The organism is Colwellia sp. RSH04 (assembly GCF_003545765.1).
Classification (GTDB): domain Bacteria; phylum Pseudomonadota; class Gammaproteobacteria; order Enterobacterales; family Alteromonadaceae; genus Colwellia.
Map to the genome: position 1 here is coordinate 57672 of NZ_QXIO01000003.1, position 115343 is coordinate 173014.

A 115343-nucleotide genomic window follows, 5' to 3' on the forward strand; every position below is an offset into this window, starting at 1 on the left:
AAAGTAATTCAAGTTTTAAGTTACGAATTTCACCTGCGGTACCATCAGTTTTCTGTCTGGGTGCACGGTTAGTACTACTTTTGAAGCGGGTGTTACCCAAACCATGCCAGCCACCTTTGGCCACCATAAGTTTTTGATCTTTTACCGTTAAGTCGCCTATTTGTTCGCCAGTATCTTCATCAACACAGCGCGTACCGACTGGCACTTTCAAGAATAAATCATCACTGCTTTTACCTGTACAGTTACGACTACGTCCATTTTCACCACGTTTTGCACGGTGAAAACGTTCAAAGCGATAATCAATTAACGTGTTTAAGCTTTCATCGGCAATAAGGTATACATCACCGCCATCGCCACCATCGCCACCATCAGGGCCGCCAAATTCAATATATTTCTCTTTACGAAAACTGACACAGCCGTTGCCGCCATCGCCTGCTTCAACTCTGATTTCAACTTCATCAACGAATTTCATGGTGTTTAAACAACCTTAACTTGTTAGTACATTAACCTGTACTAGTATAAACGATTTAGATCTTATACCAAACCTATTAAGTTATTTCTCATTAGCGCTTAATGAGTAAACTTACTGGGTTGTTATTTTACCAGCGATCTAAATTAATTAATCACATATCAGTCTATAAAACCTTATATGCAAAAAAAAACCTCGCTGAGAAGCGAGGTTTTTATCAAATCGTTTTCTTAATTAGTCAGCAATGATGCTAACATATTTACGATTCTTTGGACCTTTAACTTCAAATTGAACTTTACCGTCAGATAAAGCAAATAAAGTGTGATCTTTACCAATACCCATGTTGTTACCAGCGTGGAATTTAGTACCACGTTGACGAACAATAATGTTACCAGCTAAAACAGTTTCGCCACCAAAACGCTTAACACCTAGGCGTTTAGCTTCAGAATCGCGACCATTTCGTGTACTACCTGCAGCTTTCTTATGTGCCATGTCAAAATGCTCCTAATTAGCCGTTAATACCAGTAATCTTCACTTCAGTGAACCATTGACGATGGCCCGCTTGTTTACGTGAATGCTTACGACGTTTGAATTTAACAATAGTAACTTTGTCTGCACGACCTTGGTTTACTACTTCTGCTACTACTTTACCACCAGCAACGTAAGGTGCACCTACGTTGATGTTGTCGCCATTGGCGATCATTAAAACATTATCAAACTCTATTGTTGCGCCTACTTCAAGCTCAAGCTTTTCTAGACGAACTGTTTGTCCTTCGGTTACACGATGCTGTTTACCACCGCTTTGGAATACCGCGTACATAGCTACTCCGTACTGCGCCAATAATATGATGACGCTAAATTTTAAAATATAGGGCGCGAATTCTACGCGAAGATACGATGTAGGGCAAGTATAAATATGATGATTTCTTTCTTTTTTCTAAATTTTATTATTTTCTTCAATAGAATTAAAACTAAGCCCTTTGAAAACTTCTTTCGTCGTCAATTTCGTGTAAACTTTGTCGCATATTATACAGTTTACTAAACGGTCTTTATTTTTTTCATTATGGATGTAAAAGCAATACAAGCATTAACACAAGACGATATGACAGTTGTTAATGATTTAATCTACCAACAACTACACTCTGATGTTGCTTTAATTAACCAACTTGGTATTTACATTGTTAACAGTGGTGGTAAGCGTATGCGCCCCATGTTAACCGTGTTAGCAGCTCGTGCGCTAGGTTATTCTGGTAAAGATCATTGCGCGATCGCTGCGATCATAGAGTTTATTCACACAGCCACTTTATTGCATGATGACGTTGTTGATGAATCGAATATGCGTAGAGGACGAGAAACAGCCAATGCAATGTTTGGTAATGGCGCCAGTGTTTTAGTCGGTGACTTCCTTTATACCCGCTCTTTTCAAATGATGACTAAATTGGCGAATATGCGCATTATGGATATTTTATCTGATGCCACTAATATTGTCGCTGAAGGTGAAGTATTACAATTAATGAATTGTAATGATCCTGACACGACTGAAGAAAGCTATCTACAAGTCATTTATTGTAAAACCGCAAAGTTATTTGAAGCCGCGACACGTTTAGCCGCCGTGATTTCAGGTCAAGATGCAGTTGTTGAGCAAGCAATGACCGATTACGGTAAATATTTAGGCACAGCCTTTCAGTTAGTAGACGATATTATGGATTACACTGCTGATGCGAAAGAAATGGGCAAAAATGTCGGTGATGACCTTGCTGAAGGAAAACCTACGCTACCATTACTTTATGCAATGAAACATGGTACTGACACGCAAAGACAGCTTATTCGTGATGCTATTGAACACGGTAATGGTATGGATCACTTAGATGAAATACTTCAAGCGATGGAAGATACAGGCTCATTAGTCTATACACAAAAACAAGCTGAAATTGAGGCTGATAAAGCCATTAACGCGCTAAGTGTTTTACCTGAATCTTCGTATAAGACAGCGCTGATAAGCTTAGCTCACATTGCCGCAAATCGTACTGCTTAATTATCTTTGATCAGAGCATTGTGCTTAAAATAGCTCAATGCTCTTGTATCAATATCTTGAAAAATCCCTTATCACCTATTTTTATTGATCCATATCAAGCTAGTTCCGCTTAACATTGTTCATTCTATCAACAGCAACTAAGTTATAAGTATCCACAAATAATAAGCTACCACAACTAACACTTAGGCTGTTTATCATGGAAAGCTAATAAAAAGGAAATGTTATGCCGCTGATCACTTGGTCAAAAGAATTAAGCGTAGGTATTGAGAGTATTGATACACAACATAAAGAATTAATAAGAATTATTAACACATTAAATGATGCTATGGACTTGGACGATCCTCGTGATATTTTTAAAAAATCTTTTGCCGATTTAACCCAATACACCAAAACGCATTTTGCCTATGAAGAAGAACTATTCGAGCAATATGGCTATCAGGAGGGTATTGAGCATAAACGTCAGCATGATGAATTAATTGTGCAGCTGTTGGAGCTAAAAGATCGATTTGATCATTACCAAATGGATATGACTGAACAAGTCATGCAGTTTTTGAAAGATTGGTTAACTTTTCATATTCAAAAAAGCGATAAAGAATATAGCCAGTTTTTAGTAAAGCTCGGTGTAAAATAGCAACATCCTGCTGAGAATAAAAACAAAGGTCAACACGCCCTAAAGTTCTGGCATAAAAAAACGCGCTTTACTTTTTCAAGTAACAGCGCGTTTTTATTAGTATGGCTACATTAGCTAGCCATAAAATCAACACCTTCTTGGATGTCTTTTTTCAATGTGTCAAGCATGTCATCTTTTGCTTTCTGTTCAAACGCACTTAGTTCACCGTAAGATAAAATTTCTTCTACGCCATTTTTACCTAAACGTACTGGGTGTGCAAAGTAAGGTGCATCGCCATCTTGAACTTCAACATAAGCGTAATCAACTACGTCTTCACCTTGTAAGCCTTTAACTAAAGACATACAGAAACGAGCTGCTGCTGCGCCCATTGACAATGTAGCACTGCCACCACCCGCTTTTGCATTTACTACTTCAGTACCTGCATTTTGAATACGCGGCGTTAATGCTGCCACTTCTTCTTCAGTAAACGTTGCACCTTCAACTTGTGAAAGTAATGGTAAAATTGTTGTGCCTGAGTGACCACCAATTACAGGTACTTTTACGTCAGCAACATTTAAACCTTTTAATTCAGCAACGAATGCTTCACTGCGAATAACATCTAACGTAGTGATACCAAATACACGGTTTTTATCATATGTGCCAGCTTTCTTAAATACTTCAGCAACAATTGGTACCGTACCATTTACTGGGTTAGTAATAATGCCTACTAAAGCTTTTGGACAGTTAGCAACAATACCTTCCGCTAATGTTTTGATGATACCAGCATTTACGTTGAATAAATCAGCACGATCCATACCTGGCTTACGTGGCATACCTGCTGGAATTAATACGATATCAGCATTTGATAAAGCAGCATCTAAATCATCACGGCCAAAACCAGCTACGTTAACTGCCGTAGGGATATGTGATAAATCTACAGCAACACCCGGAACAACGGGTGCTACATCGTATAGTGATAAATCAGAACCCGCAGGTAATTGAGTTTTTAATAGTAAAGATAATGCTTGACCAATACCGCCAGCGGCACCTAAAACAGCTACTTTCATGTGATTTCTCCGAAGTGTTATGAATTTTATTAAAGTATAATTCACTCATTATGTAAAAGTTGAGTAATTACGTAAAATTTATTGCGCAAACGATATAGTATAAGCAAGTAAAAAACAATTATTATTAACTTACGGTGCGATAACGTATAATAAAACGAAAAATAACAATAAAGAACTCAACTTTAGTATTAGTGCAGTTATTCTAACTTCTAAAGTATAGCAACTTTCACTGGTATGAAACTTGATTACAAGCAATTAGAAAGGTTTTTTAGACAATTATGAGCGGCCAGCAAAAACAAGAAGTGCTAGTACAAGCATTTAAAGATTTATTAAAGCAAGAACAATTTGGTTCACAGGGTGAAATTGTTGATGCATTAAAAGCCAATGGCTTTGATAATATTAGCCAATCGAAAATTTCTCGAATGTTGAGCAAATATGGGGCGGTAAGAACACGGAACGCCCGCCAAGAAATGGTGTATTGTTTGCCAGCAGAGCTAGGTGTGCCAACGGCACAAAGCCCGTTGAAACAACTGGTACTAGAGATTGAGCATAATGATGTAATGATCATTATTCAAACCAGCCCTGGTGCAGCGCAATTAATTGCTCGCTTACTCGATAGTTTGAGTAAGAGCGATGGTGTTTTAGGTACTATTGCAGGAGATGACACTATTTTTATTGCCCCAACCGATGTGACGAAAATAAAAGAAACCATCAATAAGCTTGAAGTACTTTTCTCTAAAAGCTTAAGCTAATCATAAAATATATTCGCAATGCTTTGGCGCACGGTTACTAAACAAAACGTCTGCTAAATTAATCTACTGCTTAAAAAAAGGCATTGCGACTTAGAATCCTGCTATTTCATAAGCAGTTGTACAATACTTTGACACAAACTTTCTCTAGTCACTGGTTTAGACATGTGCAGATTCATGCCTGCATCTAAACTGTTCTTAATATCTTCATCTCTTGCATGCGCTGTCATCGCGATAATAGGCAGCGATTGAAAACACGCTTGCTCTCTTATTTTTTTCGCTGCGGTTAAACCATCCATAATAGGCATTTGAATGTCCATAAGGACGATATCAAATGATTGCTGCGTTAATGATTCTAAAGCTCGTTGACCATTATCAGCTATCGTTACATGGGCATGCATATTTAATAATAACTCTTTTGCCACCAGTTGATTCACTAGGTTATCTTCAACCAATAAGATACGCACTCCTGAAAGCTCTTCTCCTGATGTAACAACGGCACTTTCTTGAACCGTAGGTATTACATTGTTAGCAATATCTTCGGTATTTATTGTCTTTATAGGCTGTTCTGAATTTTCATTAAGTGCCGAGTATATTTGCGCTAATGTAAAACGATACAAAGGAAAATCGAGTAAAGTATATGGCACATTTAATTGTGAAATTTCACGTGATGTCTCAGGCGAAAGTTCAACCATAGCAGCATGGCATAAACCGAGAAGCGATATTTTATCGTAACAACTCTTGAGTAAAGTACTCTCTTGCGCAAATATTGTTTCATCAACAAGTATTACTACTGGTCCTTGAAAGTTTTGCCTTATGAAAGCGTCTAACGATTCAAAGTAAAAATAATGAGCGCCACTTCGTAAAATAGTATCAACAAAACTTTGGTTTAACTGCTGTTGAATATTGCAAATAGTAATGATTTCTTTTGGTGTATTTATCGTCGATTCAGCTAATTTCAATGGTAAAACGAAACTTAACTCACTTCCCCGCCCTAATTCACTTTTTAAGCTTATTTCACCGCCTAATAATTTAATAATTTGCTGACAAATAGATAACCCTAAACCAGAGCCGCCATACTTACGTGTCATTGATTCGTCTGCTTGGCTAAATGCTTTAAATAGTAGTCCTTGTTTTTCTTTCGCAATACCAATCCCCGTATCTTGCATACGAAAACGCACTAAAACATTGTTTTCACCGCTACCAATGTTATCGACTTTAAGCGCTATGCTGCCGTGTTCAGTGAACTTAATCGCATTATTAAATAAATTAGCGATAACTTGTACTAAGCGCATTTCATCACTGATGACGTCATTAGGCACATCAGGCGAAACGTCAACAAGCAAGTCGACATTATTATGATTTACATTAACAATGTTAAGTTTTAACGCTTTATCAATGACATGGGCAAGATTGACAGGCTCCTTACTTATGACCATCTTACCGGCTTCAATTTTAGATAAGTCTAATAACTCATTAACTAGATGTAACAAGGTCACAGAAGCTGTTTTCGCGTTTTGTAAATAGTGATGTTGACGAGTATTAAGCGAAGTTGTCTGTAGTAAATCCATCATGCCTTGCATGGCATTTATAGGCGTTCTGATCTCATGACTCATATTCGCCAAAAATTGAATTTTTACTTTATTGGCATATTCGGCCTGATCTTTGGCTTTTTCTAGGGCTGTTCTAGTCGCATGTTGCTTAGTGACATCACGCAAAATAGTAATTGTACCGAGTACTTCACCTTGCTCATTAACAAACTGATTGCAAAAACCTTGATATATAAATGCACCCGCTTCAATCAACGCTTGCTGTGGGAATACTTCATCGTTAAGCGAGTTAAGGTAGTTAATTTCTGTCGCTAGTGCCTTAGGCATAAATTGCGACGCTTTTTGACCTAACATTTTCTGCTCTTGATGATGGGTAATGCGTTCAAATGCTTGGTTACAACCTATCAATAGGCCATCAGGGTCATTAAACAGAATTAACTCAGGTATGGCATTCATTACAGAGCGCAATAAAGCGTAATCACGTTGATGCTTTTTACTTGTTTCTTGTAATGCTTTGGTTTTTTCATTAACACGCGTATCTAATACGTCGTTTTGTTCTTTTAATTGCAGTAATAAGCTACGGTTTTGAGTGAAAATATCTTCCACCACTTGAAACCAATGTAACCAATCTAAGCTAGGTTTGATTTTACCGGGATCTCCTTGAGCACAATATTCAATGTGCCTAATAAACTCGGTTGTAGGGGCAATAAAAGTACGCCTTGTCATCGCATTAACTAGCATTAAAAAAGCAAGTAAGCCAATAAATAATAGAGCAAAAATAAAGATGAAGCGACTACGAAGCGGTTGAGTAAAATCATCATAATCTTGGTATTTTAATAATATCCAGCCATTAACTGCCAAGGGTTGTTTTTCAATTAACCAATCACCAAAGCGAACAGAATCACCGATATTTTCTAAGCTTGTAGCACTGAGTTCATTTAACGATTCAGGTAATAATTCTTGCCAAGAAGCACGATAAGTTAATGGTCCTTTACCTAGTCTTTTAAATAAAAAGATATGATTGTTTTCGTTATACAAAACATAACCTTGATTCGCTTTCGATAACGTAGGCAAACTTTGGTGTAACCTTGCTAAATTAATATCAACCACTACTGAGCCTAGCAGTTTACCCTTATAAAAAACCCCTTTACCTAATGAGGCATTCATACCACTACCCGCTGAATCTAAATAAGGAGGAGACCAAACGATATGGTTATTGTACTCAGTTAATTGACGCAATGCCGTGTTATGGGTGTTTGATAACATTTCATTATTGTATTGCCATATATCTCTATCAACCCAAGGATATAAATTGACGAACTTCTGGTAAGAAACATAATAAAACCATGTGGCTTGCTCGATTATTTTTTGTGCTGAGATAAAGGCAGGCGTTAATGCATTCGCCATAGCTATCTCACGTTTTTTTAGCTCGCTAAACTCTTCAACTTTACCAAAGCCTGTAATATTGGCACTTAATCGTCTACCTTGTTGAAGGACATCATATTTTGCTTTGTCTAAATAAAAGAAATCGCCATCTTGGGCTAATTTAGGGAAAGGAGGGTTTACATGTAGAGGCGACTCTAAAGTGTATTGTGCAAATTCTTGAATGCCATCTATTGCAAAGACCGATTGCATTAAAATAGTATTTAACTGCTCAGCTTCTCTTTGTAATGCTTTTAAATCATCAGTTTTATGTTGGCCAAGTTCATTAAAATAGCGGAGCGTTGCTAATGATAAAGCAATTAAAATAATAGCAATAAATGCAACAACTACTGCAATGTTATAACGCCTAAAAACAGTATTTTTAGTTGCTTGATTAAACAAAAGACTACCTTATTTTATCACTGAAAAAGTGAAATATAATAACTCTAACTTAATGTAGTAGAGCAGCTGAAACAAGAGAAATATGTAAAATGAAATGTTTTACTTTGGAAAAGCTATCACTAAAAACATATAAATTATGCCACTTAATAAATCACTCGGTTTTGATAGCAATAATTTGGGCAATCGCTTGTTTTGTGTTGCTATGATTTGAACTAACAATCCCTTCAAAGTAATGCAAAATTTGCCAATCTGAAAAAATAGATCTCAACTCACCTTTATTTAATAAAAAATCTGGGTTTGAAGGTTTACCAAATTGAGCTTGTTCTGTTGTAAACGTTTCATAAACGATTAATCCATTAGGGATAATCGCCTGCTTTATTTGCGTAAACAAAGCGCGATGTAAGTAACGAAAAACTACAATAGCAGAATATTTCTTGTTCGCTAACTCCGTAAAATCTGGCTGCTCAAAATCTACATGCCAAAAAGCAGCGTACTCTTTACTTTCATCATAAAGTTCATGGCGCAGCGATTTTTTGATATAAGCTAAAGATGCTAAGTTTTTATCAGCAAAAACGACATCATGGCCTCCTTCGATCAAACATAAGCCATTGCGCCCCTGACCACATGCTAAATCTAAAATAGGATAATCAATACTCAGCGGTGCTAAGTATGCCAAGCTTTGTAGTAATAATTCACTAACCGGTTCGTTAGCATTAACCTTTGATGTCATGAACAGATTTTACCTTTTTAAAATGAATAAACGAAAAATACCTCACAGAGCTTGGCGCATGAGCGATGATACCAGACATCATGACAATGATAATAAAGCAATGAAAGGCATAGCTAGGGTAAAGAAAAACCACACCAAGTAGTACAAGCTTTAAATACATAAAAAGCGCTCTAACTTGAACAAACCAAAGTAAATTTGAAAAGGCTTCAACAATCAGTAATCCCAAACCTGATGTCAACATAATCACCCAATAGATCACCTGAGGCTCATCAAATAAAATATAAGCAAAAACACCTGAGAAACCAACTAAATGAATACTTCTCAATAGTATTTTAAGCCAACGCTTGCCTTTAAACTGAGGGATAATTGATAAATTCATCGGTAAATTTTCATCACGATTGACTAGGAATTTATGATTTTTCAAGGTTATTTGTGCAACAACCCTAAAACATCAACAGGCCTTAATAAGATAACGCATTCGACGCCAATACTAGTGAATGTAAAAAAGCTTGTCAAAAGCCTTTTAAAGAACACATAGCACTCTGATTTAACATGCTAATTATTCAGAGCAATTTAGTTTTTTTGATTTTGTGGTAGAAAATCCATTGAACACTGCTGTCCTTGAGATACCTTTAACCATGATTTACTATTCTTTGTAGTTAATTTATGTAGATTAATGAGATTTTAATCACTACGCCTCAATTAAATTCTGTTTGATATTATGTTTGGTTAGTACAAAGTTTGTATCCCAAGGTTACACATACCCTATTGAACCACCACGGTCTCACCATCTGATAAACGCTCTGCCCCACGAATAGCGACTTTATCTCCATGCTCTAACTCACCATTAATCGTTACTCGCTCTTTATCACCTTGACCAACTTTGACTAATAGACGAGTAACCTTATTCTGTGCATCAATCTTGACGACATAAGTGCCATCTTTACGCAAAATTAACGCATCTCGATGAACAGTTAATCCCTTTTTGGCAGCCTGTGTAGGCACTGTAACTCTTACAAGCTGTCCCGCAGCCCAAAAGTTATTCAGTGATTGAGGAATTGAAAGTCTCACCTCAAAGGTTTGTGAACGAGGGTCTGCTCTAGGTATTTTAGCAAACACAACCCCAAAAACAGATTTATCACTAGCTGACATTCTGAGTTCATCACCTTTATTTACATATGCTAAATATTTTATCGGTATATATAATCGCGCTTCGAGATTTTGTGTATCAAGTAATTTAAGTAGTACATCACCCCTATTAACATCGGCACCTGCTCTAACAATACGTTCGGTAACTACACCAGCAAAAGGTGCTTTTAACACTGCTCGTGAAAGTTGATCGTCTACTTGTTTTAATTTTAACTGCGCAATATCTAAATCAGCAGACGCTAATTCATATTTTGAACGCGTTTGATCCAACTGAAATTGAGACGTCGCTTTTGTTAAGCTTAGTTGCTCTAAACGAGAAAGTTCCTTCTTCAAATAGGCTAAATTAATTTGTTCCCTTTTTATTTGAGCTTGCTGCTCTGCTTGCCTAAGCTGTAAAGGCACTAAGTCTAAACTTACCAGTAAACCACCTTTATCAACATATTCACCTGGCTCAGCAATACGCTCAAGTTTGCCACTAACCCCAGCAGTAATTGGAATATGTGAGCGACTATATAAAGTCGCATTTAAATCAGTTGTAGAAGCTAAAACCTGGTTTTGAACTGTATCAACTTTAACGGGCTTTCCAGCGACATCTGCAGCAAACCCTATACCTGTAAGAGATAAGAATAATGCACTACCCCACGCTAAGTGTTTTATTGTATTGTTCATATTATTTTTCATGCTATTTAACATACTGCTCTCCTAGCGGTTACTCACGCGTAATTCTTGTTGTGGTACAATAGACACAACCTGTCCATTATCATTTTTATTTGTTGATTCTGTTAATCTTAATAAGCTAGGGAACAGTATCAAAGTAAACAAAGCACTAACTGTCATCCCACCAACAATAACAGTTGCCAAACCACGATATATTTCACTTCCTACTCCGGGCATTAACATCAATGGCATCATGCCAAATATACTAGTCAATGTACTCATATAAACGGGTCTCGCACGAATACGGATCGCTTGTGCAACCGCATTACAACGTGATAAGCCACTAAACTCTGCTTGCCTTGTTTGATCAACAAGTAAAATAGCGTTATTAACAACTAAGCCTAATAAAATAATAAAACCAATCATGGTTAATAAATCTAGCGATTGATAGGCAAATATATTCAGCACACTTAAGCCAATAACCCCTCCAGAAACGGCTAATGGCATCACTAACAGCACTAAAATACTGTCTTTGGCTGATTTAAATAGTGCTGTCATTAACAAAAACAATATCACTAAAGCCAAGATAAAATTTTTCACCATATCAGAAATTGCAGATGCCATTTTGTTCGCATTACCACTTAATAAAATTGCCGCATCTTCAGGTAATTGTTTTTCCATTTCAGGAAGCACTTGCTCATTGAGTATAACAATCGCTTCTTCTAATGACATAGTGGCAGGAGGTGATACTTGAATACTAATCGTACGCTTACCATCAACACGTCGCAATTGTGTGGGTCCTGCTGTTCGATTAATTTGTGTCAATTCACCAATCGTTTGGCTACCAGCTAACGGAGAGTGGATAGGTAAAGCGGCTAATTCATCAGGTGTATCCCATTGCTCTCCACGTAAGATGACATTGACTCTGTCATTGCCGTCAAAATATTCACCTATAAACAAACCACTGGTATAAGCTCTAATAGCATTTGCAACATCGCGACGAGTTAAACCAGCCTGAGTAATTCGTTGATCGTTAGGTGTCAGGTTTAACTCTGGCTCAGCAAGGCTTAAACTAGGAATAGGAAAAGCGGTAGTCCCTTCCATTTTGCTTTGAATGGTGCTGATACCTGCCTGAGCCACGGCCATCAAGGCTTCAATATCTGATCCATTAATGTCAATATCAATGGTTCTACCATTTCCACCGCCAGATACATTGATCATTGAACCGCGAAATAAGAACACTTGAGTATCAGGTAGATCAGATAATACTTCAGTTCTTACTTCATTCATTAGTTCTTCAACACGAGTTGGATCATCAGAATAAATAAACCCGCCAGTAGAACCTGAGCCAAAAGAATAAAAGTTATAACTTTTTATTTTAGGTAGCTTTTCGCCCGATAAATAAGGCGCTAAACGTGATTTAACTAACGTTGCCATTTCATGTTCAATAAAATCAACATTACCGCCAGGGGGCATATTTAAGCTATAGAAAAAACCATCAATCGGCGCTCTTGGCATAAAGTCTGTTTTAGGAAGTAACACCATACTTAGCGCAATAGATCCACCTAAGAGTAGTGCTATCCATGTTATACGTTTAACTCGGTTATTGGTTAACCTCATAACTAAAAGCGTTAGCTTTTGCCAATAATGTGCATAAGGATCAATTTCTTTTTCTTCTTTAAGCCAATATTTACTCGCAATAGGTAATACCGTAATAGCAGCTAATAGAGAAGCAATAACTGCTATTGACAAGGTCAAGGCAAGATCAGAGAACAACTGCCCTTCGATCCCTTCCATAAATAGAATCGGTAAAAATATTGCAACGCTAGTCGCCGTTGAAGCAAACAGTGCACCAGTCACTTCAAGAGTACCTTTTAATACGGCTTTATGGTTATCCATACCTTGGCTTCGCAAACGGACAATATTTTCTTGCACAATAATCGCAGCATCCAAAACTAAACCAACTGAAAAGGCTAATCCTGCCAAAGAAATCACATTTAAAGTACGTTCAAAAACGGTTAAAGCAACAAAAGCAACTAATAAAGAGATTGGAATAGTCGTCGCTATAATTAAGGTATTCCTTAACCCTCGAAGAAATAACCACAAAATAATTAACGCTAAAATAACCCCTAAACCTAAATTATTTTGCACTAGTTTAAGCGCATTCCTAATGTGAACAGAAGAATCAAAACTTAGGTCAATTGTTAAACCTGCAGCCTTCATTGGACCTTCATTTAACTCTTTAATGGCTATATTAATTTCATCAAGCAGCTGTACAGTATTAGCATCATTTTGACGAACTAAAGTGAAATAATATGAAGGTTGACCGCTACGTAAATTAAAACCAAAACGATCAACTAAGGTATTTTCTACAGTAGCAATATCTTTCAAATAAATAGGTCTATCATCACTATAGCCAATGATCATTTCAGTTAAGTTTTCAATACTATATTGACCAGAGAACCTGACGGTATATTGCCTTCTACCAACATTAGCAACACCGCCAGAAACATCACTAGAACGTGAAATGGTTGAGCTTATATCTGCAATAGTTAGACCTAAAGAAGCGGTCCTTACTGGGTCAAATGTGATGCGAAGCTCTCTTGGTCGATGACTTGCAAGATTAACTTGTCCCATACCAGGAATTCGAGCGAAACGCGGTTGAACAACATCTTCAATAAGTTTTTGATATTGTCCCAAATCTTCTGCAGGATTATCAGGTAAGGTCTTAATCATCAAAGAAGCTGTATTTGGTCCTCCGCGGCCACCGCCAGCAGAAACCACTGGTTCAATAGCGTCTAAGGGCAACGGAGGCGCTTGGTTTAAATTATTAATAACATCAAGCATGGCCTTTTGCATATCTGCGCCAACATCAAATGTTAGCGTGATGCTACCAAAGCCTCGGCCAATACTCGTAGTTACTTTAGTAACTCCTTGAGTGTTTTTAACGACATTTTCAATAGGTTCAATAATAACTGACTCAAGCTCTGAAGGCGCAGCACTGCGCCAGCCAGTGAAAATACTAATTTGAGGTTGTTCGATATCTGGTGTTAACTGTAGTGGCAGTTTGAAGACACTCATTATGCCAAAAACCATGACTAAAGCCACAATGACGATAATAGCAGCAGGATTTTTTAAGGCGACCCGTGTGTAGTTCATATAATTTACTCAATCCATTCTTATGCCCTTAGTATATTTATAGTGCATAGAAAAAGTAAAAAGTTAAGCCAAGGCGGCCATTAAATACGATAAAGTGTATAAAAGAAACAAATCGTTACATTTAGTGAGGGTAATTAAGGTGAGTGGTGCTACGAGTACTATCTTATAAAACAATATTTTACCAACAAATTATTGCAGATGAGAAGTGAAGTATTATAAGCTTTGTGGCAGCGCTCATTTAATCTCATCGAATAAGGTTATAACGATGCTGCACAGTAATTTATCTAAGAAATTATAGTCGCGCTAATTATTTTATTAACTAAATTTTAAAGATAACATCTTCAAAGTTTAGCCGTGACTTAGGTAGTTTTGCATTAAAATCATCGTCTGGATGGTGGTAGCCAATCGCCAAAGCAACATCACATTGGTAACCCGCTAATTCTGTTTTAAACTCTTCATTTACTAAGGTGATATCGATACCTTCTAATGGTGTTGCATCAATTCTCATCCGCGCTAAGGTGTGAAGAGCATTTCCTAATGCTATATAGGTTTGTGCTTTAGTCCAAGCACTAGTATCGCCATCAGCTAAGGTATTTGTTTCTGCGAAAGAATATACGGCAAAAGCACCTTCTCTATTTTCAGGTAGTACTCGCTTATCTGCTATGCCTTTATCAACCACCTTGGCATAATCATCCCGCGTATATTTAGGATTATAGGCAAAGAGAATAATATGAGAACTATCAAACACATGCGGCCTGTTATAATGATGCATGTTAACAAAGGTTTTATCCATTCTACCTTTTGCTTCATCACTTTCAATGACGATAAATCGCCAAGGCTGTGAATTAATTGAAGAGGCTGATAATCGTATAGCTTCAAGAAAAATACTAAGATCTTGCTGAGAGACTTTTCGCGTTGCATCATAACGCTTAGTTGTTCGGCGCCACTTTAAATCATTAATTATTGGGTTATTCATATTTAAACTCTAAAAAAAGGTTTTTTATTGTACTTCGACGTAGCATACCTCTTTTGTAAAAAGAATCTATTCAAAACAAGTACTAAAAATAACTTTCAACACACTTTTGATTACAAAAACATATACCCTAGATGCTTATATTATTCTGAATACATGCCCTTCAGTACGATATCCTCATAACCGACGATGCCTAAGACTTTTTCACCATCGATAACCGGAGCTTTAGAAATACCAAAGCGTTCAAATAATCGAGCACAATAACGCACATCCATATCTGGCCTAACACCTAAAACAGGCTTAGCCATAATTTCATAAACATTAACACGTTCTGGTGATTTATCCTTACTAATCACTTGCTTAGCAATATCCGCAAGAGTAAGAAAACCAAATTCATCATGATCATGACGCTTTTCAATCACAAGCGCTTCACTGCCATATTTTTGTGCAACTTTCATCGCTTCTAATGCAGTTAACTTACCATCAACCACATGAAATCGATCATTTAACACATCTTTAACTTGTACTAGTTTATGGCTCATAGCTCATCCTCAATCTTTTTATATAATTCACTTACCTGATGCTTAACACCAACCACATCATCAATATCTAAACTGAAGGCAATTCCTGTACCCGCCGTTTCATCAAATTTACCTTTTTTGTCGATCGTTTCAAGAATATGGCGACAAAGGTGTTTTTCTACCACGAATAACAGTACATCTCGCTGTGTTTCAAGGCTCATCCCAAAAAAAGTCTTCTTGGTATTTAACCCTTCACCACGGGCATTGTTAATTACCGTAGCTCCCGTTGCGCCGGCTTCTCGCGCTGCTTTCATTACAATATCGGTTTTACTATCATCAACAAAAGCAACAATAAGTTTAAAGTGCATATTATTTACTCTCTTTCTTGTTTTATCTTGTTTTGTTTATCAGCATACCACTGACTTAATTGTGCGTATGCCATCACAGTGATCATTGGAAATAAACTAGCAAAGGCTATTAAACCAAAACCATCAATAAGTGGGCTTCTTCCAGGGATAGTTGACGCTAACCCAAGCCCAAGTGCTGCCACAAGCGGCACCGTTACTGTTGAAGTCGTTACACCGCCTGAATCATAGGCAAGGGGCACTATTAATTTAGGCGCTTTAAACGTTTGGAATATGACAAAGAGGTACCCTGTCGCAATATAATAATGAATAGGATCACCAACGATAATACGATAAACCCCTAAACTAATCCCTATTGCGACACCTAAAGCAACTGAAATCCTTAATCCCCAAGGATGTATCGCCCCACCAGAAACTTCATGGGCTTTTATCGCCACAGCCATTAATGAGGGTTCAGCAATAGTGGTACTAAAACCAATGGCAAAAGCAAAAATATAAACCCAATAAAAATCTGACCAATGAATCTCGCTATAACTTGCGGTGTCATAAATAAATTCGGCACTGGTTAATTGAGATGCCATAAGTTCACCAAGCGGGAAAAGAGCCTTTTCAAGCCCCATCAAAAAAAGAGTTAGCCCTAACAATACATAGAAAAAGCCAATCCCTAATTTAACAGGGTTACCTAAAGGCTTTCGAATAACAATAAATTGAAAGGCTAAAAAAATCGTGATGATAGGAATAACATCGTAAAATGTATCAGCGAAGGTCTTTAAAAACTGGCTTATTAATTCAATCATTTACCCTCCTGTCACTATGCCGTAAATCATAACGAAAATCATCGGTGTTAGTGAGGCAAATGCGATTAAGCCAAAGCCATCAATCATAGGGTTTCGTCCTTTAATTGACGAAGATAAGCCAACACCTAAAGCGGTGACTAAAGGCACTGTAATAGTCGAGGTCGTAACACCACCTGAATCATACGCTATACCAATAATTTCTTTCGGAGCAAAAAAGGTAATGGTTATCACTAAAACGTAACCAGAGATAATAATGCGATGTATTGGCCAGCCTTTAATAATGCGTAATACGCCTAATACAATGGCAAAACCGACAGAAAATGCCACGGTATACCTTAACCCTGAAGCATATCCTTCCTTAGCTTCCACATTAGCGAGGATAAGGCCAGCTTCAGCAGCAACTTCGGCCGCTTCATCTGCCACCGCAATTAAAGCGGGTTCTGCGACTGTAGTACCAAAGCCTAAACAAAAAGCAAAAGTCATTAACCAAAAAATACTGCCTTTTTTAGCTAACGCATGAGCCATGGTTTCACCAATAGGAAACAGGCTCATTTCAAGGCCAATAATAAAAAAGGTTAGCCCTAAAACGACAAGCAATAGCCCGAGGAGAATATTAAAAAAGTCAGGCAGAGGTTGCTGCAAAACAGCAAGTTGAAAAAAGGCCACTACAAAAACTATAGGTAATAAATCTCGCAAACTGTTTAAACAAGCTTGTAAGAAATTTAATAAAGACGATTTCATTTCTTCTAATAAACCTCCGTGGTTGTTTACCACTGTAGGCTATTTTTTGCTGAGGTAACATAGGAAAAAAGTCTAATCTCGATAATTAAAGACTTATCATTCACTTTATTGATCTATATAAATAAAAACCTTATAGAATTACGAAAAATAGAACGTAACAGTAATAAAAATCAATAATATAGTTATTTGATAATGACTCACTAATAAGAGTAACTCATTGATTTGCAGATAAAGAAGTAAAGGAAATAAACTGACCTGAAGTTAACTATTCAGATCAGTTACAATTAAGATTCAATAGATAAACTACTTAAGCGTTAACTTAGCTTATTGTCGTTACAAGTTTTCCTCAGCAAATGAAGCAAGTCGGCTTCTTACCACACCATTGAGATTAATAGTAGAACTACCTGGGAAGTCTTTAAACCTTTCAACAATATAAGTTAAACCAGAGGTTACTGCGGTTAAGTAATTACTATCAATTTGCGCAAGATTACCACTACAAATTAATTTCGTTCCTTCACCACAACGGGTAATTATCGTTTTTAATTGAGATGCGGTCAGATTTTGACATTCGTCGAGTAGCACAAGTGCGTTTTGAATACTGCGCCCACGCATAAAGTTAACAGACTTAAACTGAATGTTCGCTTTTTCCATTATATAATCAAGGCTACCATTCATATTTTCATCTTGAGAATGCAACACTTCTAATGAGTCAGTAATAGCAGCAAGCCAAGGTGCCATTTTTTCTTCTTCGGTGCCTGGTAAGAAGCCGATAGATTCAGCTATTTCAGGGGTGCTGCGTGTAACAATAATTTTGTCATACAGCCCTCGCTCTATCACTTGCTCTAATGCTGTCGCTAAAGCGAGTAGTGTTTTACCACACCCTGCAGGCCCTGTAAGAATAACGAGTTCAATATTGGGATCTAACAAGGCATCCATGGCCATGCCTTGATAAATATTTTTTGGATGAATACCCCACGCATTTTTCCCCATTAAACGCTCATAACTTAAATCTAGCATTGATATTTTTTCATCATCAAAACCCGTGACTTTTGCTGCAAAATGTTCTGTTTCATCGATAAGGTATTCATTAATGTAAGTAAGAGGCAAAGTAGATTTATCAATAATATGAGAGGTTTGTCTACCTTCTGTTTCGCTTTCGCATGCACTGACTTGTTGCCAAAAATCACCTTCAAATTGATGGTAACCTTTCGTTAAAAATTTAATATCATCAATCAATTGGTCGGTTCGATAATCTTCAACATGCGCCAACCCTGCACCTTTGGCCTTAAGGCGCATATTTATATCTTTTGTCACTAACACTATCTTTTTGTTAGGATTTTTTTTCTGGATATGCAGTGCAGCATTAATAATACGGTTATCATTTTCATTAAAAGACAAGGTATTCGCTGTCTGTTCCAATGAATAATCATTGATAATAGATAAACACCCGCTCGGGTGCTGTTCATCATTTTGTGGTAACTTCACCCCTGCTAAAACTTCTTCTGGACTCGCATTTGATAAGGTATCTTCAAGTGCACGAATAGCTACACGAGCATCTCTTGAAACATCTTTGCGCCTATCTTTTATTGAATCTAATTCTTCGAGTACCGTCATTGGCACAACCACGTCATGCTCTTTAAATGATAAAAAGGCAAACGGTTCATGAAGTAAGATATTGGTATCTAAAAGGTAGATAATAGGTTGTTCGAGTGAAGTACTTGGTGTCGCTTTTTCATTATTCATATTCTTCTCAGCCATAAGCAATCTCCATGATTAACTGACAAAACCGATACAAAAAAATAAACACATTGAGAAAATAAGCTTTTCTTTTAACGCCATGTTAATTATAGCTTATTACAAATTATTGCTTGAGTTATTCAATCAAAGATAATTAAAAATAATTAAAAATATCTCGATCACCCACTCTTTTCTAATTTGCTCTCCTTCACAGTGCCAGTAAAATTATGAACTAGCAAGTAGATTTTTTAGTGATTTTAGTTATTTTTTTAATGATCACTTCTATGATTAAGAGTACTATAGCGCCCCTTTTTTATCCCTGAATTATTAAGGGATTCTAGTTAGCCATTTTTAAGCAGTTGGAGAGAACTTTCTATGCCATTTCAACCCGGTCAACGTTGGATTAGTGACAGTGAATCAGATCAAGGTTTAGGTACCGTAACAGGTGTTGAACACCGTTTTGTCAATATAATGTTTACTGCAACGGGTGAGTCTCGCCAATATGCTAAAGAAAATGCACCATTAACACGCGTTATTTTTAATAAAGGCGACTTTATTCCAAGCCACGAAGGTTGGATGCTAAAAGTTGAAAGTGCAACGGAAGATAATGGGCTACTCACTTATCAAGGTATTCGACAAGACAACTCAGAAGAAGTCGCTTTAAAAGAGGTGATGATAGATCACTTTATAAAATTTAATAAACCGCACGATAGATTACTCAATAGCCAAGTAGATCGATTAGACTGGTTTAGACTTCGTAAAGACTGCTTAGAGCATCAATTTCAGCAACAACAGTCAGATTTAGTAGGTTTAACAGGTGGTCGCGTTAGCTTAATCCCTCATCAGTTATATATTGCCGATGAAGTTGGTAATCGATTTGCTCCTCGAGTATTACTTGCCGATGAAGTCGGTTTAGGTAAAACCATTGAAGCTGGCCTTATTATTCACCAACAACTTGTTACGGGTCGAGCAAAGCGTGTGTTAATTATTGTACCTGAATCATTAATGCACCAATGGTTAGTCGAAATGCTGCGACGTTTTAATTTAAAATTCAGTATATTCGATGCAGACCGTTGTGTTGAAACCGCTGGTGATGAAAGCGAACAAACTAACCCTTTTAGTACCGAACAATTAGTACTGGTAAATTTAGGTTTTATCACCGATAACCCAGAATGGTATGATGCATTAATTAGCGAAGATTGGGATTTAATGGTGGTTGATGAAGCACATCACCTTAACTGGGAACAGGGTAACCCAAGCCTTGAATATCAATGTGTTGAACAATTAGCGCAAGTAATACCAGGCGTGTTATTACTCACAGCAACACCTGATCAACTAGGCCATGAAAGTCATTTTGCTCGATTACGTTTACTCGACTCTGATCGTTTCTTCGATTATGAAAAATTTACTGAGGAAGAGTCTCACTATAGCGAAGTTGCCGATGCAGCCAATGCCTTAGTTGAAGGCGAAAAGCTAGCGGATGATCAAGAATCAACGTTAATACAATTATTAAAAGAGTCTGATATTTCAGAGCTGCTGGCTCAATTAAACGCAACAGATGAAAAGGCACAGACATCAGCAAGAAAACAATTACTTAGCCAGTTATTAGATCGTCACGGTACTGGCAGAATTCTGTTTCGTAATTCTCGCAATACTATTAAAGGCTTTCCTGCAAGACACCTTGTTCCTGCACCGCTCACTATGCCTGAGCAGTACCAAGAAAGCATTAATGAATTTATGCTAAGTGATTGCCCAGAATCACTGATTAATTCTAAGCAAGCAAAAACCGTGTTTACCCCTGAAATACTGTTTGGTTTAGACCATCAAACTGATTTTTGGACTGACTTTGATCCGCGGGTTAATTACTTAATTGATTTACTACAATCACTAAACAAAGAAAAAGTCTTAGTGATTTGTGCTCATGCACAAACAGCCATTGATTTAGAAGCGGCATTGCGCGTTAAAGAAGGTATTCGTGCAGCGGTTTTCCATGAAGGTCTATCTATTTTTGAGCGAGACAGAGCTGCTGCTTATTTTGCCCAAGACGAAGACAGTGCGCAATTGTTGCTATGTTCTGAAATTGGTAGTGAAGGTCGAAACTTTCAGTTTGCCCATCATCTAGTGTTATTCGATTTACCAAGTAACCCTGACCTACTAGAACAGCGTATAGGTCGCCTTGATCGTATCGGTCAAACGCAAGAAATTCGTTTACATGTGCCTTATTTTGAAAATTCAGCGCAAGCATTACTGTTTGATTGGTATCATCAAGGTATGCAAGCATTTGAACATACTTGTATTACGGGTCGAGTGGTATATGAAGCTTTCGGTAAGCAGTTATTGGCTCTTGCTCTCAGTGGAGAACAAAACTCAACAAGCACCGAGCAACTTATTACCGATAGCTGGCAAAAGCATTTAGCCGTTAAAACTGAACTAGAATCGGGTCGTGATAAGCTACTTGAGCTTAACTCTTCTGGTCAAGGTCGTTCTCATGAATTAGTCGATAAAATTGCCAACGTAGATCAACAAATTGATCTACCGCAGTTTATGTTCCAAGCCTTAGATGTTTTTGGTGTGCAACAAGACGATAAAGCTGATAATGCTATTGCCTTAAATCAAAGTGAACATATGCTCAATAGTAATTTTCCTTGTTTACCAGAAGATGGCACAACAATTACCTTTAATCGTGAAACCGCTTTAGTTAATGAAAACTATCAATTATTAACTTGGGATCACCCAATGGTACGTGGCGTTATGGACCTCGTACTTAGCGATGAAATAGGTAACGCGAGTATCGGTTTATTAAAAAATGAAGCCTTACCTGTCGGGACTTTCTTCCTTGAGTGCTTATTTACTGTTGAAGCCACTGCACCTGCACATTTACAGTTAAATCGCTATTTACCAACCACACCAATTCGTATTTTGGTCGATAAAAAAGGCAATAACCTTGCAGACAAAGTCAGTGAGGCCGTTCTTGATAAACAGTTAGCGCCAGTGAAAAAACAAATGGCATTACAGTTAATTAAAGCGCTAAAATCGCAAATTGGTCCGTTAGTCACAAAGGCTGAAGCACATGCTGAAAAAAATATCAGCGAAGTACAAGTAAAAGCCCTAGCAAGTATGCAAGATAAATTAAGCCAAGAGCACCAACGATTAACCGCATTAAAAGCGATTAACCCAAGTGTTCGACAAGCAGAATTAGATTTTATTGTGCATCAGCAAGAAGAGCTTACTCATTACATTGAGCACGCTCAGCTTACCTTTGAAGCTATTCGCATGATAGTAGTGACTCACTAACAACAAAAAAAGTAATAAATCCATGGCTGCAAACCCTGATTTTATATATCAACCACCAATGTCACCATATCTTGATATCATTTATCAAGATGATGATATTGTTGTTGTAAATAAAGCCAGTGGTTTGTTGTCTGTACCGGGACGATTACCTGAGCACCAAGATTGTTTACAACACAGAGTACAAAGAGTGCTGCCTACCGCCACAATCGTTCATCGACTCGACATGGCTACTTCTGGCATTATTTTACTGGCCTTAAATAAGAAAGCCCATGTTGCAATAAGCCAGCAATTTGAGAAACGAAAAACCAGTAAACGTTATATTGCCCGTGTATATGGTCAGTTAAAAGAATCGCAAGGGAGTGTTGATTTACCGCTGATTTGTGATTGGCCTAATCGGCCGAAGCAAAAGGTTGATTTTGACTCAGGCAAACCTTCATTAACGCACTATCAAGTGCTATCAGAAGAGCCTGAAACAACCTTAGTAGAATTAACACCGGTAACAGGACGCTCTCATCAGCTTCGTGTTCACATGTTGGCATTAGGCCATCCTATTTTAGGAGATAGGCTTTATGCCCATGAAGAGGCATTAAAGGCAAGTAATAGATTACAATTACATGCGCAAAAACTCACTATATATCACCCTGTAAGCAATGAAGTGATTGAATTTAGCGCTGCTTGCTCATTCTCTTAAACAAGTCACAGTGGTTTTATCAAGCTAAACGCTAAGAGTTCATTTCATTAATTCACTTAGTATAATTAATCTTTTCGCTTTACTCGCCGATAAAAACTCAGTAAAACAACGAATACCACGTTTATTACTTAGCATCGTCATAACAAGCGAATAAAACGCTAATCAACCACCGTTAGTAGGATTATCTGTGCAATTCAATCATATATTCTTTATCTCGCTATTATCTTTTATGCCTTTGATGACGATGGCACAGCAACAGGATGCACAAAAGTCAGAACAAACGACTCAACAACAAGCATCTCAAAAAGAAAATGAACAGAACAAAGCATCCTCTACTTCAGAAAATATCAGTTCGGCAGAAAAAAATGCAATCAAGCAACCTATGCCAATAAAAACGTCGACACTTCAGAAACAAGATTTAAAGCATTACTTGGCAAAAGAACATATCTCACCCTTACTTGTAGGGCCAACAGAGTACGTTACGCTAGTTAAAAACTACACTAATGCAAATAGCAAAGGCGTAGCCATTTTACTTCCCGATTGGCAACAAGGTGCTACCAACCCAAAAGCAATTAATTTTTTAGCAAACACTTTGCCAGATCATGGTTGGACGACCATATCTATTCAGCCTAATAATAAACCTGATAATTACCCGTCTGTCGCTATCAAAACAAGTGAAAAAGTCGAGGCGAATAAAAAAGCAATCAAGACATATAAAGAAGGTTTTAGTTCACTTATACAAGCGGTTATGAATAAAGCGAAGGAATATCCCGGTATAGTGATCATAATTAGTCAAGGAATGCATAGCACACTATTAGTCGATCTTTTTAATCAAGAAAACTATGAACCTGCCAATGCTGTAATTTTGTTAAGTAGTTATGTTGATACAAGCGCAGAATTTGCGTTTAAAGAAAATAAACTCTTCGCCGAACAACTCGCCATGAGTGAATATCCGGTGTTAGATTTACTCTTAAAAAATGATCATCCGCAAACAATTACTTATGCAAAGCAAAGAAAATCTATTGCAGAACAAGAAATGAAAGTTTATTACCGCCAAAGACAGTTAAATAATACCGTCACTGGCTATTATCCTGAGACTGAACTCTTAAGCCAAATTCGCAGTTGGTTAAAAGCCGTAGGTTGGTAATTAACCGAATGTAGATAAACTAAGCTTACTGCTTGAGGTTACTTAGATTGCTTCACAATAACATCATAAGCCGCTTGAATATCTTGTGCTTTTTCTTTAGCACTTTCCATCATTTCAGGAGGAAGTCCTTTTGCGATTAACTTGTCAGGATGATGTTGAGACATCAATTTCTTATAGGCTTTTTTGATGTCTTTCATTGGTGTATTTTTATCAACACCTAACACTTTATAAGCATGACCAATTTGCTGTTCACTTTTAACCCCTTGGCCACCTTGATATTGTTGATACCCGCCTTGTTGATGAAAGGCTGCACCGGCAATGATCATTTCTAATAAATTGTCTAACTCTCTAGCTGAATAACCTAAGTGTTTCGCTATGGTATGCAGAACTGTTCGCTCTTGGGCATCAAGCTCTCCGTCAGAAAAGGCAACTTGTATTTGTATTTCTAAGAACATTAGTAACAAGTCATGGCGGTTACCCATTAACCGTTTAAATTTTCTTAATCGCTCTTTTAAGGGAAAACTTGTCGATTTACCTTCACGAAATGCATCTTGTGCTTGCTGTTTTAACTCATGGGTTAACCCCAGCTTTGTCATATACGCACTTGCAAATGCTATTTCATGACTTGTAACTTGACCTTTCGCTTTGGCGACATTTCCCATGACGGAAAAGGTCGTATAGAAAAACGCTGCTTGACGAGAGACTTCATCTTCTCTTCCTCCGTCAACACCATTGAAATCAAAGCCTCTACCTTTATCAAACAAATGGCCTAGCCAAGTACCAACTAATGCCCCGATAATAGTTTTACTCAGCATAAAACCAAAGATAAACCCTAATATTTTTCCCCATATACGCATAGAATTAACAAACCCTTAAAGCTAAAATGAAATATTTGATAACGCAGATGTTAGCATCAATAAAAAAAGTGCTATATCATAAAGCAATTAGCCGTTAAAATACTTGATTCATCGCGATAAACAAATCAAATAATAATAATTTTCAATTTTTTCGGACATTAAATGCTTTTTCCCCCTCAAATAGTTTTTATTTTCAGCCTCTTTTTGGCGCTAGTGCCAATGAGCAAGGTGCAGGCAAATAATGACAGCATAAAAAGTGAAGGCCCTGAAACGAGGCCAATGAACTGCCCTATTCCTGAATTCGCTGAAATTGCTGCAAATACACCAGACGTTACAGATGACAGTATCTATATTTTTTCAACCTATGCCAGTATCGAAAAAGATCAAATAACAGCTTTTAGTGGTGGCGTAACCCTTATTGATAAAAATCAAAAAATTATCGCCGATGAATTAGCTTTTAACCGTTTATCAATGCAACTAGATGCTTTAGGCGACATTCATTATCAAAGCAATAATATCAATATTTTTGCCAATACATTAAATGCCAGTAAAGCGCAAAAATCGACACTAATGACCGCCGCCTCGTATCAGCTAGATGGTAACCCTGGTCACGGTAGTGCTGCGAAACTATTTATTTCGACAGATGGTCAATTAAATTTAATTGACTCAACCTTTACCACTTGTCTTGATGAAACGCCTGATTGGCAAATTAAAGCCAGTGAAATAAATCTTTCAGCTACAGGCGATTTCGGTGAAGCTTACCATGCTCAATTTAGAGTGTTAGATGTACCGATTTTATACATTCCTTATTTTTCATTCCCTGTTTCTCAAAAGCGAACCACTGGTTTTCTTTACCCTAAAATTAAAAGCTCCAGCAACTCAGGGCTTGAAGTAGAAACACCTTTTTATTGGAACATTGCAGAAAACTTAGATGCAACGATAACCCCTCATTATATGTCAAAACGTGGTTTACAGCTGCAATCGGAGTTCAGGTATTTATGGGGTGATCAACAAGGGCAGATTGACTTAGAGTATCTCAATAAAGATAAAGCTTTAAAGAATAATAATGATCCACGTTATTTAGCGCGTTTTCAACACATAGGCAGTTTTTCTGATGGTTTCAGAGCTTACATTGATTACACAACCATGAGTGATGATAACTACTTAGTTGACATTGGTAGTAGGCAATATAACTCAAATGATGCCTATTTATATCAAGTAGGTGAATTAGCGTATTTTGGTGAGCAATGGCAAACCACATTGAAAATTCAAGATTTTGAGGTTTTGGGTAATCACACACCAAGTTATAAAACATTACCGCACATAGAAGTTGCAGCTCAACAACCGCTAAACTTTTTAGCAGGACAACTTGAACTGTACTCTGAGTTGACTAGTTTTCAATCGGCCAAAAAAGCACAAGTTGAAGCGAATAGGTACCATGTAGAAGCAGGCATATTATTCCCTATTTCCACACCTGCTTGGTTTATTAACTCTGAAGTTAAACTAATGCATACCTATTATCAGCAAGATAATATTCAATTAAACAGTGAACTTGAAGAAACAGTACAACGTACATTACCTAAAGTCCGCTTTCATGGTGGGATAAACTTTGATAGACAAATAACGGCTTTTGGCAACAATTACCGGCATACTTTTGAGCCTCAATTGCAATATTTATATATACCTGATGAAGACCAAAGTAACATTGGCTTATACGATACAACAAACCTTCAAGACGATTACAATGGTTTATTTAGAGACCGTCGATTCAGTGGTTTAGATCGCATCGCTGGAGCAAATCAATATACGTGGGGTGTCACTAGCCGCGTATTGGATGATTCTAACCTTGAAGTATTTAGAATCAGCCTAGGTCGAATTCAATATATAAACTCAAACGAGACACCAATGGATAGCCTTCTTGTTGACAATAACTTTTCTCTCGAGAACCAAAAGTCTTCATTAGCAGCAGATTTATTTTATCGTATTAACCATCAATGGCAAGTAAGTGGAGATATTCAATATAATACTGAAGAAAGTTTTACCAACAAAGGGCAAATGAATTTAGACTATCAATTTAACAAATATAATACAGTTCAATTGAACCATCGATATACTCGTAATGTCTCAGGTAATAGTTTAGAACAAGTTTCTTTACTAACGAGTGTGGCCATTAATACAGAGTGGGCTTTTGTTGGTCGATTAACGCAAGATTTAAAGCAAGATCGTAGCTTAGAAAGCTATGCTGGTTTTCAATATGAAAGTTGTTGCTGGGCAGTACGTTTGGCATATCACCGTCATATTAATTCAAATCTGGATGATGAAGACTTCATAAATGAAAACCGCGATGAATTTGATAGTGGTTTCATGATACAGTTCATCATCAAAGGTCTAGATGGAAAGCAATCAGCTATTGGCACACAAGAAATGTTTGACGACAGTATATTTGGCTATAAAAGACCTTATTACTTAAATAATTAGCGCTATTCATAGCGAACGATAAAGAAGAAATGATAATTACATGAAAAATACATTTAAAACATTAGCATTAGTAAGCAGCTTGATAATAGGCTCTGTTAGTCAGGCATATGCTAAAGAAGAACTTTTAGATAGGGTGGCTGCTATTGTCAATGGTGGTGTAGTACTTGAATCAGAAGTGACTGACTTATTTAATAGTATTAAGCTTCAAGCCCAAAAGAATAACCAAGACTTACCTTCTGATTCAGCACTAAGAACTCAAGTCATGGATAAGCTTATTAATGATAGCCTAATCACTCAGCTTGGTGAAAGAATGGGTGTACAAGTTAGTGATGCGCAGTTAGATCAAACCATTGCAAACATGGCCAAAGAAAACAACCTAACCCTCTCACAATTTAGAGACAGCATTATTGCTGATGGTTTGGAATACGAAAAATACCGTGAAAGTATTCGTACAGAGTTAATATCAGGTGAAGTTAGAAGAAACAGCGTAAGGCGACGTATATTTACTTCTCCCCAAGAAGTTGAAAACTTGTTAGCTGTTATGAAAGAGCAAACAAACAATGACATCGAATATCACCTAGGTCATATTTTAATTGAATTCCCAACAGACCCAACACAAGAAGACATGACTAAAGCGAAAACACGTGCCGACAAAGTGATTGAGTTACTTAACGGTGGCTCTGACTTTAATAAAATAGCAATTGCTTCTTCTGGTGATGCTAACGCTCTTAAAGGTGGTGATTTAGGCTGGAAAAACATTAATGAAATGCCGACTTTATTTTCAGAACTTATTGACGGTAAAGAAAAAGATACGATTGTTGGCCCTATAAGAACTGGCCTTGGTTTTAGTATTGTAAAGGTACTTGATATACGAGGAAGACAAGTAGTAGAAGTTGAAGAAGTCAAAGCAAGCCATATCCTCATCGAACCTACTATCATTTTAAGTGATGATAAAGCTAAATCAATATTACAAGGGTTACTCGATAAACTTGAAGCGGGAGAAGCTGAGTTTGCTGAGCTAGCTAAAGAATACTCTGATGGCCCTACCGCAGTTAAAGGTGGCGATTTGGGTTGGGCAGATCCAACTACATATGATTCAGCCTTCAAAGATGCATTAGCCTCAATGAAAGTTGGCGAATATCATAAGCCTTTTCGCTCTTCTTTTGGTTGGCACATTATTCAGTTAAATGATCGTCGTATGGTTGATGCAACCTCACAAATGAACGAAAACAGAGCTTATCAAATACTTTACAATCGAAAGTTTGGCATCGAAAGTGCCCGTTGGATTAAAGAAACACGTGATGAAGCTTACATAGAAATCTTTGAACAGGAAGCTAGTAATGACTAAACGCATTGCGATCACACCCGGTGAACCTGCTGGCATTGGCCCAGATTTAGTCATTATGATTGCTCAGCAGGCTTGGCCTATTGAGATGGTTGTTGTTGCCTCTAAAGAGTTAATTAAATCACGCGCAAAGCAGTTAAACTTGCCAATCACTTTAATTGACTATGATGTTAATAAGCCTGCAAGTGCTCAAGCAGCAGGAACAATGACTATTTTAAATATTGAGTTAGGCACTGAATGCATAGCAGGCACACTTGATGTAAACAATGGTGCATATGTTGTTGAAACATTACGCGTTGCAAGTGAGAAGAATATAACCGGTGAATTTGATGCGGTTGTAACCGGCCCTGTTCATAAAGGACTAATCAACAAAGCTGGCATAGCCTTTAGTGGTCATACCGAGTATTTTGCACATCAAGCGAACTGTAGTGATGTTGTTATGATGCTAGCTACAGAAGGATTAAGGGTTGCTTTAGTCACCACCCATATTCCATTAGCCTACGTGTCTAAAGCGATTACCTTTGAACGCCTTCAAAAAGTAACCCGTATTCTTTATCATGACTTAAAAGAGAAATTTGCGATTGCTTCACCTAAAATTTATGCCTGTGGTATAAACCCCCATGCTGGCGAAGATGGCCATTTGGGACGTGAAGAGATTGAGACTATGGAACCTGCTTTTGCTGAATTACGAGAAGAAGGTATTGATATTATTGGCCCTTTACCTGCTGATACAATTTTTCAAGAAAAATACCTTAAAGAAGCTGATGCTATTTTAAGCATGTATCACGACCAAGGTTTACCGGTATTAAAATATAAAGGTTTTGGTTCATCTGTTAATATCACACTTGGATTACCTTTTATCCGAACCTCTGTTGATCATGGTACAGCCCTAGAGCTGGCTGGTACCACAAAAGCAGATTCTGGTAGTTTTTTAGAAGCTATTAAAAATGCGATAAATTTAGCTAGTAATACTTAATTCATTAGCTATACCTTTTTTAACTTAATCAATTTTTTATTATTGGATAATCTAATAATTTAACTCAAACGAGTACGCTATATGAGCAGTAAAGCCCATTTAGGCCATCATGCTAAGAAACGCTTTGGTCAAAATTTCCTTCATAACGACGCTATAATCAGCAGTATTGTTGATGCTATCAACCCTGAGCCAAATGAAAACCTTATTGAAATTGGACCAGGACTAGGCGCATTAACTGAACCCGTCATTGAGCGTGCAGGAAAATTGTCGGTTGTAGAACTCGATAGAGACTTAGCTCACAGATTAAGACACCACCCATTTTTAGCACCACATTTAACCATTTATGAAATCGACGCATTAAAGTTTGATTTTGCTGAGTTATCAAGTGATGAAAAACCGTTAAGAATATTCGGTAATTTACCCTACAATATTTCCACACCGCTTATTTTTCATTTACTAACCTTTAAAGATAAAGTGCAAGATATGCATTTTATGTTGCAAAAAGAAGTTGTTGAAAGAATGGCAGCAGGTCCTGATTGTAAGACCTATGGTAGATTATCTATCATGACTCAATACCAATGTCAGGTGATTCCAGTAATGGAAATTGGCCCTGAAGCATTTAAACCTGCACCAAAAGTTGATTCAGCTATAGTTCGCCTAATTCCTCATAAAGAAATTGCAAACCCTGTTAAAGATCTAAATGCATTAAATACCGTTTGTTTAACGGCTTTTAATCAGCGAAGAAAAACCATTAGAAATAGTTTTAAAAAGTTAATTAGTGTAGAGCAGTTAGTCAGCTTAGGGGTAGATCCTACCTTAAGACCTGAAAATTTATCTATAGACGAATATATTAAATTAGCTAACTTTATCGTGGATAACCCACCTGAACTACCAGAACCTAAAAGTAAAAAGCGAACCGCTAAAAAAACTCAAAGTGATTAAGTAATTTATGGCGACATATATAGTTGGCGATATTCAAGGGTGTTTTAATGAACTAAAAGCCTTATTAAATAAAGCCAACTTTAATCCTAAAGGCGATACACTCTATTTAGCGGGTGATCTTGTTGCACGTGGTCCTGACTCTTTAAGTACACTGCGTTTTGTAAAATCTTTGGGAAACGCAGCCAAGGTTGTACTTGGCAACCATGATTTACACTTATTGTCTGTTTATCACGGAGTAAAAAAAGTTAAGAAAGCTGATAAACTCGATCAATTACTTGCTGCAGATGATATTAAAGACTTAATGGACTGGTTAGCAAAACAACCATTAATTCAACAAATCCCCACACACGCAAATAGAGAATCAAAAGCTTTTGTTAGCCACGCTGGTTTGCCACCACAGTGGGATATTACCACAGCACTTGCCTGTGCAACCAACGCTGAAAAGAAGTTAGCATCTGCAAAGTTACCTGATTGGTTATCACTTATGTACGGAGAACAACCCAATAGCTGGAAAAATGCACACAGTGAAGAAGACAAATTTCGTTATACTATTAATAGTTTAACGCGAATGAGATATTGTTTTAATGATGGCTCCTTAGAGTTTAGTTGCAAAGAAGCACCGAATAAAATTCAGCAAGTTAACTCACATATCATCTCCCCATGGTATGAATTAAACCAAGTTCCTGTTAACGTTACATGGTTATTTGGTCATTGGGCGTCTTTAATGGGACAATGCCCAGTATCGAACATTATCCCTTTAGATACAGGCTGCGTCTGGGGTAACTATCTAAGCATGATGCGATGGGAGGATAAAAAAATCTTTAATGTGCCTGCACACTCACATATCAACGCTATATAAAACTAATCAACAAAATAATAACACTAAATGTCTATGAAAAGATGAAAAAGCCATTTAGGTTGTTATAATAAAAAATAACGTTAAGTTTTAATTGCTTTGGTCGATAAAACTTAACGTTATGTCTAATTAAAAAAGACATTTATTCAAACGTTTAGAATTTATTAAAAATTCTATCATTAATGCATTACAAACTTCAGTCGGTGGTATCTATGAATTTGACAGTAGCTATGAAAATTATTGGTGGTTTTACCATAATTTCAATTTTACTAATTGCAACCAGTATCATTTCATTGTCCAATTTAAATACTATTAGTGACTCTACTAATCAACAAAACGAATTAGCAATTCCTACTCTCAAAAGTAGTAACATACTGGCGCTTGAATTAAGTCAATTAGCGAATATTTCATTGAAAGGTTATTACGAAACAGATTTAACAAAGCTAGCAACAGGATTAAATAATTTTAAAAGTAAAGACAGTAACTTCTCAACCGAGCTGAATGATTTAAAGTCTATCGTTGTCAAAGAAAATAACTTACTCTCAAACCTAAAAGAAGTTGATAACGCATATGCCGCATTTAGAGCTTCCTCATTGGCCGTTTTTGACAATCATAAAAATAGCATCGAACAAAAAAATGCACTAATAGAAAAAGTAGATTTGCTTGAAGAGAAAGCAGATGATGCAGTGATGTTACTACTTGATTTAGCTGACCATGACTTAGCCGATACTAAACTTCAACGTGCAATTAATTTAAGTGAGCAAGTTGAAAATCAGTTTAACTCAATTGTTTCTTCTGCCTTTGAATACCGAGACACTTTATCAAGTAGTACAGCTGATTTAATTGAAAGTGAATTATCTTTTACTACAGGAGAAGCAACAAAGTCTATCGACGAAATTTTACTGGAACTGAAAGCAAATAATGTTAGCAGTGTCGAAGAAGAATTAACGAGTGCTTTTGCAGAAATTAACGACCTTTTGTCAACAACCAATGGTATTGTTGCTCACAAGCGATCACAGTTAAATGCTAATAGCTCTGCAAAAAGCAAGTTAGAAGAGTCGGAAAAAAATGCCAAACAAGTTAATGACATCTTAAATAAGCAAGTCGATTTAGCCAATAAAACCACGATTGAAACCAGTGAATTAGTAGAGAGTTCTGTTAGCAGTGGAACAAGTCAAACCATCTTTATTTCTGTTGCTTCAATTATAATAGCGATCATTATTGCTCGATTCACATTGCTTAGTATTACCCGCCCATTAGCACGCGTTAATAATATGCTTAATGTAGTCGCATCTGGTGACTTATCACACAAGCTGGACGAGAGTGGCAAAGATGAATTTGCACAACTTTCAGCTAACTGTAACTTACTTATTGAAAGCTTAAGAACCCTGATACAAAGCATTGTTAGCCGTTCCACACAACTTGCAGCAGCTGCAGAGCAAACTTCAGCGGTAACCTCACAAAGTACAAGTGCCATTGAAGAGCAACGAAATCAAGTAGAGCAAGCAGCTTCTGCCACTACTGAGATGAGCAGTACCTCGCAAAGTGTATTATCAAGTGCTAATGATGCACTTAGTGAAATTAAACATGCTGATGATGAGGCAGAACGAGTCAAAGTTATTTCAGAACGCAATCGACATACCATTGAAGAATTAGCTTCAGAGGTTGATTCTGCGGCACAAGTCATTAACCAATTACAGCAAGATAGCGCTTCAATTGGTAGTATTCTTGATGTTATACGTGGTATTGCAGAACAAACAAACCTACTCGCGTTAAATGCGGCCATTGAAGCTGCTCGCGCTGGTGAACAAGGTCGAGGTTTCGCCGTCGTTGCTGATGAAGTTCGTACTTTAGCAAGTCGAACTCAAGAATCAACTTCTGAGATTCAAACAATGATTGAAGCATTACAAACAGGTGCAGGCAAAGCAGTAAACGTGATGGATACAGGTAAGAACAAAGCTTCTGACTGTGTACATCAAAGCGAAGAAGCAGATAGAGCTCTAGAGACGATTACTCATGCAGTACATGAAGCCTTTGATAGAAGTTCACAAATCGCTACCGCGGCAGAAGAACAAAGCGTTGTTGCTCATGAAATCAGTGAGAATCTAGAATCCATTGTAGCGATAGCAGAGCAAACAACTGCTGGTTCACAACAAACGGCATCATCAAGTAGTGAAGTTGCTAAGCTTGCTGAAGAGCTGCAACAATCAGTACAAGAGTTTAAACTATAACCATTAATGTTTTACTTACTGTTATTAAACACAATATGAAAAATAATATGTAATATAACTATCAAATAATATGACAATAAAAAGCCCGCATTTTGCGGGTGATTTATTTACTGCCGAAGACATTATTTCTTTTAGTTTCAATAAAGAAATGTTTAACAAATGAATCAATAATACATAAGCTATTGGGATATATTGAAAAGGTGCAAAGTGGGCCTTTCGTGTGTGCTGCATCCATTCTCAAAAAAGTCAACTTTCTAGCGAGGCTATCCAGCTTCATAATGTTAAACATCAACAGTTAACCATCAAGCTTGATCATTAAATCTAAGCTTTTAGGCTTTATGACCCTAAGGTCACTTTAACCGGTGTCTTAGGATGTTAGGCTCGTAACGTTTTCCAAACCTTACACCTATGACCCGTTTCTGACGCATCTTACTACAGACAAAGCTATAAGCATCGTGTAGACCCAAATAAAATCAACCCATCAGTCATAACTCATTGCTAAACTAATCATGAGAGGTGTCATCTACTTAGATCTCTAGGCGCGGCTCAAATTTTGCAGCCTGCCACTTTGCAACTACGATGTTATTATATCAGTATGCTGTACGCAACTCTTTGCGCATCAATAATCTTTGAATATCATCAGGTTTGCTCTTCCAAGCATAAAACCACTCTCTTTCTGAGCTAAAGTAATTAGTAAGAGCAGCAGCTTTTTGACCAATTTGTGCTGTTCTAAGTGATATATTCTCTTTTTGATATGCGACCAAATAAGATTTGGCGATTGCTTTTTTCTCTGCTGTAGATATATAAGGAGAAGATAATAGATCACATAACAACAAAAAGGCTTCTGTTGATTTCTCAATCATATCGAACTCGCCAAACTTAGTGTCTATTAAAAATTTTATGACCTGCTTTTTTATCCCTTTAAACTTACGTTTGTTCCCACAGTAATCTAGACAGCAAACGATGCGAAAGTAATCTAAGCTTTTTATGTCTGCTTCTAACCCAAATGCTTGCTGTATAAGCTCTTCAGATAGCATAAATGACTTCCCAAGAGACTCTGAAGTCGTGACAAGATTAAAAAGTTCAATATTAGGTTCTTTATTTTGATGTGAACTAGATTGAATTAAAGCAGTGATTTCATCGAAAATAGCTTTATTTATATTAGAATCATCAGAATCTTCTTTAGGCTCTTCTTTTAACAGATTAATTAACCTACAAATCAAATAGCTACTCCGAGATTTTGGACTCATAGCAAAAATAAAGAAGGTCGTTTCTAAAACAAAAATCTTTAATTTTTCCAGATCCTTTTCGTTCACCTCTGCTTTATGGTTTTTAATAGCGTTAAGAACTTTCTTAAGGAGCTTGATTAAAATTGATATAGAGAAGCTAATCACAGCATCAAAACTTATTTCATTTTTCTTTACTATAGCTTTAACATCTCTAATGAAGGAATTGGATAATGAACTTTTATTCCAAATCTTTTTTAAAAGCTTTTCTTCTGAATAGTCATTATCTTGTTTAAAGTTTACTAGTTGAGAAAAGTAATGATCAATTGTCTTTCCTATTTCAATTTTAGCGATAGTCTCGCCAGTCATGAATGGTCGGTTAACAGATATTGTTTTTGATTCATTAATATAGAGCTTAAATTCTGATAAATTCTTCTCTAATATTTGAGATATCGCTTCTGAAACTGACTTGTTATTGGAGAATATAAAGTAGTCATCAATATAACGTCTAATTTCATAATCAACACCACGAGTAAGCTCCTTACTAGATAAAGCATTATCAACTTTAGTATCAATAGACTGTAGGATAATCTCCGAAAAAACTCTTGATATTTCAGGGCCAATTAAAATACCATTAGTTTCATTGTAATTCATTATTTGCATTAACTTGTCAAACCCACCGTCAAATGTATCTGCATTGACGTAGTTTTTTGAAAAGTTTTTACCTTTAACTGCCCACGACATACTATGGGTATAAATATGGTGAAAGCACTTAGATATATCCATTCTCAAAAGGTTTTTAAATTTTCTTTCAAGCCTATGAAACTCATAAGATTCATAAAATTTATACATGAAATTATATTTTTCATAAGAAAAATATGAACTAGATGTCAACTTAGAATTAGAGTTATTGTCTACAGTTCCCCATTCAACATCGCTATCTTCAGTCTTCCTACTCTTTTCATAATAATAAGCACCTACATCACTAGGATATCTTAGGGAATACTTGTTGTTTGCCGTAAGGTTTAAAATTACTTGTTCAAAGTTTGAATAAAATTTTGAACACTCTATTTGGTGTAGAGGGTGAATAACCGATAAAGTTCTATATGAATTTTCATCCTTTTTAATTTTGTAATTATAAGGAATGCTATACACCTTTTTTTTAACGCTATTAAGCGGAAAAGGAAAGTTCAACTTATCATCATTATCTTTTAAAGCCTTATAAAATCCAGTATTGGAAAACTTAAAAGGGACTTCGTAAGGGAGCGTATCGGTGAGTAAAGCTCGGTAAGCGTCATTTTTATTAATAAACTGTTTTTTAGATTTACGTGACATGCTTCCAAGCCTTTCTTATTAAGATGATTTTCTCAGGGGTAAATTTAAAAAGTTTTTTATTTTTAAAGCCAGTTACAAACTTAAGGCGAATTAACTTTTTTCTCTGGGAGTTTGATAACAGACCAGCTAGTTTAGTACCTAAACTACCATGCTTAGAAAGCACACTCCTAGCCAAAAAAATATCGAGTTTCCGTAGGTCTTTTTCACCTAATTTTTGTTTTTCTATCAATGGGTAATTATAGTAAATTCCAGCTTTTAACCCCTTTCTATTACTTGTAATGGTATAATTTCCCGTGAGAAATTTAATACGCTCTAACAGCAAGTTATAGTCACCGTCTTTACAGAATCGCTTCAATGAACAAATAATTCTAGACTTAATTTTGTTCAATTTAGGTTTAGCTATTCCAATATTTACCTGCTTATTTTTGTCACTCTTTATTACGAACTTATACCCTAGATACTCTAAAGTTTGTTCAACGGCAGTGGCTCCTTTAGGAAGTAACTCTTTTTTGATATGGTCTGACTTATTGTTAAATTTTAGTCCGCTAGGCAATGTATCTTCTGCGAGACATTCTATGTATTCTTTTGGTTTTGTAGTAAAGATTATTATGTCGTCAACAAATCTAGCGTAGTAATAAATCGAGTGATGTGAAGCCATAGTTCGGTCAAACTTTTGTAGGAATAATTCCGATAAAGTTGAACTAATAGCTTGCCCCCTATGAAGGCCAGAGCGTGAGTTACTATAAAAAGTGTTGACTATTTTTTTAGTTTGGCTGCTTGGCACAGGGTTGTCATTGATTTTCTTTAGAACTACCTCAAGTGGTATGTTTTCATAGAATTTTTCTATATCTAGTTTTAAAACAGTAAATGGCACAGGTTCTTTCAGAAGAGCCTCTACTTGCTTAACGATCTGTTCTCTATTTTTTGGTTTTATTTTGAATATTCGTTTTAAGTTATCATTTGCTTTCCTAAGTGCAAATTCAGATACAGGATGATGAGTACCTAGTATAACCATTTCACCTTTTTTGGTTTTTCTGGGACGAACAGGAGATATTGCAAAGTTAGAGTTAATAAGTTCATCCGTCAGTCCTTGATGAAACTCTAGATAGTCTTCTTTTTTGCCCCCCATTTTATAATTTCGGGGATCTACTTTTTTGGTTAAACGGAGATAGTTTTTAGGTGTAAAAGCTTGATTAAGCATTTTTGACTAATCCTTCAGAAGCCATATCAGCAAATAATTGAACTGAGATTACGGAAATCTCAAGATTTTTACATTATGATATGAAAAGATACACTATCTATATGAAATATAATAGCTAATTGTGGAGTTTATAAAGAGATAGATAAGACTATATTGTTGATAAATAGATATATTACAAATAAACTTTGGAGTCATCATAAGAAATAACTCCAAGTTCATTCAGTAGCCCGGCATTTTGCGGGCTTTTTTATTTTAGGACGGGACAAGGTTCGTTTTTTTAGGTAAAACTTTTACAAAAACAATGATTAAAATTCGTTAGAATACCATGGCTGCACTAGGGTTTAATATTGATAACATTCCTAAACGTTCTAAATCACAATAATCAGCAGCAGTATTAAATATTCTATTATCTAAGCCTAATTCCTCCATTAAATCAGCATCAATAATATCTGCGTAGTTAGTTTGCTTAACTACAACATTTTTATGCATAATACGTTTTGATATATTAAGTAGCTGTGTCTCTATATTATAATGACGCCACTCAGTCTGATCTTGATACCTAATAGGTGAAAATAAACTGTATGGTAACTGCCAAAGCTTCATTAGTTCAGCAGAACACTCACCATAGGTAAAGCCTAATACTGACTGTTGCTTTTCCCAAGGTAATTCAGTCAAATCATTCACTTCACATTTAACGATTAAATCAGGAGTGATTTGTTTTACAATTAATTCCCCTAAATTATGCAGTAAACCTAAAATAAATAACCGTTCAGCATTAGCAACTCGTAGGTGAGTTCCCAAATACTTAATTAACAAGGCGCAATCAACACTTTTTAACCAAAACAAATCTAAATAATCTGCATCGGCATCAATAGCATCAAAGGCTTCTTTAGTAAAATACGCAATAACTAAATTATAAACTTCTGTTATGCCAAGCACTAAGACTGCTTTTGAAATACTATCTATTTTGCCTGGATAATTAAAAAATGAACTGTTAGCAAGTTTTAATACCGTCACTGTCAATGCAGGGTCAAGTAAAATAACATCAGAAATGTCATCTATTGTTGAAGACTCATCATCAATTAATTCTTTAATACGAAGAAATGAGTCTGACAATACAAATACATCTTCTGCTTGTTCTGCATACTCTTCTGCACTCATCATAGTCGCTTGCTCTACATTCATATATTTATACCTTAAAGAAAAAGTATGATTAAATAATTTTATTTGCCTATTCAGTATAGCCTAAACATAAGAGCATGCTTGTCTTAAAATAAAATTTAATACTCAATACTTATTTGATAAGAGCTAAACTTGCGCATATTAATAACCCCTGAGTCGAAGATTAAATATTGCCCCTTTATACCAACAAGTTTGCCCGTCACTACAGGTGTTTTATCAAAGTTAAAGGATGATATTTTACTTAAATATTGCTCTACTGGATAAGAAATATTAATCAACTCCTCATCTAAACGTTGAATCGCATCTTCACCAAATTTAAGTTGTAGTTCTGCTAATTTATCAGCAATTTTCGGTACTAATTCATCGGCGATAGTGTTTAAATCAAGCGGCTCTGCAACCCCCTTTAGCATAGCGCGCCAATTAGTTTTATCACTGATAAATTCAGCTAGCGCAGTTTCCACTAAACCTGATTGAAGACGACTAGACACTTTAAATATGGGTAATGCTTGCGTAGCTCCTTGATCTATCCAACGTGTCGGGATTTGAGTATGACGTGTAATGCCTACTTTTAGACCTGAACTATTGGCAAGATAGACATAGTGGTCAACCATACAATGTTTCTCACCCCAAGAAGGTTCGCGGCATGTTCCAAGATGATGATGACAGGTTTCTGGCTTCATAATACACATGTCGCACTGAGCAAGTTTAGTCATACAAGGGTAACAAAACCCTTGAGAGTAGCTTTTTTTAGTGCCTTTACCGCAATGTTTGCACGCTATCTTGCCAGAAAAATGCAAACTAATCGTTTGACCTATCAAGGGATTTAATTCAATAGATTGGGCCTGACTTTGGTCTTCTATTGCGGCCAAAGGCAATTGATATTGCACTAAGTTATCATCGTTTAAGTGGGCTGTTAGCTTTTCTAAGGAACCTATTTCACTGATTGGCATTTATACTCTCTTCTTATTGAATATTTTATTAAAATTTTACTTTCTGACGGGCTTGTTTAACTGATTTTCTATTGGCTTTAGTTTCTAACCTTCTTTTTACTGAGCCTCTTGTAGGCTTGGTCGCTTTTCGTTTCTTTTGTACTACCATCGCTAACAGTATCAATGCTTTCAAACGCTCTAATGCATCTTGCCTGTTCATCTCTTGTGTACGGTGAGATTGCGACTTAATAATAATGATACCATCCGACGTGATTCTACTATCAGATAACGCAAGTAACCTTTCCTTATATATACTGGGTAATGAAGAGCGCTTAATATCAAAGCGCAAATGAATAGCAGTAGCGACTTTATTGACACGTTGTCCGCCGCTACCTTGCGATCTAATCGCATTAAGTTCGATTTCCCATTCAGCTAGGGTGACATTATTTGATATTTCTAACATGGTTTCATTGGTCTTAAAGATCAAAATGACATAGGTTACTACTCGCATTTTTCAGCAAATATTGTGTACTATATCAAACACTATCTTATTGCTTACTTTTATCAGAACAAAATACATGAAAAATACTTGGTACACCTATTTGGTGCGATGCAATGATAATAGTTTATATGCAGGCATAACTACCGACTTATCACGTCGAGTTGAAGAGCATAATAACAGTAAGTTAGGTGCCAAATATACCCGTAACAAGCGTCCTGTAACACTAGTTTACGCAAAGAGTTCAGAAAATAGAAGCCAAGCCAGTAAATTAGAATACGCGTTAAAGAAGTTACCAAAAGCAAAAAAAGAGCAACTTATCGAGCAATATTTAATAAACGAGACAAACTAAGTCATGATACTCAGTGGTCTGCTTTCTCTTATTATATCGCTTTTTTCTTCGATTTAGCCGCTAACTACTGATAGAATGCGGCGTTTTTGTTAAAAATTGAAGTTGTTAGTTATATGTCATTAGAAAATACACAGAATAAAAAAATGTTCATCGAGAACTATTGCGCTATTGATCAAGAGAAAATCAGTTTCACTCGCGAGCAAGGTAGTACGTTTGCCAAGCAAGTTGCTGATGACTTCAACCCCCTACATAATGTCGATGCAAAAAAGTTTTGTGTTCCTGGTGATTTATTATTCTCCATCATTATCGCTAAGTCAGGCTTACATAAAAAAATGACTTTTGATTTTTCAGGTATGGTTAATGACGGCGTAGCGCTAACATTCCCCACTGAAATTAAAGATAGCGCTGACATTGTAGATGACAATAATAAAACGTATTTAAGTGTTAATGCTTGTGGTGAAAAAACGCATTGCCCTGCATTAATTGATGCGCTAACAAAAGCTTACGTTGACTTTTCTGGTCATACTTTCCCTGGCATATTAGTAAAGCTCATGGCTGAAAACAATGTCATGATTAATCCTGCAAGGCCTATGGTTATGTATCAAAGCATGTCTATTGACTTGTTTCGATTAGATGTTAAAACGTTAGAATTAAAGCTGGCGGAAACTAGCCTAACCATTGATGGAAAACGCGGTGATACATGGCTAGAGTTTGATTTAATTTCAAACGGTGAGCATGTTGGCCACGGTAAAAAACATATGCTGATGAGTGGTTTGCGTGAGTATAACCAAGAAAGTATTGACTCATTAGTAGAGCAGTACCGTCAAAGCAAAGAAAGCTACCAAGCTTAACCTCCTTTTATTAATTATCCCAAGCAAAGCTATTTATTCTTTATAGCTTTGCTCAAACACCCGTTTTTGCGCTATTCGGTATTCGCTACAATAAGCAAAAGTACTTATTGCTTTTGGCTTTAAGCATTGCTCTGGTTGTTGATAAAAATTAAGCCAAGCTTGTTGCATTTTACCTTGATAACTGCTTTTTAATGCTATCGCCCTATCTGTTTTAAAAGGCGAGTTAGCATACTTTTTAGCTTTAAAATTAAATGCTAATGGCTTATTTTTCTTCTTTGCATGACTAGCATATGCTTTTTTTTTGGATGCTTTTTGTTTTTTCTTCTTTTTACTTGTTAACTTTACCTGCTTACTTTTGCCATAACTTGGGTGCTCACATTGCCACCATTTATCTCTCGCTTTATCTTCTCTAGCGCGCAAACTTTGCCCGCGCTTAAGCGAATAACTACTACGTTGTAATGACTGAATCTGGTGCAATTTTTCAAGTAAGGGTTTACATCTTTTTTTGGCTTGCACATTAAAGCTGAACAAAAGGCAAAGTAAAACATAAACACAGAAATAGTGGTAATAGCGCTTATTAAACATGACACATCCTTGTGAATAAAATAAGTTTTTTAAATTATAGTCTAAAATAACAAAGTGTACTTATCACGACGAAAACACGTTACAACATAAACAAGGATGTTTATCATGAATCGATACCTCTACGTATTTTTATTTTCTTTTATCATCACTGCCTGTAGTACCTCTCATGCTGCTACAAAACCTTTACTTCAGCACGGTATCAGCTATAGCAACCAAAGCGATATAGTAAATAATATTCATCTATATTTTGTATCAGAAAAGCTTGATGGTATGCGTGGCTATTGGGATGGTAAGAACCTCTATTCTCGACAAGGTAATAAAATCAATGCACCGACTTGGTTTACAATGCATTGGCCTAATACACCATTAGATGGTGAGTTATGGATTGAGCGAAATAGCTTTCAACGCTTAATGTCTTGTATTAAATCAGCAAATAACTCAAATTGTTGGCAAACAATACGCTTTTATCTCTTTGATATGCCACTTCATCAAGGTAATTTTGAGCAAAGGATAACCGCCATGGAACTTGCCATAAAACAGAGCCCTTCACCTTATTTAGCTTTGATTAAGCAATATAAAGTCAACAATATTCAAGCACTAGAGAGCAGATTAACCCAAATAACTAAACAGGGTGGCGAGGGGTTAATGCTTCACAAAAGTACGGCGTTCTACAAAATAGGAAGAAATAATGATCTTGTTAAACTAAAAACACATCAAGACGATGAAGCAATAGTATTAGCTCATAATGTAGGTAAAGGAAAGTATCACAATAAACTGGGCTCATTGCTGGTAAAAAATAACCAAGGAGTCATTTTTAAAATAGGCTCAGGCTTCACTGATGATGAACGCAATAACCCACCTAAAATAGGCAGCACAATTACCTACCGATACAATGGAAAAACCGATGCAGGCATACCAAGGTTTGCTCGATACTGGCGTATTAGAAGTAACGATTAAAACCATTAACTTTTAACCCCCACTGCAATGACAAGCTTACACAGCAAAGCATTATTAACGTATAATGCGTTAACTTTATCGTTTTACCTAAATAATCAGATATGCTTTCATATATTTCTGCTGAAGATCTTTCACAATGCCAGCGTTTATTTCATGGGCGTGGCCATGCCTACCCAGAGTTATCCCATATAAATATCGATTGGTTTTCCCCTGTTATTCTGATTACCTTATACCAAGAGGTTGAACAGCCATGGTTAATTGATCTTGCTAAGCAATTAAAAGCTAAATTCGCAGAATGTACTTCAGTACAAGTTCAATATCGCTGTCGAAAACTTGCTCCGACAGAATTATTAATTGGTGAATGTATTGAGCACACCATTGTCAACGAACTTGAACAGCGCTACAACATACACTTTGGCAAAGCACAAAATTCTGGACTTTTTCTCGATATGAGAAATGGACGTGAGTGGGTTAAAGAGCACGCACAAGACAAAAATATACTTAATTTATTTTCTTATACCTGCCCTTTTTCTGTGGTTGCAATTGCAGGGGGAGCAAATAAAGTAGTCAATATTGATGTCAGTAAATCATCTTTAAGTAAAGGGCGTGAAAACCATCGCTTAAACGAGCACCCATTAGAGAAAGTAAAATTTGAAGGTGTTGATATCTTTAAATCTAATAGTCGGATCAAAAAACACGGCCCATACGATTTAATTATTAGTGATCCTCCAACATTACAATTTGGCAGTGTAAACATTATTAAGGACTACGCGAAAATAATTAGAAAAATACCTCAATGGTTAAAGCCAGGTGGGCAAATTATGTTATGCCTTAACTCGCCTGATTTAACAGAAGATTTTTTAACAGAACAAGTAAAGCTTCACTGTCCTGAATGCCAATTTGAACAGCAAATTAAACCACCTGAAGTTTTTAAAGAAGCGCATCAAGGCAAAGGCTTAAAAGTACTCATTTTTACCTACTTACCTGCATAGTTTTTACTTAACAAAAAAAGCTTAACAAATGAATTAACAAAAAATAGCCTAGCAAAATTTGCTAGGCTATTTGTTCTCAATATAATGCTCTAGCGCTATTTAACCTGTTACAAACCAAACAAGTTATAGCCAAAGAATTTAATCGCAACAGTATTTATAAATATCGCTAAAACAATAGCAGGAATAAATGTCCCTAGTGAAAAGTTAATATACTTTTCGACCCAAGAGCCGATATAACCGTCATTACCTACACTTAACTCTGTTGATAGTTGGCTTTTCTTCCATCGGTAACTTACGAATACACATAATAAAAAGCCATTTAACGGTAAAATAGTGTCGTAAAATACATCGTAAATCACATCAAAAAATGATTTATTGGCTCCCGCATATTCAGTAAATTCAGAGAAGAAAGACACCATACCAAACGAAGTGGTTGCGAATAAGGTCAAAACTCCTGCTGTAAGCGTTAATATAAATAGTGCTTTCTTACGAGTATGATTTTTCTCGGTAACTAAATACGAAACAGGTACTTCAATAATAGAAACTAACGAGGTAATGGCTGCAAAGAAAACCAGCACAAAAAAGAAAGTCGCTACCGCACTTGCACCAAAATAGCCAATAGAGGTTTGCAAAGCCAAAAATATTTTTGGTAAGAACGTAAAAATTAACGAAACAGAACTATCACTTAACTCACTCGGATTAACATCAGGGTTAAAAGAAAAAACCGCAGGTAAAATCATTAACCCAGCAATAAAAGCAACACCAGTATCCGTGATGGCAACTAGTTTTGCCGAGTTTGGAATATTCGTTTGACGATTTATATAAGAGCCATAAGTTAACAATATCCCCATACCTAGCGATAGTGAGAAAAAGGCCTGAGACAACGCACCATTGACAACGCTAGGGGTAATTTTTGATATATCAGGAATAAGGAAAAACTCAATGCCAGCAAAGGCATTATCAAGCGTTAATACAAAAGCCACCATAATAACAAGCATAATCAGCAACGATGGCATTAGCACTTTTGCTGCTTTCTCAATGCCATCTTTTACACCAGCAACAAGAATGAAGTTGACTATAGCCGCGACCGCAATCATGGCTACAAATAAGTACGGGCTTTTAATAAACTCACCAAACCCTGCCCCACTAGCCAAATAATCAAGATTGCCTGATAAAGTGATAACGATATAACCAAATACCCATACGGTAATCACCATATAAAATACGGCAATCATAAACGGCGTTAATACTCCTAAAAAGCCTGCCGCTCCCCAAAAACCACTATTTTGACTTAACGATTTATATGCACCTACAGGCTCTTTTGCTGTTTTTCTACCTACGGCCATCTCTGCAATCATTACAGGTAAGCAAATAAGAAATACAAACAAAGCGTACATTATTAAAAATGCACCACCACCATTTTTTGCCGCATTAACAGGGAAACCAACTAAGTTTCCGATACCAACAGCAGATCCCGCAGCAGCTAAAATAAAACCAATGCGTGAGCTAAAATTCTCTCTAGATGAGGCCATACGTTTCCTTCATTATTTTTATTAGAATAGTTTTATGTGCGTTATTAGAAAAACGAAACGTCTTAGATGCTAACAAGCTTTATCAAAGATGTCTTGCTAGAAAATGAAAAGCTTTTTGCTCAAATGTAACTAAAGCCTGCCAACACGCTTTATATTATGCACACCTGAAAGCTTATTTTGAAAATAGTTTAGGGTTCATCATGGTTAAAATGCCTTCAGCTTCTTTAGCTGCACATTCAGCGACATGATTAAGATCATCTTCAGATAACGATAAAGCATCGCATAGTGAGTCATCTATAAGCTCATCTATCGTAAACTTATCAGGATGGCTATCAACTAGAGCTAACCTAGAGGCAATATATAAAACTTTAACATCTTTATTGATTTGAATATCTTTAGCTTCATTGAAATGCCTTATCGGCAATATTATCTTTTCAGGTATCTGCCATATTTTAAGTAACGCAGCCGAAATGTCAGTATAGGTAAAGCCAAGTGCTAATTCTTGTAGTAGCCAAGGGAGTCTATCTGCACTATATTGTTCACAACGTTTGGCTGTTTCAGGGGTGATTTTTGCAACTAAAAGTTCTCCAAAATTTTGCAACAACCCAGCAACAAATAGGCGCTCAATATCTCTAATCCCGGAATGAATTGCTAAGTATTTACTCGCCAAACCACAATAAACACTTATACGCCAAAATCGTTTCAGATCTATCGCTTGATTTTCAAAGTGTTTAAATGCTGACGCTGCCACATCAACTAACATCATATTATAAATTTGCTGAGTGCCTATTATGGTAATCGCCCGAGAAATAGTACTAATTTCACCTGAAAAACTATAAATAGCACTATTTGCAATTTGAAGTAGTCTTGAGGTCATAGAAGGGTCGATGCCAATAACATCTGCAAAATCAGTTATTTCAGAGCTTTCATCTTCCATAAGTGCTTTCACTTTAAAGCAAGCATCAGGTAAAGCAAATGAGCCATTCGCTTGTAATGCATATTTATGTGCGTCCATTTCAACCTCGTTTTACTATTAACAGTGTTTGGAGTGAAAATTTACCAAGTAGTTAACTAACTAGTATTAAAAATACTATAAAAAATGCTTTTTACTAGGGCTTGTTGACGTTTGTGGGTATTTTCAGCAATGCGCTAAAATTGCTTTACGCTATGCTGCACCACTCCTTAATGCATCAGTCAAATGGCACTCCGCTATCTTGCTTTATATGTTCAGTAACAATATAAGTTTGCGTTAAAGAAATAGAAGGTAACGCTGATACTTTTTCGAGTACAAGGCGATATCCATCCATGCCACCAAAGCGAATTTTTAATAAATAGTCATATCCTCCTGCAATTAAATTGCATTCGACAACTTCCTTGATTTTAACCACTTCAGCTTTAAATAGCTTAAAAACATCTGTAGTTGTCCTATCTAAAGTAACATGGATAAAAGCCGTCATACCGTAATTAAGTTTATTAGCATTTAAAAATGCCCCATACCGCTCTATGTATCCTTCATTCTCTAAACGCTTAACTCTATCTAAACAAGGACTCGCACTTAAGTTGACCTTTTTAGCTAGTTCAACATTGGATATACGACCAAACTTCTGTAACGTAGATAAAATCACCTTATCAATTTTATCCAGCGGTTTTATTTTGCCAGTTAACATAATGACATCACTTTATACTTTAAATTTCAAAAAATGCATATTTTAATACTGACATAAAAATGGGATAAAAAAAAGCGAGCACATCAGTACTCGCCTTTATTTATCAGCAGTGATTAACCTAAAGCAGCTTACTCATCTTCTTCAATCAAAGTCATTAACGAAGTATTACCACCAGAAGCTGTGGTATCGATACTGATGGTTTTTTCAGTCACCAATCGCTGTATTAAATTGTCAAAATGTTCCGAGGTGATTACAGGCAATATCGCACCTTGTCGTTGAGATAACTTTTCGCTCATATAATGCTTACGATTACATAGGCTATCTACAACTACACCAGCAAGTGTAGGGTGTGCTAACATTGTTTCTAAGTGATGTAATTTAGCAACCTGCAAAACATTTTCACCAGCACCTGTTGCTATAAACTTATCTCTAAAAGCAATGGCTTCGTCGTAGAACAAATCTGATACCACTGACACTACCGTATTACCCGTTGCTAATGCCGTAACAACTGAGATAACCCAGAAGTGGAATGACACCTCTTTATCAGCAAAACATAATACAATACCGCGATTTTCTAGGTAGATAATATTCGACTCACCTGTTGGCCCTGGTAATTGTGTCGGTTTTTTCATGCGCTTTTCAATGTTAATAAGCTGATTACGAGCCGAAGCTAATGTTCGGTTTAAATCATCAGCCAAATCATCAACGATTTCAACATGAGCAATTTTTGCTAATAACTGTCTTACACAAGAAATACGTGTATTTAACTCTGTTGCACGCCAGTCTTTTTCAGCCCACTCAGCTTTCGTCATCATTCGTGTCGCTTCATGCTGCTGTTCACTGTTACCGCTTAACACTTCTTCTACAATGTCGTTAATTTCTTCTACTGGTGTGGCTTTTTCTTTCACTAACCGTGTTAAGTAATTAGGACCACCCGCTTTAGGGCCCGTCCCAGATAAACCTCTACCGCCAAACGGCTGCACACCAACAATCGCACCAATCATATTGCGATTAATATAAATATTACCTGCTCGAGAAAGTTTCGCTAACTCAATAGCACGGTTTTCTATACGTGTATGAATACCCATTGTTAAGCCAAAACCAGTACTGTTGATTTTATCAACAACTGACTCTATTTCGTCGCCTTTAAAGCGCACCACATGTACACAAGGGCCAAAAACTTCGTCTTTTAATACACTAATATCTTCAATTTCATACAAACGTGGTGCAAAGAAGAAGTGCTCGTTATCAGCAACCTCATCAGAAATTTCACATTGGTAAATCAGCTTGCCATGTGTTTCCATGTACTTGGCATGAGCCGTTAAAGAATCATGCGCTTTTTTATCAATTACTGGCCCTATATCTGTGCTTAATTTGGCAGGGTTACCCACGTGCATTTCCATAAGCGCACCTTTGATCATTTCAATTACATGATCAGCAATGTCTTCTTGCAGAAACAATACTCTTAAGGCTGAACAACGTTGACCAGCACTTTGAAAACCCGATGAGATAACGTCATCAACCACTTGCTCTGGTAAAGCGGTTGAATCAACCACCATACAGTTTTGACCACCCGTTTCAGCAATTAATGGTACTTGATCGCCACCACGTTCAGCTAATGTTTGAGAAATGCGTGTACCCGTATCTGTTGAGCCTGTAAACATCACTGCTTGAACTCTTGAGTCTGGAATAACTACATTACCCACTTGGCTACCGCGTGCGATTAACGCTTGTACCACACCATCTGGTAGTCCAACTGACTCCATTAACTCAATAGTGCGCAAAGCGATAAGACTAGTTTGTTCTGCAGGTTTTGCTAATACAGTATTACCAGTCGCAATAGCTGCAGCAACTTGCCCTAAGAATATCGCTAATGGGAAGTTCCACGGGCTAATACATAATACAACACCACGTGCTTCCATACGTTCATCTTCATTAAGTTCAATAGCGCGAGCCGCATAGTAACGACAAAAATCGACGGCTTCACGTACTTCATCAATACCATCTTGCGCAACTTTACCTGCTTCTTTAATACAAAGGGCTATTAACTCATCCATATGGCGCTCAAGAATATCACCTATACGACATAATAAATCAGCTCGCTCCTGAACAGGTGTCTTTGACCATGTTTCAAAGGTCGCATGAGCTTTATCAATTTGCGCTTGCATTTGCTCAGTCGTTAAATGGGTTTGATAACCAATAATCTCACTACGATTAGCAGGGTTCTTCACCGCGTTTGCGCCATCTGGCACATCGTTTTTATTCAGTAAATTATCAACAAACCAGTTATCTAACGCTACCTTAAGTGGCGTAATTTCTGTAATATCGGTTAAGTCTAAACCTTTTGAGTTATCACGCTCTTTGCCATATAAATCAATCGGTTTAATTATTTGTTTATTGTATTTTTCTTTTAAGCGCTGCGTTTTCTCAACCGGATCCTCTAATAAAGATTCAACTGGCTGTGATTCATCAACAATGGCGTTAACAAACGAAGAGTTTGCACCATTTTCAAGTAAACGACGTACTAAGTAAGCTAATAAATCTTCATGATGACCAACAGGTGCATAAATACGACACTGTATCCCTTCTTCACTGACAATTTGGTCATAAAGTGAATCGCCCATGCCATGAAGGCATTGGAACTCAAAACCTTCTTTGTCATCACCTGCAAGTTCAACAATGGTTGCTGCAGTGTATGCATTATGCGTAGCAAATTGAGGATAAATGCTATCACGGTATTCAAGTAACTTATTTGCACAAGCGTGATAAGAAACATCGGTTGAAGATTTACGCGTAAAGACAGGGAAATGACTTAAGCCATCTTTTTGCGCATTCTTAATTTCTGTATCCCAGTATGCACCTTTAACTAAACGCACCATCATTTTACGATCAACACGAACAGTAAGTTCTCGTAACCAGTCAACCACGTGAATAGCACGTTTTTGATATGCTTGTAGCGCAATACCAAAACCTTGCCAATCGCCTAAATCACTATCAGAAAAAACCGCTTCAATAATATCTAATGAAATATCTAAACGCTCAGACTCTTCGGCATCTACCGTTAAACCAATGTTATAACTTTTTGCTTGTAAACAAAGAGCCTTAAGTTTAGGCACTAGCTCTTCCATCACGCGTGCTTGATGGGTAAATTCGTATCTTGGATGAATGGCAGATAATTTAACTGAAATACCTGGCGTTTTTCTAGGGTCGTTCTTTCCTGCGCCTTTGCTTGCAGCCACTTTGCCTATTTCATCTATCGCATCTTGATAAGCTTTTAAATAGCGCTCAGCATCTTTCATGGTACGAGCGCCTTCACCTAACATGTCGTATGAATAAACATAGCCAAGTTGCTCTTTTTCAGCCGCACGTTGAGTTGCAGCCGTAATGTTTTCACCCATAACGAACTGCTTGCCCATAACTTTCATGGCATAGTTCATTGATTTGCGAATAACAGGCTCGCCTAAACGACCCACTGTTTTCTTTAACAATCCAAATCGATCTTGATTTTTTTTATCTGCATAGCCCACCATAGAGCCTGTTATTAATAACCCCCATGATGATGCATTTACAAATAAAGAGTCACTTGAACCTAAATGAGCGCTCCATTGCCCCTGAGAGATTTTATCTCTAATTAATTCATCTTGAGTATGCTTATCAGGAACACGAAGTAAGGCTTCTGCTAAGCACATCAACACAACACCTTCCTCTGATGAAAGTGAGTACTCATTGAGTAAAGCGTCAATAGCACCATTGCCTTCTTGATCTTTACGTATTTTCAATACCATTTTACGGGCTCGTTCCCACGCCCTACTTCGCGCACTTACATTCACTTCCGCTGAAGGTAAGATATGATCTACGGCAACATTTTCATCAATACGATAAAATTCACGAATTTTTTGCCTAATTGGGCAATCAATTATTAATGAACCAGTAAAAAGCATGTAAGTGTCCTCAAAACAGTTTAATTAAGGCAATAACGACCTGTCTTAGTTATAGTCGTTAATTAATGATATACAATTTGTGGGCGAATTTTATGAGAAAAACAACAGAATGTGCTGGTTATTTTTCAGCTTTTACCAAATTTACTATGGCAAAACCAAAAAAAACAGAATTTAATGCTGATATATACATTGACCAATTTTATAGCATTTAGCATAAAGAATTAACTGCTTAATGCAACATGAACGACATTACAAAAGATAAAATTTAAGGCACTGAATAAATTAAACTTTAAATATTACGACTAGAAGCACTAAAGTTAATAGTATATCGCTTAAGCCTATTTAACAGTTAACTGACTGATATATCGCTGTTCTTAATTACAAATACAGCAATATGATGTGCTAAGCTAACAATCATACCAAGTGAATAAATGAATTGTTCACTTAATGAGAGTAACTGACTAAATAACCTCAGCTCGGGTTAAGAGATAAGTTAATCGTTTGAAAATGTGAGACTTGTGGTTTAAGCAACTCACTAGCTTGATAGTTTTTTCATTCAAGGAAAATTCATTAAGAATAGTTATTCTATTGTTTATGAATTTAACACAGAAGTAAGGAAAAATAGCTGCTAGGGAGCTATTTATTATCCCGAGTTGAGGTTAAGTCATCTTACTCACCCCAAGGTGAAGTTTTCTAATAATGTGAGCAATGATAAGAGAGAAACAAATGTCGATAAAATCATTAATGACTACAGAGCTTGTCACAATCGATGCAAATGATTATTTATCTTCTGTTAGAGAAATATTTGAATTAGTCACTTTTCATCATATTCTCGTTTTAGAAGATGAAATGTTAGTCGGAATAATATCAGACAGAGATTATTTTAAAGCGGTTGGCCCTAGGCTAGGTACTCCAATTGAAACAGAAAGAGATAAAATGCCATTACAGAAAAGAGCCCATCAAATTATGAACAGGAGACTAGTGACTGTTAAAAACAATGCAACGGTATTAGACGTCGTTAGCTGTTTTCATAAATATAAAATATCTTGCGTTCCCGTAATTGATGAATTGAATAAGCCAATAGGTATTATAAGCTGGCGAGATGTTATGAGTGCGCTTTGTAGTCAGATGATAAAGAAGCAATTACATCAAGAGCAAAGTTAAGTTATGTTAAGTCATTAGTAGCAATTAAGAATCAGTTCATTATAAAACTAGTTGCCTAACATACTGCCAATATAAGATGTACAATCAAGTGCAGACATTGGTTTTGCAAAGTAAAAGCCTTGTCCATATAAACAGTCCATTTGCTGGAGCAATTGTGCATCCGCTATATTTTCAATACCTTCGCCCACGGTTGCCATTTGCAAATTAGTCGCTAAATCAATAATTGTTTTAATGATTGCTCTATGATTATCATGCTCATGGACATTATTAATAAATGATCGATCTATTTTCAGTACATCTAACGGGAAGCGATGTAAATAGCTCAAACTTGAATATCCAGTACCAAAGTCATCCAATAATAATTTCACCCCCATTTCTTTAAGTGCTTGCATATTAGCCAATACCACATCAGCATTTTCTAACAATGCTCGCTCAGTCAACTCTATGCGCAAGTTTTTCGGAGATAGCCCTGTTTTCTTCAATATATTTGCTATATCACTCGGTAAACTTTGACTAAAGAACTGCTTACAAAATAAATTACAACTAACATATAACTGGTCATCATTGAATATATTCTGCCAATGCCTAACCTGTTTACAAGAGGCTTCAATAATTTGTAAATCAATCTCTAAAATTAAATCCGTTTCTTCTGCCAAAGGAATAAAATCATTTGGGTAAACAAAACCCCGTTTACGTGATTGCCAACGGGCAAGGGCTTCAAAACCTGCTAATTTATTATTCTCTAATCGAAGGATTGGCTGAAAATAAGGCTCAAATTCATTCCAATCTATCGCTTCTCGAATGTCTGCCTCAAGGCTAAGAGCATTTTGCACTTTTTTATGCATGCTAGCATCAAACACTTCATACCGCCCTTTACCACGATCTTTAGCATGATACATCGCAGTATCAGCATCCCTTAACATAGTATTGGCATTGTCATAGCGTTCATCACTAAATAAAATACCAATACTTGTACCGGTATAAACCAGCTGATTATCAATAGTAAACGGCTGCTGCAAAAACTCTGTGATCCTATTTGATATTTCAAAAGCTTCTTGGTCTGACTCTAAGTCTTCTATCAGCACAACAAACTCATCGCCACCCAATCGAGCGACAGTGTCTTTATCACGAACCAAGGCTTGTAATTCTGCCGCGATAATTTTTAGTAACTTATCACCAGCATGATGCCCTAGGCTGTCATTAACCATTTTGAAACGATCTAAATCGAGAAATAAAATGGCAAATGAGAAATCATTCTTACGATTTTTACATGCAATAGCATGATTCAGTAAATCTATAAACACGGTACGATTAGCTAAACCTGTCAAACTGTCATGGGCAGCAGTATGCTTAAGTAGTTTTTCAGCTTGCTTACGCTGCACGATTTCTTCTTCAAGCGCTAACGTTCTTAATTTAACTTGCTGCTCTAACAGTTCATGGCTTCTGCGTTCAAAGTCAGCCAACTCTCTTCTTTTTATCGCGGCAGAAACATGTTGGGAGACAAAATTTAAAAGTTCGGCATCTTGTTTACTATAAGTTGTGGTTTTAGAATAACTTTGAATAACCATAACCCCAAGCAACTGGCCTGAATAAATTAAAGGTACACCTAACCAAGAATGAGTGTCGTCATCAGGCTTTACTGTTTCTCCTTGACGATACAACGCTTGCATTTCATCTTGTGATAACAGGATAGTTTCTTTACGTCTTAAGACTAATTCTGAGAAGTGGTTAGATAACTTTCTTGATTTAAAGCCTTCTCCACGTGCATCTCTTTTCTCATCAACATAGTAATAAAAATTTAACACTTGTTTTTCAACATCATACTTTGCGATATAAAAATTTGTCGCATTAATCAATTGACCAACAATATTATGCACTTTGGCATAAAATTCATTAATTTCTAATTCTGCATCATTGCTCAATTCAGAGATTCTATATAAAGATTCTTGTAATAACTCAGACTTTTCTCGCTCACGAATTTGAGCCATCAGTTCTTTGGTTCTAGCATCAACCGCATTTTTTAAGCGCTGCTGATCTTGAAGCCTAAGCATTGCACCGACAACATGTTGTGCTGCAAAAGTTAGCATATTGAGATCTTGCTCTGTGTATCTAAGGCTTTTGCTATAACTCTGAACAACGATCACACCAATAACTTCATCGCCATGAATCAATGGTACACCTAGCCAGTCGGTGCCTTGAGAGCCAAACTCTTTTATTTTTTTATTTTCTATTAATTGTTTTCTAAGCGATGGTGTCACCAAAAGTGCTTGTTTAGATTCAACAACTAACGAAGTAAAAGATCCTTCATACTCATCAAAATCTATCACACCAATAGGGCAGTCATCTTTTTCGTCAATATAATAGACAAACTCAAGGGTATTTAATGTTTGATCAAAGAGCACAATATAGAAATTGTTTGCCGTCATTAATGATGCAATAGTGCGATGAACTTGAGGATAAAAATTAGTAAGCTGATCACATTCTTGTGATAGTTGGTTTAAACGAAAAAGTGCAGTATAACGAGCTTGTAAGTCGCTGTTTTTCTGTCGTAATAATAAAAATTCTTGAGTTAAATCGCCTTGATTTTGCAGGTTATTATCGAGTTCTTCATTAAACTTTGTCGAATCATTCATAAAGAAAAAATTTACCCAATAAAAAATTACTCTAATGATTAATTAGAGAAGAAAATCACTAATAGATCAGATGATAAGAAGACGTATTTAATTAACACATAAATCGTACCTAAAAATGAAACACGCCCTAGAGCGTGTTTCCCTTATTGATATTACAACAAATAATATAATTTACCAATGAGCTTATTGCTTAGCTTCAGCCTTAGCCGATTCACGAATTTTTTCAACTTTATGCTTGTTACCACATTTGGCTAATTGCTGGTCATCGCGATAATAACGAATATCAATACAATCATTTTGATATCTGCGTTCTAACTCAGTACGAAGAATAGGCTGCCCTTTAGCATTCATAATTTGTTTGTGTAAAGATTGACACTGCTTTAATTGTTCGGCAGCCAGTGTTATGTCCTCGCATTCATTGCTTGAACTTGAACAGCCTGCTATTAAAGTTACTAAAACACTGGATACTAAAATTCGTTTCTTCATCTTTTGCACTCTCACCATTAATATATTTTTCTTTTGCAAAGATTATACGCAAAGCAAGTGAATATGAGAACAAACATTAATATGAACCTCATTAAAAAATAGAAACGACTTCATTGGTTGTTAAAACTCTGCTTTGGCCTACAAGTAAATTTTTATCTAATGTTAAACTACCGATAGAGTATCGATGAAGTGCTACTACTGGGTTTCTAAAACGGCCGAACATTCGTTTAATTTGATGATAACGACCTTCTTCTAAAGTAACTTGTGCTTGATAAGTTGATAATTTCACAAATTTTGCTGGTTTAGTCATTATGCCTTCAAAGGCAAAATACATTCCTTGCTCAAATGTTTTAGCGTACTCTTCATTTATTGGGTTAGCTAAAGTCACCAAATATTTTTTTTCAACTTTATTATCTGGCTGCGTTAAACGTTCAGACCATCGGCTATCATTGGTTAAAAGCACTAAGCCTGAAGTATTTAAATCTAATCGGCCAACAAGGTGAAGCGCTGACTTATAATCATAATTAAGTAAATCTATCACCGTTTTATGTTTATCATCCACCGTTGCACTTACAACCCCTACAGGCTTATGCAGCATAACGTAACGCGGAATATTATTTTGTAATACAACACCATCAACTTCTATTTTAGTAAAGTAGTCAATGAGACAATCTGCAGAAGTTTCGACAATACCATCAATCAGAACACGTTGTTGTGCAAGCAACAACCGTACTGCTTTTTTATTTAGGTGAGCTTGTTTAACTAAAAACCGATCTAAGCGAGCACGACAAATAGCCAATTAATCATCACCTAAATTGTAGGTAGCTGATAATAATGAGCTATTAAATTTAGTACTTTCGATAACTTAATTCGTAAAAAATCAGCAAGTACTTTGGGTTTTTCAGTTAATAAGGATAATTCTGATGCAGTAAGTGCGATATAACACTCACTTTGTTGTTTTTGCGCGCAATGTAAAACATCATCACTAAAAAATTCAATTTTCATATGGTTATCATTAACTTTTTCAAGAAGCTCTCGCTGCACAATAAAACTCTCTGAAGACATAACGCATAACATTACATTAAGAATATCTTCTTCATCCCCATACCAATTAGCCGTTAGGGTATGAAAGTTTAATTGTGCCTCTAGCTTGTTCAAATTAGAATTAAGCTTCTGAAATTTTTCAGTTAAATCTGATGATGCCTTTATGGTTAACGGCAATTGTTCTGTTATCAGTTCACTCATTTTATTGACCACCTTATAACCTATAACCTATAACCTAATTGCATCATAAATTGCTGTCTATCACTAAAAACAAAATTAGTTTCTGCAATAACAGCCCATTACTCGGTAATATTCCATTGGGCACCAATTAAATAAATATATGAAGAGCTAACATGCTGATCTATTTCTACGGCAAACTTTGTCGTTTGACATGGGTGATTAAAGGGGGGGGGTTAATATATTGTTTCACCGCACCAACCCATATTCGTATCAGCTTCAATATAGTTTACATCAAACACACCTAAAAAATCACTATAAAAGCGCACAACAAAGTTCAACAATCCCTAGAACATGTTGACCTATGTAGATTACTCACTTAGCAACCATTGACAACCACATAAAAGCAAATGCTGATAACACCATAGATTGAATTTATTGATACTAGCGAAAATATTTTCTTACTTGTTATTTATTAGACGATCGGTCTATAATAAAAATATGAACACAAAACAAACAACAGCTCGACGTGGTCGACCACCTAAAATTGCAAGAAACAATCAAGACACAAAAGCTGAGCTATTACGAAGCGGATTAGAGTTACTAACCAAACAGGGCTTCTCATCTTCAGGCATAGACTCAATTTTAAAAAAAGTTGGCGTGCCTAAAGGGTCTTTTTATCATTATTTTGATAGCAAAGAAGCATTTGGCCGTGAAGTAATCGATAGTTATGCAAAATACTTCGAGAAGAAACTTGATACACACTTACTTAATAATGCCAATAAACCACTAGATCGACTAGCTAGTTATGTAAATGACGCCAAGGAAAGAATGGCGCATTATCAATTTGAGCGAGGGTGCTTAATCGGCAATTTGGAACAAGAAGTAACCCTCTTACCAACAAATTACCGAGCACAACTCATCAATGTTTTCATAAATTGGCAAAATAAAATAGCCACCTGCTTACAAGAAGCTCAAGAAATTGGTGATATATGCCCATCAGCAAACTGCTGTGAATTAGCAGAACTATTCTGGATTGGCTGGGAAGGCGCTGTCAGTAGAGCAAGGCTAGTTCAAAGTACCACGCCATTAACGCTGTTCTTCGAGCACTACCTAAAGAACATCAAGCTAACCAATTAATTTTATTAAAAGTATGCACCTTAACTATTAAGGAGTATTTATAGACGATCAGTCTAAATTTGGAGGTTATTATGATTAAAGCAATTGTTATTGAAAAAGACGAACAAGGGTACCGAAGTAGTCTGCAAGAAATAAATGAGACCTTCTTACCTGAGGGTGATACCGATGTAGAAGTACTGTATAGCACGTTAAACTATAAAGATGCCTTAGCTATTACTGGTAAAGGCCCAGTTGTTAGGCAGTTCCCAATGATTCCTGGTATAGATTTAGTAGGTAAAGTAACGAAGAGTAAATCTGATAAATTTTCTCCTGATGATTTAGTACTCTTAAATGGTTTTGGTGTTGGCGAAACACATATGGGAGGACTAGCAGAAAAAGCCACTTTAAACAGTGACTGGCTTATCCCTCTACCCAAAAAACTATCGCCGAAACAAGCCATGGCAATCGGTACCGCTGGTTATACTGCAATGCTTTGTGTTATGGCTCTAGAGAAAAATGGTGTAACACCTGATAAAGGTGAAATTTTAGTTACAGGAGCAAACGGTGGTGTCGGCAGTTTTGCTATTGCACTACTTGCCAAACTTGGCTATCAAGTAGTGGCCTCTACAGGTAGAGCTGATCAAAGTGAGTATTTACATACATTGGGTGCTAATGAAGTTTTAGACAGAAAAACTTTATCAGAGCCTGGTAGACCACTAGCAAAAGAGCGCTGGGCAGGTGCTATTGACTCCATTGGTAGTCATACTTTAGCTAATATTTGTGCCAGTATAAAATATGGCGGTACGGTAGCAGCTTGTGGTTTAGCACAAGGCATGGACTTACCATCAACGGTAATGCCTTTTATTTTGCGCGGAGTTACTTTAGCTGGCGTTGATAGCGTTATGCGCCCCATTGAAGATAGAATTGAAGCATGGCAACGTATTGCCGACTTGCTAAGCGATGCAACATTAAATGAAATTAGCCACACTATTTCACTTGATAATGTGATTGAAACAGCAAATAAGCTTATGAATGGTCAGATCAGAGGCAGAGTGATTGTGGAGTTATCGAAGTAAACGATACCGTATTGCGCTCTCTTTCGTGGAGCGCACTTTCTGCATTATTTCGTTTTAACATAGAAAAATTTAACAAGCGCTATTGATATCGCCACCTTTATCCGCAAGTAACTTAATCAATGCGCCAGGCTCAATGGGTCTACTAAACCAATATCCTTGTATTTCATCACAGTCTAATGCTGTTAAAAAATCTACATGTTCGAGCTCTTCTACACCTTCAGCAATAAGCGATAAACCAAGGCTTTTACCTAAGGAGACAATAGTTTTGATAATAGCTTTGTCTTCATCGTTGTTGTGACAATCACGAATAAAGGACTGATCTATTTTTAACTTATCAATAGGGAAACGTTTTAAATAAGAGAGTGACGAATAACCAGTACCAAAGTCATCGATAGATAGGTGTAACCCCATGGCTTTAAGCTGCTGAAGTACAGATAAGGTGTTTGCTTCATTATGCATAAACACTCCTTCTGTAATTTCTAACTCTAAATTTCTTGGGGCTAGCGAAACGTCTTTGAGCACTTGCTTCACCATTGTACAAAATTGTGGATGGCTAAACTGCCTTGGTGATACATTCACAGCAACAACAATATCGTTATAGCCCAACTCCACAAGTGTTTTAGCAAATAAGCAAGCTTGAGTCAGAATCCATTCGCCAATAGAAACAATTAAGCCAGACTGCTCCGCTAAAGGAATAAAGTCAGCAGGAGACACCACACTGCCTTCGTGCTGCCAACGAACTAGGGTTTCGATACCTGTTACTTTATTGTGCTGTATATCAAGTTGAGGTTGATAGACAAGAAACAACTCATCATGACTTATTGCTTGTCTTAATTTATCGACAAGTTCATTACTACGCTGAATTCCTTCACTAAAATCAGAATCATAAATAGCAAAGTTTTCATGTTCGTTATTAATCGACACAGCCAACGCCATGTGAGCATCTTTGATTAGGTTATTTCTATCAGCGCCATGCAATGGATAACGACTATAACCAAAATCAAGCTCAACAAAATATTCACCGCTGTCGGTAATAATAGACGATTCAGCAATGGCAGTGATATGTTCCGTTAATTTTTTCAGCGCCACTTGGCTTTTACTTTGCGTGCACAATAAAGCGAATTGTCCGTCAGCCACTTGATAAAAGCGCACGCCGCTAGGTAAAGATTTTGAAATAGTACCCGCTAATACATTCACTAATTCTGTTACGGTATCCCCTCCTAAGGTACTTATTTTATTATCAAAATCTTTAATAGCAATAACACCTATTGCAAACGCCTTTTCGCTAATAATGATGTCGTCAACATCATTATTTAACTTATATTGGTTTGGTAAATTAGTTTCTTGGTGATAAAAGGCTAAATGGTTGACTTGCTCTTGTGCAATTTTTTCTTCTGTTACGTCTTTGATATGAATATCATAAGCATCCATTTCTTCATGCCAATAAATGCTAATTTGTAAAATACGCTCTTGAAAAGTTTGTTCAAGCACAACACTATGTTCAGTTGCTCGACTTAATTTTTCCCGCAAAGACATAAAATTACTCGGTAATAATGCCTCTACATTCTTTGCATCATAACCAACACAACTCAATAATTTTTGACATGCTGGATTAGCAAATAAAATTTCACCTACATTATTAACACTGATAATAGGGTTAGGGTTTTGTTGTGAGAATAACGCTAATTGCGTATTTTTTGCTTGTGTTAACATATATTGTCGAATATACCATGACACTAACCCAGCAATGAGTACGATTGAAATACCGTAAATTAATACTAACTGATGTGAAAAAGCCATTTGAGCTAACGTCGCTTGATGTCCTTCTTCAACTGTTTCGCTCGTTTGTTGTTCAATTGATTTTAACGTCGGTAGCAACTGTATTCTAATAGCCGATACCTGAGATAAAATAGTACGCATTTCATCCCAGTTATCGTCGTTTACCTGCATAGCTTGGTAAAAATCAGTAAATAATTGTTCTATCTGTTGCTGTCTGAGTGCGATTTCTTTAGCTTCTGCTTTAAACCGAGGTTGCGATAATACTTCACTAAAGTGCATATTGAAGGTTTGACGAATATTTTTAGAAGATTGTAGAAAAACATCATCATTCTGAGATCGATAATACTCATAAATAATGCGCTCTTGTTCACTAAGATCGGCTATTAACTCATTAATGCTAATTAAAATAGGTATCCGTTGCTCTACGACATCAACAGTATTTATTTTTACTTTTGCCGTTGATTGATAAACCACCCAAGATAAAGCTAAGCCCATCAAAATAATTGTTATGGCTAATAAAGAGGCACGTAAGAGAAATGGCGTTGTTATTGACTTCATAGTTGGTGCAAAGCTCCCTTTAATATAAAGGACAGTTGTTATTCAATTAAAATTACAGCATAACTTTCATTTTTAATAAAAGTTATGCTGTAATAGTGTTAACAAAACGATTAAAAAATTGACACTATATTGAGAATGCCTTTGAATAATGTTCAATCACCCTGTGTACGAAATTGCTGCTTAAACGAACAAGATATATGTTTAGGTTGCTTTAGAAGCTTAAAAGAGATTACACAATGGAGCTCAGCAAGTAACCAAAGCAAGCTAGCGATCATTGAAAAAACTCAACATCGCCGTCAACAACAAAAACGGTAAAGACATCACAAAGTGAATAGTAAAAAACGATAATTCTTTACTATTTTTTGAAGCTATCTTCCTCAATTGATAAAGCATATTCTTTAAACTCCATATCAGCCTTTAAAATATGTTTTGCTAACCATTTATATAAAAACATAGCGACTTTATGATGAACTTCTAAATCATAGTCATTTAGTTTTTCTTTAATAACGAAAAACTTTTCCCTCAGTTCATTATGCTGTATCACGTGCTCTTCGGTTTTAGGAAAGTTTATTTGTCTTAATAAGTTTTCTTCACATTCAAAATGCAAATCAATATAAGAAATTAAATTATCAAAAATTGCTACGGTTGCCGCTTTACCTTCTTGCTTAAAAAAATCATTAGTCATTGCAAACAACATTTTATGTTGTTCATCTAACTCTGCATTGCCCACAGTATATTCTGGCAACCATTTAATTTCTTGCGTTAATTGGCCAGATTTTCCAGGTATAATATCGATTGGGTGTTTAACGGCTTTCGTAACACTTTTTAAAATAATACTTTTTTTAGAAGGTTTTATTAAGTAACTACTTAGCCCGTAAGTTATCCATTGATTAATGGCTTGCTTATCTCGGTCATGAATGTAAGCAATTATTGGTAAGTGATTATGCATTGCTCTAAGCTGCTGAGTAATTTCTAATCCATTAATTGAAGGTAAATCATAAGCTAATAAAACCACATCAGGCTCAAATATTTCTATCTGATTTAAGGCATCTTTACCGTCGTTTACTAATAAATATTTAAATACCGTTTCAGCAAATATTTCTTCAATCACTCGAGAGAATAAATCAGAGGGTTCTGCAATTAATATTTTATAACTGGATGTTTTATGCTTTTGTTCGCTGCCTTCAGTAAAAGCGTTTGGATTCACGCCTAAGGTTGTCTTTCTTTTAGGTGCATGATAGCTTTCAATATTTTGCTTTATTGACTGGCTATTAATTTTTAGCTCAACCATTTGCTGTAAAATGCCATCAATATTAGCGGAAATCGATTCATTCATTTCACCAAAATTAACACCAACAAGTTCGCTAAGCATCTCTTTAGCTTTGACATTTTCTTCTAAGTTATTGGTAGCGGTTAAAATGTTATCTTCACATTTTGAGGCTTCATGGGTAAAAGATTTTTTAAGTGTTACGCCATGTTCAATACACGAAGCTAATTGATCTTCACCATCAGAAATAAGTTTTTCAATACTATTATTTTTATGGCTTTCAATAATTTTCAATTCGTGCAATAGCACAAGCTTTAACCGATAAGGATCATTTAACGGGTTAATAATGGCATAGTTATCGAATAAACCATTTTCACACGCTAAAAAGGCACACTCTTTTTCCTTATTATGTATTAATAAAATAGCACTGTGTGGTGCAATATTTTGTTCATATTCTTCAAGGTAATCGATATAAAACTGAATGGTATTTTTAACATTATTAGATGAGAGTAAAACCACTTTGGGTTTCAATTCAACAATATCATGAAGGGTATCTAGGCTAAATTTATAGGTTTTAAACTCTACCTCTAACTCCATAACTTGAGTAATCGCACTTTCAACGGTATCCCTGTCTTGGTAAATCATCACCACATCAGGGTGATTAGGTAAATTTACATGCTTCATTCACTATCCTTGCAATGAGTATCAGTTCTAGCGTTGAACTGTATTAACCATTGCTCAAACTCACTGGCTGGCAATGGTTTACTATATAAATAGCCTTGCTGGTTATAACACCCAAGTTGAATTAATTTATCGGCTTGTTGTTGGGTTTCTACCCCTTCTGCAATCAACTCTACATTAAAAGTTTTTGATAGTAAAATCAGCGCTTTTACTATCGCTGCATCTTGTTTTGAATGAACAATTTTATCAATAAAGCACTTATCAATTTTAACATTATCAATGGGGAGGTTTTTTAGCCGTTGTAAAGAAGAGTAACCAGTACCAAAATCATCGATAGCTATTTTTACCCCTAAACCACGTATAGCGGATAAAATAGGGTTATGTAAACTATTACCTTCAGAAAATACTGACTCTGTCACCTCAAGTTCAATGGCATCTCCAGGTAACATTTCTTCTATGAGAACATCTCTTACTTGTGATAATAAATCATTTCTATCAAACTGTCTCAGTGAGACATTAATTGCCATAACACCAGTAAATACATTGCTTATGCGCCATTCTCTTAATTGATGACAAGCTGTTTTTAACACAAAAAGGCCAAGCTCTTTTATAGCACCATTTGCTTCTGCAATAGGAATAAATAAATCTGGGGAGATAATACCTTGTGTAGGGTGTCTCCATCTTAAAAGACATTCAATACCGTAAACATGTTTCTTTTTCGCATCAATTTGCGGTTGATACCACACTTCAAAATTTTGATTTTTAATCGCATTTGAAATTTCGCTTTCAAGCTCTAAGCGCTGGGTAATTGCTCTTTTTTCTTTAGTATCGAATAATAAGAAATGATTACCGCCTTGCTCTTTCACTTTTAACATGGCAGTGTCCGCGAAAGAGATAAGCTCTCTTATATCTTCGGAGTCTGCAGGATATTGGCTAATGCCAATACTCATAGTGACTTTAAATTCACCATATTTCGTGTCAAAGGGCTTTTCAAAAAGAGACATAATTTGCAGACAAATTTTATCGACATTTTTTATTGCTTTTTCCCCGTCAATAATCACTATAAACTCGTCTCCGCCTAAACGAGCTATCAAATCATTATCTCTTAACTTAGCGTGCAGGCGATCAGCAACATGTTTTAATAATTCATCACCCACTTCATGTCCCATCGAATCATTGATAAATTTAAATCTATCTAGATCGCAAAAAAGTACAGCAAATCTCTCATTAGTTTCCTTACCTACCTCACATAAATTACGAAGTCGTTCAAACAATAAATTTCTGTTAGGTAAACTGGTTAATGGGTCATGATAAGCATGAAAGAGCTCTTCTTCTCGTGTTTTTTTTCTCGCACTAATATCGGTGAATTGTGCAATATAATTAGTAATTTCTTCGTTTTCATCTCTAATACTAGAAATACTTAACCATTCAGGGTAGATTTCACCATTTTTACGTTTATTCCAAATCTCGCCTTGCCATTCTCCTTGTTTTTTCAACTGGCTCCAAAAATCTTGATAAAACGCCTTTTCTTGCCTGCCTGAATTTAATATTGCTGGGGTTTTACCAATCACTTCTGATGGCTGATATCCGGTGATTTTATAGAAACTATTATTAACTGTTAAAATATTACCGTGCTTATCTGTAACGACAATGGCTTCATTAGAGTGGTCAAAAATCTGCTCAATAATGGATAACTTTGATTTTGTAACATCAATAAAGCTGACATTATTAACGATCAGAATAATGCAACTTTCATTATTCTGTACTTGAGTGAAATAACTCACCTCAACGGAAAATTTACTGTTATCTTTCTTGACAAAGCACGTGTGAAAATGACCGAAATCACTACTTTTTAAACTAATTTCTAATTGTTGTGATAGGTGACACGTAAGTACATCAACATACTTATCTAACAACTCTGAATGTAAAAATTGAGTCATTTCAAGAAACTGCTCATTAACATCAATAATAATGTAATTTTTATCTAAAGTAACAATACCCGTAGAAATTTCTTGAAGGGCTGTCTTGTCAAAAAAAGACATGCAATATTTCCTTGTTAATAAACGCACTAGAAGATTTTTATTCTTTATTAATTAATAGCACCTTATGAAAATCTTTCCACTATTTCTCTGTAACTAAAGGTAAGGATAATTAATAAGTTGAGTGCCGTTAGAAAGAATGATTGTTAATCAAAACGGGGGAATAAAACGCATGCGTTTAATGAGATATCAAGCAAGTGTTTTTAAGCCATGACATTAGCTCAAGCTGGTATTTTTTACTCCATGCTCTGGCTGCTTGTATTTCGTTTATTTTATCGACAACAACTAATGACGTTGCATCAATAATCATTTGGTTTGTTAGATTTATTTCCTTAATAAATTCATAAACGCATAAATTGTATTGTTTGAGCTTAGGCCAAGCAGCTTTTTTAAGCCATCCATTCTTAGGATTAGCGCAGTCTTTAGTTAACTGCTTATTAATTCCCCATTCAGGAACTGTTTCACATTCGGGTGAATAAGGTGGAAACTCAATAAATTGGCCAGTTAAATGCTCATCAGTCCAATTAGGGCTCCAATTTAAGATAAGAATAGGTTGTTGTTGTTTGATAGCATTAGATAACTTCTGCCATAACGCCGCTTCATTCGATGATCGATCAATTTTATAATCCAACCTTAATGCCCTAATTATGTCTGCATCGTCATAATCCCATACACCTGTGTAATATACACCTTGACCACGAGAGTTCTCTGTTACAAAAAGCGATTTACACGTTATTAATGCTCGCCAATCAGGCAGCTCTGGACACAACTTTTCTAGGTATTTTGGATACCACCAATCTTCAGTAACTATTGCATCATGTACTCCCATATCAAGTAATGATGCTTTCTCGACCAGTTTAGTAAAAACCTTCGCCATAGAAGGTTGCCAAACCTCTAACTGAAAATGAACTGTTCCGCGCTGCAATGCCCCCCATTGTTCATCGACACTAATATCAATAAATTCGACTTGTTCACCTTGCTTACTCAGTAGTTCACCAATAGCTAACGAAATAACTCGCTGACTAGTCCATTGGTTTAAAGGAATAGAAATTATTGATTTATTTGCCATGACAGTAGCCGTAAAGCTAATGCTAATAACAAATAATAAAAGGAAAACAGTCAATTTAATCATGAAAAAGGTACTGGTCTACAAGCATGACATATCCTAAAAAGTATAATTTTATCGAGTAAATCCTTTTACAAAGTATATGAAGTAAACCTGAGTATTGCGAGAAAGCAAGCAAGAGTGCAATTAGACATAAGTACCAAGTTAGATACTGTTAGGTACAGTGAGTAAGCAATTAAAAACACTTTCTCACTGTTTAATATAGATGTTCAATTAATGAGAATGATTTGAAGAGATGTTATCCCCTTCATTATGATTTAAACCAGCGTGTTGATGCTCAACAAACCCTTGATTAATCATCGACGATAAAAAGTATCATTTTCATTATCACCAATATCTGCATAATCTGTAGATTTATAATCGAGTAACTGAGTAAACTTCTCTTTAGCCTTATCGCTAGCAAGACTGTACTTTACCAGTGACCATTGAGATATTATTTGCTCTGCTTGTGATACTTTTAGTGACTTAATTAACTTAAGATTAGGTAACCAAACTAGTTGATATGTTGTTTCTGCTGATTGATAAGTTAGAACTTGCTCTGTATTACAGGCTTCACCTGTACTCTTTACCAGCTTCATTTTAGTTAAAAATTCCTCATTAATGAGTTGATATTTCGTATGCCAATCAAAGGAGCCTGTTATCTCATCTGCTTGGTATTCAATAACGCGCTTTTCATGATCAAAAAATCGATTTAACATTAAACGATTGTGGCTGGTTTTAGTCCACCACAGACCAATATTATTGTGCTCATATTGATGTATAACTTGGTTATCCAAGCGATATAAATTTAATTGCTGAAGTGTTTTGTTTCCTTGTTTTGTCACATCATTAATATCATATTGCGCAAAAACATGTTGTTGTTCAAGCTGGCAGCTATTGGCATCATCTGCCTTAGCATTTAGCATGAATAGCCAACAAAAAAGTAGAGCTAGATATTGGTTTATATTCATAATAATTATCCCCAGCAATGCTGATACGCTTTTATTTGGGTACCAGCATTGCTTTATTAATTTTTATTAATTCAACACAGCTTCAGCTTTATTAGCCAATGAAGCAGCACGGTTCATAATATGAAAAATAATACTTTGTTCATTAGTACCCGCGACTAAATGACTTCCTGGTCCGATAGCATAAACACCAACATCTTCACCTGCATGAGTTTCTGAACTTTTAGGTACTAAAGCTTCCTGATGAAAACCAGGCGAGCTTGTATCAATGCTAGTAAGGTCTTGCCTCGCTGTGATAATGTCATGAGCGTACCCTGCATCGGCATCAGTTTCTTCCCCTAAATTTTTAAAACCGCGACCATTGGTATAGCCTAAGGTGGTGTAAGGTAAGTTATCTTTCGCTAAAGTAGGTTCGGTTTCACCTACGCTAACAACCTTACCCAGAATAGGGTTGCCACGCTTAGGATAGCCGGCAATAGTAAATACATGGCTATGATCTGCGGTAACAATAATTAATGTTTCTTCTGGGTTGGTATTTTTAACGGCTGCTTCGATGGCGTTTGAAAATTCTATGGTGTCAGTAAGCGCGCTATAAGCACTTCCTGCATGATGACCATGATCAATACGGCCAGACTCTACCGTTAAAAAGAATCCTTCATCATTGTTATCAAGCACATCAATCGCTTTAGATGTCATTTCACTTAACGATGGCTCACCTGCCAAATCATTATGACGATCCGCTTCATAATGCATATGTGATTCATTAAACAACCCCAAGACTCGTTCTGTATTATCAGCATCTAGCGCTGAAAAACCCGCTCTATCAACAACATAGTTACCCATAGGGTATGTCGCTTGCCATTCAGCAGTTAAGTCTCTTGCATCAGTACGATCGCCTTCTATAGCACTTGAAGCATCAATACTATTAAACGCTGCATCTTTAGGCAAAAAGTGTCTGCGTCCACCCCCCAACATAACTTCGATACCATCAATATCGATGCCTGCAAAACGGCTCTCAAGATTTTCTTCAAAGTTAATCAATTGAGAGGCTATATCTTCACAGCCTTGTGCAATGGCAGTATTAGGCATGTCAGAGATATCTTCCCAGTTACGATCCGCAGATTTTGCATAGGTTGCAGCAGGTGTTGCATGGGTAATACGCGCGGTGGAAATAATGCCAGTAGATTTTCCCGCAATTTCAGCCAACTCAAGTGCAGTCACCAACTCGTTGCCAGCAACACTTTCACAGTTACCGCGCGAAACAGATTCAGCAACACCTAATACACCAATATCAGTTTTAACCCCCGTAACCATCGCCGTCATAGTGCCAGCAGAGTCAGGCGTTTGCGCATCAACATTATAGGTTTTTGCGAAGCCTGCAAAGGGGAACTTGTCAAAACTTAATTGATACTCTTCCCCGGTTCCACCTTGCTGTTGTCCTGCTAAAATACGCGCAGCAGTGACTGTTGATATACCCATACCATCACCAACGAATAAAATAACATTTTTCGCTTTACCAACGGCATCGTTAAGTTCATTACTATTTATTAAAGCTTGAGAAATATGTTGTTGACCACCAACAAACCACTCATTCATTTTGGTGTTTTCTACCGTTGTGCCATTGGCCGTAGTAAGTGCTGGTGAGCATAAGTAGTTCGTTGATGTGATCTCACTCTCGCTAAGTACACCATCGTTATTACTATCTAAACCCGAATCAACTTGAATACCACTATTTAAACAGTTTTCATTTCCTACTGGCACATACGTTTGATTAACAAGGCTATTGCTTCCGTTTGCTCCAACAAGACCATCAACACCGTTGTCACCATTTTTACCGTCGTCACCACATGCACAAAGCATCATGACAGCAGTTAATGAGAGTACATTTAATTTTTTCATTTTATGCTCCTACTTATTTAGCCATTAAGCCAAGTGATTCGTTAATGATATGGAAAATAACACTTTGCTCGATAACACCTTGACTAAAGTGAGCACCTGGCCCTATAGCATGTAATGCAACATCTTCGCCGGCATGAGTTTCTGAACTGGTTGGTATTTTAGCTTCTTGATGAAAACCTGGCTGATTGGTATCAATTAAGGTTAAATCTTGACGACCCACAACAGGGTCAGTGTCATATGATTTATCGGCATTGGTTTCTGTTGCCAAGTCTCTAAAGCCACGACCATTAGTGTAACCTAGCGTGGTATAAGGCATGCCATCACTGGCTAAGCTCGGCTCAGATTCACCAACTCCTACCACTTTACCTAAAATAGGGTTACCTCGCTTTGGATAGCCAGCAATGGTAAAAACATGGCTATGATCTGCTGTCACTAAAATTAATGTTTCTTCAGGGTTAGTATTATCAACGGCTGCTTGAATAGCTTTTGAAAACTCTATCGTGTCTGTTAATGCATTAAATGCACTCCCCGCATGATGTCCGTGATCAATTCGACCAGACTCAACCACTAACATAAAGCCTTTATCGTTATTATCTAATACGTCAATGGCTTTGCTCGTTAACTGTGTTAATGAAGGCTCGCCTGCAATATCATTGTGACGATCGACCTCATATTGCATATGAGACTCATTGAAAAGTCCTAACACATGAGATGTTTGGCTGGCATCTAAAGCATCAAAACCCGCTTGATCAATAACATACTGACCCGTTGGATATTTTGCTTGCCACTCAGCAGTTAAGTCACGACCATCGGTACGATCGCCCTCTACGCCACTTGCAGCATCTGTGCTATTGAATGATTCATCTTTTGGCAAGAAATGACGTCTTCCGCCCCCCATCGCAACTTCAATACCATTAACATCAACACCAGGAAAGCGTGCTTCAAGATTACCTTCAAAATTAACCAGTTGAGAGGCTATGTCTTCACATGCATTAGCAATAGCCTCGTCACTCATATCTGAAATGTCTTCCCAGTTACGATCAGCAGATTTAGCATAGGCAGCAGCAGGTGTCGCATGAGTAATTCGAGCAGTAGACACTATGCCTGTAGAAAGCCCTTTAATTTCAGCTAATTCTAACGCGGTAATCACTTCGTTACCTTTCACTGAACTACAATCTCCACGTTGCACCTTTTCACTCACGCCGAGCACACCTATATCAGTTTTTATACCAGACATCATGGCAGTCATAGTACCTGCTGAATCAGGTGTCTGAGCGTCAACATTGTAAGTTTTAACTTGTGCGGTATGCGGAAAAACCTCAAAGCTTAGATACCCTTCTTCACCACTTTTTCCGTTGTTTTGTCCCTGTAAAATTCTCGCAGCAGTTAAGGTAGAAACCCCCATACCGTCACCGACAAACAAAATAACATTCTTAGCTTTGTGTTTATTTTTTTGCTTAACTTTTTGTTGTATTGCTTGTTCATCATTAATGAACCACTGACTTTCTTTTTGAACAGTCGGTAACACATTTGATGTGGCTACCGACGAGAACAAAATAGTTGATATAGCTGAAACTGAGACCCATAAAGAGTTCATAGCGCTTCCTTTATATAATTGAATTTATGTTTGAGTTTTACCTTTTTAGAAAGCAACATCAGCACCACGAAAATACTGAAATCATGCGTCGCTAAAAAGAACCACAAAATGCTATGACGCTAACGTGACAAGTAGATTTAAGTAATATGACCAAAAGGTTAAGAATATATTGATAAAAGATGACACTTAAGTGACTAAGCAGCTGAAACAATAGCTAATAGCAATCAGTATAATAAAATAATCTCTAGCGATAATTTAAAGGCTTATAGAGGCAGGTGATACGTTCAAAACATAACCTAGTATCTACATCGATGTAGGCAAAGCATTGATTGCAGAGAATGGATTGCAAAGAATGGATATTCCCTTGTCAAAGTCCATAGATGACACTGCGTACAAAAAGTATTGCTAAGCAATTAGATCCAGCAACAAATGCGCTTATTAGGGACGGTAAAGCAAAGCGTATATTTCTTGAGTCAAGTTATTCTATTCAAAAATTTGAACAATGGTTAACGATGAGGAAAAGCTGGAAATGATATTATCTATCGCGTCGCTGCGATGCTACTGATTAAACTGCTGATTAAAACGCATACTAAAGTCAAAACGCTCTATTTATTTTTACTTAAAACCCAATATAACCCTTGAGTGACTGTCGTTGGAAAAGCTGTTTCATGGTTTGCATGAGGAATAATAAATAAACGTTGCTTAACATTACTATTGTCTGTTTTTTTCTGCCAATTGGCCAAAAGCTTAGAAAATGCTTGAGCATCTTCAACCATAGTATACTGGCTCTCTAAAGCTTTGGTTTCGCGCTCGCCAATAGCAATAAAAACATTCGCTTTAACATTTTGATTTTTAGCTAATAACGGCGGAGCTAACGCAAATATAGTTTTATTATGAAACCAATAAGACGGGCTACCTAAAATATAATGACGAAATAACTCGGGCTTGGTTAATAATATATAGCTGCCAAGTAAACCACCTAAAGAGTTACCTACAAATATTCTGTTATCTGGGTTTGTTCGGTAATTGTTTTCAATATAACTAAAAACATCTGTTTCAATAAAGCGAATAAACTGATCAGCGCCACCAGTATCTTTTCGCCATAATGAGCTTTTAACGGGTGTGTAATCATAAACACGACTTAAATCACCTCTAGAGCCTTTTTCATAAGAGATACCAACAATTATTGCCTCAGCCATTTTACCACTATTCATTGGATAGCGTGTCGCACCTGACACAATCTGAAAGCTATACCATGCATCAGTTAAATAAATAACAGGGTAATGTTTTTGCGGTGACTTTCTATAAGACTTTGGCAATTTAATAAATAATGGATAGCTGCGTTGAATATGACTGTCTTTTACTTCAATAACCTGACTTCTTGGAATTTCAAAAGGTGTATATGACTCAAACCCTTTAGCATGAATAGTTAGGGTAAAACTGCAACATATTACGATTACTACCGTTAAGTAGTTCATTGCTAAACTTCTCATAACGTATCAATATAAAGATGATGTTGCAGTCGTTTCATTGATTTACTCACCCCAAGGGTTATGTTTAGCTTTTGGCTTTTTCGCCGACGTAGTGCTTTGTTTTTTCCCCCAAGGATCCGCAGGTTTATCGCCCCAAGGGTTAGCGTTGCCCGACGCTCTTTCTCGAGTCTTTTGAGCTCTTTTTATTCTTAATCTTTCAGCATCTTCTAGGCTTAATTCTGCAGGCTCACCTGGTTTTTGGCTCATTGGTACAATGCGATCACGCGGTGGTTTTTCAAACTGTTCATCATCGGCTTTGGGTAAGCTCTTATATTGATATAAATAAAAAGCTTCAACTTTATCTTTTGCCCAATCGGTTTTTTTCAAAAACTTTAAGCTAGATTTAATGCTAGGGTTGGTTTTGAAGCAATTTAAATTAAGGTAAGCGAATAATATTTCCCAACCATAATGATCAACCAACTGAGTTAAGACCTCTTCTAATTTAACACCGTGAAGTGGGTTATTTTGATACTCTTCTTCGCTATACATCACAATTCCTTACCGTTATTACCTTGAGAAGGCGCAATTATAAAATTAGCGCAGCAATATAGATAGCCCTATCAAAAATCATTGCCATATTTTCGACACAATTGCCCAGTGTATTGCCACATTTATGTCGAAAAGGCGCCTAGGTTCATTGCTTTAATACTGATTAGCCTTAACTCGGCTTAACATCTCAAGGAGAATTACTGTGATCAAAGCAATGCCGAAAGAAAAAAAATCGATTTACTACCAAAGTTTTCACCAATATAAAAAGCCACGTCGAATTTGGCCAATCGTACTATTGTGCATAACTGCCCTTATCGGGGCATTGTTTACTCTCAATAAAAGCTATGCTCAACGCTTAAATAATGGTGAAATTTCAAGACATGCCTCATTACCAAATGAGGTAGGTTCAGGGCAACTATTCTTCAACGAGCAAGGCGCAATGGGTAACACGTCAAAACAACCTGCTTACAATAAATCAGCTTTACTAATTAATTCTCGAGCCAGTTTTGATATTAATGGTCTTATTGCCAAAGTCACCGTTGAGCAGTCTTTTTTAAATCAAAGTGACAATATTATTAATGCTATCTATGCCTTCCCTCTACCTGAAAATTCAGCCGTCAATCAGCTACAAGTTCAAATAGGTGAAAGAAAGATTATTGGCAAAATTATGGAAAAAGCACAAGCTAAAAAAGTTTTTCAAAAAGCGTTAAAAACAGGGAAAAAAGCCAGCTTAGTTGAACAACATCGCCCTAACTTATTTACCAATAAAATAGCCAATATTGCCAGTAAAGAACAAATTACCGTGACGTTAACCTATTATCAGCATGTTGAATTTAAACATAATGTTTTTAGTCTCCGTTTCCCAATGAATATTACGCCGCGATTTCAACCTAACAAGGCGACTGATGAGCAAAACTTACTACGCTCTATGGCAGAGCAACTCGCTTTTGCAGGTAGTATAAATAATCAACAAAACATTCAACTATCTATCGCATTAAATGCGGGTGTTCCATTAGCGAGTATTAAAAGCCCTTCGCATGACATTCTCACCTCACCTATTAATCAACACGAACAGGTTGCAAAAGATTCCGTGGTTAGTCACCCCATGTCAGTAAAGTTAAGACATGGTCAAACAAAAATGAATAAAGATTTTATTTTAGAGTGGCAAGCGGCAAGTTCAACCACCCCACAACTTGCAATTTTCAAGGAAGAAGTTAACCAAGAAACTTATGCTTTAGCGATGCTTTTACCACCGCAACCATCACCTTCAGCAAGCAAAAAAAACTTATTGAATGATGAACTTGAAAGCCACTTTACCCGTCAGATCACCTTCATCATTGATACTTCTGGGTCTATGCAAGGCCCATCAATCACACAAGCTAAGCAAAGCTTATTGTTCGCCTTAAGCACCCTAAGTTCACAAGATAAATTTAATATTATTGCTTTTAATTCAAGCTATACAACGACCTTCGCACAACCGCAACCTGTAAACGCACTGAACCTTGAAACAGCCAAGCGCTTTATTGCTCAATTGCAAGCCAATGGTGGCACGCAAATGTATGAGCCGCTAGCGAGGGCCTTAACGGTTCCTCAACAAGAAGACACTACCATTAACCAAGTTATTTTTATAACTGACGGTGCCGTTAGTAACGAGCAAGCGTTATTTAAACTCATTCATCAAACAGTGAATATACCGAGATTATTTACCGTCGGCATTGGCCATGCCCCTAATAGTTATTTTATGCGCAAAGCCGCGCAGTTTGGTCGAGGTACATTTACCCATATTGGAAACGTCAACCAAGTACAAACAAAGATGACAGAGCTTTTAACGCAAATTAGTCAGCCAGCACTTCGCAATATCACATTACAATTTCAGCCACTTCACCTTGGAACAATTGAACAATACCCTAGTAAAATTCCAGACTTATATTTAGGAGAGCCGTTATTAGTCGCCATAAAAACTAAAATGATGCCAGACAGTATTCAGGTGTTTGGTGAGTTAGCAAACCAAGGTTGGCATCAAGAAGTTCTCTTGCAAAAAAATCAGCAACATATCGGTGTATCAACCGTATGGGCAAAAGCTAAAATTACCGACTTACTTGATGGTTTAGTCACAGGAAACGATCCTGATACCGTTAAGCAAAGCGTACTTGAAACATCGTTACAGCATCAGGTGATATCACCATACTCTAGCTTTATTGCAGTAGAACAAACATTACATAACGAAGAGTCATCAGACAAGAAAAGTCAATTAAGGGCCAGTAACTCAACACCATTTCCTAAAACAGCCATAGGTTGGCAAGCACCATTCTTCTCAGGATTAGCTTTGCTTATTTTTTCGCTTTATTGGCAATTTAGGCGTGCACAACGTGTTAGCGCTTAAGTTACTGCGCATGCTCGATGTGAAAACATCTTTAATTACGACACTTGCACTGGGGCTAATAGCTCACAGTGCATGGTTACCCACTAAAGCCTGGTTGTCTTCGCAACTTATTAGTTATAGCTGGCACCAAAGTAAACATTCAACACAACAAATAATGCCTTGGCCTTGGGCTGATACACACCCTGTTGCAAAAATGACTATTGCACGATTAAACAAGCAACTGATTATTTTACAAGGTGTAGATCCAACTACATTAGCCTTTTCGGCAGGGGCAATGCATCAATACAGTCACCTGACACACAGTAAGCCTTTTGTCATTGCAGGTCATAAAGATTCGCATTTTAGTTTTTTACAGGAGTTACACATGAAAGATATTATTTCTCTGACCAACAAAGAAGGGAAAAATCAACTTTATCAAGTTGAACATATGGAAATTATTGACAGCGAAGAGCAAACACTACAAATTATTGAGCAAGACCCAAGCTTAATACTGATAACCTGCTATCCATTTAACCCACTAGTATCAGGTGGAAGCCTGCGCTATGTCATCACTGCTAAATTAATTAGCTAATTAAACTGCTTTTTTTCTATTAATAACTGCTCTAATTCTTCAGAAGTTACGGGCTTAACCATATAATAACCTTGTCCTTTATCGCAATTTAACGCTTTCAATGAGTTAAATTGCGTTTGTGTTTCAATGCCTTCTGCGACCGTTTTAATACCCAAAGATTTCGATAACTGAATAATCGTCTCTAAAATAATGGTATTGTTGGGGCCTTGAACTAAGTTGTTAATAAAACTTCTATCTATCTTTAATATGTTAAAGGTAAAGTGATTAATATAACTGAGCGACGAATACCCTGTACCAAAGTCGTCGAGAGCAACTTTAACGCCCATAGTATGTAATTTTTCGATGGTTTTTTGAGTTGCTTCAACATTATCAACGATGGTTTGTTCTGTTATTTCAATACATAAATGCGACAGTAATTTATTTGAATCATGATAAACCTGCTGAATTTTTTCCATTAATTTTGGCTCTGAAAATCCTTGGCCAGAAATATTAATGTTCAAGCAAAAGTCATCATCAAGCTGTGCTTCATGAGCTGAGATAAAAGCCATCGCTTTCTCAAACACATAAATATCAAGCTCAGGTAAATAGCCACTGCGGTGCAGTTCGGGTAAGAACAAGTCAGGCGCTAATAAACCATGCTCATGATGGTGCCAACGAATTAACGCCTCGGCACTACAAATTTTACCAATAGTAAAATCAATAATGGGTTGAAAGACTAAATAAAGATCTTCTGTTGCAATTGCAGATAGAAAATCTCTTTCTAAGCGATAACTACCAGAACGGCTTTCTTTTTCTTTTTGGTCATAATAAAAGGCCTGATTTCGACCATTGAGCTTAGCTCTATACATGGCCTCATCAGCTTGTATCAACAAATCTTTAGTCGATATATCACCTTGTTCAAAAAAAGTAACACCAATGCTGGTTGAGGTGTTAATAATTCCCTTATCGAAGCTCACTTTTTGCTGAACTGACTCGATAATATAATTAGCTATTTTTTCTACGTCGCGTTTGCTACGAATGTTTTCTAGTAAAACAGCAAATTCATCTCCGCCTAGCCGACAAAGCGTATCAGAAGCACGAATGCATTCTTGAATGCGAGTAGCAATAGTTTTCAGTAGTTGATCACCAATATAATGACCATAAGTATCATTCACTTGCTTAAAGCGGTCTAAGTCTAAAAACAATACCGCAATTAAACCTTTGTTATTGCGTTTTGTCCGAACAATCGCTTGCTCAACTCGGTCAGTAAATAATAAGCGATTAGGTAATTGAGTAAGCGGATCGTGTAATGCTAAAAACTGTAAATCAGATTTAGTTTGCATACGCTCAATAGCGTTATGAATATGCTTGGCCACAAATGAAAGTAACTGTTTATCTTTCTCGGTAAAAATATAGCCACTAGCATAGCTTTGCACAACAACAATGCCTCTGAGGGATTCATCGCCAAATGGAACACCTAGCCACGCTTCAGGAATACTACCTATGATATGCAATTCATTGGCAGTAATTTTCTGCTCAATACCGCCTTTATCAATTAATAAAGGTTCATTTTGTTGTAATACATAACCTGAAATACTAGGTATTTCGCCCTCTAATGAATGTTGTTCATTCTCAATAAGACCATCTTTTTCATCAACACAGTAGGGGATAATAAATGACTTTTCATCTTCTGAAAGTAAGGCAATATAAAAATTATTAGCAAACGTTAAGCGACTGATTGCTTTATGTAACTCTTTATAAAACTCTTGAATATTATCTGTGGTAAAAATAAGTTCGGCAATTTCAAATAAACTATCTTGAATTTTGCTACTGTATTCTAGTTTATCAATCGCCCGCTCTAACTGTTCAACCATTTCAACATGACTGATTTGGGTCGCCATCATAGAGGCAATAGCCATCACAACTTTTAACTGCTCTTCATTATAAAAGTTGGCTTGGCTATGCTCAGAATCGATTACACCAATGAGTTTACCATCAATAACCATAGGTACAGAAAGCTCTGAAAGTCTTGATGCATCATCGACAATATATGAAGCCTCAAGACGGGTATCAGCAATAATTTTAGCTTGTTGTGATAACGCGACTTGGCCAACAATACCTTGACCAAGACTTATCTCTAAAGGAGATAATATATCTTCTTCGAAAGGGTTTTTATTACCGTAGGTAGCCGCTTGAATTAGCGTATTTCTTTTATCGTTAAATAGATAGATGACAACGTCTTCAAAACCTAATTGAGCAACAACATTTTTGGCGGCATGCCAAACAATTTCATCAATAGTATTCATACCAAGTAAATCAATAGCAAAACTACTGACAATATTTAAATAACTTTGCTCTGTTGGTAATATTTCATTTTTTAACAACATAAAGGTATACCGCTTTTTGGAAGAATACTTTACTTGCTTAGGCTGTTCTTAAATAAGCTAATTTGGAGACTGTCCTGATCCAATCTTAATAAGCTACGTTGCGCTATTGATAGTTTAGCAAAGATTGTTGCCAATTTTTATCTTCAGGCAACTTATCAATTAGCTTTGATAACTCTAGATGTAAAGCACTTCTATCTTTGGTGATCAAAATACGCCGCTCGAATGAATCGTGGGGAATCGTCGATAAATGAAATACATCATGCCATTGTTTATCTTTCATTATATAACGATAAACAGAACGACCAATAATAGCGACATCAACCCGCCGCTTAAGTAACATTGAAAAAAGATCTTCTTCTTTCACCGTATCAACACGTACAGCTTTACCCTGCTTAACTAACTCATTAATGCCATAATAATAAAAGCCTCTAACACCACCAATCACCATATTTTCTAACGATGCTGGCTTAGCATATTGAACAGGGTTTGAACTCAACGAAATAATCTCATCGCGATCGTACATAAATGCCCCCGTCCATAAATACTTTGTTTCTGCTTTATCTTTAAACCACGTAGGACTCACCCCTAATACCATACCGCTGATGGTATTATCAGCTAACATCTTATCAAGTCGCTTTCTTGGTAAAAAAACAACTTCAAAATTATAACGTTTACTTTGTTGGTTTAGGTATCGAGTAAAATCAAAATATAGACCGGTTTTATCCTCTATGCTGATCATTAGTGGCGGTTGCATATGATAAACATAAACATTAATCGGGATTTTCGACGAGGATTTAGCCCATCCTGAGCAAAGAACTAATAGTAAAAACAGATATTTATACATACAAATAGAAATAACGAAAACAATACACTAAGCATAGCAAACATTATGTTAATCAACCCTGTATATTTTGTTTATATAGTTTAACGCGTTGCAAAAGAAGTATGCAGATAAAAAGAAGCGCTTGAAAAGCGCATGGCAGGTTTATTATTTATGCGGATATCTGTTCTGATATCCGCATAAATTTGTTATTGATAAGGAATCAAATTTTGCTATTTACATTGCACGTCAGCGGTCTCACTCCCTTCGCCTTGAAAGTGAATTTGGCTAATTGATAAGCTTAGTGCTCCTGCACTACTTAATTCAAAAGGTACAACAATTTTATCGAACGATACGCCTTGTTTAGCAAAGCAGTTTACATCGACTGAAACATCAACCCATTGACTTTGTGCTGCTTTATTAAGCGCTTCACTTATGTTAACTGCAGCGCGACAGCTACCTAGTTTATCTGCTTCACTTTCACAGCTCATTGAAAGATAAACTGGCGATTTTATTGGGTCTTCTCTTTTTAGCTTAACAACTAATGCAGCGTTTTTTTCCTGCTCAGCAGATAAATCTTCACGAAAACCATTTCCACTGATGAACTGTATACCGGCATTGTTATCACCCATCAATGTTATTTTGAACGCATCTTCTTGAATCACTTTATCAATGGTTCGATACTTTATACCTGTTAAAGCTTGTGTGCTAGAAGTAATAGTTCTTTGCTCATCACCAGAAAATAAATTCATTTTCCATGGCTGTTGTACTTTAGCATTAAAGACTTGCGTACCTACGGATAGGTCTTCAGTTAATTGATATGTTTCAGGTAAGTCTGAAGATAATGTTGATATTTCCCCATACTTTAAACCAAAACCATACGGTAATAATGGATCGTACACTGCGTCAAAACGGTTCACTATCTGTTCTGGTGTTTTAGGCCAAGAAAATGATAATTGTCCTTTAAAGTCATGTTGAACCTTGTCATTTATGCCCTTTAACAAAACATCAGCAATTGCTTTACCTTCAGATCCAGGAAGCCATGCGGCAACAAAGGCATCGCTGGCATTGAGTTCTGCATTCACCCACATAGGTCGGCCACTAATAAACACAGAAACAACCGGTATACCTTGTGCTTTAAGTTGCTTAAGTAATGCTAAATCACTTTTATTGCCACGCTGATAAACTAGATTTGCTCGGTCACCATGACCTTCAGCATAAGGTTCTTCACCGAAAACGACGATAGCAACATCGGGTTTTTCGCTAAAGCTACCATCTTCACTCAATTGAATTTTTCCGCCAGCTAAGTTAACTTGCGCAGCAAAACCATCATAAATTGAGCTTCCTCCTGGGAAGTCTGTATTTTCATTATTAGTGCCTTGCCATGTAATCGTCCAACCACCTGATTGCTTACCGATATTATGAGCAGCATCACCAGCCATAAGAATATTTAACTTAGGTGACAGCGGTAAAATATTGTCATTATTTTTCAATAAGACTAACGATTCACGTACGGCTTGTTGTGCAATTTCACGATGTTCTTGATGACCAATTAATTCAGTTTTTCCTGAAAACTGTCGTTTAGCAGGGCTTGGTTTATCAAATAAACCCGCTCTAAATTTCACACGCAAAATACGTGAAACCGCATCATCAATGCGTGACATAGCGATATCACCCGCTTGCACTTGCGCAATCGTGTTTTCAAGTAATGGCTTCCATGCATCTGTTGGCACCATAAAAATGTCTAATCCAGCATTTACTGCTTGCGGACAGCTCTCATTGCTGCAACCTTCAATTTGACCATGACCATTCCAGTCACCAACAACAAAGCCATCAAAGCCCATTTTATCCTTCAGCACATCATTAAGTAAGTGCTTGCTACCATGCACCTTTTTACCATGCCAACTATTAAATGATGCCATAACAGATTGCGCACCTGCGGTTAAGCCACCAACATACCCTTGTGCATGTATATCAAAAAGCGCTTGTTCAGACTCAATATTATCGCCTTGATCATCACCTGCGACCGTACCGCCATCACCAATAAAATGTTTTACGGTACTGATTACACGATCATTACCTAAAAAATCTTTTCCTGCATGTCCTTGTAAACCATGAACAATCGACGCAGCATAACGCTTCACTATTTCTGGATCTTCAGAATAACCTTCATAAGTTCTTCCCCAGCGATCATCGCGAACTGTGGCAACCGTCGGCGCAAATACCCAATCAATACCTGTGGTCATCACTTCAGTCGCGGTTACTTTGGCTATTTTCTCAATTAAGTCAGGATTATTTGCTGCCCCTAAGCCAATATTGTGCGGAAACAATGTCGCACCAATCACATTATTATGCCCATGAACGGCATCGGTACCCCACATTGTTGGAATGGTACTACCATCAACAGAGTCATCAATTGAAGCCTGATACATCGATTCAGCTAAATCAATCCAGTCTTGAGGTGTTGAATGCTTATTGTTGTTTGGAAAAGCTCCACCGCCATTCAAGTATGAACCAAACCCGTATTTACGCATGTCTTCAGGAGTAATATCACGGATCTCAGGTTGAATCATTTGTGCTACTTTCTGCGCTAAAGTCATCGAAGCAAGTAACTGCTTTACTTTATCTTCAATCACTTTATCTTGTGGCACTTCAGAAACAATAACAGGCCAAATATCTGTTTTATGTTCTTTTGCATGTGCAAGCTCAGTATCAGTGGCATCATGAGTACAAGCAAATAACCCCGTCATTGTCATTGCAGCCAATAATATATTTTTTGAAATATTCACGAAATGTACCTTATGAGTTAGCAATATTAATTTTAGAACCTATAACGCCGTAATACGCAATATAGGCATAACAAAAAGCAGGTAGGATAAAGGCTAATTGCACACCTATAGCATCTGCTAACATTCCTTGAAATAAAGGCACAATTGCGCCACCAACAATAGCTAAACACAAAACACCTGCACCATTACTGGTTGCTTCTTTTAAGTCATTAATCGCTAAGCTAAAGATGGTTGGAAACATGATCGAATTGAATAAACCAACGGCTAAAATAGACCACATTGCCAAACTACCCTCAGTGGTGATGGCAATGGTAATTAGCGTAATTGACATCATGGCATTAAATGCAAGCACCTTACCGGCTGCTACTTTTTGCATAACCACCGCACCAATAAATCGGCCTAACATCGCGCCGCCCCAATAATAGGCAATAAACTGAGACGCTTGTGATTCACTCATACCTGCAATAGTGGGTTCATGCAAAAAGTTAATGAGAAAGCTCCCTATAGCGACTTCTGCACCAACATAAAGAAATATTGCTATTGCACCGAACCTTAAATGACTAAATTGCCACGCTTTAGCAGGAGACAACTCTGCTTGTTCAGTTTTTCCTAAATCAGGTAATTTCAAAAAGCTAAAGACTATCGCCAAAGCGAACAACGCAGCTGCCAACATTAAATAAGGTAATTGCACCGCTGTCGCACCAGCAACTTCGGTTTGTTCAGAGCCACTAAAAATAAGCCAAGCACCAAAAAATGGCGCTACAGTGGTTCCTAATGCATTAAAAGCTTGTGTCATTGTTAAACGTGATGATGCCGTTTTACTCGGGCCTAAAGCACTAACATAAGGATTGGCAGAGACTTGAAGTACGGTAATGCCTGACGCTAAAACAAATAGAGCAAATAAAAACACGGCATAATTTGCAATTGCCGCAGCAGGGTAAAACAATAAACAACCAACACTGGCAATGGTTAACCCAGTGACAATGCCCTTTTTAAAGCCTATTTTTCCCACTAATGCCCCCGCAGGAAGTGAAACAATAAAATAGGCGCCAAAAAAGCAAAATTGCACTAACATGGCTTGGGTATAAGAAAGGTCAAACGCACCTTTCAAATAAGGAATTAAAATATCGTTTAAGCAGGTAATAAAGCCCCACATAAAAAATAAAGACGTTAACGATGTTAGTGCAAAAGTAAAGCTTCCACTTTCATTATGCTGTAACGGCGCTTGTGATAGGCCTGCTGTACTGGCTGCCATAAATACTCCTACTCTTTAACACACGGTTGGTAGATAAAATCACACATTAACCTTGCGACTTTTTTTATCTTGATGATTTATATTTTGAATATACCATCATTCCACACAAAAATGTAAGCGGTTACATTTTAAATATTTTTAACCGTATATAAAGAATTTCTAAACTAATAATTGATAGAATGATGTGTAAGTTAAACGCAGAGAGGAGTAATATCCTCTCTGCTAAACGGGCTAGTTAAAGCTATAGCGAACACCTAATGCGTATCGCGGACCATACTCACGAGCGAATAAAAACTGCTCTTCATATCGACCAAAACCTTGCTCTGTCTCGTTATTAAGGTTTATACCTTCGAAAAACACCGTGAAACGCTCTGTGACATCATAGTTAACACTCATATCCCACTGACCAAATTCTTTAGCAAATTGTGGTGGGTTATCTGAAGAGCCTTGACCTTGACCAACACCAATGAGGTATTCATCACGCCAAGCATAAGTCACTTTCACTGATAAGCCGTGCTTTTCATAAAACGCTTGGAAGTTGGCTGAATCACTTAGACCCGTTAGCGGTGTTTGCTGACTTAAGCTATCAACATCAAATTCAACATCACCATCAACAAATGTTGCATTCACGCCAACACCAAAACCGGTATCACCAATTAAGTGCTGTAATGCTACTTCAAAACCATTAACCGTTTTGGTATCAGGGGCATTAAATGGACGAGTAATATCCCACACCATTAACGGATCTTCAGCTGTCGGCTCTATATAACCTTCATCGTTAAGGGTTGAGCCATTGGCTTGCATTTGTGCAAATATAGCATCGTTGGTTGCTTGATCGCCTCGCGCTTCAATATCAGACACTGCTTGCTGCCAACGAGGGCCTTGATAAATATCTCTAAAACCTTCAATGGTGCTAGAAGTAATTTGGCTACCTATAAAGTTTTCCACATCTTTATTAAAGAAGCCAACCGCAGCATAACTCCCTTCCCCGTAGTAATATTCAAGGCTTAAATCAAAGTTAGTTGACTCAAACGGTTGTAGATTAGTATTGCCTTCACCACCATTTCGAGAGCCAATTTTCGGGCTACCAGACAAACTTCTACCGCCAGCTAACGAGCCTAAAGGTGCACGAGAAATCGTTTTGCCCCATGAAACACGGCCAACAACGTCATCAGTTAAATCAACGCGTAAATCTAACATTGGTAAAAATACGTCGTGTTCACCTTCCATGGTTAAGAAGTTATTTTCACCCGGTAAATATTGTGTATGCCATTCACTCCCCCCTTTCCACCAAACACTGGTTGGCACGGGTTGCAGTACTTGGCTAGTTACGTCTGTTTGCTCATAGCGTACACCGGCATTAATTTGCACAGGGAAATCGGCAATATCAAATTCCCATGAGGTATCAATGTAAATACTGGTAGTATCTTCTTGTACAGAGCCTTGTGAAAAAGTGCCCATGTCGTGATAGGCCGTGGTAGCGAAGTAATCATTGCCACCTAAAACATCATTGGTTAAGAAGGCTTCAGAGCGAGCAACCGCTTCATCAAAATCAAAGGTGTAATAATAATGAGGCTTAAGCTCATTACCACCGCCATCAAACGCATCTAAGAAATCACCAGTGCCATTTCGCGTGAACATGCCATCAGGAAAAATTTCAGGCCATGAAGGGTTAAATAAGAAACCACCAATTAAACCACTCCAAGCATTAGAACCGCCCATTTCTTGCTCTGTTCGAGCAACACCAAACTTCACATCGACTAAGCCAACATCGAGTAAATCATTTTCCCAAACACCATCAATTTGTAATTGCTCTACCGTTGATTTGCCTGGAGAGTGAATAAATTGACTAAAATGCGAGTCAATTTCACTTGGCGCTAATTCGTTAGTGCCATTTTTCCAGAAAATTTCACCGTGTGGAATTTCACCTGTTCGATAATCATATATTTTTGTATTTAACTGATCAGAACCTAAAACTAAGGTGCCATTACTCCCTAAACCTTTGTCCTTACCATTATCAGTTTCACTGCTAGAATCATGATAATCTAGCGTTAAGAACATGGTATCAGTCACTTGCCAATCAATATTTAAGCCAAAAGATTGTTCTTCAACTTCTGTTGTTGCTCTTGAGGCTGAATAAGAACCATCATTACCACTGATGTCTGCGTAAATAACAGTACCATTTTCATCAAGCTCATAACCGTTGATGTTACCACCATAATCATTCCACATACCCCAGCCAATTGAGTTCATACCTGTAACGGCTTGAGTCCCGGTGTAATCAACAGAAATAACTAAATCATCTATTGGTGCGTATTGAACAACTACATGACCATTGGTTCTTTCGCGTTGAAAATTACCAATGCCATAGTTCATATCACGTGGAAAAAAGTGATTACCAATACGGTTACCTTCATCGTCAAGGGGGCGAGGATCTATCACTTTTGAGTCATCAAGGTTTGAAGGTAAATCTACGTTTGCTTGCCACCCTTGAATACTGGCACTTTGCTGCTGAAAGTCTCTGCGTTGATGATTAAATGAAAAACCAATACCAAAGCTATCATCAGCAAAGGTGTTTGAGTACACCGCTGAGAACTCAGGAGTGATGTCTTCACCTTCTTCATTTGACGTGTCATGTATCGCTTTCGCAGATAATGACATTTTTTCACCAGGGCTAGATAATGGCTTGCTGGTAACAATGTTAACGGTTGCACCTAACCCCCCCGTTGGGTTTTCAGCACGCGCTGTTTTGTAAACTTCAAGCGCTGAAACCCCGTCTGAAGATAAGTTTTCAAAGCTATATGAACGGCTATTACCTGTACCTGGCATTTGACGGCCGTTTAATGTTACCAAGTTAAAATCTGGACCAAAACCACGAACGGTTATTTGACTGCCTTCACCGTTACTGCGACTCACAGAAACGCCGGTAATGCGCTGTAAAGACTCTGCTAAATTAGTATCTGGAAATTTCCCCATTTCTTCTGCTGAAATGGCATCAACAACACCTGACATATCCCGTTTAACATTCATTGAACGAACTAAACTGCCTTTAATGCCCTGCACTTCAATAACTTCTACGTCATCTTTTTTAACTTGTGTTACTTCTTCAGCCAATAAGCTGCCACTTGTACCTGTGGCTAAAATAGCTGAAATATATACTGCTAATCGTTTTTTAGAAAATTGTAAATGTTTCATGTTAACCCTACTTTCTTAAAATTTTTAATAAGAGTGGCTTTCGCCACTCAACTATTTTATTAACGCGTAATTACGGTGCTTTGATAACGACATTATCTAGTCGATACACTGCACCTTCACCCGTTCCCCAAGCAGGGAAAATCATTAAGACGTCAATTGAGCTAATATCTAAGCCAGCATCAAATAAACTCTGTAAAGAAAACGTATAGGTTTGCCATTGGTCTATCACTGGGGTAGCACCTTCTTGACTTGCGGTTAACGCTAGTTCAACTGCACTACTGGTATCGCCAGATTCAATTTTGAATAACCAAACAGCGCTTGCATCATTAGGCATATTGAGCACTTTCATTTCAAACTGTACAAAACCATTAGCAAGAAGATTTGACGCATCTAAGTAAACATCATCATCAGCAAGCAGCCCCATAACTGTAGGTGTGCTACCAATAACAAATTCTGCGGTCATACCATGGTCAGTATCATCATTTTCTAGGGTTGGCGTAGAGCCGCCACAACAATCCCAAATACTCCACTGTTCTTTCACATCATCAGCAAAAAGCACATGTCCTGCAAAGTCATTTGCCGCATTAGGGTCATGAATCATGACATTATCAACACGATACACGGCTCCGTCACCAGCACCCCATGCAGGGAAAATCATTAAGACATCAATGGCACTGACATCAAGACCTGCGTTCGCTAAATCAGCTAAATTAAAGGTGTAAGTTTGCCATTGATCTGCAACGGGAGCTGCACCTTCAATACTGTCAGAAAGTGGAAATTCAACAGCGCTATCACCACCGTTAGACTCCACTTTAAACAACCAAGCTGCACTTGAGTCGCTCGGCATTGATGTCACTTTCATTTCAAATTCAATAACACCGTTAGACAAAATAGCACTAGCATCAAATGGTGCAGGTTGCGCTTCTGGGTCGACAATATTGCCTTCTCTAGAAATAAAGCCCATCACTGTTGGATCAGCACCAATCATAAATTCAGCAACATTTCCGTGTGCTTCATCGTCTAATTCAACCGTTGGCATTGAACCACCACAGCAATCCCATAAAGGCCAGCTTGGGTTTTCTTCGTCTGTAAACACCACTAATTTTGGTGCTGAAATATCAGCCGCTATTTCAAGGTTATTAACACGGTATTGAGCACCTTCACCTGATCCCCATGCTGGGAATATCATCACCACATCAATTGCGCTGATATCAAGGCCGCCATCGGCTAATGCTTGTAAAGAAAATTCATAGTTTTGCCATTCACCAACAACGGGAATAGTTCCTGCTAGGTTATCTGTCAAAGATACTTCTACGGCAGTAGCGCCTTCAGTACTTTCAATTTTAACTATCCAAGGCGCATCAGCGGTATTGGGAAAAGTCACAATGTTTAAATCAAAGCTTACGGTGCCAGCATCAATAATAGGTGATGCATCAAACGGGCTTGGCTTACCTTCAGGGTCTGTAATGAACGCATCTCGTGAAATAAAACCGTTAACCGTCGCCGTTTCTCCCACGACAAACTCCATCACTTCACCTTGTTCATCATCAACAACAATTGACGGTGTCGAACCACCACAGCAGTCCCATGCAGGCCAGTTTGGATTAATAGTGCCAGAGAAAATGGTTAAATTTTGTGGAATACCACTTGAAGGGGGTGAAGGGATAGGCGCTTTCCCTAGCACTAAGGCACCATTGGGGTTCTCTTCTGTTGCTTCTTGATCCCAACCACCACGCACGGTTTCACACCCTTTACCAGTATCAGGATTTTGATTACATTGATAAACACGCACGTAATCTATTTCAAAGGTTTGACCGTTAGCAAATGCTTCTGCATCTATGCCCAAATTATTAACATTTTCAGGCCAGTTACCACCGACGGCAAAGTTCAAGATCATGAAGAAATCTTGATCGTAAGGCGCGTTATCCCAATGTGTTGTTAACTCACCAGATACAGCATCATAATACTCAGCAAACCAACCTTGATGCGCAAGACCTACGGGTTCATCTTTACTGTTATAACGTACTTCAGATTTACGCTGTGTTGCATATAAGTAATTATCAACATACCAACGAATTTCGCCTTCTTGCCATTCTATGGCATAAGTATGAAAATCGTCAGCTGGGTTAGCACCATCAGGTAAAGAATAAGACTTACCTGAACTTGAATTATCAGGCCACTCTTTACCGTAATGTAACGTGCCATAAATGTTGCTTTCTACCACGCCATCAGCATCAACGGTTTTTAAGTTTACCGCTTCAAGAATGTCTATTTCACCTGATTTAGGCCAGCCGCCGTAAGTTTCATCAGTTGGCAACATCCAAAATGCTGGCCAACTGCCCTGACCACTTGGCAATTTTGCTTTTACTTCAAAACGCCCGTATTTAAAGTCAGCTTTATTTTTACTAATAATGCGCGCTGAAGTGTATGGTAATGCCGCATCTTCAGGTGCTGGTAATGCGACTATTTTTAATGTGCCATCGCTAACATAAGAGTTTTCAGGGCTGTCGGTGTAACATTGTTTTTCATTGTTGCCACCACCTTGACAATTAACTTCATGCTGCCAATTATTCTCATTAATCATGGCACCATCAAATTCATCACTCCATACCATTTCCCAATCACTGACGGGTTGCTGAGGATCTATTTGACTGGTGTCTGTATTCGTTTCTGCACTACCTCCACAGCCTACTAAGGTAGATGCTGTAGCTAATAGGCATAATTGTGAAATTCTTTTTGCAACTTTAATCATAATTTGTATTCCAAATACCTGACTAGTTCTGTTGTGTCACCCAATTAACAATGTTTTAATTTTTTTTCTCTATGCTTGTTAACTGAGTGATTGAATGTAAAACAGCGATACAAGGTTTTGTTGTATGTGCTATCCCCTACAATCATCTTGGTAAAAATTACAAAAGCTTACAATTGAAATGCGTTATAGTGAGAGACAAACGAGGTATTATTAATTTGTTGAAGAAAATAACGGTAAAGCGAGTTATTTTTACGATAACCCGTTAAAATAGCTTTGACTCAACAAGCTGTTGAATCGTTGAGCTATAATTGCGACTGACTTTCAACTGGACATTATCTCCTAGCTCTAAAACACTTTCACTATTTCGTAAGGCTTTAACACTTTTAATGCAATTAACATTCACCAGTGTTGATTTATGAATACGTTTAAAGACCTTGTCATCAAGCTGGTTTTCAAGTTTTTTCATCGTAATGCGTACTATGTGTGTTTCTTTATCGGTGTGAACACACATATAATCACCTGCAGCATCTATCCAGCGAATATCTTTGACGGGTAAAAATACTTTTTCATTGTCGCTGTTTTTAATAACTAGCTCCTGACAATATGCGCTAGGTAGCGGCTTATCGGAGCTTAACCACTCTTCCAACTCTGAAATAGCAACACCTGAGCTTTCCCCTAACGCTTTAAGCAATTTATACTTTTCTTTCGCCTGTTCTTTATCAATATTTTCAGGGGTTCTGCGGGCAAGTATTCTTTCTACCGTTTTTTTGAGCCGACCCAAATTTGCTGGCTTTAACACATAGTCAATAGCATTAAGTTCAAAGGCATCTAAAGCGAACTCACCATACGCACTGACAAAAACAATCATGGGTAAAGTATCAGATTGCAGTGCCTGTACTACTTCGATGCCATTTAAGCCCGGTAGCTGTAGATCGAGAAATAAAACATCAGGAGAAAGCTCATGACATAATTGAATTGCTTGGTCTCCATCACTCGCTTGTGCGATAACATTAAGCTCTGGAATTTTTTCAAGGCGTAACTTTAACCCTTCTAACGCTAGAGGTTCATCATCAACAATAACAGCGGTTAACGGTTGTTTACTCATGGTTACTTCTCTATTGGCATGGATATATCTACACTAACCCCTTCATCTGGCTGGGTTAATAAGGTAATTTCATAATTACCATTAAACATAGCATCTAATCTTGCCTTTGTGTTACTTATGCCTATACCGAACCCTTTTTGCTTTGACTGCTGAATACCTTGACCATTATCAATCACTTGCACATTGAGTCGTTCAGTATTGCAATAAGCCTTAATGGTAATTTCACCGCCTTCTTTTCGAGGTTCAATAGCGTATTTAATAGCATTTTCAACCAAGGGTTGAAGTAGCATATTAGGTACTTGGCAGTGCATCGCGTCATCAGCTATATCCATCACTACTTTCAACCTATCACCAAAACGCACTTTCTCGATAGATAAGTATAATTCAAGTAAATCCAACTCTTTTCTTAACGCCGTTTTACTTTTTGCTTTAAAATCTAATGAATAGCGGAAAAATTCACATAACTTATCTAGCATTTCATTCGCTTTATCATTTTCATGCTTATAAATTAACGTTGAAATAGCGTTCATGGTATTAAACATAAAGTGAGGATTTAACTGATAACGTAACATTTGTAACTGGGCATCAGTTGCTAACGTTTGCGCGCGAAGTAATTGCGCATGCTCTTTTTGAAGCTTGTGATTGTAGAGCATAATAAAGAAAATAGAGGTCCAGACAAACATAGTAGAAAGAGAGAATAACAACCAACCACCAAACTCCAGCATGTCCCATGCTTCATTCCAGTGTTGCTGGTAAACAATAACTTTATAGCAACTTAATTTAATAACGTTATAAAGTAGCCCCAACATTGCCGACGAAAAAAAACTAAGTATTAACATTTTATTCAACGGTAAGTGAACAACACGTTGGATAAGCTGCCATTGAATATACGACAAACAAAAACCACTGAAAGTTTCTGCAAATAAGTTAATGAGTTGTCTGGTTAAATCAAAATTTGGGTCATCGAATTGCGGTCTAATAATAGCGATAAAAACAACTAAAAAATAGCCAAGCCACCCCGTTATTTGTACCGTCCAAAATTGATGACTTTGCTTAGAAAAAGCTTGGGGCTCTATGTCGAGCAAGTTGTCTTCTTTTGCATATTCTGGCGTAGTATGTAGATTCATCGACTCTCTAATAGCAATTAATTAAGCCTATTACTCCAACGTTATACCAAACCTTAAAAAATAGAAAACTTTTGCGACAACACGTGTATACAACAAGATAACCTGTGACCTGAAAAAGGACTAGAGCGTATTGAACTTTATTGATATTTTCAGCGATGGGCTAACAAATAAAATATTATCGCTTCGTTAGCTCATCAAGTTTTTTAAGTGTTTTATTTAACCTCAGCTCGGGTTAAGAGATAAGTTAATCGTTTGAAATTGTTAGACTTGTGGTTTTAGCAACTCACTAGCTTGATAGTTTTTCTTAATTCAAGGCAAATTCATTAAGAATAGTTATTCTATTGTTTATGAATTTAACACAGAAGTAAGGAAAAATAGCTGCTAGGGAGCTATTTATTATCCCGAGCTGAGGTTATTTAGATTGCGCCATATAATCTAAGGTTAGCTGTGTTAATGCCTTAGTGCCTACTTTAATCGTAAACACGCATATAATAACTTAATGTAACTTACCTATCTGCGTACTAAAAGAAAAATTAAACACCACTAAACTCTGCGCCACAATGCTCTACTGATCATGCGTACTTTTGTCGGCAGCTTCATTCTTTGTAAGTTCGTTTTGATAATGCCTTGAGTAAAGCGAGTTTTTTTCGAGTAATCAATATTTACATCTAACACCACAGGTTGACCAGCTTCGATATAAGTAAGCGCTTGCTTTATTTTTGCCTGTACCTCTTCGTCTGTATTAATGCGTATGTATTGGCAACCACTAGCTCGGGTAATTGCTTCAAAGCGAAGGTTTGGCAACGTTGTGCACGTTTTTCTGTTGTAAGGCGTTTGTTGAGCTTGTGATATTTGCGCTAACTCACCATCGTTAAAGATAGTAAAAATAACACCTAAGCCCTTATCGGCGGCAGTGAACAACTCTGTTTGGCTCATTAAAAATGCGCCATCACCAATAATGCCTACGACTTGATTATCAGGGTTGGCTAATTTGGTGCCAATAACCGCTGGAATGGCATAGCCCATACAATTAAAGTCAGTCGGGCTAAAAAAATGTTTTGCTTGGTAGCACGGCATAAGTTCGGCCACTAAAAAGGTATGGTTACCATCATCAGCAATCACATAGGCATCATCTTGAATTTGCTCTCGCAATGATTGAAAAAATCGAGCGGGATTAACTCTATCACCACTGTCATGGGCAAACCATTGTTCAAGATATTTGGCTTTGTCTTCTTTTATCTGTACCAAAACATCATTACTTCTTTCAATAATAGTTTGCTTCATTAACTCACCATAGAGTGCTTCAAGCACTAATTTAGCATCACCCTCAATAGCCAGTTTTGCCGGGTAATTAGCGTTAAATACTTGTGGATTAATATCAATGTGAATTAAGTTTTCTGGCACTGTTACACCAAAACTTCCTGTCGCAATTTCAGCAAAACGAGTACCAATCGCTAATAAGCAATCACACGCTTTAAAAGCATTGGTTGCTGCCGGAACCGCAGCAGGACCAAACCCCATACCTGTATGAAGTGGATGCTTCGCACTAAAGCTACTTAATCCTTGCAGAGTAGTCGATACCGGTGCGTTTAATAACTCAGCTATTTTTTCTGTACTTTCAATAGCCTCAACACCACCCCAGCCAACAAAGATACCAGGGTTAGAGGATTTAGCTAATATTGCAGCAGCTTGGCTTAGTTGCTCTTGCACTTTTTCTGCGAGTGTCACCTCTTTAGGCTGATATTCAGGTAGCGAGCTTACCTCACCTAAATCTAATTGAAAATTAACCGGTATTTCGACAAATACAGGGCCAGGCTCACCAGACGTTGCTTCATCAAAGGCAGCAAAAATAGTGCTAACCACTTCGTCATGACTGTGCACTTTATAGGTTTTTTTAGTGATAGGTGACATCATCGTATGTTGGTCCATATCATGAAGCTGATATGCAAACTGTGAGTCAGTTCTCACCCCGCCACTAATAACCAACATAGGAATACCATCAAGAGACGCCTCGCCAATACCACTTGCCGCATGGGTTGCACCCGCTGCTGGAACAATCACTAATGTACCAATTGAGTCACTAGAGCGACTCATCGCATCTGCCATAAAAGCGCCATAACCTTCATGAGTCACTAACACAGGTTCAATCGTCTCTGACTTATCTAATTCATCATAAATTTCAGTGTTATGTACACCCGGAATACCAAAGGTATGAGTGACTTTTAATTGCTCTAGGGCATATCGTACTAACCAAGCGGCTGTTTTTTTCATGGTTGTCTCTTCTCGTTATTATGACGTGCATTCTCATGCTTTTTTATCACTTCCTAACTAAAATTAAGTTAAGTTAAGTGAAATTCACTAATATTAAGTTGGTTGAATTGATTGGGCAGCGTTTCGGGCTGTTAAAATACAAGCCGATAAAAACGTACCTTCTAAAGAACGCTTACCGTTTGCTCCACCGCCACCAAAACCAGCCGCTTCGCCTACACAATACAAACCTTGAATAGGTTGCTCTTTATTGTGTAAGACTTGTGAAGCTAAGTTAGTTTGTATACCACCTAAACTTTTACGGCTAATGAGTCGCAATTTAATCGCGATGAAGTTATAAGGATAATCGCTTCTTTTTGCTTTAATAGCCGTAGGTTTGCATGTTCTTAATTTATCAGGTCGCCACTGCCTAGCATGGTGTATTCGTCTTATTTGATCGTCATTTTCAATGACAGCACTGTCTGCAAATTGTGCGTTATATTTAGAGACTTCTGTAGCTATTTTCTCATCTGCAATAAAGTTTTCACTTGTTGAGGCATTCATTTTTTTTGTTAACGCTTCAAGCGATTGACCAACTAAAACATCATCAGACTCTTCAATAAGCTGATGCACTAAACGTGTGTTGCCTAATAAAATTTCTTTGGCAAAACTCATGTACTTTTTATCTCTAATAGAAGGGTTATGTAGTGAACCAGAAACGGCAAGTTCTTTAATAGCCATATCCCAAGTTAAAACCTGCCATGTCCACGGTTTCTCTTGCTTAGCTACTTGCTGGCATAAATCATGAGTATCAAAACCGGTAATCAAAGGCATAGGACCAATGCGTTCTCCTTGATGATTTAGCCAAAGCGCTGATTTACTCGGTATTAAACTTAAACCATGTCCTTCAAATTCAGCTTGGGGATGTTTTATACCCGCGGCGTAATTCCACATATGTTCAGCACGGGTAATATTGCCACCTAGATTCGCTATTTCATCATGTAGTTCGCCATCAGAAATAGGATTGGCACCATTGAGGATGTTGTCTGCCTGATCAGGCCATGGTGATTGCCAGTTTTGCTTCACTCGTTCAATACTTCCATTGATACCACCACAGGCAATGACGGTATTATCAGCTAAAATAGAAAATTCATTCGTGTTAGCCATGGATGTCAATTGGCTTGTTGTCAATGAGGGTGTCGATGACTTTTTGGTTGATGATAGCTTTGTCGATGATAGCTTTGCTGAGCATTCTTTTATCACGTTAACGCCCGCAACTTTCTCATCATGTTGAATCAAAGTCACCACTTTGTGTTGGTGTAAAATAGTTAGCTGTTTGCTTTCAAGATAAGGCGTGAGCTGCTCAATAATTTTTTCAACTAAGCCCCAACCCGTTCCCCATAAAACATGGTATCTAGGCACTGAATTACCTGGTGTGTATAACCCGCGTTCTACCCAGTTTACCGCAGGTAAAAATTTAAGCCCTAAGGCTTTTAACCATAAATATACTTTGTCATGATTATGTTTAGCGTACTCGTTTGCCCATAATTTAGGCCAGTAATCTTGTTCATTAAATTCAGCAAAGCTATGCCAATCGGTTAGTAACTTTGTAGTCGAATCAGGGATATTCATGCGCTTTTGCTCATGAGTATTACACAAGGCCATACCGCCAAAAGCCCATCGAGCTAAGCCTCCTAATCGCTCAGGAGTATCTCTGTCAACAATACATATTCGCTGACCTTTTAATAGCAGCTCTAACGCAGTAACTAAACCAGCAATACCGCCGCCAGCAATCACAGTATCAAATGAGCTTTCGGTTATTTGCTGATGCGTGTTTGTATGTTCAATGGTCATATCAAGGCATACCACTTAGCATTTAAAATCAATAACAACAGTTTGTACTACCCAAAACATATTGAAAATGGTAAAAATTACCTAATCATTTAAAAGCACCCTACCTAGATAAAATATGACGCAAAAGCTCTCAGCAGATGAATTTATTTCTCACCTATATTGCAAAGCAAACGACATTCCACTGGCCGACTTTGCTACTTGGGCATTAGATTTATTACAGCAAGTGATTGCTTTTGACGGGGCTATTTGGGGGACAGGGCACACTTCTACTGAACAGTTTCATACCCAAACAACGGTAGATGTTTCACCCGACATATTTGCCGCACTCAAAAAACATGTTGATATCAACCCAATTTTCAACACCTTACTCTCAACAACAGGTAAAGCTGTTGACATGGCCGATGTACTCAGTGATAAGCATTTTTATCAATCAACTCTATACAAAGAATGCTTTCAGCCCTTTGCTATAGAGCGGATATTAAGCTCGATTCATGTTGATGACAGAAGTGGTATTTTCACTTTATTAACTTTATACCGATACGATAGAGAGCAAGGTTTTACTGAACAAGAAAAAACATTACAAAACAGCTTATTATTTCATTTAATTAAAGCCTTTTCACACCGCCAGATATTGGCACTGTCTGAAAACAAAAGCCGACTTAAAAAGGAGTTATCTTGTGCGCTTTGTGATAACCAAGGCATTTATCATGCTGTGGAAGCCAGCTTTCTAAATATCATAGAACAACATCAACACTTTACTAAACAACAAGCATTTCCGATCAATATATTTGACAGTACAGCCCAAACAAGTGTCGAAAACTTGCACTTTATTAAAGAAAAATTTGGTGATTTATATCGAATTTCTGTGCGAGTTAAAAACCCAACCGATGATCTGTCTGCTAGAGAAAAACAAGTAGTAGAAGGTATCTGTCAAGGCAGCACGTTTAAACAAATTGCTAAAGAGTTAAATTTATCGCCATCAACGGTGTCTAATCATTTATACCGAATTTACGACAAGCTTAATATTCACAGTAGAAGTGAATTAGTGTCGTTAGTCAACCTCAGCTCGGGATAATAAATAGCTCCCTAGCGGCTATTTTTCCTTACGCCTGTGTTAAATTCATAAACAAGAGAATGACTATTATTAATGTATTTGCCTTGAATGAAAAAACTATCAAGCTAGTAAGTTGCTAAAACCACAAGTCTAACAATTTCAAACGATTAACTTATCTCTTAACCCAAGTTGAGGTTAGTTAGTACCATAGCGAATGATTAATTATTTTGATAAATATGACATTGCCTGTTCAAGGCCATTAACAGTCATAGGAAACATCTGCTGTTCAACAAGTTCATTAATCATACGAATACTTTGCGTGTAATCCCAATGGGTTTCATGTACAGGGTTAATCCACACAATTTTTTCAAAATTATCTCTAAGTCGATTAAACCAAACAGCACCAGCTTCTTTATTCCAATGTTCGACACTACCGCCAGGAACGGCAACCTCATAGGGTGACATTGAAGCATCGCCAATAAAAATCACCTTATAGTCACTGCTGTATTTATGTAAAATATCAGGTAATGGAATGCGCTCTTGATGTCTTCGAACGTTGTTATCCCAAACCGATTCATAAATAAAGTTATGGAAATAGTAATACTCCATATGTTTGAATTCTGCACGCGCTGCTGAGAACATTTCTTCACAGGTTTCAATGTAAGAGTCCATCGAACCGCCCACATCAAAAAACAACAGAACTTTTACGGCATTATGGCGTTCAGGCACCATTTTTAAATCAAGATAACCAGCATTATTAGCAGTACTGCGAATGGTGTCATCAATATCGAGTTCATCTTCAGCACCTGTTCGAGCAAATTGGCGAAGTCTTCGTAAGGCAACTTTTATATTACGGGTGCCAAGTTCAATATTATCATCAAGATTTTTAAAATCTCTTCGTTCCCAAACTTTAACTGCACGTTTATGGGTGCTTTCACCACCAATTCGAACACCTTCTGGGTTATAACCGCTATGTCCAAAAGGTGATGTACCGCCTGTGCCCACCCATTTATTGCCGCCTTGGTGTTTGGCTTTTTGCTCTTCTAAGCGCTCTTTTAGTGTTTCAAGTAACTTCTCTAAACCACCTAAAGACTCTATTTTTGCTTTCTCTTCTTCACTCAGGTGCTTTGTTAATTCAGCGCGTAACCACTCTTCTGGAATTAGCGCCTCAATAATGTCATCAATATTATCTAGCTCACTAAAGCAAAGCGAAAATGCTCGATCAAAACGATCAAAGTATTTTTCATCTTTCACCAAAATGGTTCGACTTAAATAATAGAACTCATCAATATTGGCAAAAACAATATGTTTTTCAAGGGCAGCAATTAAATCAAGTAACTCTTTTATCGTTACAGGTATCTCATGCTTTTTTAAACCTTGAAAGAAATTAATTAACATTAACGCTGCTCACGTCTGTGCATAAAGGCTAATCGTTCAAGCATATGAACATCTTGTTCATTCTTTAAAAGCGCGCCATATAAAGGAGGAATGGCTTTTGAGTTATCTCTATTTTTTAAAATTTCATCAGGAATATCATCAGCCATCAATAGCTTTAACCAATCGATTAACTCAGACGTTGACGGTTTTTTTCGTAAACCATTTATTTCACGCACTTCAAAAAACACATCGAGTGCTTCGTTAACCAAATTCAATTGAATGTTAGGGTAATGCACATCAATGATCTGCTTCATGGTGTCGCGATCAGGAAAATTAATAAAGTGAAAGAAACAACGACGAAGAAAAGCATCTGGTAGCTCTTTTTCATTGTTACTGGTAATGATGATTATAGGTCTGTGATTAGCTTTAATGGTTTCCCCTGTTTCATAAACAAAGAACTCCATTTTATCGAGCTCGACTAATAAATCGTTAGGAAATTCAATGTCGGCTTTATCGACTTCGTCGATCAATAATACAACTTGCTCATCAGACTGAAACGCTTCCCATAGTTTACCTTGTCTAATGTAATTGTTAATGTCATGAACTTTATCGTCACCTAATTGCGAATCGCGAAGCCTTGATACCGCATCGTATTCATATAAGCCCTGCTGAGCTTTAGTGGTTGACTTTACATGCCATTGAATTAAGCGCATCCCCAATGAGGCTGCAACCTCTTCAGCTAACAGTGTTTTGCCCGTACCTGGCTCACCTTTAATTAATAAAGGACGTTGCAATGTTACCGAGGCATTAACCGCCAGTTGTAAGTCTTCTGTAGCAACGTACTTTTCAGTGCCTTTAAACTTCATAAATATAATCTTTAGTGTCAGTCATTTTTTAAAAGAATAACTGGTTGTACCATTTAGTTCAATGACAATACTGTAAGCACATTTAAAATAACAAATGAGTGTTTTAAACATTCATTTATGAAAACAGAAAAGTAGCCATTATTACAATAGCTTAATATCCATTTTTTACCTATAGTGTGTTAATTATCATTAAGTACTTTTAACGAGGTTATCTATGCAAGTTGAGAATAAAGATTTAGGTGTTATTACTGTACTATTAAAACGATTTGAGCATGAACGTCTTCCAAAAGCAAAAGCTCTTAAAGCAAAAGTCGACGAGGGTAATATGCTAGATGATGCTGATTTAAGTTACTTAGAACAGGTACTTACTGATTCACACCAAGTTATGGGGTTACTTAATAAACACCCTGAATATGCAGCACTTGCTAAAGAAACAATCAAACTTTATGAAGATATTATGACCACTTCTCAACGAAACAGTAATCTGTAATCTGTAATCAAGAACAGCTAATTTCGCCTTTTAATAAAAAGAACCCGCTAAATTAATGCCGGAGATGAAATGAACAATGCCCAGCTATTATCCAAGCTAACGAGTATCCTTGGTGCAACCAAGCTCCGTGTTGGTAAGAAGAATACTGAACATTATCGTACAGGGTGGCGTTCTGGTGGTGGCAATGCTTTAGCTGTTGTATTTCCTGAAAGCTTATACCAGTTTTGGCAGGTATTATCGTGCTGTGTTGAAGCAGACTGCATCATGATTATGCAAGCGGCAAACACGGGTTTAACAGAAGGCTCTACCCCTAGCGGTGACGAGTATGACCGTGAAATCATTATCATCAATACCTTAGCAATGAATAAGTTAATAGTGTTAGGCAATGGCGAGCAAGTGGTTAGTTTTCCCGGCACAACATTACATACCTTAGAAAAAACACTCAAACCACTTAATAGAGCACCTCATTCTGTTATAGGTTCATCCTGTTTAGGCGCTTCAATCGTTGGCGGCATTGCCAATAATTCTGGCGGTGCTTTAGTTAAAAGGGGGCCAGCTTATACTGAACTATCTTTATATGCTTGGGTTGATGAACAAGGCCAATTAAAACTGGTTAATCATTTAGGTATTGATTTAGGCGATACACCTGAGCAAATCCTCACTAATTTAGAATCAGAAAATTTCACATTAGAAACACTCGCCACCCAAGAAAAAGCAAGCGCCAATGACTACATAGAACGCTTAAGGGATATAGATGCAAAAACGCCAAGTCGCTTTAATGCAGATACAACACGGCTTTATGAATCAAGCGGTTGTGCGGGAAAACTTGCTGTATTTGCGGTGCGTCTAGATACCTTCGATGTCGCTAAAAAAGAGCAAACGTATTATATCGGTACGAATAATCCCGAGACACTAACTAACTTACGCCGCCATATATTAAGTCATTTCAAGCATATTCCAGAGGTGGGTGAATATATGCATAGAGATATTTTTGATATTGCGAATAAATATGGCAAAGATACCTTTTTAAGCATTCAGCATTTAGGTACTGATAAATTACCAAAAATGTTTGCCTTAAAAGGTCGTATTGATGCGACCTTAAATAAAGCGACTTTCTTACCTAAATATATTACCGACAGAGTAATGCAGCGCGTTAGCCAATGCTTCAAACAACATTTACCTCAGCGTATGCTAGATTTTCGTGATAAATACGAGCATCACCTTATTTTAAAAATGAGTGATGACGGTATTAACGAAGCAACAGAGTTTTTATCTTCTTATTTCGCACAAAACTCAACATCAGGTAATTACTTTATATGTAACGAAGAGGAAACAACTAAAGCCTACCTACAACGTTTTGCTGCCGCAGGTGCTGCTATTCGCTATCAAACATTACACGATAATACAGTTGGCGAAATGCTAACACTTGATATTGCCCTTAGAAGAAATGATCCTTTGTGGGTTGAACAATTACCAGAGTCCATCGCAAATAAAATAGATAAGTCTTTATATTATGGACACTTCTTCTGCTATGTATTCCATCAAGATTACGTGCTAAAAAAAGGTGTCGATGCTAAGCAACTTAAAAAAGAGATGCTCGCCTTGCTTGATTCACGCGGAGCTAAATACCCAGCTGAGCACAATGTCGGCCACCTTTATAAAGCTGAAGATGGCGTAAAAGCTTTTTATCAGCAATTAGATCCAACCAATCGGTTCAACCCTGGTGTAGGTCAAACCGATAAGCATAAAAGAAACTGTTCTTGCTGTTGAGTTTAAATGAGTTAAGATTTTTGAAGGCCATCACCGCTAGGAATAATAAACAATGCGCTTAAATCAATGTTATAACTTTCATGATGTTAGGGGCTGTTGATCTTTCGGGGTTGTTTTTGCAGCTTTTTGTTGGGCATTTGTACAAGGCAGAGCCTTTGTCATGTGGTTATTCCACATAAAAAGGTGATAACGCCGTAAAAATGACCAACAAACACTGTCCGAAGGATTCGACTAAAAGCATTTTACGCTTTGTTGAGTAGTATTTGCTTAGAATGACTAAGCTACACACTACTCGCCGCGAATAAAACGCTTTTAGCTCGAACAAAATTTAATCGCGAAAGATCAACAGACCCTAGTATGCTTACTAAACAAGGGTTATCTAACCATAACTAAAACTATATTGATGGTCGTGCCGATGACGAAACTCCACCCCACCGTAATGTTCACCTATTTAAAGCAACACAACGTTGACAGTAACTTACTTAGCAGTATTGGAGTATGCCATTGTGCACTACTTTATACTCAAAAAAGATAACACAACCAATACTGCAGACTTTCCCCTTGCATCCATCGCTTAACTTTGTAGTTTCAACGATACTTCGTCGAATCAAAACATATTAAACGATAGAATAATTTGTTAATGTTCTATGAAAAATAAAATACCAATTAAACTCAATAAGTAGCTTAAAAATATGAAAAACTCCATCGTATCAGCCTTGCTAATTTCTGTAGCTTTGGCTTCAACTGCCTATGGGTCTGCAATAAAGCAGACAAAAGGTGATTTTGAAGATAAGTTTCGCCAACTAGAAGAAGTTCTCCCTACACCAAACGTTTATCGTAACGCTTCTGGCGAACCAGGTGAGCGTTATTGGCAGCAACAAGTCGATTATAAAATTAAAGTATCACTTGATGAAAAAAAACGTCGTATTAATGCAACTGAAGATATTCGATACCAAAACAACTCGCCATATCGATTAAAGTATTTATGGGTTCAATTAGATCAAAACCGTTTTAAAGACGACTCAATCGCTAATATGGCGAGCAATTTTGGTGGAATGGGACGTCGTGGCCCTGTTAATACAGTGGGTGATGCGAATACAGCAACCAAATTAAACTTAAATGAATTACGTGCAATGCACTTTAAAGCAGATAATGAATTAGGTTATGAAATTAAAGCTGTTAAAGACAGCCGTGGTAATAAATTAACTTTCACTGTTGTTGGCACGCAAATGCGTGTTGACTTACCTAAGCCGTTAAAATCAGGTGATGATGTAGATTTCACCATTGATTTTGCCTTCAACATTGTTGAAGAGAATGCTGTCTCTGCGCGTTCAGGTTATGAAAAATTTGACGATGGTAACGATATTTTCTTACTTGCACAGTGGTTCCCTCGCTTACATGCCTACACTGATTATGAAGGTTGGAACAATAAAGAGTTTTTAGGTCGTGGTGAATTCACGCTAGAGTTTGGTAATTACGAAGTAGAAATAGACGTACCTGCTGATCATATTGTCTCGTCAACCGGTGTATTAACTAATCCGAAAAGCGTTTTAACCAAAACACAACGTAAACGTTTAGAGCAAGCGAAAAAAGCGAAACGCCCTGTATTCATCGTTACTGAAGAAGAAGCGCTTGAAAATGAAAAAGCAGGTACCGATAAACGTAAAACTTGGGTATTTAAGGCTGATAATGTCCGTGATTTTGCTTGGGCTTCTTCGCGTAAATTTATGTGGGATGCTAAAGGCTACAAACAAGGTGGTGACGAAATGCCACATGTTATGGCCATGTCTTTTTATCCAAAAGAAGGTGGCGATTTATGGAAGAAGTACTCTACAGAGTCTGTCATTCACACCATGGAAGTCTACTCTCGTTTTTCATTTGATTACCCATACCCTACCGCTCAATCAGTCAACGGACCTGTTGGCGGCATGGAATACCCAATGATAACCTTTAACGGGCCACGTACTGAGTTACAAGATGATGGCTCGCGCACCTATTCGCAAGCAGAAAAGCGCTTTTTAATTGGCGTGGTTATTCATGAAGTGGGTCATATTTACTTCCCAATGGTCGTTAACTCAGACGAGCGTCAGTGGACATGGATGGACGAAGGGTTAAACAGCTTTTTAGATGGTGTTGCGGGTCGTGAATGGGATCCGACAATTCCTTGGGGTGTTGAACCTCGCGATATTGTTGGCTACATGAAATCACAACATCAAGTGCCTATCATGACACAGTCAGACAGCGTATTGCGCTTAGGCCCTAACGCATACACAAAACCTGCTGCAGCATTAAACATTTTGCGTGAAGTAATTCTAGGACGTGAATTGTTCGATTTCGCTTTTAAAGAATACGCAGAACGTTGGATGTTTAAACGCCCAACTCCTTCAGATTTCTTCCGCACCATGGAAGAAGCATCAGGTGTTGATCTAGATTGGTTCTGGCGAGGTTGGTTCTACTCAACAGATCACGTAGATATCTCAATTGATAAAGTTTATAAGATGCGTTTAGATACGCATAACCCAGACATTGATTATGCCCGCTTACGTGATATTGAAAATAACAAGCCGCCATCTCGATTTGTTGAGCGCAACAAAGCCGAAGGTAAAGAACTTTGGGTAGATCGTAACTCAGACGTCACTGATTTTTATGACGATAACGATCGCTTCACCGTTACGAATAAAGAGCGTAATAAGTATCAAAAATTCCTTAAAGATTTAAAGCCTTGGGAACGTAAAACCTTAGAACGTGCCGTAAAAGAAGATAAAAACTACTATGTACTAGAGTTCTCAAATTTAGGTGGCTTAGTCATGCCTATTTTACTTGAATTAACTTACACGGACGGTACCAATGAAAGCCAATATATTCCTGCTGAAATTTGGCGTCGTTCACCTAAGCAAGTACGTAAATTAATAGTTACTGATAAAAACAAAGAATTACTGAGTGTTGCAGTAGATCCAGGCTGGGAAACAGCTGACGTAGATGTAGAGAACAATCACTACCCACGTCAAATTATTCCTTCTCGCGTGGAAGCTTATAAAGCGAAGAAAAGTAGTGACAAAGTAAAACGCGATATTATGCAAGACATTAAAACAAAGCTTAAAACAGAAGATGACAAAGAAGAGAAGAATCACTAATGCTTAAACGCTTATTATGTACTTTTGTTGTGATGATGATGGTAGCAACCTCTGTGGTTGCTCACCAACAAAAAGCTGCTGAAACAACAGTATTATTCAATAAACGCTCTGGAAAATTAGAGGTAATGCATCGTTTTTACTTGCACGACACTGAGCATGCTGTGCAATCATTGTTTGATAAGCATGCCGATATTCTTGATTCAAGTGAAACTCAGCAACACTTTGCTGACTATGTTGCCAAGCAGTTTTTAGCGCGCAATTTGAGTGATGAAAAGATAGCATTAAATAACGTTGGCTATGAAGTAGAAGGCAAGTTCTTTTGGGTATACCAAGAAGCAACTCAACCTGTCGATTTAAAAGGTATCAAACTCTTTAACGGCTCTTTAAGAGATCTTTGGCCAACACAAATCAATATGGTCAATATTGAAGGTAAAGGGCAAGTACGTACTCTGTACTTTAGTGACAATAAAGACTGGTTAGTCGCAACGTTTTAATCCCCCCGTTAATGATTGTGTTTAAAAATACATAAATAAGACATAAATTAAACGAGGACAAGTTATCTTTAGAGCTCTCATTACAATATGAGAGCTTTTTATTAACCATTAAAATCCGCTTAAAGGTTAATAGTTTGAACTGTTGCAGGAGAATCAGGAAGTCCACACATTTCATCATAGGCTGTTTGTAATAAAAGTTGTGCGATGGTGATATCATGGTCGCGTAAAAGTTGCTTAGCTCCTGACAACGAATGGCATACTTCAATTTCTCGTAAAGACGGCAATGCTGAAAAATTTTCATTTTCATCAGTAACGCCAACTAAATAATGAATCCCTTCTGAAATACCAATAATCGTTGGTTTAAGCTGCATATTATTTAACTGCCTATTGTCTAGCTGCATAAAGTTATCCTCAAATAAGTCATCTAATAACAGGTACGTTGCAAGTGGCCAAAGAGTTCACATAACACACAAGCTATATTCCCAACTAAGTAATCTTATTTGTCGCTTCACTGCAATACTGCTCCTAAACGTATTTATCATAATTTAGCCGCCTACTCCCTCATTAAATTTTTAACTTGAGTAATCAAAAGAGCTATTCAGTACGTACTAGTAAAATATACAAGCCAGTCGCTAAAACTTCACACTGAGTAATAGAGAGCCACAATGCCTAATCAAGAAAAGTTACGATTAATTCTAGGCGATCAACTTAATGCATCACATCCATGGTTTACAGAAATCGATGAACAATGCACTTATGTAATAGCTGAACTACATCAAGAAACGAATTATGTAACCCATCACGTGCAAAAAATTCAAGCCTTTTTTGCCGCTATGCAAGCTTTTGCGCAGGCTCTAAAAGCCGCAGGACATAAAGTGCTGTACCTAACGCTAGATGAGACAAAAGCATACCAAGATCTCCCTTCACTACTCACTGAGTTATTAACTGAATTAAATCCTAATGATATAAACAGTCACAAGGTAGAACATTTTGAATATCAACAGCCTGATGAGTATCGGCTTTCTCAACAATTAGCGTCATTTTGCCAGACACTAACCCCAAAAAATATTACATCAGCCTGTGTAGACTCTATGCATTTTTATCTACCGCATACGGAATTAAAACAGCACTTTAAGAAAGATACGAGCCATCGAATGGAGTTTTTCTATCGCTATATGCGTAAACGCTTTAACATTTTACTCGATGAAGACAGCAAGCCTGCAGGTGGTCAATGGAATTTTGATAAACAAAATAGAAACAAATTAACCAAGAAAGACATTGCTGTAATACCCACACCATTAACTTTTAACAATGATGTAAGCAGTATTAACGAACGACTTACCCGCCACAACATTAAAACCATGGGTAAGTCTGACAACTCACTATTATGGCCAATTAACCGAAAACAAAGTGTTGAACTGCTAAATTATTTCTGTCGATACTTACTCCCCCTTTTTGGCACTTTTCAAGACGCGATGACATGTCGCGGTGATGATATCACTAGCAAAAAGCAATGGAGTCTATACCACTCAAGGCTTTCTTTTTCTTTGAATAGTAAAATATTAAGTCCCATGCAGGTGGTTGATACTGCTTTGAAATACTATTATGCAAACAACTCAATTACATTAGCTCAAGTTGAAGGTTTTATTAGACAAATATTAGGATGGCGTGAATTTATTCGCGGTATGTATTGGGCAAACATGCCGCATTATGCAGAAAAAAATAGCTTAGAAGCCAACAACAACCTACCAACATGGTTTTGGGACGGTGAAACCAAAATGAACTGCTTGCATCATGCTATTAAGCAATCGTTAGAATTTGGCTATGCCCATCATATTCAAAGACTAATGCTTACGGGCAATTTTTGCTTAATTGCAGGTATTGAACCTAAACAAGTCGACGCATGGTATTTAGGTATTTATGTCGATGCCATTGAATGGGTTGAACTACCAAACACCCGAGGCATGAGTCAATTTGCTGATGGTGGGCTTATTGCTTCAAAAGCTTATGCCGCCAGCGGCAATTATGTCAATAAGATGAGTGATTATTGCAGCAACTGCTATTACAACGTTAAAGAAAAAACAGCGAGTAATGCTTGCCCGTTAAATAGCTTATATTGGTACTTTATGGAAAAAAATCGCCCCTTGTTTGAAGCAAACCCAAGACAAGCTATGGTTTATCGAAACTGGCAAAAGCAAAGCATAACGCAACAAGAAAAAACCCTCGCTAAAGCAGAAACCTACTTAGCTGACTTGAATAATTTATAAGAATACAAAATATAAACCTTTTCACCAATTATACCATTATCATCGCTTCACTTTCGTCGCTGATTTAACTTTATATTGACTAGGACAATAAGCACGGGTTATATCACATGAACGCAATAGTAGATGTTTACTTTTCCTACCTGAGACTCTTCGACGCCAATTTTGAAAGCTCTTTCGCTTTAGCGCTGTTCTCATTAAATGAATTACTTGAGTTTCATTTAAATCATATAATTGTTCTATCGCCTCAAATGGCGTGCGATCTTCCCAAGCCATTTCAATGATTCGCGATAAATCTGATGATTTAAACGTATCAATTTTTTTTACCGTAACATATTTATCAGACATTAATATTAACCTTTAGTTTGCGGCTAATTTATAAATGCCAGCTAACTTTCGATGGATAACTATTGAAGATGTAAATACGAATTATTGGAACATATTGATCACTATATAACGCCCAATATTAAGATTAATGAGTTAAACGATAAGCAGTATTACAAAAACAAAAAAGCCTCTACAGAAATGTAGAGGCTTTTTCATGGTATATGTGAGCTGACACATAAGCCGGGTTTTGTATCTTTTCAAAGAAAAGTGACAATCATTCGTCTAGGCCTTAAATCGCTCTAAGGCTCAAGCAACCTACCCGGTTTCCACGCGAGCCACGCTTATATTAGTCAAACTAATCATGAAACCCTATTTGGTCTTGCTCCGGGTGGAGTTTACCCTGCAATTACTGTTACCAGTAATCCGGTGCGCTCTTACCGCACCCTTTCAGCCTTACCTGTTCCGCAAAGCGGCCATCGGCGGTCTTCTCTCTGCTGCACTTGTCGTCGGCTTACGCCGCCCAGGCGTTACCTGGCACCCTGCTCATTGGAGCCCGGACTTTCCTCCCCTTTATCTGTTTACCCTAAGGCACAACGATAAAGCAGCGATTGTCTAGTCAACTCGCTGCGCATTCTATCTTATCAAGGAGTTATCGCCAACTATTAACTTTAGTTGATACTAAAGTTCTTTTGCATCGCTTGTGTTAATTGAGGAAGAATCGCTTTGTGACGATTACGAATATAATGAAAAAGTTTCACAGTATCAATAACATAAGACTGATATTCACTGGAGTCTAGTATTGTAGTTAATAACGGTTGGGGCAATAACTGTTTAGCTGTTATTAATATATCAACCCTTTTCGCCTTAAGCATCGCAACGGCTTGTTCAAAAGAGTCGGTTTCATAGTATTCAGTATTATGCTCTTTTAAACGATTTGTAATAGAAATAAAGCCCCTAAGCGTAACCACTTTAAAGGACTTTAATGAAGACCATGTTATCGTTTTCGGTAACGCTTTAAAACTAATACACTCAATGTTAAGGCTTAACAGTGGTACTGGCACTCTTATGTAGTCTGATAATAAATCACCAGCTTCAATGACTCTTGCTAATTCTGCATCAACCCATTGTGATTTTCGGGCGGCTTCAAAAGAGCGCTTTGTCGGTAAGTGGATAATCTCTGCCGTAATGCCAATTTCATGGTAAGTTGACACAAGCTTAGCTTCAACGTCTGGTAATAATTGAGCAATCAATGGAGCGGATATTTTAAAAAATTCCTCTTCAGCCAAAGCCGAGCTTACGTTCAAGCAACATATCAGGCTTAACAAAATAGCTTTCTTTAATCCTTTAAATAAATGAGAATCCATTGGCTTACCCGATTATTCACGCGTCTATAAAATAATAAGCTATTTTAGTGATAATGCTATGTCATATAACGCATTTTTTTTAACACCGTGAATTTCTGCTGCAATAGCACAGGCTTTTTTAGGTTTCATTTCACTTAACAATAAAGTCAGCGTTTTGATCACTTGCGGTGAGATTGCATTCATATCGGCTTTATGACCTTCAATAATTAGTACCATTTCACCTTTTAATTGATTTGGGTCTTGCTCGAGCCAACTAACAAAATTATCAGCAGTGTCAGAATGGATTGTTTCAAACGTTTTAGTTAATTCTCGAGCGATAACGACATAGCGATCGCCGCCAAGCGTTTCAACAATATCTTTTAATGTATCAATTGCACGACGAGGTGCATCATAAAACACCATAGTTCTTTCTTCATGCTCTAAGGATTTAAGCACTGTTTGCCTAGCGCCTGATTTTGACGGTAAGAATCCTTCAAAACTGAATCTATCAGTGGGTAAGCCTGCCACAGATAACGCAGAAATAGCTGCACATGCACCAGGTACAGGTGATACATGCAGATCGAGACTTCTGCAATGTCTCACCAAATGAAAACCAGGATCACTAATAAGTGGCGTACCCGCATCAGAAACGAGTGCGATACTTTTACCCTCTTGCAGCAGAGAAGCAATTTGTTCTTGTCTCTGTCGCTCATTATGATCATGCATCGACATGGTTCTATTTTTAATCGCAAATGCTGATAATAACTTACCGGTGTGACGCGTATCTTCACAAGCAATAATATCAACTTGAGTTAAAATATCGATTGCTCTTTGCGTAATATCAGCCAGATTACCAATTGGCGTTGCGACAATGTATAAAGTGCCTGGTGTGACGAGTGTATTGTTCATTTGCTTTTACTTCGTTGAATTAGTTGAGACCTTGACTGATGCGGTTTATTATAAACCACTACTGATAGCAAAATGCACGGATTTATTCATTGTGGGTCAAATAAATTTTTTCGTATTCCCCTTTTCTCGCTTTACACATGCTTTAAGGTTTAACATTGGCTTCAACAAAGCTGCTATATATTCGTTGTTATTATTATCGCTATTGGTTTTATCTAGCTGTAGTAGCCAAAAAACTACACCAACTAGCATCCCCACTACAAAACCAGTTGAATCAAGTAACGTTGAAGCATTGCCAATAACAGCAGAGCAAGTTTTAGCTCAATTAACAGATTTATCAAGCCAACAAGCCATCACAAAACTTGTTTTGGCAAGTGAGCTTTTTTTACAAGAAAAAAATTATACAAAAGCACTTTGGCTTGCTGATAAAACACTGAGCTTGCTGGGCAATGACAGCAAGCAAGTCTCTAATCAAATAACGTTGATGCAAGTAAAAGCCAGTAGTTTGTATGCATTGAACCAAGAAAAACTTAGTCAAGATGAACTTTATGCCATCAATCAACTCGCGGCAAAAAACAATATTCCCTTATCTATTGATTATTATAAAACGTTCAGCAACGTTATGACTGCAATGGCACAACCTATTGCTGCCTTACAAGCTGACTTTCATGTTTTTGCTTTGAATGACTCATTAACTAATGAAGCAGCAATTGATGCTGTTAATATGCTTTGGCAAAAGCTGCAAGCCTTATCGGCATGGCAGTTAACGCAGTTTTCAAAAAAGACTGTACCCTACGGCAAAGGTTGGGTTCAGTTAATGCGATATGCTAATAAATTTGGCCACGACCCTATGCAATTTGGTCGTTACTTAAGCCAATGGCAACGTCAGTTTCCTACACACCCTGCTACCGTGATAGTAGTATCGTTACAAGAACAAGAAAGTGCCTATACTGAATCAGAGAATATTGCGGTTCTATTGCCTTTATCAGGTAATCAAGCATCTGCAGGCATTGCTGCACAACAAGGTCTTTTAGCTGCTTATAATAATGATGATAGTAAGCGACTGCACTTTTATGATACTCACCAATTAAATTGGCAATCATTACCGACACAACTCAATGATGATGAGGTAGATTTTGTTATCGGTCCTCTACTTAAAAATAATGTTGAGCATTATTTAGCAACAACGCGTGACGTTAGCGATGGTATCGAACAAAGCAACATTAGTTTGCCCACATTATTATTAAATTTACCTGAAAAAAGTAGCTTGAGTGAAAACCAAATGGCTTTATCTATGCGCCCTGAAGATGAAGCTATACAAGCGGCGACAACATTAAGTAATAGCAACTATAAAAGGCCAGTGGTGTTAAGTCACCAAGATAAAGTCAGTATACGAATTGCTAATGCCTTTGTTGAACAATGGAAAATAATGACAGGTGAGACGGTTGATATTGTCTATTTTGAGAAAGGCACTAAGATGCAAGCGAATCTTAAAGCCAGCCTTGATGTAGACACTAGCCAAAATAGAATTAATGAATTAAAAAGTCGGTTACAACAAACACTTAAATTTGAAACAAGAAACCGACGAGATATTGATATGATATATGTCGTTGGCTCTGCTGAACAAACCCGTTTAGTCAAACCCTATATTGATGTAAACATTAGCCCTTTTGCTAATGTTATACCTGTTTATGCAAGTTCACGCAGCCACAGTAACAAACATGACAATAGCAGTAGCCGAGATTTACAAGGATTAACTTTTACTGAAATGCCATGGTTACTTAATTCTGACATGCAAAATACAAAATTAAAGCAACTTAGTCAGCAGTTATGGTCTAAACGCAGTGATAGTTTATTAAGAATTTTTGCTATGGGTTATGACAGTTATCATTTAGTTGATAAGGTTAATCAGATGAAGGATGCCCCTTACATTAGGCATTACGGTCAGACAGGTATTTTACAGTTAAACAGCAGCAATATACTGACTAGAAGCCTTATTTGGGGTCGTTACCAACAGAATCAGGTAGTTAACATTGCTTTGGACTAAGGCAATATTATCGATGAAGAACACCAAAAATATAGGCGACATCACTGAAGATATTGCCGCTGGCTTTCTCGAAAAACAAGGTTTAACCCTAGTAGCTAAAAACTTTCACTGCCGACAAGGTGAGCTTGATTTGATCATGCAAGATGGCAATACTTGGGTGTTCATAGAGGTAAAGTATCGTCGGTCAGCTCAATTTGGTGGTGCAATTTCAGCCATATCCCCTTCAAAGCAAAAAAAAATTAAACATTGCGTAACATTTTATCTGCAACAGCAAGGCTTAAATGAATATAATACCGCTTGTAGGATAGATGCCGTTGCGCTTCAAGGGAGCATTGAGCAACCTGAAATAACTTGGATTAAGAATGCTTTTTAGATAAGAATCAAACTATCCACTAATAAACCCCATTGAAATAATGAATTGTTCTCTTGGGTTAATTCATCACAATTTTTAAGTTAAGCGGAGAAAAAAATCGCTATGCTAGAGCAGATCAAAGACAACTTCACTGAAAGTATACAAACGCAAATTGCTGCCAGTGAAATGTTAGCGCAATCTATTGAGCATGCAGGTATGACAATTGTACAGGGCCTGCTCTCTGGTAACAAAATAGTAACCTGTGGTAATGGTGGCTCTGCAGCACACGCTCAACATTTTTGTGCGCAATTACTCAACAAGTACGAAACCGAAAGGCCTAGCTTACCTGCAGTATCTCTTAATAGCGATATTGCTACCCTAACGTCAATTGCCAATGACTATCAGTACGATGAAATATTTTCTAAGCAAATTAGAGCACTAGGTAACAACGGTGATGTGCTAATTGCTATTTCTACTAGCGGTAACTCTAGAAACGTTATAAAAGCCATAGAAAGCGCTGTTTCTCGCGATATGCCTATTATTGCCTTAACAGGGAATGATGGGGGTGATATTGCTGGTTTACTCGGTGAAACTGACGTAGAAATTAGAGTGCCTTCTCATAGAACCTCTCGTATTCAAGAAGTGCATTTAATGGTACTGCATTGTTTATGCGAAATTATAGATACCATGCTATTCCCACAAGGAGACAGTTAATGTTAAACAACATTAAACAAATAAAATTAGTTGGCATCATTATGCTGGTGCTTACATTACAAGGCTGTGCTGTCGCTACGGTTGTCGCAATTACCGCTGGTGCAACCATGGTTAGTGACAGGCGTAGTATTGGCAATCAAATTGATGATCAAACAATAGAATTTAATGTACATAATGAATTAGCGAAGCAAAAATCGATAATCGATAATACCAATTTGCACGTTGTTAGTGTCAACGGTTCTGTGCTAATTGTTGGTCAAGCACCTAATACATACCTTAGAGACCTAGCTATTAAAACAGTCACTGAGGTTGAGGGTGTAGTACAAATACATAATCAAATAAGAATTAGCTCAACCACGGCAGTCACAACGCAAACCAATGATATTTGGTTAACGTCTAAAGTTAAATCAGCCTTATTTGCCAGTGACAAAGTTAATGTTAAAGATATTAAGGTTGTAACTGAAAATGGTGAAGTCTTTTTAATGGGTCTAGTTTCTAAGAATGAAGCAGATGCTGCAGTAAGCGTAACGCGAAACATTAGTGGTGTAAGCCGAGTATTCAAGGCCTTTGAGTACCTTTAATTATTCTTTTCAATAATCTTACTTCACTATATTTTCAGGCAAAAAAATACCTCTTTAAAAGAGGTATTTTTGTAGCAAGGTAAAATTTAAAAACCAGTATATCGATTTACTTGATTATTTTTAAACTCGGCTTACCTTTCTTTTTGTTCTTGCTGTCTTCCTTCGATGGCTTCTCATTACCACTTGAACTAACACTACTTAAACTAGCTTTTGGCTTAGTCAGTGTTTTTTCAGGAACACTTTCTATAAGCTCATCAGACGTTAATTCATCTTCATCTGGGTGTTCTATAGGTAATGACGTTCCTGCTCCATTTTCTTTAGCATATATAGCACCAATAGCACCATAAGGTATGGTTAACTGCTCTAACTTGCCACCAAAACGAGCACTGAACTCAATTTCTTTTGGCCCTAAAACAATACTACCTACCGCTGATGAAGCAATGTTTAAGACAATTTGCCCATCTGCAACATAGTTCATAGGAACTAAAACACCGTATACATTAACATCTACAACAATATAAGGTGTTAAGTCGTTATCGGAGATCCATTCATAAAAAGCCTTCACTAAATAAGGCTTGTTTGAACTCATCGACGCAAGTGTTGGCCCAGACATTATGCAGGGTTACCAAAGCGTAATTCACGCTCAGCTTCAGTTAATGAGGCTTGGAAAGATTCACGTTCAAATAAACGAAGCATGTATGTTTTCAACTCTTTTGAACCTTGGCCTGTTAATTCAATACCAAAAGCTGGTAAGCGCCACAATAATGGTGCTAAGTAACAGTCTACTAGGCTGTATTCTTCACTCATAAAGTAAGGCGCTTCATTTAATATTGGCGCAACACTTAATAAGCTTTCTTTAAGTTCTTGACGTGCTTTTGCTGCTTCTTCAGCTGTACCTGAAATGATTGTTTTAGCTAAGCTGTACCAATCATGCTCAATGCGATGCATCATTAATCGGCTACGACCACGAGATACAGGGTAAACAGGCATCAATGGTGGATGAGGAAAACGCTCATCTAAGTATTCGATAATGATAGAAGCTTCATACAATGCTAATTCACGATCGATCAATGTTGGTACTGTACCGTAAGGGTTTAAATCAAGTAAATCTTCCGGTAAGTTTGCTAGATCAACTAAGTGAATATCAACGCCTACGCCTTTTTCTGCCAACACAATACGTGCTTGATGGCTATACATATCATCAGCATGTGAGTATAAAGTCATCACTGAACGTTTGTTTGCTGCTACGGCCATAAAGCCTCCTATTCCAAAATTCTTTAAATAACAATTTCTAAAACTAACAAAGGGCTATTTGATAATGCTTCATCAAATAGCCCTAATAAATGTCTTTTTATACACTAAGTTTAGTGCACATCTCTCCAATATTCTTTCTTAAGTAAATAAGCAAAAATAAAGAAGATAAAGATAAAGATTAACACTTTAACACCTAAAGCTTTACGCTCAAGTTTATTCGGCTCACCAACATATTCTAAAAAGTTAGTTAGATCACGAACAACTTCGTCGTATTCTTCGGCTGTTAAACTACCGCCTTGTGCTGGTGTTAATTTACCATTTTCATCAATAGAGCTTACGCCTTGAAGATCTTGTAACACATGTGGCATACCAACATCTTTAAATAAAGTATTGTTCACACCAAATGGGCGAGACTCGTCAATATAAAAAGAACGTAAGTAGGTGTAAATCCAATCAGGGCTACGTAACCTTGCTTCCAAGGTTAAATCTGGTGGCGCAGTACCGAACCAAGCAGCCGCTTCTTTTTTCGGCATAGTGTTAGTAATATGATCACCAACCTTTTCACCGGTATACATATAGTTTTCAATACCGTCTGCTTCTTCAATACCTAAATCGGTAAAGGTACGATTATAACGTTGATACTGTAATTGGTGACAACCTAAACAATAGTTTATATAGGTTTTGAAACCACGTTTTAATGATTCTTTATCTGCTAAATCATTATTGGCACTGTCTAGTGGTAAGCTTGGGCCAGCGGCAAAAGCTAATACAGGTACTAGAGCGAACACTGCTAAAATAAATTTTTTCATTATTTACTCACCCTCTCTGGTACTGGTTTAGTTGTTTCATTTTTACTGTAGAACCACAGCGCAATAAAGAAACCAAAGTAACCAAAGCTCGCGACTGTACCAATCATATTATTTAATGGCGTTGCAGCTTTAGTTCCTAAAATAGCTAATACAATAAAACTAACTGTAAATTGGAATAAGTTCACTTTATGCCAAGTACAACGGAATTTCATCGATTTAACCGTACCGCGATCAAACCATGGTAAGGCGAATAGCATAATAATTGCACCAAACATGGCAACTGCA

At 37.2% G+C, this 115343-nt stretch carries 92 protein-coding genes, 1 other RNA gene and 1 pseudogene (2 of these 94 cut by a window edge); 33 read left to right on the forward strand and 61 right to left on the reverse strand.

What is annotated here, in order from left to right; translation table 11 throughout:
• From cgtA to rplU, 3 genes are all read right to left on the reverse strand, one after another.
• A protein-coding gene (gene cgtA / locus D1094_RS05870; RefSeq protein WP_118959171.1) for an Obg family GTPase CgtA crosses the window boundary here: on the reverse strand, window positions 1-472 show its start. 686 nt of this gene lie to the left of the window's left edge; 472 of the gene's 1158 nt are visible here — the first part of the coding sequence; its start codon is at window positions 470-472; its stop codon lies beyond the left edge, outside the window.
• A 231-nt stretch (window positions 473-703) separates the two neighbouring features.
• Complete coding sequence (rpmA, locus tag D1094_RS05875) at window positions 704-961, reverse strand: 50S ribosomal protein L27 (protein WP_118959172.1); 258 nt, start codon at window positions 959-961, stop codon at window positions 704-706.
• A 16-nt stretch (window positions 962-977) separates the two neighbouring features.
• A complete protein-coding gene (gene rplU, locus D1094_RS05880; protein WP_118959173.1) occupies window positions 978-1289 on the reverse strand; it encodes a 50S ribosomal protein L21 in 312 nt (103 codons plus the stop codon).
• 243 nt (window positions 1290-1532) lie between these two features.
• On the opposite strand from rplU, the gene ispB reads away from it, so the two are divergent.
• On the forward strand, window positions 1533-2504 hold the full coding sequence (ispB, locus tag D1094_RS05885) for an octaprenyl diphosphate synthase (RefSeq protein ID WP_147361057.1): 972 nt from the start codon (window positions 1533-1535) through the stop codon (window positions 2502-2504).
• A 223-nt stretch (window positions 2505-2727) separates the two neighbouring features.
• A complete protein-coding gene (locus D1094_RS05890; RefSeq protein WP_118959175.1) occupies window positions 2728-3135 on the forward strand; it encodes a bacteriohemerythrin in 408 nt (135 codons plus the stop codon).
• A 110-nt stretch (window positions 3136-3245) separates the two neighbouring features.
• Here the strand turns inward: D1094_RS05890 and mdh are convergent, their stop codons facing one another.
• Window positions 3246-4181, reverse strand: a complete 936-nt coding sequence (gene mdh, locus D1094_RS05895; protein WP_118959176.1) for a malate dehydrogenase — start codon at window positions 4179-4181, stop codon at window positions 3246-3248.
• Between the two features lie 278 nt (window positions 4182-4459).
• On the opposite strand from mdh, the gene argR reads away from it, so the two are divergent.
• Complete coding sequence (gene argR, locus D1094_RS05900; protein ID WP_118959177.1) at window positions 4460-4933, forward strand: transcriptional regulator ArgR; 474 nt, start codon at window positions 4460-4462, stop codon at window positions 4931-4933.
• A 101-nt stretch (window positions 4934-5034) separates the two neighbouring features.
• On the opposite strand, the gene D1094_RS05905 is transcribed toward argR, so the two are convergent.
• The 11 genes from D1094_RS05905 to D1094_RS05955 form a co-directional block, all read right to left on the reverse strand.
• Entirely contained in the window at window positions 5035-8304 is a 3270-nt protein-coding gene (locus D1094_RS05905) for an ATP-binding protein (RefSeq protein ID WP_118959178.1), read from the reverse strand.
• Window positions 8305-8455: 151 nt separating this feature from the next.
• A complete protein-coding gene (locus tag D1094_RS05910) occupies window positions 8456-9034 on the reverse strand; it encodes an SAM-dependent methyltransferase (protein WP_118959179.1) in 579 nt (192 codons plus the stop codon).
• On the reverse strand, window positions 9018-9413 hold the full coding sequence (locus D1094_RS05915) for a hypothetical protein (RefSeq protein WP_147361058.1): 396 nt from the start codon (window positions 9411-9413) through the stop codon (window positions 9018-9020). Before D1094_RS05915 ends, D1094_RS05910 begins: the two co-directional genes overlap by 17 nt.
• A 386-nt stretch (window positions 9414-9799) precedes the next feature.
• The gene (locus D1094_RS05920; RefSeq protein WP_118959181.1) at window positions 9800-10876 is read right to left on the reverse strand and encodes an efflux RND transporter periplasmic adaptor subunit; all 1077 of its coding nucleotides are present in this window, start codon (window positions 10874-10876) and stop codon (window positions 9800-9802) included.
• A 9-nt stretch (window positions 10877-10885) separates the two neighbouring features.
• Window positions 10886-13999 carry an efflux RND transporter permease subunit gene (locus tag D1094_RS05925; protein ID WP_118959182.1) on the reverse strand — a complete coding sequence of 1038 codons (3114 nt, stop codon included), beginning with the start codon at window positions 13997-13999 and terminating at the stop codon, window positions 10886-10888.
• Window positions 14000-14318: 319 nt separating this feature from the next.
• Complete coding sequence (locus tag D1094_RS05930) at window positions 14319-14975, reverse strand: nitroreductase family protein (protein WP_118959183.1); 657 nt, start codon at window positions 14973-14975, stop codon at window positions 14319-14321.
• A gap of 140 nt (window positions 14976-15115) precedes the next feature.
• The gene (locus D1094_RS05935; protein WP_118959184.1) at window positions 15116-15514 is read right to left on the reverse strand and encodes a CBS domain-containing protein; all 399 of its coding nucleotides are present in this window, start codon (window positions 15512-15514) and stop codon (window positions 15116-15118) included.
• Entirely contained in the window at window positions 15511-15861 is a 351-nt protein-coding gene (locus D1094_RS05940) for a P-II family nitrogen regulator (protein ID WP_118959185.1), read from the reverse strand. Before D1094_RS05940 ends, D1094_RS05935 begins: the two co-directional genes overlap by 4 nt.
• 5 nt (window positions 15862-15866) lie before the next feature.
• Window positions 15867-16655 carry a DUF1538 domain-containing protein gene (locus tag D1094_RS05945; protein WP_118959186.1) on the reverse strand — a complete coding sequence of 263 codons (789 nt, stop codon included), beginning with the start codon at window positions 16653-16655 and terminating at the stop codon, window positions 15867-15869.
• Window positions 16656-17396 (reverse strand): DUF1538 domain-containing protein, encoded by a 741-nt coding sequence (locus D1094_RS05950; RefSeq protein WP_118959187.1) that lies wholly within the window; start codon window positions 17394-17396, stop codon window positions 16656-16658. It abuts the gene before it with no gap.
• Between the two features lie 333 nt (window positions 17397-17729).
• Window positions 17730-19139, reverse strand: coding sequence for a PhoH family protein (locus D1094_RS05955; RefSeq protein WP_118959507.1), 1410 nt, complete (start codon window positions 19137-19139; stop codon window positions 17730-17732).
• 369 nt (window positions 19140-19508) lie between these two features.
• Here D1094_RS05955 and rapA point away from each other — a divergent pair, with 369 nt between their 5' ends.
• The 3 genes from rapA (at window position 19509) to D1094_RS05970 (ending at window position 24265) form a co-directional block, all read left to right on the forward strand.
• Window positions 19509-22427, forward strand: a complete 2919-nt coding sequence (rapA, locus tag D1094_RS05960) for an RNA polymerase-associated protein RapA (RefSeq protein ID WP_118959188.1) — start codon at window positions 19509-19511, stop codon at window positions 22425-22427.
• A gap of 22 nt (window positions 22428-22449) precedes the next feature.
• Window positions 22450-23118, forward strand: coding sequence for a bifunctional tRNA pseudouridine(32) synthase/23S rRNA pseudouridine(746) synthase RluA (gene rluA, locus D1094_RS05965; protein WP_259337837.1), 669 nt, complete (start codon window positions 22450-22452; stop codon window positions 23116-23118).
• A gap of 187 nt (window positions 23119-23305) precedes the next feature.
• Window positions 23306-24265 carry an alpha/beta hydrolase family protein gene (locus tag D1094_RS05970; protein ID WP_259337838.1) on the forward strand — a complete coding sequence of 320 codons (960 nt, stop codon included), beginning with the start codon at window positions 23306-23308 and terminating at the stop codon, window positions 24263-24265.
• Between the two features lie 38 nt (window positions 24266-24303).
• Here D1094_RS05970 and djlA read toward each other — a convergent pair whose 3' ends face one another.
• The gene (gene djlA / locus D1094_RS05975; RefSeq protein WP_118959189.1) at window positions 24304-25122 is read right to left on the reverse strand and encodes a co-chaperone DjlA; all 819 of its coding nucleotides are present in this window, start codon (window positions 25120-25122) and stop codon (window positions 24304-24306) included.
• 219 nt (window positions 25123-25341) lie between these two features.
• Between djlA and D1094_RS05980 the strand changes: the two genes are divergently transcribed.
• The 6 genes from D1094_RS05980 (at window position 25342) to D1094_RS06005 (ending at window position 33950) form a co-directional block, all read left to right on the forward strand.
• A complete protein-coding gene (locus tag D1094_RS05980) occupies window positions 25342-27600 on the forward strand; it encodes an LPS-assembly protein LptD (RefSeq protein WP_259337839.1) in 2259 nt (752 codons plus the stop codon).
• A gap of 40 nt (window positions 27601-27640) precedes the next feature.
• On the forward strand, window positions 27641-28948 hold the full coding sequence (surA, locus tag D1094_RS05985; protein WP_118959191.1) for a peptidylprolyl isomerase SurA: 1308 nt from the start codon (window positions 27641-27643) through the stop codon (window positions 28946-28948).
• Entirely contained in the window at window positions 28941-29921 is a 981-nt protein-coding gene (gene pdxA, locus D1094_RS05990; RefSeq protein WP_118959192.1) for a 4-hydroxythreonine-4-phosphate dehydrogenase PdxA, read from the forward strand. Before surA ends, pdxA begins: the two co-directional genes overlap by 8 nt.
• Window positions 29922-30002: 81 nt before the next feature.
• Complete coding sequence (rsmA, locus tag D1094_RS05995) at window positions 30003-30863, forward strand: 16S rRNA (adenine(1518)-N(6)/adenine(1519)-N(6))-dimethyltransferase RsmA (protein WP_118959193.1); 861 nt, start codon at window positions 30003-30005, stop codon at window positions 30861-30863.
• A 7-nt stretch (window positions 30864-30870) separates the two neighbouring features.
• The gene (locus tag D1094_RS06000; RefSeq protein WP_118959194.1) at window positions 30871-31722 is read left to right on the forward strand and encodes a symmetrical bis(5'-nucleosyl)-tetraphosphatase; all 852 of its coding nucleotides are present in this window, start codon (window positions 30871-30873) and stop codon (window positions 31720-31722) included.
• A 209-nt stretch (window positions 31723-31931) separates the two neighbouring features.
• The gene (locus D1094_RS06005) at window positions 31932-33950 is read left to right on the forward strand and encodes a methyl-accepting chemotaxis protein (protein ID WP_118959195.1); all 2019 of its coding nucleotides are present in this window, start codon (window positions 31932-31934) and stop codon (window positions 33948-33950) included.
• 590 nt (window positions 33951-34540) lie between these two features.
• On the opposite strand, the gene drt3b is transcribed toward D1094_RS06005, so the two are convergent.
• The 5 genes from drt3b to arfB form a co-directional block, all read right to left on the reverse strand.
• A complete protein-coding gene (drt3b, locus tag D1094_RS06010) occupies window positions 34541-36511 on the reverse strand; it encodes an antiviral reverse transcriptase Drt3b (protein WP_118959196.1) in 1971 nt (656 codons plus the stop codon).
• Window positions 36501-37712 carry an antiviral reverse transcriptase Drt3a gene (gene drt3a, locus D1094_RS06015; RefSeq protein ID WP_118959197.1) on the reverse strand — a complete coding sequence of 404 codons (1212 nt, stop codon included), beginning with the start codon at window positions 37710-37712 and terminating at the stop codon, window positions 36501-36503. The genes drt3b and drt3a overlap by 11 nt, the downstream gene beginning before the upstream one ends.
• 315 nt (window positions 37713-38027) lie before the next feature.
• Window positions 38028-38897 carry an HDOD domain-containing protein gene (locus D1094_RS06020; protein WP_259337841.1) on the reverse strand — a complete coding sequence of 290 codons (870 nt, stop codon included), beginning with the start codon at window positions 38895-38897 and terminating at the stop codon, window positions 38028-38030.
• Between the two features lie 95 nt (window positions 38898-38992).
• The gene (locus D1094_RS06025; RefSeq protein WP_118959198.1) at window positions 38993-39844 is read right to left on the reverse strand and encodes a DUF2797 domain-containing protein; all 852 of its coding nucleotides are present in this window, start codon (window positions 39842-39844) and stop codon (window positions 38993-38995) included.
• Window positions 39845-39872: 28 nt separating this feature from the next.
• Window positions 39873-40286 (reverse strand): alternative ribosome rescue aminoacyl-tRNA hydrolase ArfB, encoded by a 414-nt coding sequence (gene arfB, locus D1094_RS06030; RefSeq protein ID WP_118959511.1) that lies wholly within the window; start codon window positions 40284-40286, stop codon window positions 39873-39875.
• A 115-nt stretch (window positions 40287-40401) separates the two neighbouring features.
• Here arfB and D1094_RS06035 point away from each other — a divergent pair, with 115 nt between their 5' ends.
• Both D1094_RS06035 and D1094_RS06040 read left to right on the forward strand, forming a co-directional pair.
• On the forward strand, window positions 40402-40674 hold the full coding sequence (locus tag D1094_RS06035; protein WP_118959199.1) for a GIY-YIG nuclease family protein: 273 nt from the start codon (window positions 40402-40404) through the stop codon (window positions 40672-40674).
• An 86-nt stretch (window positions 40675-40760) separates the two neighbouring features.
• Entirely contained in the window at window positions 40761-41525 is a 765-nt protein-coding gene (locus D1094_RS06040; protein WP_404851445.1) for a DUF3581 family protein, read from the forward strand.
• A 33-nt stretch (window positions 41526-41558) separates the two neighbouring features.
• On the opposite strand, the gene D1094_RS06045 is transcribed toward D1094_RS06040, so the two are convergent.
• Entirely contained in the window at window positions 41559-42110 is a 552-nt protein-coding gene (locus tag D1094_RS06045; RefSeq protein WP_118959200.1) for a hypothetical protein, read from the reverse strand.
• A gap of 105 nt (window positions 42111-42215) precedes the next feature.
• On the opposite strand from D1094_RS06045, the gene D1094_RS06050 reads away from it, so the two are divergent.
• Window positions 42216-43067: a DNA ligase gene (locus D1094_RS06050; protein WP_118959201.1), complete on the forward strand. Its 852-nt coding sequence runs from the start codon at window positions 42216-42218 to the stop codon at window positions 43065-43067.
• Between the two features lie 101 nt (window positions 43068-43168).
• Entirely contained in the window at window positions 43169-44059 is an 891-nt protein-coding gene (locus D1094_RS06055; protein WP_118959202.1) for a class I SAM-dependent methyltransferase, read from the forward strand.
• A gap of 107 nt (window positions 44060-44166) precedes the next feature.
• Here D1094_RS06055 and D1094_RS06060 read toward each other — a convergent pair whose 3' ends face one another.
• The 4 genes from D1094_RS06060 to putA all read right to left on the reverse strand — a co-directional run bounded on the left by D1094_RS06060 (window position 44167) and on the right by putA (window position 51199).
• A complete protein-coding gene (locus tag D1094_RS06060; protein ID WP_118959203.1) occupies window positions 44167-45591 on the reverse strand; it encodes a sodium-dependent transporter in 1425 nt (474 codons plus the stop codon).
• Window positions 45592-45763: 172 nt separating this feature from the next.
• Window positions 45764-46606: an HDOD domain-containing protein gene (locus D1094_RS06065; RefSeq protein WP_118959204.1), complete on the reverse strand. Its 843-nt coding sequence runs from the start codon at window positions 46604-46606 to the stop codon at window positions 45764-45766.
• Window positions 46607-46781: 175 nt separating this feature from the next.
• Window positions 46782-47258: a winged helix-turn-helix transcriptional regulator gene (locus D1094_RS06070; protein ID WP_118959205.1), complete on the reverse strand. Its 477-nt coding sequence runs from the start codon at window positions 47256-47258 to the stop codon at window positions 46782-46784.
• Between the two features lie 128 nt (window positions 47259-47386).
• A complete protein-coding gene (putA, locus tag D1094_RS06075) occupies window positions 47387-51199 on the reverse strand; it encodes a bifunctional proline dehydrogenase/L-glutamate gamma-semialdehyde dehydrogenase PutA (RefSeq protein ID WP_118959206.1) in 3813 nt (1270 codons plus the stop codon).
• A 726-nt stretch (window positions 51200-51925) separates the two neighbouring features.
• Here putA and D1094_RS06080 point away from each other — a divergent pair.
• On the forward strand, window positions 51926-52363 hold the full coding sequence (locus tag D1094_RS06080; protein WP_182440103.1) for a CBS domain-containing protein: 438 nt from the start codon (window positions 51926-51928) through the stop codon (window positions 52361-52363).
• 47 nt (window positions 52364-52410) lie between these two features.
• Here D1094_RS06080 and D1094_RS06085 read toward each other — a convergent pair whose 3' ends face one another.
• The 4 genes from D1094_RS06085 to D1094_RS06100 all read right to left on the reverse strand — a co-directional run bounded on the left by D1094_RS06085 (window position 52411) and on the right by D1094_RS06100 (window position 56727).
• On the reverse strand, window positions 52411-54996 hold the full coding sequence (locus tag D1094_RS06085) for an EAL domain-containing protein (protein ID WP_118959208.1): 2586 nt from the start codon (window positions 54994-54996) through the stop codon (window positions 52411-52413).
• 183 nt (window positions 54997-55179) lie between these two features.
• Window positions 55180-55482, reverse strand: a complete 303-nt coding sequence (locus tag D1094_RS06090) for a hypothetical protein (protein ID WP_118959513.1) — start codon at window positions 55480-55482, stop codon at window positions 55180-55182.
• A 91-nt stretch (window positions 55483-55573) separates the two neighbouring features.
• Complete coding sequence (locus D1094_RS06095; RefSeq protein ID WP_118959209.1) at window positions 55574-56281, reverse strand: pseudouridine synthase; 708 nt, start codon at window positions 56279-56281, stop codon at window positions 55574-55576.
• An 11-nt stretch (window positions 56282-56292) separates the two neighbouring features.
• Window positions 56293-56727 (reverse strand): hypothetical protein, encoded by a 435-nt coding sequence (locus D1094_RS06100; RefSeq protein ID WP_259337842.1) that lies wholly within the window; start codon window positions 56725-56727, stop codon window positions 56293-56295.
• A gap of 477 nt (window positions 56728-57204) precedes the next feature.
• Here D1094_RS06100 and D1094_RS06105 point away from each other — a divergent pair, with 477 nt between their 5' ends.
• Both D1094_RS06105 and D1094_RS06110 read left to right on the forward strand, forming a co-directional pair.
• Window positions 57205-57843, forward strand: coding sequence for a TetR/AcrR family transcriptional regulator (locus tag D1094_RS06105; RefSeq protein ID WP_118959210.1), 639 nt, complete (start codon window positions 57205-57207; stop codon window positions 57841-57843).
• Between the two features lie 71 nt (window positions 57844-57914).
• Window positions 57915-58898, forward strand: coding sequence for an MDR family oxidoreductase (locus tag D1094_RS06110; RefSeq protein WP_118959211.1), 984 nt, complete (start codon window positions 57915-57917; stop codon window positions 58896-58898).
• A gap of 69 nt (window positions 58899-58967) precedes the next feature.
• On the opposite strand, the gene D1094_RS06115 is transcribed toward D1094_RS06110, so the two are convergent.
• Window positions 58968-61235, reverse strand: coding sequence for a bifunctional diguanylate cyclase/phosphodiesterase (locus tag D1094_RS06115; protein ID WP_118959212.1), 2268 nt, complete (start codon window positions 61233-61235; stop codon window positions 58968-58970).
• A 135-nt stretch (window positions 61236-61370) separates the two neighbouring features.
• Here D1094_RS06115 and D1094_RS06120 point away from each other — a divergent pair, with 135 nt between their 5' ends.
• Entirely contained in the window at window positions 61371-61550 is a 180-nt protein-coding gene (locus D1094_RS06120) for a DUF1289 domain-containing protein (protein WP_118959213.1), read from the forward strand.
• Between the two features lie 40 nt (window positions 61551-61590).
• Here D1094_RS06120 and D1094_RS06125 read toward each other — a convergent pair whose 3' ends face one another.
• The 6 genes from D1094_RS06125 to D1094_RS06150 form a co-directional block, all read right to left on the reverse strand.
• A complete protein-coding gene (locus D1094_RS06125; protein ID WP_118959214.1) occupies window positions 61591-63186 on the reverse strand; it encodes a bacteriohemerythrin in 1596 nt (531 codons plus the stop codon).
• A complete protein-coding gene (locus D1094_RS06130) occupies window positions 63183-65225 on the reverse strand; it encodes an EAL domain-containing protein (RefSeq protein ID WP_118959215.1) in 2043 nt (680 codons plus the stop codon). Before D1094_RS06130 ends, D1094_RS06125 begins: the two co-directional genes overlap by 4 nt.
• 175 nt (window positions 65226-65400) lie before the next feature.
• The gene (locus D1094_RS06135) at window positions 65401-66291 is read right to left on the reverse strand and encodes an ABC transporter substrate-binding protein (RefSeq protein WP_182440104.1); all 891 of its coding nucleotides are present in this window, start codon (window positions 66289-66291) and stop codon (window positions 65401-65403) included.
• A gap of 353 nt (window positions 66292-66644) precedes the next feature.
• A complete protein-coding gene (locus tag D1094_RS06140) occupies window positions 66645-67298 on the reverse strand; it encodes a hypothetical protein (protein WP_147361059.1) in 654 nt (217 codons plus the stop codon).
• Between the two features lie 66 nt (window positions 67299-67364).
• Window positions 67365-69194, reverse strand: a complete 1830-nt coding sequence (locus D1094_RS06145; protein WP_118959218.1) for an alkaline phosphatase — start codon at window positions 69192-69194, stop codon at window positions 67365-67367.
• Window positions 69195-69207: 13 nt separating this feature from the next.
• Entirely contained in the window at window positions 69208-70791 is a 1584-nt protein-coding gene (locus tag D1094_RS06150) for an alkaline phosphatase (protein WP_118959219.1), read from the reverse strand.
• A gap of 380 nt (window positions 70792-71171) precedes the next feature.
• On the opposite strand from D1094_RS06150, the gene D1094_RS18590 reads away from it, so the two are divergent.
• Entirely contained in the window at window positions 71172-71324 is a 153-nt protein-coding gene (locus tag D1094_RS18590) for a hypothetical protein (protein ID WP_182440105.1), read from the forward strand.
• A gap of 72 nt (window positions 71325-71396) precedes the next feature.
• On the opposite strand, the gene D1094_RS06155 is transcribed toward D1094_RS18590, so the two are convergent.
• Window positions 71397-72284 (reverse strand): alpha/beta hydrolase, encoded by an 888-nt coding sequence (locus D1094_RS06155; RefSeq protein WP_259337843.1) that lies wholly within the window; start codon window positions 72282-72284, stop codon window positions 71397-71399.
• A gap of 42 nt (window positions 72285-72326) precedes the next feature.
• Window positions 72327-72812, reverse strand: a complete 486-nt coding sequence (locus D1094_RS06160; RefSeq protein ID WP_118959221.1) for a VF530 family DNA-binding protein — start codon at window positions 72810-72812, stop codon at window positions 72327-72329.
• 202 nt (window positions 72813-73014) lie between these two features.
• Between D1094_RS06160 and D1094_RS06165 the strand changes: the two genes are divergently transcribed.
• Together D1094_RS06165 and D1094_RS06170 are read left to right on the forward strand one after the other, a co-directional pair.
• Entirely contained in the window at window positions 73015-75195 is a 2181-nt protein-coding gene (locus tag D1094_RS06165) for a marine proteobacterial sortase target protein (RefSeq protein WP_118959222.1), read from the forward strand.
• Entirely contained in the window at window positions 75173-75766 is a 594-nt protein-coding gene (locus D1094_RS06170; protein WP_182440106.1) for a class GN sortase, read from the forward strand. The genes D1094_RS06165 and D1094_RS06170 overlap by 23 nt, the downstream gene beginning before the upstream one ends.
• Here the strand turns inward: D1094_RS06170 and D1094_RS06175 are convergent.
• From D1094_RS06175 to D1094_RS06220, 10 genes are all read right to left on the reverse strand, one after another.
• Window positions 75763-78132, reverse strand: coding sequence for an EAL domain-containing protein (locus D1094_RS06175; protein WP_118959224.1), 2370 nt, complete (start codon window positions 78130-78132; stop codon window positions 75763-75765). The two genes, D1094_RS06170 and D1094_RS06175, sit on opposite strands and share 4 nt — an antisense overlap.
• 103 nt (window positions 78133-78235) lie before the next feature.
• On the reverse strand, window positions 78236-78886 hold the full coding sequence (locus D1094_RS06180) for an ABC transporter substrate-binding protein (protein ID WP_182440107.1): 651 nt from the start codon (window positions 78884-78886) through the stop codon (window positions 78236-78238).
• 299 nt (window positions 78887-79185) lie between these two features.
• Window positions 79186-81708 carry an exo 1,3/1,4-beta-D-glucan glucohydrolase gene (locus D1094_RS06185; protein ID WP_118959515.1) on the reverse strand — a complete coding sequence of 841 codons (2523 nt, stop codon included), beginning with the start codon at window positions 81706-81708 and terminating at the stop codon, window positions 79186-79188.
• A gap of 43 nt (window positions 81709-81751) precedes the next feature.
• On the reverse strand, window positions 81752-82996 hold the full coding sequence (locus D1094_RS06190) for a sugar MFS transporter (RefSeq protein ID WP_118959226.1): 1245 nt from the start codon (window positions 82994-82996) through the stop codon (window positions 81752-81754).
• Between the two features lie 231 nt (window positions 82997-83227).
• Complete coding sequence (locus tag D1094_RS06195; RefSeq protein WP_118959227.1) at window positions 83228-86191, reverse strand: TonB-dependent receptor; 2964 nt, start codon at window positions 86189-86191, stop codon at window positions 83228-83230.
• Between the two features lie 70 nt (window positions 86192-86261).
• Window positions 86262-88943, reverse strand: a complete 2682-nt coding sequence (locus D1094_RS06200; RefSeq protein ID WP_118959228.1) for a glycoside hydrolase family 16 protein — start codon at window positions 88941-88943, stop codon at window positions 86262-86264.
• A gap of 262 nt (window positions 88944-89205) precedes the next feature.
• A complete protein-coding gene (locus D1094_RS06205) occupies window positions 89206-90048 on the reverse strand; it encodes a LytTR family DNA-binding domain-containing protein (protein WP_118959229.1) in 843 nt (280 codons plus the stop codon).
• Window positions 90049-90050: 2 nt separating this feature from the next.
• On the reverse strand, window positions 90051-91175 hold the full coding sequence (locus D1094_RS06210) for a sensor histidine kinase (protein WP_118959230.1): 1125 nt from the start codon (window positions 91173-91175) through the stop codon (window positions 90051-90053).
• Between the two features lie 543 nt (window positions 91176-91718).
• Window positions 91719-93446, reverse strand: coding sequence for a thiamine pyrophosphate-binding protein (locus D1094_RS06215; protein ID WP_118959231.1), 1728 nt, complete (start codon window positions 93444-93446; stop codon window positions 91719-91721).
• Between the two features lie 93 nt (window positions 93447-93539).
• Window positions 93540-95276: an FAD-binding protein gene (locus tag D1094_RS06220; protein WP_118959232.1), complete on the reverse strand. Its 1737-nt coding sequence runs from the start codon at window positions 95274-95276 to the stop codon at window positions 93540-93542.
• Window positions 95277-95391: 115 nt separating this feature from the next.
• Between D1094_RS06220 and D1094_RS06225 the strand changes: the two genes are divergently transcribed.
• Entirely contained in the window at window positions 95392-96351 is a 960-nt protein-coding gene (locus D1094_RS06225; RefSeq protein ID WP_118959233.1) for a response regulator transcription factor, read from the forward strand.
• A 201-nt stretch (window positions 96352-96552) separates the two neighbouring features.
• Here D1094_RS06225 and D1094_RS06230 read toward each other — a convergent pair whose 3' ends face one another.
• On the reverse strand, window positions 96553-97728 hold the full coding sequence (locus D1094_RS06230; RefSeq protein ID WP_118959234.1) for a VWA domain-containing protein: 1176 nt from the start codon (window positions 97726-97728) through the stop codon (window positions 96553-96555).
• Window positions 97728-98573 carry a MoxR family ATPase gene (locus D1094_RS06235; protein ID WP_118959235.1) on the reverse strand — a complete coding sequence of 282 codons (846 nt, stop codon included), beginning with the start codon at window positions 98571-98573 and terminating at the stop codon, window positions 97728-97730. Before D1094_RS06235 ends, D1094_RS06230 begins: the two co-directional genes overlap by 1 nt.
• 214 nt (window positions 98574-98787) lie before the next feature.
• On the opposite strand from D1094_RS06235, the gene D1094_RS06240 reads away from it, so the two are divergent.
• Window positions 98788-99063: a hypothetical protein gene (locus D1094_RS06240; protein WP_118959236.1), complete on the forward strand. Its 276-nt coding sequence runs from the start codon at window positions 98788-98790 to the stop codon at window positions 99061-99063.
• Between the two features lie 69 nt (window positions 99064-99132).
• A complete protein-coding gene (dld, locus tag D1094_RS06245) occupies window positions 99133-100833 on the forward strand; it encodes a D-lactate dehydrogenase (protein WP_118959237.1) in 1701 nt (566 codons plus the stop codon).
• Between the two features lie 58 nt (window positions 100834-100891).
• On the opposite strand, the pseudogene D1094_RS18840 reads toward dld, so the two are convergent.
• A pseudogene (locus D1094_RS18840) lies at window positions 100892-101122 on the reverse strand (hypothetical protein).
• A gap of 403 nt (window positions 101123-101525) precedes the next feature.
• Here D1094_RS18840 and D1094_RS06250 point away from each other — a divergent pair.
• Complete coding sequence (locus D1094_RS06250) at window positions 101526-103967, forward strand: M1 family metallopeptidase (protein ID WP_118959238.1); 2442 nt, start codon at window positions 101526-101528, stop codon at window positions 103965-103967.
• Complete coding sequence (locus tag D1094_RS06255) at window positions 103967-104461, forward strand: DUF6702 family protein (protein ID WP_118959239.1); 495 nt, start codon at window positions 103967-103969, stop codon at window positions 104459-104461. The genes D1094_RS06250 and D1094_RS06255 overlap by 1 nt, the downstream gene beginning before the upstream one ends.
• 119 nt (window positions 104462-104580) lie before the next feature.
• Here D1094_RS06255 and D1094_RS06260 read toward each other — a convergent pair whose 3' ends face one another.
• Window positions 104581-104862, reverse strand: a complete 282-nt coding sequence (locus D1094_RS06260; protein WP_220452528.1) for a DUF6482 family protein — start codon at window positions 104860-104862, stop codon at window positions 104581-104583.
• A gap of 264 nt (window positions 104863-105126) precedes the next feature.
• Between D1094_RS06260 and D1094_RS06265 the strand changes: the two genes are divergently transcribed.
• Window positions 105127-106728 (forward strand): cryptochrome/photolyase family protein, encoded by a 1602-nt coding sequence (locus D1094_RS06265; protein WP_118959240.1) that lies wholly within the window; start codon window positions 105127-105129, stop codon window positions 106726-106728.
• A 39-nt stretch (window positions 106729-106767) separates the two neighbouring features.
• Here D1094_RS06265 and D1094_RS06270 read toward each other — a convergent pair whose 3' ends face one another.
• The 4 genes from D1094_RS06270 to rsmI form a co-directional block, all read right to left on the reverse strand.
• Window positions 106768-107073, reverse strand: a complete 306-nt coding sequence (locus D1094_RS06270; RefSeq protein ID WP_118959241.1) for a TIGR03643 family protein — start codon at window positions 107071-107073, stop codon at window positions 106768-106770.
• A 199-nt stretch (window positions 107074-107272) separates the two neighbouring features.
• Window positions 107273-107676: RNase P RNA component class A (gene rnpB, locus D1094_RS06275), an RNA gene on the reverse strand.
• Window positions 107677-107720: 44 nt separating this feature from the next.
• Window positions 107721-108416: a hypothetical protein gene (locus D1094_RS06280; protein ID WP_118959242.1), complete on the reverse strand. Its 696-nt coding sequence runs from the start codon at window positions 108414-108416 to the stop codon at window positions 107721-107723.
• A 39-nt stretch (window positions 108417-108455) separates the two neighbouring features.
• Window positions 108456-109304, reverse strand: a complete 849-nt coding sequence (gene rsmI, locus D1094_RS06285) for a 16S rRNA (cytidine(1402)-2'-O)-methyltransferase (RefSeq protein ID WP_118959243.1) — start codon at window positions 109302-109304, stop codon at window positions 108456-108458.
• 91 nt (window positions 109305-109395) lie between these two features.
• On the opposite strand from rsmI, the gene D1094_RS06290 reads away from it, so the two are divergent.
• The 4 genes from D1094_RS06290 to dolP all read left to right on the forward strand — a co-directional run bounded on the left by D1094_RS06290 (window position 109396) and on the right by dolP (window position 112995).
• Complete coding sequence (locus tag D1094_RS06290; RefSeq protein ID WP_259337845.1) at window positions 109396-111348, forward strand: penicillin-binding protein activator; 1953 nt, start codon at window positions 109396-109398, stop codon at window positions 111346-111348.
• A 13-nt stretch (window positions 111349-111361) separates the two neighbouring features.
• Entirely contained in the window at window positions 111362-111721 is a 360-nt protein-coding gene (locus tag D1094_RS06295) for a YraN family protein (RefSeq protein ID WP_118959245.1), read from the forward strand.
• Window positions 111722-111823: 102 nt separating this feature from the next.
• A complete protein-coding gene (locus D1094_RS06300) occupies window positions 111824-112414 on the forward strand; it encodes a phosphoheptose isomerase (protein ID WP_118959246.1) in 591 nt (196 codons plus the stop codon).
• Window positions 112414-112995, forward strand: a complete 582-nt coding sequence (gene dolP / locus D1094_RS06305) for a division/outer membrane stress-associated lipid-binding lipoprotein (RefSeq protein WP_118959247.1) — start codon at window positions 112414-112416, stop codon at window positions 112993-112995. The genes D1094_RS06300 and dolP overlap by 1 nt, the downstream gene beginning before the upstream one ends.
• A gap of 106 nt (window positions 112996-113101) precedes the next feature.
• On the opposite strand, the gene D1094_RS06310 is transcribed toward dolP, so the two are convergent.
• From D1094_RS06310 to D1094_RS06325, 4 genes are all read right to left on the reverse strand, one after another.
• Window positions 113102-113608, reverse strand: a complete 507-nt coding sequence (locus D1094_RS06310) for a ClpXP protease specificity-enhancing factor (protein ID WP_118959248.1) — start codon at window positions 113606-113608, stop codon at window positions 113102-113104.
• Window positions 113608-114249, reverse strand: coding sequence for a stringent starvation protein SspA (gene sspA / locus D1094_RS06315; RefSeq protein ID WP_118959249.1), 642 nt, complete (start codon window positions 114247-114249; stop codon window positions 113608-113610). Before sspA ends, D1094_RS06310 begins: the two co-directional genes overlap by 1 nt.
• A 110-nt stretch (window positions 114250-114359) precedes the next feature.
• Window positions 114360-115058: a cytochrome c1 gene (locus D1094_RS06320; RefSeq protein WP_182440108.1), complete on the reverse strand. Its 699-nt coding sequence runs from the start codon at window positions 115056-115058 to the stop codon at window positions 114360-114362.
• On the reverse strand, window positions 115058-115343 hold the 3' end of the coding sequence (locus tag D1094_RS06325; RefSeq protein WP_118959251.1) for a cytochrome bc complex cytochrome b subunit. The gene runs 980 nt beyond the window's last position; 286 of the gene's 1266 nt are visible here — the last part of the coding sequence; its start codon lies off the right edge, out of view; its stop codon occupies window positions 115058-115060. Before D1094_RS06325 ends, D1094_RS06320 begins: the two co-directional genes overlap by 1 nt.

What these genes read in the sequence shown, in the direction of transcription:
- D1094_RS05890 (WP_118959175.1), top strand. Translation starts at nt 2,728, where the DNA reads ATGCCGCTGATCACTTGGTCAAAAGAATTAAGCGTAGGTATTGAGAGT.
- D1094_RS06150 (WP_118959219.1), bottom strand. Translation starts at nt 70,791, where the DNA reads ATGAACTCTTTATGGGTCTCAGTTTCAGCTATATCAACTATTTTGTTC.
- D1094_RS05915 (WP_147361058.1), bottom strand. Translation starts at nt 9,413, where the DNA reads ATGAATTTATCAATTATCCCTCAGTTTAAAGGCAAGCGTTGGCTTAAA.
- D1094_RS06065 (WP_118959204.1), bottom strand. Translation starts at nt 46,606, where the DNA reads ATGGACGCACATAAATATGCATTACAAGCGAATGGCTCATTTGCTTTA.
- drt3b (WP_118959196.1), bottom strand. Translation starts at nt 36,511, where the DNA reads ATGTCACGTAAATCTAAAAAACAGTTTATTAATAAAAATGACGCTTAC.
- D1094_RS06100 (WP_259337842.1), bottom strand. Translation starts at nt 56,727, where the DNA reads ATGAGTGAACTGATAACAGAACAATTGCCGTTAACCATAAAGGCATCA.
- D1094_RS06090 (WP_118959513.1), bottom strand. Translation starts at nt 55,482, where the DNA reads ATGAAGAAACGAATTTTAGTATCCAGTGTTTTAGTAACTTTAATAGCA.
- D1094_RS06025 (WP_118959198.1), bottom strand. Translation starts at nt 39,844, where the DNA reads ATGCCAATCAGTGAAATAGGTTCCTTAGAAAAGCTAACAGCCCACTTA.
- D1094_RS06140 (WP_147361059.1), bottom strand. Translation starts at nt 67,298, where the DNA reads ATGAATATAAACCAATATCTAGCTCTACTTTTTTGTTGGCTATTCATG.
- D1094_RS06310 (WP_118959248.1), bottom strand. Translation starts at nt 113,608, where the DNA reads ATGTCTGGGCCAACACTTGCGTCGATGAGTTCAAACAAGCCTTATTTA.
- D1094_RS06005 (WP_118959195.1), top strand. Translation starts at nt 31,932, where the DNA reads ATGAATTTGACAGTAGCTATGAAAATTATTGGTGGTTTTACCATAATT.
- djlA (WP_118959189.1), bottom strand. Translation starts at nt 25,122, where the DNA reads ATGCGTATATGGGGAAAAATATTAGGGTTTATCTTTGGTTTTATGCTG.
- argR (WP_118959177.1), top strand. Translation starts at nt 4,460, where the DNA reads ATGAGCGGCCAGCAAAAACAAGAAGTGCTAGTACAAGCATTTAAAGAT.
- D1094_RS06105 (WP_118959210.1), top strand. Translation starts at nt 57,205, where the DNA reads ATGAACACAAAACAAACAACAGCTCGACGTGGTCGACCACCTAAAATT.
- D1094_RS05955 (WP_118959507.1), bottom strand. Translation starts at nt 19,139, where the DNA reads ATGAATAATGAAAAAGCGACACCAAGTACTTCACTCGAACAACCTATT.
- D1094_RS06300 (WP_118959246.1), top strand. Translation starts at nt 111,824, where the DNA reads ATGCTAGAGCAGATCAAAGACAACTTCACTGAAAGTATACAAACGCAA.
- D1094_RS06050 (WP_118959201.1), top strand. Translation starts at nt 42,216, where the DNA reads ATGAATCGATACCTCTACGTATTTTTATTTTCTTTTATCATCACTGCC.
- D1094_RS06120 (WP_118959213.1), top strand. Translation starts at nt 61,371, where the DNA reads ATGCCTTTGAATAATGTTCAATCACCCTGTGTACGAAATTGCTGCTTA.
- mdh (WP_118959176.1), bottom strand. Translation starts at nt 4,181, where the DNA reads ATGAAAGTAGCTGTTTTAGGTGCCGCTGGCGGTATTGGTCAAGCATTA.
- D1094_RS06020 (WP_259337841.1), bottom strand. Translation starts at nt 38,897, where the DNA reads ATGAATGTAGAGCAAGCGACTATGATGAGTGCAGAAGAGTATGCAGAA.
- rplU (WP_118959173.1), bottom strand. Translation starts at nt 1,289, where the DNA reads ATGTACGCGGTATTCCAAAGCGGTGGTAAACAGCATCGTGTAACCGAA.
- D1094_RS06255 (WP_118959239.1), top strand. Translation starts at nt 103,967, where the DNA reads ATGCTTAAACGCTTATTATGTACTTTTGTTGTGATGATGATGGTAGCA.
- D1094_RS06200 (WP_118959228.1), bottom strand. Translation starts at nt 88,943, where the DNA reads ATGATTAAAGTTGCAAAAAGAATTTCACAATTATGCCTATTAGCTACA.
- D1094_RS06230 (WP_118959234.1), bottom strand. Translation starts at nt 97,728, where the DNA reads ATGTTAATTAATTTCTTTCAAGGTTTAAAAAAGCATGAGATACCTGTA.
- D1094_RS06115 (WP_118959212.1), bottom strand. Translation starts at nt 61,235, where the DNA reads ATGAAGTCAATAACAACGCCATTTCTCTTACGTGCCTCTTTATTAGCC.
- D1094_RS05945 (WP_118959186.1), bottom strand. Translation starts at nt 16,655, where the DNA reads ATGATTGAATTAATAAGCCAGTTTTTAAAGACCTTCGCTGATACATTT.
- D1094_RS05980 (WP_259337839.1), top strand. Translation starts at nt 25,342, where the DNA reads ATGAGCAAGGTGCAGGCAAATAATGACAGCATAAAAAGTGAAGGCCCT.
- D1094_RS06240 (WP_118959236.1), top strand. Translation starts at nt 98,788, where the DNA reads ATGCAAGTTGAGAATAAAGATTTAGGTGTTATTACTGTACTATTAAAA.
- putA (WP_118959206.1), bottom strand. Translation starts at nt 51,199, where the DNA reads ATGCTTTTTACTGGTTCATTAATAATTGATTGCCCAATTAGGCAAAAA.
- D1094_RS06260 (WP_220452528.1), bottom strand. Translation starts at nt 104,862, where the DNA reads ATGCAGCTAGACAATAGGCAGTTAAATAATATGCAGCTTAAACCAACG.
- D1094_RS06070 (WP_118959205.1), bottom strand. Translation starts at nt 47,258, where the DNA reads ATGTTAACTGGCAAAATAAAACCGCTGGATAAAATTGATAAGGTGATT.
- D1094_RS06130 (WP_118959215.1), bottom strand. Translation starts at nt 65,225, where the DNA reads ATGTCTTTTTTTGACAAGACAGCCCTTCAAGAAATTTCTACGGGTATT.
- D1094_RS06235 (WP_118959235.1), bottom strand. Translation starts at nt 98,573, where the DNA reads ATGAAGTTTAAAGGCACTGAAAAGTACGTTGCTACAGAAGACTTACAA.
- D1094_RS06270 (WP_118959241.1), bottom strand. Translation starts at nt 107,073, where the DNA reads ATGTCTGATAAATATGTTACGGTAAAAAAAATTGATACGTTTAAATCA.
- rpmA (WP_118959172.1), bottom strand. Translation starts at nt 961, where the DNA reads ATGGCACATAAGAAAGCTGCAGGTAGTACACGAAATGGTCGCGATTCT.
- D1094_RS06080 (WP_182440103.1), top strand. Translation starts at nt 51,926, where the DNA reads ATGTCGATAAAATCATTAATGACTACAGAGCTTGTCACAATCGATGCA.
- D1094_RS06135 (WP_182440104.1), bottom strand. Translation starts at nt 66,291, where the DNA reads ATGGCAAATAAATCAATAATTTCTATTCCTTTAAACCAATGGACTAGT.
- D1094_RS05910 (WP_118959179.1), bottom strand. Translation starts at nt 9,034, where the DNA reads ATGACATCAAAGGTTAATGCTAACGAACCGGTTAGTGAATTATTACTA.
- D1094_RS06060 (WP_118959203.1), bottom strand. Translation starts at nt 45,591, where the DNA reads ATGGCCTCATCTAGAGAGAATTTTAGCTCACGCATTGGTTTTATTTTA.
- arfB (WP_118959511.1), bottom strand. Translation starts at nt 40,286, where the DNA reads ATGTTAGAAATATCAAATAATGTCACCCTAGCTGAATGGGAAATCGAA.
- D1094_RS18590 (WP_182440105.1), top strand. Translation starts at nt 71,172, where the DNA reads ATGACACTGCGTACAAAAAGTATTGCTAAGCAATTAGATCCAGCAACA.
- dolP (WP_118959247.1), top strand. Translation starts at nt 112,414, where the DNA reads ATGTTAAACAACATTAAACAAATAAAATTAGTTGGCATCATTATGCTG.
- drt3a (WP_118959197.1), bottom strand. Translation starts at nt 37,712, where the DNA reads ATGCTTAATCAAGCTTTTACACCTAAAAACTATCTCCGTTTAACCAAA.
- D1094_RS06195 (WP_118959227.1), bottom strand. Translation starts at nt 86,191, where the DNA reads ATGAAACATTTACAATTTTCTAAAAAACGATTAGCAGTATATATTTCA.
- D1094_RS05950 (WP_118959187.1), bottom strand. Translation starts at nt 17,396, where the DNA reads ATGAAATCGTCTTTATTAAATTTCTTACAAGCTTGTTTAAACAGTTTG.
- D1094_RS05925 (WP_118959182.1), bottom strand. Translation starts at nt 13,999, where the DNA reads ATGAACTACACACGGGTCGCCTTAAAAAATCCTGCTGCTATTATCGTC.
- D1094_RS06215 (WP_118959231.1), bottom strand. Translation starts at nt 93,446, where the DNA reads ATGAAAAAAACAGCCGCTTGGTTAGTACGATATGCCCTAGAGCAATTA.
- D1094_RS06085 (WP_118959208.1), bottom strand. Translation starts at nt 54,996, where the DNA reads ATGAATGATTCGACAAAGTTTAATGAAGAACTCGATAATAACCTGCAA.
- sspA (WP_118959249.1), bottom strand. Translation starts at nt 114,249, where the DNA reads ATGGCCGTAGCAGCAAACAAACGTTCAGTGATGACTTTATACTCACAT.
- D1094_RS06220 (WP_118959232.1), bottom strand. Translation starts at nt 95,276, where the DNA reads ATGACCATTGAACATACAAACACGCATCAGCAAATAACCGAAAGCTCA.
- D1094_RS05935 (WP_118959184.1), bottom strand. Translation starts at nt 15,514, where the DNA reads ATGAGCCATAAACTAGTACAAGTTAAAGATGTGTTAAATGATCGATTT.
- D1094_RS06000 (WP_118959194.1), top strand. Translation starts at nt 30,871, where the DNA reads ATGGCGACATATATAGTTGGCGATATTCAAGGGTGTTTTAATGAACTA.
- D1094_RS06265 (WP_118959240.1), top strand. Translation starts at nt 105,127, where the DNA reads ATGCCTAATCAAGAAAAGTTACGATTAATTCTAGGCGATCAACTTAAT.
- rapA (WP_118959188.1), top strand. Translation starts at nt 19,509, where the DNA reads ATGCCATTTCAACCCGGTCAACGTTGGATTAGTGACAGTGAATCAGAT.
- D1094_RS06185 (WP_118959515.1), bottom strand. Translation starts at nt 81,708, where the DNA reads ATGACAATGACGGGGTTATTTGCTTGTACTCATGATGCCACTGATACT.
- D1094_RS06035 (WP_118959199.1), top strand. Translation starts at nt 40,402, where the DNA reads ATGAAAAATACTTGGTACACCTATTTGGTGCGATGCAATGATAATAGT.
- pdxA (WP_118959192.1), top strand. Translation starts at nt 28,941, where the DNA reads ATGACTAAACGCATTGCGATCACACCCGGTGAACCTGCTGGCATTGGC.
- D1094_RS06145 (WP_118959218.1), bottom strand. Translation starts at nt 69,194, where the DNA reads ATGAAAAAATTAAATGTACTCTCATTAACTGCTGTCATGATGCTTTGT.
- D1094_RS06295 (WP_118959245.1), top strand. Translation starts at nt 111,362, where the DNA reads ATGAAGAACACCAAAAATATAGGCGACATCACTGAAGATATTGCCGCT.
- D1094_RS06205 (WP_118959229.1), bottom strand. Translation starts at nt 90,048, where the DNA reads ATGAGTAAACAACCGTTAACCGCTGTTATTGTTGATGATGAACCTCTA.
- D1094_RS06155 (WP_259337843.1), bottom strand. Translation starts at nt 72,284, where the DNA reads ATGAGAAGTTTAGCAATGAACTACTTAACGGTAGTAATCGTAATATGT.
- D1094_RS05920 (WP_118959181.1), bottom strand. Translation starts at nt 10,876, where the DNA reads ATGTTAAATAGCATGAAAAATAATATGAACAATACAATAAAACACTTA.
- D1094_RS06180 (WP_182440107.1), bottom strand. Translation starts at nt 78,886, where the DNA reads ATGCAACCGCCACTAATGATCAGCATAGAGGATAAAACCGGTCTATAT.
- surA (WP_118959191.1), top strand. Translation starts at nt 27,641, where the DNA reads ATGAAAAATACATTTAAAACATTAGCATTAGTAAGCAGCTTGATAATA.
- D1094_RS06280 (WP_118959242.1), bottom strand. Translation starts at nt 108,416, where the DNA reads ATGGATTCTCATTTATTTAAAGGATTAAAGAAAGCTATTTTGTTAAGC.
- D1094_RS06210 (WP_118959230.1), bottom strand. Translation starts at nt 91,175, where the DNA reads ATGAATCTACATACTACGCCAGAATATGCAAAAGAAGACAACTTGCTC.
- D1094_RS05940 (WP_118959185.1), bottom strand. Translation starts at nt 15,861, where the DNA reads ATGCACTTTAAACTTATTGTTGCTTTTGTTGATGATAGTAAAACCGAT.
- D1094_RS06055 (WP_118959202.1), top strand. Translation starts at nt 43,169, where the DNA reads ATGCTTTCATATATTTCTGCTGAAGATCTTTCACAATGCCAGCGTTTA.
- D1094_RS05930 (WP_118959183.1), bottom strand. Translation starts at nt 14,975, where the DNA reads ATGAATAACCCAATAATTAATGATTTAAAGTGGCGCCGAACAACTAAG.
- rsmA (WP_118959193.1), top strand. Translation starts at nt 30,003, where the DNA reads ATGAGCAGTAAAGCCCATTTAGGCCATCATGCTAAGAAACGCTTTGGT.
- dld (WP_118959237.1), top strand. Translation starts at nt 99,133, where the DNA reads ATGAACAATGCCCAGCTATTATCCAAGCTAACGAGTATCCTTGGTGCA.
- ispB (WP_147361057.1), top strand. Translation starts at nt 1,533, where the DNA reads ATGGATGTAAAAGCAATACAAGCATTAACACAAGACGATATGACAGTT.
- rluA (WP_259337837.1), top strand. Translation starts at nt 22,450, where the DNA reads ATGGCTGCAAACCCTGATTTTATATATCAACCACCAATGTCACCATAT.
- D1094_RS06160 (WP_118959221.1), bottom strand. Translation starts at nt 72,812, where the DNA reads ATGTATAGCGAAGAAGAGTATCAAAATAACCCACTTCACGGTGTTAAA.
- D1094_RS06320 (WP_182440108.1), bottom strand. Translation starts at nt 115,058, where the DNA reads ATGAAAAAATTTATTTTAGCAGTGTTCGCTCTAGTACCTGTATTAGCT.
- D1094_RS06190 (WP_118959226.1), bottom strand. Translation starts at nt 82,996, where the DNA reads ATGGCAGCCAGTACAGCAGGCCTATCACAAGCGCCGTTACAGCATAAT.
- D1094_RS06225 (WP_118959233.1), top strand. Translation starts at nt 95,392, where the DNA reads ATGACGCAAAAGCTCTCAGCAGATGAATTTATTTCTCACCTATATTGC.
- D1094_RS06250 (WP_118959238.1), top strand. Translation starts at nt 101,526, where the DNA reads ATGAAAAACTCCATCGTATCAGCCTTGCTAATTTCTGTAGCTTTGGCT.
- D1094_RS06175 (WP_118959224.1), bottom strand. Translation starts at nt 78,132, where the DNA reads ATGTTGTTAAAAAATGAAATATTACCAACAGAGCAAAGTTATTTAAAT.
- rsmI (WP_118959243.1), bottom strand. Translation starts at nt 109,304, where the DNA reads ATGAACAATACACTCGTCACACCAGGCACTTTATACATTGTCGCAACG.
- D1094_RS06110 (WP_118959211.1), top strand. Translation starts at nt 57,915, where the DNA reads ATGATTAAAGCAATTGTTATTGAAAAAGACGAACAAGGGTACCGAAGT.
- D1094_RS06045 (WP_118959200.1), bottom strand. Translation starts at nt 42,110, where the DNA reads ATGTTTAATAAGCGCTATTACCACTATTTCTGTGTTTATGTTTTACTT.
- D1094_RS06125 (WP_118959214.1), bottom strand. Translation starts at nt 63,186, where the DNA reads ATGAAGCATGTAAATTTACCTAATCACCCTGATGTGGTGATGATTTAC.